88 protein-coding genes, 1 tRNA gene and 2 pseudogenes (1 of these 91 running past the window's edge) are annotated in these 115343 nt (G+C 56.2%); 41 read left to right on the top strand and 50 right to left on the bottom strand.

What is annotated here, in order from left to right:
- Window positions 1–28: 28 nt before the first annotated feature.
- Window positions 29–205: a DUF6800 family protein gene (locus RB_RS27695; RefSeq protein WP_007329137.1), complete on the bottom strand. Its 177-nt coding sequence runs from the start codon at window positions 203–205 to the stop codon at window positions 29–31.
- 309 nt (window positions 206–514) lie between these two features.
- Between RB_RS27695 and RB_RS02475 the strand changes: the two genes are divergently transcribed.
- From RB_RS02475 to RB_RS02450, 6 genes are all read left to right on the top strand, one after another.
- A complete protein-coding gene (locus RB_RS02475) occupies window positions 515–1840 on the top strand; it encodes a family 16 glycoside hydrolase (protein WP_231846142.1) in 1326 nt (441 codons plus the stop codon).
- 129 nt (window positions 1841–1969) lie between these two features.
- On the top strand, window positions 1970–2353 hold the full coding sequence (locus tag RB_RS02470; RefSeq protein WP_231846141.1) for a WYL domain-containing protein: 384 nt from the start codon (window positions 1970–1972) through the stop codon (window positions 2351–2353).
- 863 nt (window positions 2354–3216) lie between these two features.
- Window positions 3217–4599: a Gfo/Idh/MocA family oxidoreductase gene (locus tag RB_RS02465; RefSeq protein WP_011118279.1), complete on the top strand. Its 1383-nt coding sequence runs from the start codon at window positions 3217–3219 to the stop codon at window positions 4597–4599.
- A 308-nt stretch (window positions 4600–4907) separates the two neighbouring features.
- Window positions 4908–5516, top strand: a complete 609-nt coding sequence (gene rpsD, locus RB_RS02460; RefSeq protein WP_231846140.1) for a 30S ribosomal protein S4 — start codon at window positions 4908–4910, stop codon at window positions 5514–5516.
- 96 nt (window positions 5517–5612) lie between these two features.
- A complete protein-coding gene (gene lpdA, locus RB_RS02455) occupies window positions 5613–7040 on the top strand; it encodes a dihydrolipoyl dehydrogenase (protein WP_011118277.1) in 1428 nt (475 codons plus the stop codon).
- Window positions 7041–7401: 361 nt separating this feature from the next.
- Entirely contained in the window at window positions 7402–9873 is a 2472-nt protein-coding gene (locus RB_RS02450; protein WP_164921395.1) for a S9 family peptidase, read from the top strand.
- A 587-nt stretch (window positions 9874–10460) separates the two neighbouring features.
- On the opposite strand, the gene RB_RS02445 is transcribed toward RB_RS02450, so the two are convergent.
- The 3 genes from RB_RS02445 to epmB form a co-directional block, all read right to left on the bottom strand.
- Window positions 10461–11534 carry an aldose epimerase family protein gene (locus RB_RS02445; RefSeq protein ID WP_164921394.1) on the bottom strand — a complete coding sequence of 358 codons (1074 nt, stop codon included), beginning with the start codon at window positions 11532–11534 and terminating at the stop codon, window positions 10461–10463.
- 246 nt (window positions 11535–11780) lie between these two features.
- Window positions 11781–13529 carry an ABC transporter permease gene (locus tag RB_RS02440; protein ID WP_007328354.1) on the bottom strand — a complete coding sequence of 583 codons (1749 nt, stop codon included), beginning with the start codon at window positions 13527–13529 and terminating at the stop codon, window positions 11781–11783.
- Between the two features lie 151 nt (window positions 13530–13680).
- Window positions 13681–14826, bottom strand: coding sequence for an EF-P beta-lysylation protein EpmB (gene epmB, locus RB_RS02435; protein WP_011118269.1), 1146 nt, complete (start codon window positions 14824–14826; stop codon window positions 13681–13683).
- Between the two features lie 45 nt (window positions 14827–14871).
- Between epmB and efp the strand changes: the two genes are divergently transcribed.
- The 3 genes from efp (at window position 14872) to RB_RS02420 (ending at window position 17815) form a co-directional block, all read left to right on the top strand.
- Window positions 14872–15441, top strand: coding sequence for an elongation factor P (gene efp, locus RB_RS02430; RefSeq protein WP_007333924.1), 570 nt, complete (start codon window positions 14872–14874; stop codon window positions 15439–15441).
- 78 nt (window positions 15442–15519) lie between these two features.
- Window positions 15520–16869 (top strand): magnesium transporter, encoded by a 1350-nt coding sequence (mgtE, locus tag RB_RS02425; RefSeq protein ID WP_011118267.1) that lies wholly within the window; start codon window positions 15520–15522, stop codon window positions 16867–16869.
- A 100-nt stretch (window positions 16870–16969) separates the two neighbouring features.
- Window positions 16970–17815: a sugar phosphate isomerase/epimerase family protein gene (locus RB_RS02420; RefSeq protein WP_011118265.1), complete on the top strand. Its 846-nt coding sequence runs from the start codon at window positions 16970–16972 to the stop codon at window positions 17813–17815.
- Window positions 17816–17929: 114 nt separating this feature from the next.
- Here the strand turns inward: RB_RS02420 and RB_RS02415 are convergent, their stop codons facing one another.
- Window positions 17930–18880 carry a PEP-CTERM sorting domain-containing protein gene (locus tag RB_RS02415; protein ID WP_011118264.1) on the bottom strand — a complete coding sequence of 317 codons (951 nt, stop codon included), beginning with the start codon at window positions 18878–18880 and terminating at the stop codon, window positions 17930–17932.
- 468 nt (window positions 18881–19348) lie between these two features.
- Between RB_RS02415 and RB_RS02410 the strand changes: the two genes are divergently transcribed.
- The gene (locus tag RB_RS02410) at window positions 19349–20719 is read left to right on the top strand and encodes a sulfatase (RefSeq protein WP_011118263.1); all 1371 of its coding nucleotides are present in this window, start codon (window positions 19349–19351) and stop codon (window positions 20717–20719) included.
- A 512-nt stretch (window positions 20720–21231) separates the two neighbouring features.
- Here RB_RS02410 and RB_RS27975 read toward each other — a convergent pair.
- The 6 genes from RB_RS27975 to RB_RS02375 all read right to left on the bottom strand — a co-directional run bounded on the left by RB_RS27975 (window position 21232) and on the right by RB_RS02375 (window position 24593).
- Window positions 21232–21600: a helix-turn-helix domain-containing protein gene (locus RB_RS27975; protein WP_011118260.1), complete on the bottom strand. Its 369-nt coding sequence runs from the start codon at window positions 21598–21600 to the stop codon at window positions 21232–21234.
- Window positions 21601–21750: 150 nt separating this feature from the next.
- Window positions 21751–22242 carry a hypothetical protein gene (locus RB_RS02395; protein ID WP_011118258.1) on the bottom strand — a complete coding sequence of 164 codons (492 nt, stop codon included), beginning with the start codon at window positions 22240–22242 and terminating at the stop codon, window positions 21751–21753.
- 119 nt (window positions 22243–22361) lie between these two features.
- The gene (locus tag RB_RS28470; RefSeq protein ID WP_164921393.1) at window positions 22362–22892 is read right to left on the bottom strand and encodes a type II secretion system protein; all 531 of its coding nucleotides are present in this window, start codon (window positions 22890–22892) and stop codon (window positions 22362–22364) included.
- A 97-nt stretch (window positions 22893–22989) separates the two neighbouring features.
- Window positions 22990–23433, bottom strand: a complete 444-nt coding sequence (locus RB_RS02385) for a hypothetical protein (protein ID WP_231846139.1) — start codon at window positions 23431–23433, stop codon at window positions 22990–22992.
- A 95-nt stretch (window positions 23434–23528) separates the two neighbouring features.
- The gene (locus RB_RS02380; RefSeq protein ID WP_011118255.1) at window positions 23529–24026 is read right to left on the bottom strand and encodes a GNAT family N-acetyltransferase; all 498 of its coding nucleotides are present in this window, start codon (window positions 24024–24026) and stop codon (window positions 23529–23531) included.
- 99 nt (window positions 24027–24125) lie between these two features.
- On the bottom strand, window positions 24126–24593 hold the full coding sequence (locus RB_RS02375) for a hypothetical protein (protein WP_164921391.1): 468 nt from the start codon (window positions 24591–24593) through the stop codon (window positions 24126–24128).
- Between the two features lie 302 nt (window positions 24594–24895).
- Here RB_RS02375 and RB_RS02370 point away from each other — a divergent pair, with 302 nt between their 5' ends.
- Window positions 24896–25936, top strand: a complete 1041-nt coding sequence (locus RB_RS02370; RefSeq protein WP_164921390.1) for a tyrosine-type recombinase/integrase — start codon at window positions 24896–24898, stop codon at window positions 25934–25936.
- Window positions 25937–25950: 14 nt separating this feature from the next.
- Window positions 25951–26307: pseudogene (locus tag RB_RS02365) on the top strand (IS91 family transposase); the annotation flags it as partial.
- Window positions 26308–26376: 69 nt separating this feature from the next.
- Here RB_RS02365 and RB_RS02360 read toward each other — a convergent pair.
- Window positions 26377–27548 (bottom strand): IS3-like element ISRba6 family transposase gene (locus tag RB_RS02360; protein WP_164921275.1). Its coding sequence is split into 2 segments (ribosomal slippage): window positions 26377–27299 and window positions 27299–27548, totalling 1173 coding nucleotides; the frame shifts between segments, so codons are not numbered across the junction.
- A gap of 68 nt (window positions 27549–27616) precedes the next feature.
- On the opposite strand from RB_RS02360, the pseudogene RB_RS02355 reads away from it, so the two are divergent.
- Window positions 27617–28411: pseudogene (locus RB_RS02355) on the top strand (IS91 family transposase); the annotation flags it as partial.
- Between the two features lie 421 nt (window positions 28412–28832).
- Here RB_RS02355 and RB_RS02350 read toward each other — a convergent pair.
- Window positions 28833–29327 carry a hypothetical protein gene (locus tag RB_RS02350; protein ID WP_011118248.1) on the bottom strand — a complete coding sequence of 165 codons (495 nt, stop codon included), beginning with the start codon at window positions 29325–29327 and terminating at the stop codon, window positions 28833–28835.
- A 957-nt stretch (window positions 29328–30284) separates the two neighbouring features.
- On the opposite strand from RB_RS02350, the gene RB_RS02330 reads away from it, so the two are divergent.
- Complete coding sequence (locus tag RB_RS02330) at window positions 30285–30542, top strand: integrase (protein WP_315851293.1); 258 nt, start codon at window positions 30285–30287, stop codon at window positions 30540–30542.
- A 345-nt stretch (window positions 30543–30887) separates the two neighbouring features.
- On the opposite strand, the gene RB_RS02325 is transcribed toward RB_RS02330, so the two are convergent.
- Both RB_RS02325 and RB_RS02320 read right to left on the bottom strand, forming a co-directional pair.
- Window positions 30888–31355 carry a hypothetical protein gene (locus RB_RS02325; protein WP_007327803.1) on the bottom strand — a complete coding sequence of 156 codons (468 nt, stop codon included), beginning with the start codon at window positions 31353–31355 and terminating at the stop codon, window positions 30888–30890.
- A gap of 83 nt (window positions 31356–31438) precedes the next feature.
- Window positions 31439–32224 carry a hypothetical protein gene (locus tag RB_RS02320; RefSeq protein ID WP_164921388.1) on the bottom strand — a complete coding sequence of 262 codons (786 nt, stop codon included), beginning with the start codon at window positions 32222–32224 and terminating at the stop codon, window positions 31439–31441.
- 163 nt (window positions 32225–32387) lie between these two features.
- On the opposite strand from RB_RS02320, the gene RB_RS02315 reads away from it, so the two are divergent.
- The 5 genes from RB_RS02315 (at window position 32388) to RB_RS02295 (ending at window position 38999) form a co-directional block, all read left to right on the top strand.
- The gene (locus tag RB_RS02315) at window positions 32388–33560 is read left to right on the top strand and encodes a DegT/DnrJ/EryC1/StrS family aminotransferase (protein WP_007341012.1); all 1173 of its coding nucleotides are present in this window, start codon (window positions 32388–32390) and stop codon (window positions 33558–33560) included.
- 116 nt (window positions 33561–33676) lie between these two features.
- Window positions 33677–35620, top strand: a complete 1944-nt coding sequence (locus RB_RS02310; protein WP_164921387.1) for a tetratricopeptide repeat protein — start codon at window positions 33677–33679, stop codon at window positions 35618–35620.
- A complete protein-coding gene (locus tag RB_RS02305) occupies window positions 35617–36672 on the top strand; it encodes a MotA/TolQ/ExbB proton channel family protein (RefSeq protein WP_011118239.1) in 1056 nt (351 codons plus the stop codon). The genes RB_RS02310 and RB_RS02305 overlap by 4 nt, the downstream gene beginning before the upstream one ends.
- Window positions 36672–37070 (top strand): ExbD/TolR family protein, encoded by a 399-nt coding sequence (locus RB_RS02300; RefSeq protein WP_011118238.1) that lies wholly within the window; start codon window positions 36672–36674, stop codon window positions 37068–37070. The genes RB_RS02305 and RB_RS02300 overlap by 1 nt, the downstream gene beginning before the upstream one ends.
- 18 nt (window positions 37071–37088) lie before the next feature.
- Entirely contained in the window at window positions 37089–38999 is a 1911-nt protein-coding gene (locus tag RB_RS02295) for a prenyltransferase/squalene oxidase repeat-containing protein (protein WP_011118237.1), read from the top strand.
- Between the two features lie 96 nt (window positions 39000–39095).
- Here the strand turns inward: RB_RS02295 and RB_RS02290 are convergent, their stop codons facing one another.
- The 7 genes from RB_RS02290 to RB_RS02255 form a co-directional block, all read right to left on the bottom strand.
- Complete coding sequence (locus RB_RS02290; protein ID WP_011118236.1) at window positions 39096–40895, bottom strand: pilus assembly protein TadG-related protein; 1800 nt, start codon at window positions 40893–40895, stop codon at window positions 39096–39098.
- A 290-nt stretch (window positions 40896–41185) separates the two neighbouring features.
- Window positions 41186–41659 carry a TadE/TadG family type IV pilus assembly protein gene (locus tag RB_RS02280; RefSeq protein ID WP_011118234.1) on the bottom strand — a complete coding sequence of 158 codons (474 nt, stop codon included), beginning with the start codon at window positions 41657–41659 and terminating at the stop codon, window positions 41186–41188.
- A 9-nt stretch (window positions 41660–41668) separates the two neighbouring features.
- Window positions 41669–42079, bottom strand: coding sequence for a TadE family protein (locus RB_RS02275; RefSeq protein ID WP_231846134.1), 411 nt, complete (start codon window positions 42077–42079; stop codon window positions 41669–41671).
- Window positions 42080–42129: 50 nt separating this feature from the next.
- Window positions 42130–43065, bottom strand: coding sequence for a type II secretion system F family protein (locus RB_RS02270; RefSeq protein ID WP_007327813.1), 936 nt, complete (start codon window positions 43063–43065; stop codon window positions 42130–42132).
- Window positions 43066–43067: 2 nt separating this feature from the next.
- Complete coding sequence (locus tag RB_RS02265) at window positions 43068–44012, bottom strand: type II secretion system F family protein (protein ID WP_011118231.1); 945 nt, start codon at window positions 44010–44012, stop codon at window positions 43068–43070.
- The gene (locus RB_RS02260) at window positions 44009–45349 is read right to left on the bottom strand and encodes a CpaF family protein (RefSeq protein ID WP_164921386.1); all 1341 of its coding nucleotides are present in this window, start codon (window positions 45347–45349) and stop codon (window positions 44009–44011) included. Before RB_RS02260 ends, RB_RS02265 begins: the two co-directional genes overlap by 4 nt.
- A 140-nt stretch (window positions 45350–45489) precedes the next feature.
- Entirely contained in the window at window positions 45490–46734 is a 1245-nt protein-coding gene (locus tag RB_RS02255) for an AAA family ATPase (protein WP_011118228.1), read from the bottom strand.
- 971 nt (window positions 46735–47705) lie between these two features.
- Between RB_RS02255 and RB_RS02250 the strand changes: the two genes are divergently transcribed.
- Window positions 47706–48341: a response regulator transcription factor gene (locus RB_RS02250; RefSeq protein ID WP_011118224.1), complete on the top strand. Its 636-nt coding sequence runs from the start codon at window positions 47706–47708 to the stop codon at window positions 48339–48341.
- Window positions 48342–48426: 85 nt separating this feature from the next.
- On the opposite strand, the gene RB_RS02245 is transcribed toward RB_RS02250, so the two are convergent.
- Window positions 48427–48894 (bottom strand): helix-turn-helix transcriptional regulator, encoded by a 468-nt coding sequence (locus tag RB_RS02245; RefSeq protein ID WP_011118223.1) that lies wholly within the window; start codon window positions 48892–48894, stop codon window positions 48427–48429.
- 248 nt (window positions 48895–49142) lie between these two features.
- Here RB_RS02245 and RB_RS02240 point away from each other — a divergent pair, with 248 nt between their 5' ends.
- The 6 genes from RB_RS02240 to RB_RS02215 all read left to right on the top strand — a co-directional run bounded on the left by RB_RS02240 (window position 49143) and on the right by RB_RS02215 (window position 59879).
- Window positions 49143–50741, top strand: coding sequence for a proton-conducting transporter transmembrane domain-containing protein (locus RB_RS02240; RefSeq protein WP_164921384.1), 1599 nt, complete (start codon window positions 49143–49145; stop codon window positions 50739–50741).
- 373 nt (window positions 50742–51114) lie between these two features.
- On the top strand, window positions 51115–53802 hold the full coding sequence (locus RB_RS02235; RefSeq protein ID WP_011118218.1) for a YbcC family protein: 2688 nt from the start codon (window positions 51115–51117) through the stop codon (window positions 53800–53802).
- Window positions 53803–54001: 199 nt separating this feature from the next.
- On the top strand, window positions 54002–56104 hold the full coding sequence (locus RB_RS02230) for a peptidase domain-containing ABC transporter (RefSeq protein WP_164921383.1): 2103 nt from the start codon (window positions 54002–54004) through the stop codon (window positions 56102–56104).
- A 79-nt stretch (window positions 56105–56183) separates the two neighbouring features.
- Window positions 56184–57533 carry an HlyD family secretion protein gene (locus tag RB_RS02225; protein WP_007328443.1) on the top strand — a complete coding sequence of 450 codons (1350 nt, stop codon included), beginning with the start codon at window positions 56184–56186 and terminating at the stop codon, window positions 57531–57533.
- Window positions 57437–59353, top strand: coding sequence for a TolC family protein (locus RB_RS02220; protein ID WP_231846132.1), 1917 nt, complete (start codon window positions 57437–57439; stop codon window positions 59351–59353). The genes RB_RS02225 and RB_RS02220 overlap by 97 nt, the downstream gene beginning before the upstream one ends.
- Before the next feature lie 100 nt (window positions 59354–59453).
- Entirely contained in the window at window positions 59454–59879 is a 426-nt protein-coding gene (locus tag RB_RS02215; protein WP_011118215.1) for a BLUF domain-containing protein, read from the top strand.
- Window positions 59880–60094: 215 nt separating this feature from the next.
- On the opposite strand, the gene RB_RS02210 is transcribed toward RB_RS02215, so the two are convergent.
- Window positions 60095–60178, bottom strand: a tRNA-Leu gene (locus RB_RS02210).
- Window positions 60179–60568: 390 nt separating this feature from the next.
- Here RB_RS02210 and RB_RS02205 point away from each other — a divergent pair.
- From RB_RS02205 to pgsW, 4 genes are all read left to right on the top strand, one after another.
- Window positions 60569–61384: a 3-keto-disaccharide hydrolase gene (locus RB_RS02205; RefSeq protein ID WP_007331802.1), complete on the top strand. Its 816-nt coding sequence runs from the start codon at window positions 60569–60571 to the stop codon at window positions 61382–61384.
- An 896-nt stretch (window positions 61385–62280) separates the two neighbouring features.
- Complete coding sequence (gene pgsB / locus RB_RS02190; protein ID WP_011118210.1) at window positions 62281–63606, top strand: poly-gamma-glutamate synthase PgsB; 1326 nt, start codon at window positions 62281–62283, stop codon at window positions 63604–63606.
- A 1-nt stretch (window position 63607) separates the two neighbouring features.
- Entirely contained in the window at window positions 63608–64108 is a 501-nt protein-coding gene (gene pgsC / locus RB_RS02185) for a poly-gamma-glutamate biosynthesis protein PgsC (protein ID WP_007329558.1), read from the top strand.
- Window positions 64105–65319, top strand: coding sequence for a poly-gamma-glutamate system protein (gene pgsW / locus RB_RS02180; RefSeq protein ID WP_011118209.1), 1215 nt, complete (start codon window positions 64105–64107; stop codon window positions 65317–65319). Before pgsC ends, pgsW begins: the two co-directional genes overlap by 4 nt.
- 20 nt (window positions 65320–65339) lie before the next feature.
- On the opposite strand, the gene RB_RS02175 is transcribed toward pgsW, so the two are convergent.
- From RB_RS02175 to RB_RS02165, 3 genes are all read right to left on the bottom strand, one after another.
- Window positions 65340–66914 carry a prenyltransferase/squalene oxidase repeat-containing protein gene (locus RB_RS02175; protein ID WP_164921382.1) on the bottom strand — a complete coding sequence of 525 codons (1575 nt, stop codon included), beginning with the start codon at window positions 66912–66914 and terminating at the stop codon, window positions 65340–65342.
- Window positions 66915–67217: 303 nt separating this feature from the next.
- The gene (locus tag RB_RS02170; RefSeq protein WP_011118206.1) at window positions 67218–68408 is read right to left on the bottom strand and encodes a 3-hydroxyacyl-CoA dehydrogenase family protein; all 1191 of its coding nucleotides are present in this window, start codon (window positions 68406–68408) and stop codon (window positions 67218–67220) included.
- A 2-nt stretch (window positions 68409–68410) separates the two neighbouring features.
- Window positions 68411–69496, bottom strand: a complete 1086-nt coding sequence (locus RB_RS02165; RefSeq protein ID WP_011118204.1) for a YdjY domain-containing protein — start codon at window positions 69494–69496, stop codon at window positions 68411–68413.
- Between the two features lie 223 nt (window positions 69497–69719).
- Between RB_RS02165 and RB_RS02160 the strand changes: the two genes are divergently transcribed.
- A complete protein-coding gene (locus RB_RS02160; protein ID WP_164921380.1) occupies window positions 69720–71747 on the top strand; it encodes a hypothetical protein in 2028 nt (675 codons plus the stop codon).
- A 14-nt stretch (window positions 71748–71761) separates the two neighbouring features.
- Here RB_RS02160 and mqnB read toward each other — a convergent pair whose 3' ends face one another.
- The 4 genes from mqnB to RB_RS02140 all read right to left on the bottom strand — a co-directional run bounded on the left by mqnB (window position 71762) and on the right by RB_RS02140 (window position 76192).
- Entirely contained in the window at window positions 71762–72460 is a 699-nt protein-coding gene (gene mqnB, locus RB_RS02155; RefSeq protein WP_011118202.1) for a futalosine hydrolase, read from the bottom strand.
- A complete protein-coding gene (locus RB_RS02150; RefSeq protein WP_007329870.1) occupies window positions 72447–73754 on the bottom strand; it encodes a nucleoside monophosphate kinase in 1308 nt (435 codons plus the stop codon). The genes mqnB and RB_RS02150 overlap by 14 nt, the downstream gene beginning before the upstream one ends.
- An 87-nt stretch (window positions 73755–73841) precedes the next feature.
- Window positions 73842–75134, bottom strand: coding sequence for a hypothetical protein (locus RB_RS02145; RefSeq protein WP_011118200.1), 1293 nt, complete (start codon window positions 75132–75134; stop codon window positions 73842–73844).
- A complete protein-coding gene (locus RB_RS02140; RefSeq protein ID WP_011118199.1) occupies window positions 75131–76192 on the bottom strand; it encodes an ABC transporter permease in 1062 nt (353 codons plus the stop codon). Before RB_RS02140 ends, RB_RS02145 begins: the two co-directional genes overlap by 4 nt.
- A 310-nt stretch (window positions 76193–76502) precedes the next feature.
- Here RB_RS02140 and RB_RS02135 point away from each other — a divergent pair, with 310 nt between their 5' ends.
- On the top strand, window positions 76503–78878 hold the full coding sequence (locus RB_RS02135) for a hypothetical protein (RefSeq protein ID WP_231846131.1): 2376 nt from the start codon (window positions 76503–76505) through the stop codon (window positions 78876–78878).
- Window positions 78879–78928: 50 nt separating this feature from the next.
- Here the strand turns inward: RB_RS02135 and RB_RS02130 are convergent, their stop codons facing one another.
- Both RB_RS02130 and RB_RS02125 read right to left on the bottom strand, forming a co-directional pair.
- Window positions 78929–79246, bottom strand: coding sequence for a P-II family nitrogen regulator (locus tag RB_RS02130; protein ID WP_007329866.1), 318 nt, complete (start codon window positions 79244–79246; stop codon window positions 78929–78931).
- Window positions 79243–80358 carry a Gfo/Idh/MocA family protein gene (locus RB_RS02125; RefSeq protein WP_011118196.1) on the bottom strand — a complete coding sequence of 372 codons (1116 nt, stop codon included), beginning with the start codon at window positions 80356–80358 and terminating at the stop codon, window positions 79243–79245. The genes RB_RS02130 and RB_RS02125 overlap by 4 nt, the downstream gene beginning before the upstream one ends.
- A gap of 203 nt (window positions 80359–80561) precedes the next feature.
- Between RB_RS02125 and RB_RS02120 the strand changes: the two genes are divergently transcribed.
- Window positions 80562–83396, top strand: coding sequence for a hypothetical protein (locus tag RB_RS02120; RefSeq protein WP_164921379.1), 2835 nt, complete (start codon window positions 80562–80564; stop codon window positions 83394–83396).
- A 77-nt stretch (window positions 83397–83473) separates the two neighbouring features.
- Here the strand turns inward: RB_RS02120 and RB_RS02115 are convergent, their stop codons facing one another.
- From RB_RS02115 to RB_RS02065, 11 genes are all read right to left on the bottom strand, one after another.
- Window positions 83474–84322, bottom strand: a complete 849-nt coding sequence (locus tag RB_RS02115) for a hypothetical protein (protein WP_007331788.1) — start codon at window positions 84320–84322, stop codon at window positions 83474–83476.
- 377 nt (window positions 84323–84699) lie between these two features.
- Window positions 84700–84861: a hypothetical protein gene (locus tag RB_RS27685; protein WP_007331786.1), complete on the bottom strand. Its 162-nt coding sequence runs from the start codon at window positions 84859–84861 to the stop codon at window positions 84700–84702.
- Window positions 84858–85928, bottom strand: a complete 1071-nt coding sequence (locus tag RB_RS02110; RefSeq protein ID WP_165447202.1) for a DUF1559 domain-containing protein — start codon at window positions 85926–85928, stop codon at window positions 84858–84860. Before RB_RS02110 ends, RB_RS27685 begins: the two co-directional genes overlap by 4 nt.
- Before the next feature lie 591 nt (window positions 85929–86519).
- A complete protein-coding gene (locus RB_RS02105; RefSeq protein WP_231846129.1) occupies window positions 86520–87680 on the bottom strand; it encodes a PDZ domain-containing protein in 1161 nt (386 codons plus the stop codon).
- A gap of 269 nt (window positions 87681–87949) precedes the next feature.
- A complete protein-coding gene (gene recG / locus RB_RS02095; RefSeq protein ID WP_164921377.1) occupies window positions 87950–90145 on the bottom strand; it encodes an ATP-dependent DNA helicase RecG in 2196 nt (731 codons plus the stop codon).
- Between the two features lie 9 nt (window positions 90146–90154).
- Window positions 90155–90964 carry a TatD family hydrolase gene (locus tag RB_RS02090; protein ID WP_007326598.1) on the bottom strand — a complete coding sequence of 270 codons (810 nt, stop codon included), beginning with the start codon at window positions 90962–90964 and terminating at the stop codon, window positions 90155–90157.
- A 69-nt stretch (window positions 90965–91033) separates the two neighbouring features.
- Complete coding sequence (locus RB_RS02085) at window positions 91034–91303, bottom strand: hypothetical protein (protein WP_007326599.1); 270 nt, start codon at window positions 91301–91303, stop codon at window positions 91034–91036.
- A gap of 92 nt (window positions 91304–91395) precedes the next feature.
- The gene (locus RB_RS28465) at window positions 91396–91560 is read right to left on the bottom strand and encodes a DUF2256 domain-containing protein (protein ID WP_081480887.1); all 165 of its coding nucleotides are present in this window, start codon (window positions 91558–91560) and stop codon (window positions 91396–91398) included.
- Between the two features lie 25 nt (window positions 91561–91585).
- Window positions 91586–92866, bottom strand: a complete 1281-nt coding sequence (gene serS / locus RB_RS02075) for a serine--tRNA ligase (RefSeq protein ID WP_011118185.1) — start codon at window positions 92864–92866, stop codon at window positions 91586–91588.
- Window positions 92867–93004: 138 nt separating this feature from the next.
- Entirely contained in the window at window positions 93005–94411 is a 1407-nt protein-coding gene (locus RB_RS02070) for a COG3014 family protein (protein ID WP_164921376.1), read from the bottom strand.
- Entirely contained in the window at window positions 94408–95310 is a 903-nt protein-coding gene (locus RB_RS02065; protein WP_007340960.1) for a hypothetical protein, read from the bottom strand. The genes RB_RS02070 and RB_RS02065 overlap by 4 nt, the downstream gene beginning before the upstream one ends.
- 270 nt (window positions 95311–95580) lie before the next feature.
- Between RB_RS02065 and RB_RS02060 the strand changes: the two genes are divergently transcribed.
- The 5 genes from RB_RS02060 to RB_RS02040 all read left to right on the top strand — a co-directional run bounded on the left by RB_RS02060 (window position 95581) and on the right by RB_RS02040 (window position 104061).
- A complete protein-coding gene (locus RB_RS02060; RefSeq protein WP_164921375.1) occupies window positions 95581–96072 on the top strand; it encodes a hypothetical protein in 492 nt (163 codons plus the stop codon).
- On the top strand, window positions 96069–97421 hold the full coding sequence (locus RB_RS02055) for a glycosyltransferase family 4 protein (RefSeq protein ID WP_011118182.1): 1353 nt from the start codon (window positions 96069–96071) through the stop codon (window positions 97419–97421). The genes RB_RS02060 and RB_RS02055 overlap by 4 nt, the downstream gene beginning before the upstream one ends.
- Window positions 97422–97684: 263 nt before the next feature.
- Window positions 97685–98626 (top strand): SMP-30/gluconolactonase/LRE family protein, encoded by a 942-nt coding sequence (locus RB_RS02050; RefSeq protein ID WP_011118181.1) that lies wholly within the window; start codon window positions 97685–97687, stop codon window positions 98624–98626.
- 54 nt (window positions 98627–98680) lie between these two features.
- The gene (locus RB_RS02045) at window positions 98681–100012 is read left to right on the top strand and encodes a metallophosphoesterase family protein (protein ID WP_011118180.1); all 1332 of its coding nucleotides are present in this window, start codon (window positions 98681–98683) and stop codon (window positions 100010–100012) included.
- Window positions 100009–104061 carry an ATP-binding protein gene (locus tag RB_RS02040; protein WP_164921373.1) on the top strand — a complete coding sequence of 1351 codons (4053 nt, stop codon included), beginning with the start codon at window positions 100009–100011 and terminating at the stop codon, window positions 104059–104061. The genes RB_RS02045 and RB_RS02040 overlap by 4 nt, the downstream gene beginning before the upstream one ends.
- A gap of 208 nt (window positions 104062–104269) precedes the next feature.
- On the opposite strand, the gene RB_RS02035 is transcribed toward RB_RS02040, so the two are convergent.
- Window positions 104270–104731: a hypothetical protein gene (locus tag RB_RS02035; RefSeq protein WP_011118176.1), complete on the bottom strand. Its 462-nt coding sequence runs from the start codon at window positions 104729–104731 to the stop codon at window positions 104270–104272.
- Window positions 104692–105648: an HD-GYP domain-containing protein gene (locus tag RB_RS02030; protein ID WP_007340954.1), complete on the bottom strand. Its 957-nt coding sequence runs from the start codon at window positions 105646–105648 to the stop codon at window positions 104692–104694. Before RB_RS02030 ends, RB_RS02035 begins: the two co-directional genes overlap by 40 nt.
- A gap of 263 nt (window positions 105649–105911) precedes the next feature.
- On the opposite strand from RB_RS02030, the gene RB_RS02025 reads away from it, so the two are divergent.
- Window positions 105912–107126: a glycosyltransferase family protein gene (locus tag RB_RS02025; RefSeq protein WP_007329681.1), complete on the top strand. Its 1215-nt coding sequence runs from the start codon at window positions 105912–105914 to the stop codon at window positions 107124–107126.
- Window positions 107127–107163: 37 nt separating this feature from the next.
- Here the strand turns inward: RB_RS02025 and RB_RS02020 are convergent, their stop codons facing one another.
- Together RB_RS02020 and RB_RS02015 are read right to left on the bottom strand one after the other, a co-directional pair.
- The gene (locus tag RB_RS02020; protein WP_231846126.1) at window positions 107164–109212 is read right to left on the bottom strand and encodes a hypothetical protein; all 2049 of its coding nucleotides are present in this window, start codon (window positions 109210–109212) and stop codon (window positions 107164–107166) included.
- Window positions 109213–109347: 135 nt separating this feature from the next.
- Window positions 109348–110808, bottom strand: a complete 1461-nt coding sequence (locus RB_RS02015) for a MerR family transcriptional regulator (RefSeq protein ID WP_164922668.1) — start codon at window positions 110806–110808, stop codon at window positions 109348–109350.
- A 263-nt stretch (window positions 110809–111071) separates the two neighbouring features.
- Between RB_RS02015 and RB_RS02010 the strand changes: the two genes are divergently transcribed.
- On the top strand, window positions 111072–111893 hold the full coding sequence (locus RB_RS02010) for a DUF6690 family protein (RefSeq protein ID WP_011118171.1): 822 nt from the start codon (window positions 111072–111074) through the stop codon (window positions 111891–111893).
- Here the strand turns inward: RB_RS02010 and RB_RS02005 are convergent.
- Together RB_RS02005 and RB_RS02000 are read right to left on the bottom strand one after the other, a co-directional pair.
- Window positions 111865–112881, bottom strand: a complete 1017-nt coding sequence (locus RB_RS02005; RefSeq protein ID WP_007331126.1) for an NAD-dependent epimerase/dehydratase family protein — start codon at window positions 112879–112881, stop codon at window positions 111865–111867. The two genes, RB_RS02010 and RB_RS02005, sit on opposite strands and share 29 nt — an antisense overlap.
- Window positions 112881–114194 (bottom strand): TCR/Tet family MFS transporter, encoded by a 1314-nt coding sequence (locus RB_RS02000; RefSeq protein WP_231846125.1) that lies wholly within the window; start codon window positions 114192–114194, stop codon window positions 112881–112883. Before RB_RS02000 ends, RB_RS02005 begins: the two co-directional genes overlap by 1 nt.
- A gap of 387 nt (window positions 114195–114581) precedes the next feature.
- Between RB_RS02000 and RB_RS01995 the strand changes: the two genes are divergently transcribed.
- A protein-coding gene (locus tag RB_RS01995; RefSeq protein ID WP_231846124.1) for a DUF4261 domain-containing protein crosses the window boundary here: on the top strand, window positions 114582–115343 show its 5' portion. It continues 183 nt past the right edge of the window; only the first 762 of its 945 coding nucleotides appear in the window; it begins with the start codon at window positions 114582–114584; its stop codon lies beyond the right edge, outside the window.

The raw sequence follows: 115343 nt of genomic DNA, 5'->3' as shown, positions 1-115343 counted from the left end.
AACATTGAAACCGCGGGCCGAACAGAACTCAGGCGAGGCCTTCGCGTTTGATGATGACATCCGCACCGGGAGTCAGACGACGCAGCTTGCGGGCGGCTTCGGTCTTTTCCATCGTGCCGGCTTTGACGCGTTGCAACAGGTTGATGGTTTTTTTGCGACGAGCTCGCAGACGAGAAATTTCGCGACGACGTTCGGTTCCTGCCATGAGGATCAATTCCGTTGTGATGAAAGGTGTTTCTGAAATACGGTCCAGTGAGGGCCCCGAGATAAGGGACCGCCTACCCGGACCGCCAGGCGAATCCCGCATTATCGCGCTCGATGGTCAATGCGAAAGGGGTCAATCGGCGGAATCACCGGCTATCATTGGCGTTGTGTCCCTCCCACCCCGATCTCCCCACCTTTCGACGAGCCCTACCGCATGAATCTTTCGCGACAACTTCCTCTTGATCGAAGCAGGCAGACATACCGGAGGGCTCGCGCCCTTCCACTAAAATCCCCAGCGATTGACGGCCAATTGATAGCGGCTGGGCGCGAGCCCTCCGGTTCCCCGTCACCGAAGCCGCGGCGAACCACGCTCGCCCTGCTAGCCACCATTCTGCTCACGGCGTCACAACTCTCACCGACGTTCGCGGCCGATCCCGCTGCCGGAACACCTCGTGACACACCGGCTGGGGCGGAATCTTTGCTGGAGGGAAACCTGGCGGATTCCTGGGAAGGCAGCCTGGATGATTGGACACTGGAGAATGGCGTCTTGATCGGAACAACGGACGGCTCGGTGAAGGTCAATCGCTTCATCACATCGAAAATCGCACCGGTCGAGGACTTTGAACTGGAAGTCGACGTCTGGGTCAGTGCTCGCGGCAACAGCGGTATCCAGTACCGCAGCGAGGTCCGAGAAGACCTGGGGCCGAACGTGATGGTTGGCTACCAATGCGATGTCGTCGCGGCGACTCCGAAATACAACGGCATGCTGTACGAGGAACGCGGCCGCCGCATCTTGTGTCACACCGCCGAAAAAGTCGTCACCGATGCTGACGGGCAAGGCTGGGTCGTGGAATCGTCCGAGCCGCCGAAATTCGCCCCGGAAGCCTGGCACCGATACAAAGTCCGCGTGGTCGGCAACCATCACCAACACTGGATCGATGGACAAAAAACCGCCGAGCACTTTGATTTGGATCCCAACGGCCGCTCGCTCTCCGGTCGCATCGGCGTGCAAGTTCACGTGGGTCCGCCGATGGAAATTCGTTATCGCAATTTCTTTGTCAAACGCCTGACTCCCACAACGCCTCCCAGTGACTCGATGGAAATTCCAGCCGACGCGAAAAAGATTGTGCCGCAGGGTGGATGGAAGAACGCTGGCAAGCGAGACGCCAATCACAAGCTGGTAAAAGCGGAATTGCCCGGCACACGCAAAGTCCACCGGGCTGGACCGATCTGGTTGGCCGGGCAACCAACCGCGGAAGGATTGGCGGCCGCGAAGAAGGCGGGCGTCAAGCGAGTGATCACGCTACGAAGCGAGCGCGAATTGGACTTCGACGATGAAGCTCTGGTGAAAAACGCCGGCCTGGAATTCCATGCGATTCGTTTCGGCGGCCACCAGCAATTGACCGACGAGAAAATCCACGCGGTTTGCCAACTGCTTCAGGCGGCCGACCCGGACAACCAAGCTCTTTTGCATTGTGCGTCGGCGAACCGAGTCGGTGCGATCTGGATCGCTTACCGAGTCCTGGATGGCCGCCAAACACTGGAAAATGCCATCCAAGAAGGCAAGCAAGTCGGATTGCTGGATCCGGACTTGGAAAAGGCCGCGGTCGAGTACGTGAAGCAGCGAAAACGCTGATCCGCGAGCAGTGGAAAGCCCGAAAGGCTGAGCTCTTTACCCGCCGTGACCAAACGTGTCACGGCGGTGGCGATGATATCAACATCGAAGTTTGATTCACCGCCGCCCCGTTCTTTCGGACCGCTTTCCATGTCAGTCGCAACGCTTTCACCCGCCACATTCGACGCCAGCGAACAAGCCACCACCGCGTTCGCTCCTTCCGGTGAAACGTTCGCTCGATCCCACGGCCGAGTTTGCGATCGAGCCAATTCCAAGTGGAGCCCCGCGAAAGTCTTGCGAGCCGCGATGGCGGACAGCGACCGATTCGTCGTGCAATTGGACTATGTCGATTCCAAGGGCAAGCGAACTCGCCGAACCGTCAGCCCCATCCGATTCGCGGCCTCCGACCGTTTTCTCGGCCTGTGCCTGTGCCGCGAAGAGCCTCGTCAATTCCATCTTTCACGCTGCAGCAATTTCCAATTGCTCGACGCGGACGACGTGATCATGCCCGTCGAAATGGTTGAACTGGACTGATCGAACTGGCCAGCTTCGGCAGCTCGACGCGATTTGTGGCTTTGGATCGACGGAGCGATCCGAAGCCAATGACGTAGGACAGGTCACAACTGGGATTGGTCAACGGCCGACCAATGACGGGCTCGCGAGGCCCGTGGACCGCTCGCAACGCCTCCCTCCCCTTCAAGCATTGCACACGGTCGCCAGTTGCGACCTGGCCTACAGATTCGACGCTTCCCCGCAAATTTCCAAATGCAAATCGCAAATCGTTCGCCTCGCTGAACATCAGCCGCATGGCGTTAGCCACGGTTCTTGCCCTGAACATCAGCCGCATGGCGTTAGCCACGGTTTTCGCTCTGAACATCAGCCGCATGGCGTTAGCCCAATGGCGCTTACTTCCCCAATCCACCCTCCCCCTGGGAGGGTCGAGCGAAGCGAGGGGAGGGCTACACACCGGTTTTTAGGTTCGCCCTCCCCGGCCCGAAGCGGGCCGACCCTCCCTGAGGGAGGGTGAAGTAAGTGCCAATTGGCGTTAACCACGGTTCGTCGCCCTGAACATCAGCCGCTTGGCGTTAGCCACGGTTGTCCCCTCAAAATATCAGCCGTTTGGCGTTAGTCACGGTTCTATGCTCGAAACCGAGGCTAACGCCAACGGCTCACATCGTTGCTCTCCCCCCATCAACCCACCCAATTTCAAATTTGCAATGTCCACTTTGCAATTTGCAATCGACCCGAACCCGCCCCGCCACCCAAGTCTGTAGACGATTCCCGTCACCCGGCCTCTTGGGTTACCATTCTTCCTGCAAACTGGAACGAGCGGCGTCTTCGATGCCAATCAAGTTCCCACCCCACCTCGCCCCCGACCTTTATCCGGAGCCCCTTCGATGCAACCTTCACGCCGTGGATTCTTGAAAACCAGCGCCCTGGCAGGCGCCGTCGCTGGTTCGACCGTGACCGCCACTTCCAAGCTGATGGCGGCGGAGGAGACCAAAAAACTTCGCCTGGCAGCCATCGGCGTCGGCGGCAGTCGCGGGCGTTACAACCGCGGTGGTTCGATCGCCAACGACGCGGCCAAATACGCGACGATGGTCGCTGTTTGCGATGTCGATGACCTGCACACCGAAGAATTCAGCCAAAAGCACGGCGGCAACTTGAACAAGTATCGCGACTACCGCGAGATGCTGGAAAAGGAAAAACCCGATGTGGTCACGATCGGAACCCCAGACCACTGGCATGTGCCGATCGCGATCGCGTGTTTGCAAAGCGGTGCGGATGTCTACTGCGAAAAACCGCTGACGCTGACGATCGACGAAGGCAAACAGATTCGCAAAGTCGTCGAAGAAACCGGCCGCGTGTTCCAGGTCGGAACCCAGCAACGCAGCTCGGGTGATTTATTCCAAAAAGCGATCGCGATGGTCCAGTCGGGCTACGTCGGCGACAACGTCAACGCTTACATCGCGATCGGCGGAGCCCCTGGTGACGGACCTTTCGAAACCACGGAAGCCCCCGACGATTTGGATTGGAACCTGTGGGTCGGCCCCGCAGCCAAGGCCGACTACTGCGAAGAACGCCGCAAGTACTTCCGTTGGTTCTTTGAGTATTCCGGCGGCAAAATGACTGACTGGGGCGCTCACCACATCGACATCGCTCAGTGGGCGCTCGCTCCTGGTGAAGACGGCCCCACGACGATCAAGGGCACCGGCGAATTCCCCAAAACCGTTCCAGCCGATTTCAATTGGAACTCGTTCTTCAACGGCGAAGCCTCGCTGCCCAACGGCTACAACACCGCGACGAGCTTCAACATCGAGCTGACCTTTGACAGCGGATCAAAAATGGTCGTCACCAACCATTACAAACGAGAAGCTGAGAACATCGATTTCCCCAACGGGATCCTGTTCGAAGGCGACAAGGGTCGAATCTTCGTCAACCGCGGCAAGCTGACTGGTGCTCCGGTCGACAACTTGACCGAAGAAGACAACGCCAAGCTCGACGCGAAAATCGCTGAGCTTCGCAAAGGAAAAGCGGCGATGAGCCACATGGCCAACTTTTTTGCCTGCATTGAAGACGGCGGTCAGCCGATCTCAGACGTGTGGTCGCACCACCGCACGATGACGTCCTGTCACCTGTGCAACATTGCGTTGATGTTGGGCCGAGAATTGAAATGGGACCCGAAAGCCGAGCGATTTGTCGACGACGAGCAAGCCAATGGGCTGATGAGTCGCAAGTCGCGGGAAGGATTTTCAGCCGAAACCCACGCGGCGAGCTGAAATCCGGTCGATTCTGTGATCGATTGACTTTCATTCCTCTTGTCAAAACGGGGCCCAACGACGACACTTGCGGCCCCGTTTTCAAAATTTTGGCGTGAACACGTGAGTCCAATGGTGGACGACACGAAGGAACACGCCGCAATTCCCCGCTGCACGTCGCACTTGCAGCCTCGTTCTTGAACGAGGATTCGCTCGCGAAACGGGTCACTGAATTGGATCGCACACGGAATTTCCGTTGAGCAATCGCGTTTCAGGGACCGGTTTGGAGTCGATCAGACGCGACGTTTAGCACAACCGTGAAAGTCACGATGGCACGTTACACAGGACCAAAAGCCCGCATCAACCGCCGCCTCGGCACGATGCTTTACGAAACAGCCGGCGCAGCCCGTGCGATGGACCGTCGTCCGCAACCACCAGGGATGCACACTCGCGGTCGTCGCCCGAGTAACTACGGTGCGGCTTTGATGGAAAAGCAAAAGATCAAACACTACTACGGTTTGGGCGAACGCCAACTCCGTCGTTACTTTGAAAACGTTGGCCGTAAATCGGGCAACACCGGGGAATTGTTGTTGCTGATGTGCGAACGCCGTTTGGACAACGTTGTCCGCCGCGTTGGTTTCACCAAGACTCGCCCACAAGCTCGTCAGGGCATCACCCACGGTCACTTCCGCGTCAACGGCGTGAAGGTCACCAAGCCCGGTTACATGCTTCGCGCTGGCGACCTGATCGAAGTTCGCGGCCGCGAAAACTTGAAGAACCTGTACCGTGGTGTGATCGCCAACTCGCCACCAGACGGACTGGATTGGGTCTCGTTCGACAGCGAAACGCTGCGTGCGACCGTCCTTTCGCTGCCAGGCGCGGTTGACATCAGCCTGCCCGTCGACGCTAACAGCGTCGTCGAATTCTTGTCTCGCTAACGCGGGTCAACAACGGATTGCAACTCATCGGCCGCGTGTTCTTCACGCGGCCGTTTCCTTTCCCGAATCGTCTCTTTTTTTGCTCTGGTTTCAATCATGCACGCTCCGGTTGTCGTTCTCGGTGGTGGCCCCGGTGGATACGCGGCGGCTTTCTTGGCAGCTGACGAAGGAATGGAAGTCACAATCGTCGAAGCAGAACCTCGCCTCGGCGGGACCTGCCTGATCCGTGGCTGCATCCCCAGCAAGGCTCTTCTTCACGTCGCCAAGGTCATCAGCGAAGTCGAAGAACTGAAATCAGAGTGGGGCATCGAGTACTCGGGCGAACCCAAGATCGACGTCGACGTCGTCCGGGCTCGCAAAGACAAAGTCATCGACAACCTGACCGGCGGACTCGGCGGACTGGCCAAACGTCGCAACGTCACCGTCATCCAAGCTCGCGGTTCCTTCGTCAGCTCCAACGAACTGAAGCTCGAAGGCGACCATGAGTCGATCCCAGAAGGCGGCAAGCTAACTTTCGACAAATGCATCGTCGCAACAGGCAGCATCCCCGCGATGCCGCCCGCCTTTGACATCGGCAGCGACCGAGTCATGGACAGCACCGGTGCACTGGCACTCAAAGACATCCCGGAAACCTTGCTCGTCGTCGGTGGCGGCTACATCGGTTTGGAAATGGGAACCGTCTACGCTCACTTGGGTTCCAAGGTCAGCGTGGTTGAACTTGGCGAAGGCTTGCTGCCGGGGGCCGATCGCGACCTCGTCAAACCATTGGCCAAGAAGATCGACAAGATGTGCGACGGCCGAGTGTTCCTGAACACCAAAGTCGGCTCGCTAGCCGAAGACGGTGACAAGGTTGTGGTCAGCTTTGAAGGCCCCAGCAAGTTTGGCACCGAATCCTATGACCGAGTCCTGATCAGCATCGGCCGCCGTCCCGTCACCCGTGGACTGGGTCTGGAAAACACCAAGGTCGAAGTCAACGAACGAGGCTTCATCGTTTGCGACGAACAACAACGCACGGCCGACCCAAACATTTTGGCCATCGGTGACGTCGCCGGCGACCCAATGCTGGCTCACAAAGCCACCCACGAAGGCCGCGTCGCCGCGGAAGTCTTGGCCGGCAAAAATGTTGCCTTCGACAAAGCAGCCATCCCAGCCGTCGTGTTCACCGATCCCGAAATCGCCTGGGCCGGCCTGACCGAAGGCGAAGCCAAAGCAGCCGGCCGAAAGGTCGACGTCGAAGTCTACCCTTGGGCGGCCAGCGGTCGTGCTCAAGCCATCGGCGTGACGAACGGACTGACCAAATGGCTGGTCGATCCAGAAACCCACCGCGTGCTCGGTTGCGGCATTGTTGGAACCGGTGCTGGTGAATTGATCGCCGAAGCGGTCCTGGCAATCGAAATGGGCTGCGAAGTGACCGACATCACCGAGTCCGTTCACCCCCACCCAACGCTCAGCGAAACGTTGATGAACGCCGGCGAAGTCCACTTCGGAACCGCGACCGAGATCTACAAGCCGAAACGGAAGTAGGTCGCGGAGAGAGGAAAGTGGCTCAGGACCACAGGGCCACAGGTGGTGCCAAACATGCCACCACCAATTGCCAATTTGCATTGTTCAATTTGCAATTTGCAATCTCCCCTCCAGCCCCCGCTCGCAATCCTTTGAAACAAGCACCGGCCACGTTCTCCATGGCCGCACGACAAACCGTCCAACCGATACGGCGCGTCGCGCCGTTCACCTTCGGTGGTGATTGCTGGCTTGGTTTCTTCCGCTGCTTCGGATTCTTGGCGTCCTGGTGGAAACGCTTGGCCTGGCGAGCCAAAATGCGTGCTCCGCTTTCCGCTCACCATGGTGCCGCATGCTTGCTTGCCGACGTTTTCTTTTGGTCTCAATGGCTCTGACCCTTGGCATATTCAGCCAACTTTCCACCACGACCACACCCGCGCTTGCCAATTCCAACGAAACGTCGAAGGCACCACCGACGCCGCCAAAAACCGATCCGGCGGTCCTTTCGCTCCGCCGCCTGTTCAAGACATCCGACTTCCGATCCAAATCGCGCACGCTGACCTGGGACAATAACGAAGACATCCTGTGGGAACGCCAGTCCGGGAAAGAAGGACCGGCACTGAACCAGCTTTCTGTTCCCGATCTCGAATCCACCACCATCGTCCCTCGTGAAACCTTCTTATTACCAGCGACAGAAGCCGAGGTTGACGGCGACGCAGAATCAGCGGACTCGGAATCCGAAGAGGCCAGTCCCAAGCCGATCGAGGTCAGCCAATGGACGATTTCCGCCGACGGACGTTACTTGCTCGTGTACAACAACACCCGTCGAGTTTGGCGGCAACACACACGCGGCGATTATTGGTTGCGTGACCTCAGCGATGATTCACCAGAAGCAACATGGCGAAAGATTGGCGGCGAAGACGCTCCCGACGCCAAAACCATGTTCGCGACCTTTGCTCCTGATGGGCAATCGATCGCCTTCGTGCGTGACAACGACTTGTACCTAGAGGACTGCGAAACAGGTGATCTGCAAATGGTCGCTGGCTCGGACGACCCCAAATTAATCAGCGGAACATTTGACTGGGTTTACGAAGAGGAGCTCGGCCTGCGAAATGGATTTCGATTCAGCCCCAACAGTCAAAAGCTGGCGTTCTGGCAACTGGACAGCAACGGTGTTCCGATCCAAACGATGATCGACAACACGTCCGAGCGATACGCAAAAGCGATTGAGTTCGCTTACCCCAAAGTCGGCCAAACGAACTCCGCCGCCAAGGTCGGCGTCTGGGACCGAACCAGCAAAAAAACGGTGTGGTTGGATCTGCCCGGTGATCCACGTGAAAATTACATCGCCGCGGTTGATTGGTTGCCCAGCGAGTTCACACACGCCAACGAGCGATTGCTGATTCAGCAACTCAATCGAAAACAGAATCAGAATCACGTCTACCTCTGCGATGTCGAAACCGGTCATTGCGTCAACATTCACACGGAAGTCAGCGACGCTTGGGTGCGGCATCTTCGTGAACTGCACTGGTTGCCAGGTACCGTCTTCAAAAACGATGCGTCGGACAACTCATCGCCGCGCCTGCTGTGGTTGTCTGAACGATCAGGTTGGCAACACATCGAAGCCATTGAAATCCCTGCCCCTGATTCCCTCGAAGAAGAATCCAATCTGCCTTCACGAATCACGCCGGTGACGGGTGGCTCGTGGGATGTGATCTCGATTGCGGCCGTCGCGAAGGACGGCAGCCACATCGACTTCATCGCGTCGCCAGAGCAGCCTTCCCAAAGGGCACTTTATCGCGTGTCGCTCGAGCAAGGCTTGAGCGGGCAACTGGCGACGACACCCGAGCGGATCTCGCCAGACGAAGGCGGCACATTTTCTTATTCGGTCAGCCCCACGGCGGATTACGCACTGGAGTCCTGGTCCGATTTCAATTCCGCTCCGCAGCAACGGCTCGTTCAGCTCGATCCCTACAAGCGATTGAAGACGTTTGACGACAACGAGAAGCTTCATGAGAACCTCGAAAAGCTCGCTCCCGTTCACACGGAATTCGTTCGACTGCCGATTGGCGAATTCACGGATGATCCAGCGTCCAAGGACATGGAGCTGGACGTGTGGATCATGATGCCGGTGGGCGAAGGCAACTCGATCGAGAGCTTGCCGCCCAAGAGCGTTCCGTTGCTGGTGCACGTCTATGGCGAACCAGCCGGACAAACCGTACTGGACCAATACGGCGGGACGACTTATTTGTGGCACCGCCTGCTGACGCAACATGGAATTGCTGTTGCGAGCGTCGACAACCGCGGCGCCAACGCGCCCCGAGGCAAAGCGTTCCGGCAATCGATCTACAAACAAATCGGACGCATTTCGATCTCCGACCAAGCTCATGCCACGCAAGCGATGCTGAAGCATTTTGCTGCTCTCGATCCCGAGCGAGTTGGATTGTGGGGCTGGAGCGGTGGCGGGTCCTCGACACTCAACGGGCTGTTCCAATTCCCAGAGCTGTATTCGATGGGAATCGCCGTCGCTCCGGTGCCGGACCAACTGGATTACGACACGATCTACCAAGAACGCTACATGGGGCTGGTCACCGAAAACCGTGAGGCGTTCGTCCAGGGTTCACCCATCACGCACGCCAGCGGCTTGTCTGATCCTCTGCTGCTGATCCACGGGACCGCCGACGACAACGTGCACTACGCATCTTCCGCACGCCTGATCAATCGCTTGATCGCTGAGAACAAGCAGTTCCAAATGATGGCCTATCCCGGACGAACGCACTCGGTCAGCGAAGGCGAAAGCACACGCTACCACCTGCGGACCATGATGACGAACTTTATTCTTCAGCATCTGAAGTAAAGCGTCGGTGCCAACCAAATCAGCCGTCGGCCGTTAGGCCCGGTTAACACGTACTGGCTCGAGCCGCCAAGAGAAGGCCGGCGAAACGCCTCGAGCAATGCGAGCTTCCCGTCGGTGTGCCTACGGTCGCAATTGAAAAAGTTAAATTGACAATTGTAAATTGAAAAATGGTGGTTGTAGGTTCTTTGCTACCGCACCAATCAAATCAGCCGCAGGCCGTTAGGCCCGGTTAGCACGCACAAAAGAGTCTTTGGCTCTGTGAGCCACCTTGCGGTCGCCACGGTTCCCAAACACAGCCCAGCCCAATACTGACCTGCGAAACGTTCGGGGCTTCGGGGCATGTTGGCTTTCGAAAGTTTCATCCCGAAGGGATCGCAGACGGTAGCCGGTGGTTTGAACGCAGTGAACACCACCGGACTCATGCTCCCGACAATCCCCGACCCTGAAAGGGTCGAAGACTCTGCGACCCTTTCACGGTCAGCGTAAGCTTTTCATTTCCAGAGGTGCACTGCGACGCCCCCCACCACCTACAAACCAATTTCAAATTTACAATTGTCAATTTAACTTTTTCAATTCCCCAAAACCAATCAACCAGCTTCCACCCCAAATCGGTGCACGGTCGTTTCCTTCAGTTTGTCACCGGGACGCAACAGCGTGCTTTTGAAATTCGGGTGATTGCATGCATCGGGGTAATGCTGCGTTTCCAAGCAGAACGCTTCGTGCGATCTGTGTCCGGCTGACGACGCGTTGCCGCCCAGGTGATTGGCGGTGTAAAGCTGCATGCCTGGTTGAGTCGTTTCAATCTCGAACGTTCGGCCCGATTTCGGATCCACCACGCGGGCCGCTGGTCGCAGCTTGCCAGGTTCTCCCGCGACGACGTAGCAGTGGTCGTAGCCCTTGGTGGCGGGCAGTTGATCGATGCGTTTGCCGAAGGTTTCAGGATGCAAGAAATCGAAAGGCGTTCCCTCGACCGACGAGGTCGTTCCAGTTGGAATCAAGTCCTCGTCGACGTCCAAGGTTTCGTTGCAGTGAAGCAGCGCGACGTGATCATGGATGGAGCTTGCTCCGCCGTCACCAGGTGCGATGCCGGCCAAGTTCCAATAGCTGTGGTTGGTCAAGTTCACATGGGTCGGCTTGGTCGTCGTCGCAGTGAACTCGATCGTCAATTCGCTGGCATCGTTCCAGCGGTACTCCGCCGTCACAGTCACTTCACCCGGGAAACCTTCGTCTCCGTCCGGGCTGACCAAGCTGTACCGAACACCAATCTCCGGATTGCCGTTGGCATCTTTGCCGGAGATCAAATCGGCGTCCCACCACTTGTGTGAGAAATTGACTTTGCCGCCGTGCAAGCAATGCTTGCCATGATTGACGGTGACCTGATAGGTCTCCCCATCGATCTCGAATTTCGCCAAACCGATGCGGTTGCAGAACCGACCGATCGAGCTCCCGAAACCCGGGTGCGAATCCAGGTAGCGATCAATCGAGTCGAACACCATATTCACGTTCGCCAGTTTGCCGTCGCGATCAGGGACCTCGACTTCCAGCAGCGATGCTCCCCAGTTCATGACCGATACACGATGGCCGTGCGAATTGGTCAGCGTGATTTTCTGGACCGGTTTCCCGTCCTTGGTTTGGCCGAATGGAGTCGTGACGAGGCTCATAAATCGCTGCAAAAGGTGAAAGGAAACGGATCGGGATCGCGAATTCGCGGGCTCTGTAGACTGTCATTTTCGCGAGCCTTACGCAAGGTGCGAATGGATTGGCCCGGGCTTGGTTTGCTATGGCATCGCGATTGGTCGGGCCGGGTGAATTGCAAATTGCAAAATGAACAATGCAAATTGAGAGATTGCAATCCGGAAGAAAACCTCACCTGTGGCCCTGAGTCTCTGAGCCTCTTTCCACTCTTCCTAATGCTGCGGTCGCAACTTCCATGCGATCATGACGGATGCCAACGCGATGATTAGCAAACTGCACGCGAAGTATCCAAACACCAGAATGGGCTCACCCGGATAAGGCTGGTCGCCTCTCATCAAGATCGAATCCATCGGCAACGAAAACAACGCCGAAAAGGGACTGGCCACTCCCGTCCATTCGATCCACTGCTGAACGGTCGATGACAATCCCAACGTAGACGCCAACACACGGGCGCCTGGCGGAACGACATACAACACGATCAGCGCCACATAGGTGGTCATCAACGCCATCGAAGTTCGTTCTTGGTACAACGACGCGGTCATCGCGATGACAGCATTGACGACGCTGACAACAACCGGAATCGCAAACATGCCGACAATCAAAAACCAACTGGAATAGAAGTCGGTGTTCAGCCCCACGCCCAGCAACATCGGCCAAACCAGGAAGCTTGTCAGGACGAAGGCAACTCGAAAGCCCACCACGAACTTGCCCCAAAAAATCTTCCACGGCGACAACGTTGTCGTCATCAGCAAATCCAGCGTTTGCCGTTCACGCTCGCTGGTCATCGTCCCGGCGAGGAACACCGGCCCGACCAACATGTTGAACACAATCACATAAACCGCGAACCACGGCGCGTGGGGCGTTTGCCAAAACAACAATGCCCCCATCAACGGGATCGCGAGCAAGATGCTGATCTGAATTACCAGCCTCAGCATCAACGTGCCCTGACTGAAGATCTCGCCATGGATCTCTTTGTCATAAACCGGATTGGCACCGTCGGCCATCAACGTTTCCCGACGCGGCGGCGCGAACAAGCGGTCCGGGAATTGATCGGGCTGGATCACCAAACCAACCGCTTCGGCGGCTTCTTGTTCGAGATCGATCACCTCTTTGCCTTCGCTGCCCACATCCGGCGGGTACAACATTCGCGACGCCGCCGCGGCGCACATCAACGTGACGGCCGCCAAAGCAAACGCGGGCACGACCAGCACAACCACCTTGAGCCGCAGCAAACCGTCGCCTGCCAGCGTTTGCCACATTAAGACACCGCCAATCACAAGCGGCAAAATCAGCAAGTAGCTGACGACGAGTGAGTTGCTAGTTCGCGAAAAATAGCTGCTGCAGAATACGCCGATGGCGCCGAACAGAATCACGGAGACGAACAGCCCCAGATACGCTGCCGCAACTTCGTAAACGCTGACTCCACCAAGTGGCAAGAACAGCACGATGATCGGCAGTGATGCGACGATCAACAAAGCCAAATGGGTGAGCGCGGCAACCAATTTACCCAGGACGATGGCGCCGGGTTTCAGCGGACTGGCGAGCAACATCTCGTAAGTCTGACGCTCCTTTTCACCCGAAATCGTCCCCGCAGCAAAGCTGGGAGCCATCAACGACGCGATCACGTACTGGCCGAGAAAAAACAAATCGACCAAGCGACGTGCCGATGGTGGATCTTGACTCAAATTCAATCGCTCATCATCCGGCCAAGCCACCAACGTCACGGCGGCCAGAACCAGTTGATAGACCAACAGCAAAAGGAACGATCGATTCGTTCGCAAGTTGACCAACAACTCACGTTGCAACACCGGGTTGTTGCGAAACGCCGCGATCGGGTTGAACCGCAACGTGTTCACAACCGAAGCGACCATTGACTGCATCCACGCTGAGACCGGATTGGCTACGGTTCCATCTGCGTTTGCAACGGACGACAGCGGCGGGTCAGCGATCGGCTTGTTCAATGCAATTCTCGTTGAGTGGCGATCGACGAGGCACCGTTCGAAAAGGGGCGGTCCCGTTTTCGGACAAAGCCTAAACAATGAGCGGGTAAACAATGAGCGGGAAAGAAACGCGAGTTGCCACGAGGGCGATGCCACAACTCATGTGGCCAAATCAGAGACGTGTCTTGGATGCTTGGCCCGCTTGTTCGCAAACAAAACGGGGGACGGCAAAACCGGGCAGACGCGATTCTAACTGACTGACCAGCGCGCGACCACATTCCTGGTCGACTTCGAAATGGGCCGCCCCGCGGACTCGATCCAATTGATGCAAGTAGTACGGCATCACTCGCAAATCAATCAGCCGTCGGCACAACGATTCCAGCACGTCCACATCGTCATTCACGCCTCGCAACAGGACCGCTTGGTTCAAAACCGGAACACCGGCATCGACCAATCGCATGAGCGCCGCACCGGTCTCCGAGTCCAACTCAGCAGGATGGTTGCAATGAACGACGACCCAAGACGTCAATCGCGATGCTTGCATTCTTACAATCCAAGCGTCCGTCACACGCGAAGGAATGACGATCGGCATTCGAGTGTGCCAACGCAGACGACGCACATGCGGAATCGATTCGATCTGCTGCATCAGTTTGGCAACCGAATCATCGGTCAGCGTCAGCGGATCGCCGCCGCTAAGCAAAACTTCTTCGATCGAATCGTTCTCGCGCAGATACTTCAGTGCCAACTCCAGGTGATCACCGCGACTGCTGTTTTCGCTGTATGGAAATTCGCGACGGAAACAATAGCGACAGTGAATACCGCACGCACCGGTGGTGATCGCGAGGGCTCGACCGTGGTACTTGTGAAGCAACCCCGGCGCGACGGCGGCGTGCAAATCGCCCACCGGATCGCTGCTGAATCCGTCGGGCGAATTCGCTTCCTCGGGCAATGGAAGGACTTGTCGAAGCAGCGGATCATTCGGATCGCCCGGCTTCATCCGAGCAGCAAACTCCAGCGGCACGAAAACGGGAAAACCGTGATCTTCGGCATTGGTACCATTCGATTCGCCAGCAGACAGGTCCAAATTCAGATGCCTGCGCAGCTCACCCGCCGAGCGGATGGCCCGTTTCATCGAGCCCCGCCAATTCGCCGTTTCGTCTTGTGTTTTGCTTTGCAAGGACTCTCGATTCAACTCTTCGCGATTTTGGCCAAAAACATCGCCGGAACCTTGGTTTCTGGGCGGTTCCCCCACCGGGACAAACTCCGTTTTGGCCGCTAAACTGCCGGCACGAACGTTTCCTTCCAGGACTCGGTTCACTGATTTTTATCCGTTTGGCTTTTCCGATTGATAGTGGAGCCCACCGTGGCAACGTACAACACCAGCGATTTTCGCAAAGGACTGAAGGTTCAAATCGACGGCGAACCTTATTTGATAACCGAAATGAACTTCGTCAAACCCGGCAAGGGCAACGCGATGTACAAGTGCAAGATGAAAAACTTGATTCGCGGCACCACGCTGGACCGGACATACAAAGGCGGTGACTCACTGGAAGCTGCCGACGTGGAAACAACCACGGTGCAATTCCTGTATCGCCAAGGCCAAGACTACGTGTTCATGGACGGCACCACGTTCGAACAATACGAAGTGCCAAACGAAGTCGCTGGCGACATCTGGAAGTACCTCAAAGACGGCACCGAGTGCTCGATGACGTTGTACAACGGCGCGGCCATCATCGTCGAACCACCGCAACACGTTCAGCTGGAAGTCACCGAATGTGGCCCGGGCACCAAAGGCGATACGGCGACCAACGTTACCAAGCCAGCAATGGTGGAAACGGGAGCTGAATTCAACGTTCCTGGTTTCATCAAAGAAGGCAACATCATCAAAATCAACACGCTCAACAACGAGTACGTCGAACGCGTCAACAACTGATTTTGAGACGTTCGACCTTGTTGTTGCTGAGTTGGAACCGTTGTGATTCCATCGTGAATTCGGTCTTAGAAGGTCCCCATGGTCAACACGCTCTTCCTGCCCGAACTTCGCGAAATGCTGCAACTCGGTCAGGAAACCGATCTGCGGGAATTTTGCGTCACGCTGAATCCTGGACGCACGGCCGAGTTCATGGAAGGGTTGGAAGACGCCGAAGTTTGGGCGGTGTTGCAGTACGCCGAGCCTTATCGGCGTGCCGAGATTTTCGGGTACTTCGAAGAAAACCGAAAACTAAAAATGCTGACGCGAGAACCGGCCGATCAGGCCGCCGCGTTGGTCGAAGAAATTCCGCCCGATGACCGTGTCGACTTGATCCACGCGTTGCCCGCGGAAACGGTCGCGAACATCTTGCCGCTGTTGCCGGCAATCGACCGCCGCGACATCGAACGTTTGCGTTCGTATGTCGAAGGCACCGCCGGGTCGTTGATGACGACCGACGTCGCCAAGTTGGCCGAGCGTTTCACCGCTCGCGAGGCACTCGAAGAACTGGGACGCCGGGCCAGCGATCTCGAGACGATTTACTATCTGTATGTCGTCGACGACAACAACTTGTTGCGTGGCATCGTCTCGGCACGGCAATTGGTTTCAGCGATCAGCAACACGACCAAGACGCTTGGCGACTTGATGGAAACCGACGTCGTCGTCGCTCTGGTCAACGAAGACCAAGAATCAGTCGCCGGGAAGGTTGAGCGGTTCAACTTGCTGGCCATTCCCGTGGTCGACTCGGGCCGCCAACTGTTGGGCATCATCACGCACGATGATGTCATCGACGTGGTGCGAGAAGAATTGACCGAAGATGCCCAACGAATCGCCGCGGTCGCGCCGCTCGAAGATGACTTCCTGCGAATCGGTTTGTTCAAACTGTCGTACAAACGCGGCATCTGGCTGACGATTTTGTTCTTCGCCGCATTGCTCACCGCATTTGCACTGCGAGCTTACGAAGAAGAACTGGAAACATTCGCTTGGCTGGTGTGGTTCATCCCTTTGATCATCAGTGCCGGCGGCAACTCGGGCAGCCAATCTGCGACCTTGGTCATCACCGCGATGACCGGCGGCGAAGTCAAAAACAGTGATCTGCCCCGAGTTCTTTCGCGAGAATTTGTGGTTTCGCTGCTCTTGGGCGGCTTTTTGGCGCTGATCGGCTTTTTGGTCGCCTTGGCGATCGCTCCGACGGCGTGGGCCGCATTGGTGATCCCATGCACATTGCTGTCCGTGATTTTCTGCGGCTGCATGTGCGGTGTCACGCTGCCAATTCTGTTTAAACGGATGGGATTGGACCCCGCTTTGATGAGTAACCCCTTTGTGGCCGGAATTGTTGATATCTTAGGCATCGTGATTTACATCAACGTTGCCCGCGTTCTGCTCGGATGATTCCGCCCAACCGGTGAAACCATCCGCTCGGTGGCTCGCTTGCTTCGTTGCTTCTCACCGTCTCTCAATTCATCGAGCAACTCTTTGAAAGGACCGATCTATGTCGTCTTGGCCCATTGGTGTATTCGCTTCCATCGACGCGGGCCTAGGAGTTGCTTGGCCGGTCATTCGCGAACTTGGTTTGCCCACCATCCAGCTGCACGCCCCGCACGCTGACAACCGAACTCCCGAAGCCGCTCAGAAGTTTAAATCGCAACTCGATGAACATGGCATCCAGTGCACTGCCGTCTTCGGTGGCTTCGAAGGCGAAAGCTACGCCGACATTCCAACGGTCGTCAAAACAGTGGGGTTGGTTCCGCCGGCGACACGTCAGGCTCGCCTCAAGGAGATGATGGAAATCAGCGACTTCGCTCGCGTGTTGGGCGTCGACTGCGTTGCGTTGCACATCGGATTCGTTCCGCACGATCCGGCGGACGCGGACTACGAAGGCATCGTCGAAGTCACCCAACAACTGTGTGATCATTGTCGGTCCAACGAACAATTCTTGCACCTGGAAACCGGGCAAGAAACAGCGGACGGGTTGCTGACGTTCATCGATTCAGTCGAACGCGACAATTTGAAGATCAACTTCGATCCCGCCAATATGATCTTGTACGGATCCGGCGACCCAATCGAAGCACTTCGCAAAGTTGGCTCGCACGTGCGTAGCGTCCACTGCAAAGACGGTGTGTGGAGCGACCAACCAGGCATCACCTTCGGTCGCGAAGTCCCGCTCGGACAAGGCGACGTCGGCATGGAAACGTATCTGAAGACGCTGCGCGAAATCGGCTACGCCGGACCACTGACGATCGAACGCGAAATCCCAGAAGACCCGGCACGTCAGAAAGCAGAGATCGGCGACGCAATCGAATTGCTCACAAAAATCCGCGGCGAAGTGTTGGCCTGAGTCTGAGTACCCGCTTGAAAGCGGCGCACCGAAATCGCCCATCGATTCCTGTGATCGGAAAACACCGATCATCCTTCGGACTCAATGGGCGACATTCCAATCTGGACCAACTCCTTATACTTGGCTTGCCGACCCAGCAACTTTGCGTCGGCCTCTCCAAAAGGCACCGCCGAAACCAACGACTCCCAGCAAAGCCAGCGAAGAGGGTTCTGGAACTGCCGAAGCTTGAAGCCCCGCAGTTGTTTGACCAACGAGGACGCTCCCATTGAGTTCACCTACACCGGTAACTTCAGTTTCAATGAATCTCAAGCTGATAGCATTGGTCGCCAAACCCAAACTGCTAGTTCCATCTCCGGTCGTCACTTGTTCGTTGAGGATTAACGACGCCCCCTCAATGTCCAGCGGTAACCCTCCTGAGGATACCGAGAGGTTGATCCCTGTGTTTGGGGCGATCGTCCCATCCAGCGTCGCGACAACTGAGTTCCCCACACGAATCACTAGATCCTCAACGTTCATTGTCCCTACTGAATCAAGCGAGCCGAATTCACCATTGACGGCCGATGTCACATTAATTGCAACTGCTGTGATCGAAATCAGATCTGCAGAGGCCAATTCAACCACGGACAAGTCGAGATTTGCAATTGAGTGACTGGAATTCGCGAAGCGGATGCCAGACAAGCCGTCGACATTCGAACTTACTGACGGCGTAACCGCACTTGATGTAACGTCCAAAACGTCGCCCGATGAACCGCCCGGGATAATGCCTGCATTGGCATTGATAGACACCGCCGAGGGATTCTCGCTGTAGGGCGCTGGTGACACTCCTGACGAAGATGCCAATCCACTAAGTTCGGCATCGACCACAACACCACCTACTACAAGTGGCAAGAGAGCCAATTCCAAATCCGCAGTAAGGAAATCGGACGAACTATTGCCTCCGACTACGGCAGCTTGGGCATTTCCCGCCGAACACATGATGGCACAGATTGACCATCCCAATAAAAACCACCTCATTTGCAAACCTCTTAACCTTGAAAGAAAAGTCAGCCTGAACGTCCTGGCCATCTCAATCTATCAACTCTTTGTAGGGGGAAAGCAGAGAAATTTGAAGATCGAGGGTTAACCCGTGCTGTTAATTCGTTCACAGATGCGTCTTTGAATGCAACGAAGTCACGTAGAAACGATCAGAAACCGCCCTGATATTTGCTTGCCCTCTCGCAGTTGCCGTCAGAACGACCACACCCAAGTCAAGGCGTAGCTTCTGATTCGTTCCATGTCGCATCGAACGCTTTTCCGTTACCTCGAACAGGTTCCCAGCGGCACCAAGTACTCATCTACAATCTGAGCCTCCAAGCAAGACGGCAGAAGTCTTTCGGCATTGAAACGGTTTTGGCGAGCGTGGTTGCTCTCACGTACAACCGGGGCGAACACCCGATCGGCTCGCACGGATATGCCCGTTCATTCCTGCCAACCTGCTTAGCTGGATCGTCGGTTCCCACCTTCCTCTCCCCACATTTCCCTATCAATTCTGCCATGTCTTTCAGATTGCTCTGGATCGTTCTCTGCATTGTGCTTCTCTCTTTTCAGACGTACGTTCCCGCTGCCGAAACGGTGCCAAAGAAGCAACCCAATGTGTTGATGGTGGCGGTTGATGACCTCAATCATTGGTTGACGTTCATGGGGCGGAATCCTCAAGCTCAAACGCCCAACTTCGATCGGCTGGCCAAGATGGGCGTGGCGTTCACGAACGCCTACTGCGCCGTTCCCGCTTGTGAACCATCTCGATGCGCGTTGATGGGTGGGCGTCGACCTTGGACAACCGGTTGCTACAAGAACGGCGACCAGTGGAAGAAGTACCAACCCGCCGGCGATGGCATGGCGGCTCAATTCATGAACGCCGGATACAACGTGTTCGGTGCGGGCAAGATTTATCATTCGATGGATTTTCATCCCTCCGAATGGACCAACTACATGTCCAAAAAAGGGTTCTCGTCCAATGGTCCCGGCGTTCAAAAGATGGACGGATATCACAACGACAAAATTCATCCAGACTTGAAGGATGAAGACCTGATCGATTGGCACACGACCGACTACTGCATCGAACGCTTGAACTCGGAGTCCGACCAACCCTTCTTTATCGCCTGCGGTCTTTACAAACCGCATTTGCCATTCGTTGCACCGAGAAAATACTACGAGGCCTTTCCGCTGGAATCCATCCAGCTTCCGCCTCACCGCGAAAATGATTTGGATGATTTGCCTCCGGCGGGTGTGCGGATGGCAGGTGCTGATGGCGACCACAAAAAATTCCTGAAGTCAGGACGCTGGAAGGCGGCGATCCAGTCTTATCTGGCGACATGTGCATACACCGACATGAACTTGGGTCGATTGCTTGACGCGTATGAGAACAGTCCACAAAAGGACAACACAATTCTCGTTCTGTGGACCGATCACGGTTGGTCGCTTGGCGAAAAGCAGCATTGGCGTAAATTCGCCTTGTGGGAAGAACCCACACGAACCCCGATGATCTGGGTCGTCCCCGGAATGACCACGCCGGGGGCAAGATGCGAACGGACCGTGGATTTGATGTCGGTCTACCCGACGCTGTGCAAGCTTGCTGGAGTGCCCATTCCGGATCACGTGGAAGGACGCGAAATCACATCGTTGCTCCAGAACCCAAATGCAGCCTGGAACGTTCCCGCGATCACGACACACGGCTATGAGAACCATGCCGTTCGAAGCGAACAGTATCGCTACATCCGATACGCCAACGGCGACGAAGAACTGTACGACAGCCTAAACGACCCGTACGAGTACGAAAACTTGGCCAATAAGCCGGGGCTCCAAATCGTCAAGAATGAGCTCGCGAAATGGTTGCCGAAGAATGCCGTGAAGCCCGCGCGCTAACCAAATCGGCCCCCCTGCCAACTCAACGTTTTGAACGCGACTTCAATGTAGCCTGCAGAAGCCCGGCAGTCTTCGCATCTGCGAGAACGTACAGTTATCTGGTGATACCTTCTGGCGGGTTTCTTCATTTGCGAACCTCTCCCGGAACGTCGTTCGGGGAGAGAACGAGCGACGCCGGTCAGGCGTACGCGAGGATGAGAAGCTGGCACGCGTCCCCTCCCACTACGGCTTGTTGATTCGTCAACGACGCATCAGCGCATGCAGGACGCGCCCCACGGACGCATTACTATTTCAGCCAGGGCTATGCGCTGGGAATCCGCCCGAAACAAAGTAGGCCGGACCAAGCGAAGCGAAGTTCCGGCAAAAGCAAATTCGTCGACGCCTGACGAAGACGAGGCGATGGGGGCAAAAGCACACGCATCATCTCATCGTGCGAACATCACCCGCCACCGGTGCACGGGATGATCCCCCACGATTGTGAATCCAAATCCGAAGCGCAATCTTTCGCGAAATCACTTGAAGAGCGACGCCGGTGCCTGATAGCCGTGCCGTTTACGAGGCCATAGGTTTAGCAGCATAGCGGCTTTCAGATACCCACTGATCTGCTCTGGACTCCAGTTGAGAGCGAGCTTCTCAGACACGACCTCAAAGAGCTCCGGGTCCTCCAACTTGCTGATGACCGATGGCCTCTTCTTCAGGAAGTTGGCTCGGCGTTCGGCATGCAATGGGTGATAGTGCTTGCCTGTGATGTGGTTCCTTGCCAGCTCACGAGAAACAGTGGAGGGAGATACTTCAATTGCTTCCGCGATCTCTTTCTGTTTCTTGCCGTCTCGTTGCATAACAGAGATGACAACGCGTTGGTGAAAGGTAAGATGTGCCATAGCTGACTGAGTCCGTCTGAGTTGTTGGGATTTGAAGCTCCAAACAATTTGGCGGGCTCAGTCGGTCTTTCGCCAGGGGGCGTTGAAAAACCTTTCGTTTTTTCAAAGCTCTAAAAATTCAGTTTCGGGTTTGAATTCACACGTTTGGGTTCAGTAATGTATTACGGTGTATGTCCAGCCAGGAACAGACCAGCCGAGACCAATGCCCCAGTCGTGAAATTCCGCCCCGTCAGGCATCCACCAAGCAGTGTATCGGATTGATGCAGAGCGTATCGGTGCAGGCGAAAAAATGAGATTCGTTGCGATCGGCCGATAGACATACGAGTAGGCTTCATAGGCCCACGGAATCTTTGAGCCGGGCGTGTTGAAGCGAGCCATCGCCCACGAGGCCGGGCCGAAGGACGCATAGAGCAGCACAATGAATGCCAGTGATGCAACGGATAGCCGAAGCATACGCTTGCACCCGGCGTTTTTCCGGGCGAAGAGTAGGGCCGTTGAGCAGAGAAAGAACAGAAGGAAGAGCGAAGGTCCAATCAGTGCACCGCTTGACGGCCAGGCGAAGAATAGTGAAATCGCAAGAGCCACTCCGCCGGTCAAAAGCAGCAATGCACGTAGCGAGAAGCGAATACGTTGAGGCATCATTTTTCAGTCGGGGAACACCAGCGATAGTGGGGGCGTAGCGGAGGCGGGTAAAATGCCGAAGGCAACCCGCCGTAGCGGAGGGCACACTGCCTCCGGTTCATCGCAATCGTTATCCGTTTTCAGTTTGGTGGTAGACCCATCCCAGCAGCAGTGAAGTTAAAACCAGATTTTGCCCACCCCTCGATAACCGAAGATTCAATAACCTCGATGTGGCCGTCGAGGAAAAGGTAATTTGCGGTTTCGCCAATGTGTCGCCTGTGAGCGATGTACTTGTCGACAATCGGGGGAACTAGTCCAGCGTCGATGTTCGCCGTCGTGAACCAGGTGTCAGGATTCATGTCGGGTGGAGAATTTGGATCGAGAATCAGTGGACCGTCATTGTGTTCCATAACTCGAATCGAGGAATGAGTCGCGTTGTGCACAAGCGGATCATCGTAGATGCCGAGATTGTTAAAATAGCTATATCCGTTGGTTGAGTCAGGGCAGAAGTGAACGCCCTCACGCATATTACTTGCACACTGAGTCCGGCGTGCGGCACCTCGTGCCGACTGCACAGCGGGTAACAGCAAGGCCATGCAAATGAAGATGATGGTAAATACGACAAGAAGCTCGACTAGAGTAACTGCCCGGCATTTGTTGTCGCGCGACATTGAGAGGCTTCTCAAATTTCAATCGGATAACGCCTGCCGCAACCGGGCACGAACGGAAGACTTTGATTTCAGTTGCCGCGCGATTGAGTGCTCCGGTTCACGGCTTTGTTATTTGGCTTTTCGGGAGTTGCGGCGATTCACCGTCAGGAACAAGGGCGAACAGAGATTCGATCCATCGTGCGTCCGAGTCTGACAATTCAGCCGTCCGATTCTCAGTGTATGACTCAGTTTCCCACAGCGATCCAGTGTAGCTGAAGTGCCTCAGATTTGTTTCACCGTTCTGTAGATCAATTGTCCGATCACCAAGGTTTCCGGGCAACGTGTGCCAATACGGTTTCCATTTTGCGTTTTCGTAGACGTTCCGCAATCGATTGACTGCCTCCGCGTCTGCGATCACATGTTGTTGATCGTGATTGCGAATCAGAATTGAGTCTGTCTTCTGAAAATCAGCGAGCCATTGCGGATTCGGGGCATGAGACGAGAACTGACATCCAAAGGCGGCTGCGAGCAACGGAATAATGATGGGCATCGTCAATCTCATGCTCGCCTCCATTGCGCGCCAAATAACGTTACGCGTAACCGGGAACGCCCGGAAAAGTTCCTAACGGCCAAGTCGCTCAGCTCGCGTTCTCCGGTTCACCCGATGGCTACCCCGTCGTGTTGGTTCGATTTGATGTCAAGCACAAGTTTGGATCCGAAAGCGGAAAAACCGGCCGAATCAAACAGCCTTCGAGCGACAGCGTTGAACGCCCAGACATCCAGAACCACGCGAGACAACCCCAGTTTAGCAGAGATCAAGCTCGCGTCGTCAAGAAGACATTTTCCGACGCCGCGTCGACGATACTTAGGATCAACTTCGATTTGGTGCAGGTGCGCGAAACGTTGTGGATGCTTGAAAATCGATTCGGAAGTTGATTCAATTGCAAGTATGTAATGGCCGATGATTTTGGTCGAGTCGCAAGCAACCCGGATCGTGATGTCCGGCTTTGCTAGTGATGCGTCGAGGTGCGAAACGGCGTCCGCGCGGGTGAAGCGGCGGTAAATGGACGGGTACGCATCGGCATGAAGATGCTGAACGCGAACCAGAGCGTCGGCGAGACAGCCAAGGTCACCATTAGATGCGTCACGGATCATTGCGTCGAATCAGTCGGGTAACGGATCCCGTAACCGGGAACGGACAGTTGACTTTCCATCTGTGAAACCATGCAAGCCGTTCTCCGGTTCACGTCTTGGTTACCGGTCTTTTGGTGAAGTGTCCATCGCGTTGTGAATACGATCCAGTGCGCGATGAACTTCTTTTTGACGTTTATCAGCGTCGGTAGTGTCGGTCGCAAGTACGACTGCAATCTCAAAAAAATACCCGTTGCGAACGATAAAATGATGTCCACCGATCGTCGTTGGCGGACCATTGCCTTGGTAACGGGTTACTCCAAATGGGAATACAGTCTTATCGTAAGATTCTCCGTTAAAGGTGTAGCGGAGAAAACGGCCGTCCTCATTCTTGGAGTCTATGAGCTTGAAATTGTCACCAATCGCGTTTTGCATCGCCTCGAAACGTGGCTTCTGCGTATCCAGCAATTTGTCCCCTTGAGGGTAGTCGGGACGAATCTTGGTGTACACGATCGCACCTTTAAGTTGATCATCGCCTTCAAGGTGAACGACAGTCGTGATATTTGGCCTTGTAACTTTCTCGCGCGGCACAATCGTCTTCTAAGCGAGCCCCGCCAACTTCAAGGAGAAAACCCGATCGGACGAGACGAAACGTTTGTCCTCGTCAGTCCCTTGCGCGATAGGCGATTGTGCATAGCAAACACCTGCAAGCAGTATTATTAACAATGTGTAAATTTGCCGCTGCATTAATTATCTCAATTCGATCTCATCCGGTAACGGTACGCATCAGCGGGCGGCGAGAGTTGGGCAACCACTTCTAAGACCGCTCCACCGCCGCTCCGTTGCATGCGATGGTTCAAGTAAGCCGCTAGCGCGGCGGTTTCGGTTTGGTGGTGGAACGGGCGCGTTGCGGATTGTTGGAAGCATCCTTTCAGGAGGAGCTGTTCGCTGAGAACGGCTCAGCAACTCCTCCTGAAAAGGAAACCAACATGTCCAATTCTAGCTCAAAAAGTCCGCAAAATGCACCTGGAGCCCACTTCCCTGAAAGTCTTCGCCTGAGACTCTCCGAAGACTTGCACCTGACTGGTAAGGCCAAACGAACTCACGATGGCTACATTCGAGCGGTCAGGCAGCTCTCCGATTTCGCCGGTTGCAGTCCCGATCAGGTGACCGAGCAGCATGTGCGGCAGTTCTTTTTGCACCTCAAGAACGATCGCAACTTTGCTTATGGATCACTCCGCGTGGCATTCTCGGGCATCAAGTTCTTCTTCACGCACACCTGCAAGCGTGACTGGGAAATCATCAAAATGCTCAAGCTCCAGAACATCACCACGTTGCCGGAGGTGCTGACGATCGAGCAGGTTCATGAACTGATCGGCTCAGCGACCACGCAGCGAATGTTCGTCTATTTCTGGACCGTCTATTCGCTGGGACTCCGACTCAATGAAGCGTTGCATCTGCAGGTCAGTGACATCGACGCCGAGCGAGGCTGGGTTCATGTCCATCGTGGCAAGGGAGCCAAGGACCGGTACGTGCCACTGCCGACGACGACCGTTCGACTTCTGCGAAACTACTGGGCCAGTCATCGACATCCAAGCTTTCTGTTTCCGGCAGATGGACGAAAGCATGACCTCGCCAAAGACGGCGTCAGCGAAGCGACGACCCCGATGAGCGAAACGGCCGTTCAAGGAGCAATGAAGCAGATCACGAAAAACCTCCGCTTTGGCAAGAAGGTCAGCATTCATACGCTACGTCATTCCTATGCGACGCACTTGCTCGAAGCGGGCGTGGGACTGAAGGTGATTCAAAAGTACTTGGGGCATTCTTCGCTGCAGACCACGATGGTCTATCTGCATCTGACGGATACGGCCGAAGCCAACGCTCGCGAAGAAATCGAAAGGCTGTTCGGTAGTCTACCTGGCAGCGGCGAGTAAACCCGCTCTCGCAAATGCCCACGGTTGCGGAGGCTCTTCGCCAATTCGCACCGGCATACCTGCAGCAACACGCCGATTCGATCTCGGTCGCCGAAGACAAAGTTCTTGGCGCGATCACTCGTTGTCGCACCGGTGCGCTCGGTGGTGTTCACTACCAGTGCGGCGGTTGCGGAAGCGATCACTGGGTCGGACGTTCGTGTGGCAATCGGCACTGCCCAAACTGCGGTCACCAGCGGACGCAGGCGTGGATTGAAACGCAGGCTGCCAAGCTGATGCCGGTTCATCACTTCTTGGTCACTTTCACGGTGCCCCGGGAGGTTGGCTTGGTGCTGCGCGTTCACCAACGTGACGGTTACCGATGCTTGTTCGATGTGGAATTGCCCACGAAAAGTTGACAGTGGACCGGTCTTAAGGGAAAGGTAAACGGTGAGTCCTGTGAGTCAGGACTCACTTACGAGTGACGGTTCTTTGATCGCTTGCTCGAAATCGATTGGACTGAGGTAGCCCAGCGACGAGTGCAAGCGATGAGGGTTGTAAAATCGTTCGATGTAGTCAGATACGCCGCGTGTGGCGTGTTCGTGCGTGTCGTAAATCTGCTGTGCTTCCTCGGTTTTGTAACTCTTGAAGAACGATTCCATCGGTGCGTTGTCGTAGCAGTTCCCGCGACGGCTCATGCTTTGAACTAGCCCACTGGCTGCCAGGCGTCTGCGGAAATGATCGCTCGCGAATTGGGAGCCACGATCGCTGTGAACGATCAGGCCCGCGTTTGGCTTGCGAAAAGTAAGTGCTTGATCGAATGCCCCGACCACCAATTCCGAATCCATGTTCCGGCTCGTTTTCCAGCTGACAATCTTGCGGGAATGCAGGTCAACGAATGCACAGAGGTAAGTGGAGCCTTCTTGGGTTGGGATGTAGGTGATGTCCGTTAGCCAGACGCGATTGATTGCCTCGGTCGTGAAGTTTTGGCCAAGCAAATTTGAGGCGATGGGCTGATCATGATTGGAGTCAGTGGTCGATATTCTGAATTTGGTGCGGCGATTGGCTTGTATTCCCGCATGACGCATGCATTTGGCGACGGTATTTCGGCAGCACACCACACCGCGTTTGACTATTGCTCGTTGCATTCGCGGGCTTCCATACGCATCGTGATGTTTTTCCAGTCGGATTTCCTTGACGGCTTGAATGATTTGGGTTTGCTTGATCTCGGTGGCTGTGGGACCGCGACCGGCGAATCGGTAATAAGCGGCGCGAGTGACTTCGAGGGTTCGGCAGAGCACTGCGATCGGCCAGCGATCGCGGCACTCTCCAATGAACTTCAACCTCAGTGACTTTCTTTGGCGAAGAATGCCGTCGCTTTTTTTAAAATGTCGCGTTCCATCTTGAGTTGACGATTCTCTTCGCGAAGTCGTCTCAGCTCGGCTTCAATGGATTGGCTACCAACTACTTCGGCCTGGAATGTTCCGTCTTCGTCAAAAGACTTCTTCCACTTGCGAATCAAGCTGTCCCCGATCCCCAAGTCTTTAGCGACAGCGGTGTACGACAAGCCTTGTTCGATGACTTTCTTGACTGCGGCCAGCTTGTATTCGCGGCTAAATGTTCGACGTTTGTCCATGGATCGGTTCTCCTGTCAGAGAAGTCTGACGTGCGCCGGCCCACTGTCAACTTTTCGTGGGCAATTCCAATGCGAGCAGTCAGAGCATTCGCGATGTGGGATCGGCAACCAAGAGCCTGAAAGGATGCCAACTTGGATTCTTCGGCGTGCTTCATACCTGGGGTCGCGATCCGGCCGTCTATCATCCGCACGTTCACTATGTCGTTCCTGGCGGCGGAGTGAAACTGGATGAGCTTGGCCACGCCCTGTCATGGCAGAGCACACCGAAGAACTTCTTGTTCCATCACGGCACGTTGATCCGCACCTATAAGGCGAAGCTTGCCGAAGAGCTTCGAGCGGCAGGTCTTTATGCCCAAATCGATCGTGAAGCTTGGTCGAAAGACTTCGTTGTCGACATCCAGCCGGTTGGGCACGGCGTTCCGACGCTGAAGTACCTGGCACCGTACGTTCATCGAGTCGCGATCAACGACAGTCGCATCATGGATGTCAATTCGGAAACGGTGACGTACCAAATCCGTCGCAAAGGGAACGTGATGCAGAGCAAGACCGTTGCCGGCGACGACTTCGTGGGCAACTTCTTGCAGCACGTGCTGCCAACGAACTTCATGAAGATCCGCCACTACGGTTGGATGAGCGGGAACAGCAAGGTGAAGGTCGAGGAGGTGAAGTGGATGGTCTGGCTGATGCTTGGCTGGACGTTCTGGCTGGGCAGCGGCTACGCGCCACAGGATGAACCACTGACCGTGCCGATGAAGTGTCGCCTGTGCGGCGGTGTGATGCGAGTGATCGAGGTCAGCTACACCTCGTTGTCGTCGCAGGGCATCCGCCCCGAGCACGGGCTGACTTACTACGACAGTGGTTAACGCATGAACCAGGGAAGCGAAACGACCGAGCGAATTCGAACGTCTTCAGAAGGGCGAATGGGGGCGATATGTCGCGACGGCAATCTCAAGCTCAAAACTCATCGGGCAATCAGCGTCAATCCGCTTCCATGCAACTCTTCCCCAGCGAAACTGGCCGAGAGCAAACGGCCGATCAGGAAGTCACCTGCTTCAGAGCCAACCCGCCTCTTCGTTAGAGAACGCAGCCGGGAAGCAATTCCCAAGAGAGACTTAATCAACGCCTCGTCATTCACCCCCGGGCATCTTGAACAGAGGACTTGAGCTTCGGCTAGGCGACGCGTTCTAAACCGCGGCGAACGAAGAAAACTGAAAGAGAAAGTGACTCAACCGCCGCATCCACGCGAAGTCAAATCCTTATTGGTTATCCGTATTTGGTGGCGTGTCAGAATAGTGAAAGAGGTACTCCGGCCGCGTGTGAATGGTTTGTCGGCTCGGTCTTGGAGCCAGGCGAAGTTGCAGCCCACTGATCGAGGGTAGCGATGTCCTGCGATCTCACGATCAGGTCAACGAGAGGGACGTGGCGCTTCGCATCGGGGGACAGTGGGAACATACATACGATTCGGTAGAGGTCACCAGAGAGTTCTTGCTTAAGCAGCATGGGCATAGCTGGCGCGCTCGTAGCGTTCTTAATCCAGCTTCCGTAGAGTCGCATCGAAAAGGTGTGGCCGTCGAAAGCAACCCGGCGCGGAACCATCGCCGCCGCAAACGATCCCAATACATACAAGCATAAGTGGCCGAGATAGCCCTCTATTGGGTGAGAGCCAACGTGGTGCAGCAAAAATTCAACCACCGCAAAAATCAGGGCAACGCGAGCCATGCGAAGAACAATGAACCGCCAACCAACGAGGGAAAAGAAAAGGTAAGGTTCGGAAATCATGTTTGAGATACAGGAGTGATGATGGCTTAGTCGGATAACTTGTTTATCACCTGTTGGACAGGTGGGAATAAGTGGTGAGGTTTATTCTACACGGTTTGCCGGTGGGAATAAGTTGCCTTCCGGGCACTTGTTCTCATCGGTCGGTGCGGACTTCGTCCACGTGGGTGACTTGTTCTCACCGTGACACTTCCAGGACGTTGCGTCCTCGGATTGATCTCAATTGACAATTTGACGGCAGAACGCGAGCCAAAGGACCGCAGCCTTTGATGCTCGCAAAAGTGTCCAGTGAAATTCCCATCGTATTCTTGGGGATCCGCTCCCCGCTTGCAAACATTTTCGTAACCGGTGGACAAAACCGCACGCTTTGAGCGGTGGTTTCAGCGAGTTTCTCGCCTAGCTTGTTCACGCTCTCGAGACAGTCTTGGTGGCTGATGTGGAGGCGTTGCCTCTGGTTGCGTTTGAGCGTTCTGGAAGAATTTTATGTTTGATCGGCAGGAGGAGGAGATGCTGGGAGGCCTTGCCTACGCGGCGGGTTGTGACTGGAACAACTTTAACCAATAGCGGACCACTGCGACGATGCTGGGAGGCCTTGCTTGGAACCACGTGAACAACAAGTGACGTAGCGGAAACGCGCGAACCCTCCGGTTTCTCACCGGGCGGCTTGCGCCACACCGCTAACATCGTGACTTGTTGTTCACGCGTCGCTTACGCGGCGGGTTGGGACTAACAGCCTTGCTTACGCTGCGGGTTGTGACTGGATCCTGACACATGTGGCGTGTTGTGGGTGCAGCCTTGCTTACGCGGCGGGTTGTGACCGGAACAACATTAACCAGTAGCGGACCACTGCGACGATGCTGGGAGGCCTTGCTTGGAACCACGTGAACAACGAGTGACGTAGCGGAAGGGCGCGAGCCCTCCGGTTCCTCACCGGGCGGCTTGCGCCGCACCGCTAACATTGTGACTTGTTGTTCACGCGTCGCTTGTGCAGCGGGTTGTGAGGTGGGATTCTCAGGCTGGAAGCCTAAGCCACATGGGTTGCTGCTGTGGCAGGGAACCGACATTCGTCAGATTCAGCAGTTGCTGGGGCACAACGACGTGAAGACGACGGAGATCGACACGCATGTGCGGAATCCGAACGAGGCGAAGGTGGTCAGTCTGTTGGATCGGTTGGTGCGGGACGAGGTGGCGGTTGCGGGTTGCGCTCGGGCCGACTGAGGGCCTCAGTCGGTTACGGTTGGTTGAGCGGAGATGGGGGTGGCCGACTGAGAGCCTCAGTCGGTTACGGGTGTTTGGAGAAGGGAGAGTAGGGCGACTGACGGCCTCAGTCGGTTACGGGTGTTTGGTGAAGGGAGGGTGGGGCGACTGACGGCCTCAGTCGGTTACGGGTCATTGGGGCGGAGACAGAGCGGGATGACTGGGGGCGTCTGTCGGTGACGGGTGAAATTGGAGTTGCGGGCTTTGTCGCGATTCGGAGCCGTTGACGGGGAAGAAACGTTGCTACGAAAAAACCCAGTTGGGGATTCCAACTGGGTTTCGTTTTTCGAGCGATGCAACGGTCTATCAACCGTCGGTCTTGTCGGCTTTCTTTTGAAAACCTTTGCTGAACGCTTTGTCGTTGAAGACCAATTCAGCTTGCTTCTTTTCTTCGGTGCCTTCGACCTTGCCTTTGCAGCCGTTGCAGCAGAAAGCAACCTTGGCTCCGTCGACAGTGATCAACGTTTCAGGGTTCACTTTGCCGCCACTGAATGGGCATGCCTTCTGTTCGTACTGTTTGGTTTGAACCAGTTGGCGGTTGGCCTGAGTTGCGAACTTCTCAGGTGTCTTGGTGAATTTGCCTTCGCAACCGTTGCAGCAGAAGAACACCTTGCCTTCTTTGTATTCGGCTGACTTGCTCGCTTGAGCATCACGTGGAGCGACGACGCACTTCACGTCTTTCAGGTCCACGGTTTTCTCCACGGCGTCCGCAGCAACCACGGTGGTGGCAGCGACCAACAGGACAGCCAGAGCTGAGATCCAACGTTTAGCCATCGTTTAACTCTTTCCAATCAAGGGCAGTGACCGCCGCGAAAAGGTGCGTGGCGGTGAATTGACGCAGTTTGCAAACCATCAGGCTAAGTCGCCGCGGGGCCCGATGTCAAATCCGGATCGTCGGGATTCGCTTCCGATTTCGCATTCAATCGAGCTCTGGCCGCCTCCCACGGACTGGCAGGTTTCGCCGGCGGAGCTTCCTTCGGCACGGGTTGGGCAGTGGGTTCAGGATCGGGTTTCGCCGCAACCGGCTCAGGATCCGCTTCCGGTTCGGGATCCGCAACAACCACGTCAGCGGCGGGTGCCTGCGGTTGTGGCTCGGGTGTCTCCAACTCCGTTTCGGTTGTCGACGTTTCGACTTCAATGGGCTCTGGAACGTGTGCAGGTTGCTCGGGTTCGGCGACCGGAGGCGTTGACTCAGCGACGGGCTGGGCGATGGGCTGGGTCTCAGCTTCGGCTGTGGGAATCGCTTCTGATTCGGCGGTTTCCGCTGCTGTTTCGGTCGACTCGGCGTTTGGCCAGACGGTTTCGTCAGGTTCGTCCTCGGGCCCTTCCGATGCGAGACGTTCGAGTTTGGCTTGTTTTTTCGCCAGTCGACGAGCCACATGTTGAGCCGCCAGGTCCTCCATCGAGTAGACCGTTTCGGGTTGTTCTTTGCCGGTTTGTTTCAGGTACAGCTCAGCGATGAATTCTTTGAGCGGCTTTTTCCAAGGTTGGTCCTTGATATTCGCGTAGCTCGGGAATCTGCGTGGCTCCAAACCCAATTCCCGAGCCATTTGGACTTCGGCGTGGGTCAGGCTGTATTGTTTTCGGATTGCGATCCAAGGCAGGAATTTGTGTGGGATTCTGGCTTTTTTGTTCTTCGCCATGTGGTTTTCGTGAAATTGTGGGGAGGATCTTGGAGTGCGTCTTCGCTGGTTCGGTCTTGACGTTTTACTGTGACGCCTCGTATTGAAGCAGAAGTGTTTGAACGCGTCAGTGCGTCAACACGGTCGAAAATGGACTTTCGACTATCCCGCATATATTTCACGGATGAGTCTCGCCATGACTGATAGCACCCCCGGCGTCCCTCTGTTGGATGTCAATCGCGACAACGCCCCGCACCGCGACGAATTCCTCGAAGCACTCACCGAAGTGCTCGACAGTGGACGTTTCCTGTTTGGTCCGGACGTGACCGAATTGGAAAACGAAGTCGCCGCCTACACCCAAACGCCCAACGCGGTCGGTTGTGCGTCCGGAAGTGACGCGTTGCTGTTGGCTTTGATGGCATTGGACATCAAAGCGGGCGACGAAGTCATCGTGCCGAGCTTCACCTTCTTTGCGTCGGTCAGCTGCATCACCCGCTTGGGTGCGACTCCCGTCTTTGCGGACATTTGCCCCGACACATACAACGTCGATCCTGAATCGATCGCGTCACTGATCACCGAAAAGACAGCCGCGATTATTCCGGTTCACTTGTTCGGCCAATGTGCCCAAATCGATCGGATTTGCGAAATTGCATCCGAGCATGACATTCCCGTCATCGAAGATGCTGCCCAAGCCATCGGTGCGGCGTACAAAGATCGCCCGGCTGGCAATTGGGGAACGGCAGGTTGCTTCAGCTTTTATCCGACCAAGAACCTGGGCGGAATGGGCGACGGCGGAATCTTGACCGCCACCGACGCTGGTTTTGCTGATCGTCTGCGATTGTTCGCCGGTCACGGGATGCGACCGCGCTACTACCACCAAGTCGTTGGCATCAATAGCCGACTGGACACGTTCCAAGCCGCCGTGCTCCGCGTCAAATTGCGTCACCTTGATGCCGCCGTGGAAGCTCGCACGATCAACGCGAATCGCTACACCCGATTGTTGACCGAAGCCGGTTTGGTTGGCGATGACCAACTCGGCACGCCATACCACGACAGCAACGCTCGACACGTTTGGAACCAATACACGCTGCGAGTTCCCGGCGGTCGACGCGACGCACTGCGAGCCCATTTGTCCGAACGCAAGATCGGATCGGAAATCTACTATCCGGTTCCAATGCACCAACAAGAATGCTTCCAAGATGTTCCATTCCGTCACGACGGTTTGAAGCACACCGAAGCGGCCAGTGCCGAAGTGTTGAACTTGCCGATCTTCCCATCGTTGACCGAAGCGGAACAAATTCGCGTCGTCGACTCGGTGGCATCGTTCTTTCAACAAGCCAACCGCGCGGCGGCTTGATCCAATCACTCGTTTCGAACGGGCGAGTCTCCAGGGTCAGCCGACTTTCGGACACTCGCCCGCTCTTCATGGAACACGGCTCTCTGAATCCCTCATCACGACTCTTCGATTCAGCCATGACTGTGACTCAAAACCAGTCGAAACATTCCCTTCGCCAAACAACCACTCGTTGGAAATCCATCGGGTTGGTTTGCGTGCTGCTTGCATTGCCGGCCCCGACGTTTGCGACCGCGGACGATTCGGAACTCGCTGCTGCAACCGGCCAACTGTTGCAACAAACGCACGGTGCCAAGTGGGACGACGCGATCGCGACCGCTCGCACAATCGCGGCCAACGAAGGTTCATCGATTCGATCCATCGCCGCTCTGGTTCAACTGGCTCGCCGGTTGGATTCCAGCGGCAACCAAGTTGAAAACGCCGCCGATGTTCACGACATGGCCGCCTATGCCGTGATGCGGTTGCGAGAAAGCGATCCAAACTCACTGAGCGCCGAACAAACGGCCAACCTGTTGCTGAGCGCAGCCAACGGATTGTCACGATCCGGCCGTCCCACCGACGCCCATCGTTGGCTTGGTGAGGTCAGCCAACTCGGCGTGACCAGCCCTGAATGGACGGCGACATGCATGACTGTCGCATCGGGATTGTTGGACGACGGTCAACTCGAATTGGCTCAATCGACCTACAACATGGTCATCGACAGCGGCGACAGCCCTCAACTGGCGACGGCAAGATTGGGATTGGCGTGGTGCACAGCCATGTCTGGCGAAGACGACCAAGCCGCTCTGACAGCGATCGATCAATTCTTAAAACATCATTCGGAACACGCCGACGTGCCTTCCGCGTTGTTGATGCAGATGTCGTGTCAATTTCGAACGGGGCAATCCGAATCAGCTGACCAAACACTCGAGCGATTGCTCACGCAACACGCGGATTCCAGTGCGTGCCTGCAAGCCATCGTATCGCACTGCGGCAACCATCCGCTGGAACCTTGCGATGGTCCGCTGGCCGATCACTTGATCACTCACGCGAAGAAGCTAATCGCGTCGCCTCAGTTCACCTCCACGCTGAAACCTGCCGCGATTGGTTTGTTGGTGTCCGCTCATAAAAACGACGCCAACGCGGAATCAATTTATGCGAGTGCCATCGCCACGCGAGATCAAACCGGCGACATGACCGCGGCGATCCTGGAACAACTGACCAGCAACGACCTCGATGCCGACGCCCAACGCATTGCGATGCGATGGATCTCGCCCGTTGCACCGAAACAACCCAACACCGGCCAAGACGCCGACCCGATCATTACCGCCGGCGTTCGCGAATCGGCGTGTCGCTGGGCCGGGCGTACATCGAACTGGTCGATTCTTGCGATGGCGGCCAAAGACGAAGAGTCCTTCTTCGATGGCAACGATCAAACCGCTGAACTTCGCGGACGCAACTTGCACGTCGAACGTTTGTTTGCCGAAGCGTTGCTTCAAACCGGTGACGCCAAGTCATCCTTGAAATGGTGGCAACGCATCGTGGACGAAGGCGGGGCCGACGACTTCCCGACCCTTCTTCGACTTGCAGAAACGGCATCCTCATCCGGATCGATCACGGAAGCCGCACAACGAATCGCCGCTGCTCGAGCCGCGATCTCACCGACATCACCGCAATCGGCGCTGGTCAATTTGTTGGCCGCCGACGTGGAGGTGCGACAACTGAATTTCGATCGCGGTCGTGCGCTGCTCGAAAGCGTTGTGAGACTCGGATCAGCTGACGAGGACGCTCGCGGTCGAGCCCAATGGATGATCGGCGAAACTTATTACATGCAAGAACGGTTCGGTGAAGCGATTGACGCGTACCGATTGGTCGAGGGTATCAGCGGCGAAGGCCAATGGACCGCTGCGGCGTTGGTGCAAGCCGGCAAGTCGTTTGAAAAATTGGGGCGGACACGCGAGGCCGCTGTCTGCTATTCCACCTTGGTGCGTCGCTTTGCGAACAGCCAACATGCGACCGGAGCCCGCCGCCGATTGGCCGCGTTGTCACCGGACGCCTCCTCTGAATCCCCACTTCGACGATGAATTCACATCGAGACAAGACTCGTCCCAACGCCAACCGCTTGCGTCCAACGCTTGCGGTCGCGTCGCGATTTTTACCGGTCGTCGTTCTGACGGTTGGGTTGTCGATTTGGTCGAACTGGCACGCTTCGGCCATCGCTCAAAACTTCGGCAGCCGGGGCTACAACCAACCGCGAACAAACAACGGCTTCGATAACAACTACAACGATCCATACGGCGCCGCCGGAAATCAAAACAACTTTGGTGGCGGGCAATACGGTGCGTCCGAACCGGTTGCTCAAATTGCGGCTCGCAACACCGGTGGGATGTCGATCCCGGAAGCCCCCGCAACCGATCAACTCGCCGGAGAAGGCGATCCGTCCGCTGAGTCCGAAGCCGCTTGGGAACCGCCCGCCTTCATCAGCAAGATCGCCGAGGGCGGCATGCTGATGATCCCGCTCGCGATCTGCTCGCTGATCGTCTTGGGACTTTCGATGGAACGCCTGATCTCGCTGCGTCGCAGCCGTGTGATCCCCAAACCGTTTGTTCGACGATTCACCGAGTGTGTCGAAGACGGACAACTCAGCTACGAAGAAGCCACCTCGATTTGCGACGAATTCGATTGCCCCGTCGCGGAAGTGTTCCATGCCGCGGTTCGTCGCTGGGGTCGTCCGATGTTGGAAATCGAACAAGCCGTGATTGACGCGGGCGATCGTGTCGGCGATTCGTTGCGTCGATTCTTGCGAGTCTTCCACGCGATCAGCAACGTCACACCGCTGATCGGGTTGTTGGGCACGGTTTTGGGAATGATCCAAGCTTTTGAAACCATCGCGGATCCCAGTGCGGGTGAAAGCGATTTGCTGGCATCGGGAATCAGCACCGCGCTGATGACCACCGCTGGCGGGCTGAGCGTGGCGATTCCGGCGTATCTGGCCTACATGTACTTCGGTGCCAAATCCGATGGTTACCTTGGAGAGATCGACAAGCTCTGCCAACGAGTGATCGATTGCATCTCCGCCGAAGGACTGGAGAACGCGGGCACGGCAAAGGCTCCTCGTAAACGACGGGCAGCCTGATGAAACGCAATCGCGGAACCGAAGACGCGACGATCAACCTGACACCGATGATCGATGTGGTGTTCTTGCTGGTGATCTTCTTCATGGTCAGCAGCAAGATGGATTCCAACGACAGCGGCGTGCAAGTCAACGTGGCTTCGGCCGACATGCAGTCGATGGCTCGTACGCCCGACCAACGCATCGTGGAAGTTCGCAGCGATGGTTCGCTCCTACTGGATGGCATCCCGATGTCATCCGATCAACTCACCGAAACTTTGAAGCAACAACGTTCGGTTTATCCCGGACTGCAAGTCAGCGTGCGTGGCGACAGCGACAGTTCGCTGCATCACGTAGTGCAAGTCATGCGTCAGATTGAGCTCGCCGGCGTGCAAAAAATGGGCGTCAGCGAACGACGCTAACCCTTTTCCGTTTCGCATATGCCAAATGTCTCGACCACGCCGATGATTCCGGTAGCAGGCGTTTCTGAAACGCCGTCGGTCGCTTCGTGGAACAACCTGGAAACTCTCTGGGCCGACCCCAACATCGTTCGTGGTGTCGCCCTGGTCGCGGTGACGTTTCTTGTCATCACGATCGTGCTGTTTCGCCGCCGCAAAACCAGCGGACGCGGTGCCGCGATTGTCTGCTTGATTCTGTCGGTTGCGTTGCACGGCGTGCTGATCGTGTACGTGCCCAAATTGTCTGTGTTTTGGTCCGGTGGCGGTCCGGTTTCTGATTCAGCCGCTGACGCCGGTGCTGCCGATATCGCCGTGTCGATGTTCGATCCCGAGATGCTGGAAACGCTGCAGGATTCCTCCGAGGCGCCCGTCGAAGCATCGCCTTTGGCCGCGTTGAAGTTGCCCGAGCCACTGATTCCTGAACGCGAAGTGGATGTGGAATCGTCCGAACCGCTCGCCACCGATGATTCCAATCACGAACCAGATTCCGACATTGCACCTCCCGCGGTAGAGATCCCATTGCCATCCATGCCGGCGACACTTGCGTCGGCAGCGATTCCTACTCAGCCTGCACCGACGGAGTCCGTCGATACCGAAGCGGCGGCGACCGACGCTCTTGATTCCAGCATCGACGATTGGCTGCAAACGGCACTCGCGGATCCAGTGGAGGAACCCGCCAAAGAAACGATGGAGCAGTCATCTCCAGAGATGACCTCGCCATCTTCTCGAAGTGGCGAATCTCAAACGGTTCGTTCCACCCATGACGACGCCATAGCAAAGATTGCATCGGTTCGCCCGGCGGCCTCGCTTCCCAAAGAACATTCCGCCGGAACCATCGATGAAGATTTCGCTTCGCGAGCCGGTGCCGCCAAAGCGCGAGCCTTGATTCAAAATGGCGGCAACGCCGACACCGAAGCGGCCGTCGAAGCGGCACTGAAATACCTCGCCTCGCAACAACGCAGCGACGGAGCCTGGGATCCCAAGACAACTGGTGCCGGCCAAGAACGCGCGCCGCTGGGACTGCATCGTGGTGGTGCTGGACGCAACGCCGAAACCGCGATCACCGGGTTGGCGTTGCTATCGATGCTTGGTTCCGGACACACTCATCAAGAAGGCGAACATCGAGACACCGTTTATCGCGGCCTCGCATTCTTGCTGTCTCGACAACGAACTGATGGGTCTCTGGCCAGCAACGCGTCCGTTTACGCGGCTCACTACAGCCACGCGATGGCGGGTTTGGCTTTCGCCGAAACCGCTGCAATGACCGCCGACCCATCCGCGATGGAAGCCACTCGCCGAGCGGTCGCCTACACCCGTTCGATGCAACATCCCGTCACCGGTGGATGGCGATACAACCGAGGCGACACGGGCGACCTCAGTCAACTTGGTTGGCAAGCGTTGTTGATCGACTCCGCGGATCGATCCGGTGCCGTTCCGCAGAATCGTCGCATGTCCGATGGCATTGCACGCTTCCTGGATTCGGTCCGGCGGGGACGCTCGGGCGGACAAGCCTGCTATCGCCCCGGCGAACCGACTTCGCCAACGATGACCGCCGAAGCCCTCGCGACACGATTGCTGATCGGTCAAAAGCTGCCTGACGCAACCATTCGCGAAGCCGAGTCCGTTCTGCTGGCCAACTTGCCCGGCCAAGGCAACGGCCCGGACAACTTTTACTACTGGTACTACGCCACGATGGCGCTGCATCAATTGCAGGACGACGCCTGGGAAATCTGGAACGCGGCGCTGAAACAACGATTGCTGTCCACGCAACAACCTGATGGGTCTTGGTCGGATCAATCGTTGTGGGGTGGCTACGGTGGCACGGTCTACACAACGTCGATGGCCACGCTTTGTTTGGAAAGTTACTACAGACACTCCCGCCGTCCCGAGTGAATAACGAGGAGTGAAGCGTGAAGCGGGCGTCCTTGCCCGCCTGCCCCCACGCCTCTCCCGTGCGGTGGACGTTCCAGTCCACTGCTTCCCCCGGATTCACTCCACCAGGAAAACATCCTGCGCTGCCGGAAACAAATTATTGGGCGACAGCCGTGTTGTTCCCACGGTCACCACGCGAGCCGTTCCCGATGCAATCTTGAGGTCCAATTCCGCCGACGCGGCGACCAACTGAACGTGTCCCCACTTGGCATAGATCGTTCCCGCGAGAGCATTGTTGCCAAGCAACTGCTGGCACTCCATCACAATGGGGCGACGATCGGTTGGATGTTGAAAGATCAGCATCTCGTTGAGCGGGTTGCCAGGCGAATTCAATCCCGTCAGCTTTCCGCCGGGTAGCAACGGCGCGATCACCACGCTCGGCACGATGTTGGTGACTCCGTGAGACCCCGGTGCACCGTCGCCGCTCGTCTCCTCCACAAAGTTGCCATCGGAATCGAACGATGCCTCGTCGGTGATGTAGAACAGCACCCCTTCGGCTTGGATCGGCCCCAGCAAGCACAACGATATCTCGGTGACCGGGTTTTTGCCGCAGATCACATAGACGCCCGGCTCGAATGTCACGCCTCCGGTGGGAGCGATCACGGTCATGGATCGATACACGCCCGGCGAGTAAGTCGTGTTGCAAAGTTTGTGTTCGATGGGATCCCGCACCGTGTCAAACACAGGCTTCAACAAGAACGAAAGTCCACCGAGGATTTCATCGAGCACAACCTCTGCACCACTCGCTGACAACGTGACGCCAACGATGTCCGTCTCAGGAGCCGACACGCCACTCACCGCACCAAGCATCAACGGGGAAGGCAAACTTTCGAGTGGATTGGGCACCGGTGCGCGGTTGGCTTGCAGCGGACAGTGGCCGCCATCGTCCAAGGGCAGATACAGATGCTCCCGGTCAACTCCCCCAACCACTCGGATGTGTTCGGCTTTCAATCGAGTGGTCGACAACAATGGCATGCACGCCACGGCATTCGGATACCCCGGATCACCGCCAACACATCTGCCGCGTTCATCGACGCCGCCCCACGCGTTGTTGACATGCACCGATCCATCGACCTCCAAACAACCCAGCCCTTCGATCTCCAAACCGGCGGTCAGGGCAGGCAAGTGCAACGTCAACGTGTTGGAGGCGACCTCATCAAGCACATCCGTCGTCGCATCCAAAGTGCATTGCAGCAATTCGTTTTGCAGCATCCCGTCGATCACGGCTGACAACAGCGGAACCGCGTCCAAGATTGAGCCCAGTTCGTATTGGTTGACCGCCAGACTTCTCAGTTCCAAATGTCCCAAATCCTGCAACAACGTCGGCAGATCTGCGATCGACAGCGGTGCTGGATCGGGATCCAAAATCATGATCGCCGCTCCGGGATTGACCGAGTCGACCCCAGCGACCGATCGGGTCACCATCGGATGCTCCCGCAATCCACCAAACAAATTGATGAACCGTGAACCGTAGGTGCCCGTGGTGACCACCTCGACATACTTCATGTCGCCCTGGTAGGCACCTTGGGATGGGGGCCGATGCACGACGACGCTGGTTGATGGCAGCGAATGCCCATTTGCAACCACATCCGTGGCGATCGAAGAGAGTTGATCGGATTGCCCTGAAAGCACATTCAGTGCCGCGGCCGTGGCGGCTGAGTCGGTCGCGTGTTGTTGCACCCACTGGTCCGTCGCGATCAATCCACCATCGAATACCAAACCGGTGAATGCCAACAAAGTCGGCAACAAGATCGCCATCGACACAAGGATCTTGCCTTCGCGACAGACACGCCGTGACCTTCGTACACAGAACGTCGACGAGTCATGTTCCCCAGATCGTGGTAGTGAGTGGATCATTGTTCGTTAGGTAAATGAGCGTTTGAAAACGGTTGGTAAAAGAGCTGTACGATGGGCTTCCAAGCCCGTCGGGTTCATCAAAAATAAGGCTGTTGCCAATCGGCCTAGCAACAATCGAAAAACAAGTGTCAGGCGGCAGGTGTGGCATAGGCTGTTGATTTAGTCGTATACCGAATGACAATCATTAGCCGTTGGGCGTTAGCCCCGGTTGGCGTCTGACTAACCGCCGCTAACGCGGTGCGGCTTAATAAATCAACAGCCCGCTATGCCACTTCTTTCTCGCTCGGTCCTTAGTTCAAAATCGTCATCGTTGTGGAACCTTCCAGATCAAACGGTCCCCAGGGCAACAGCCCCGGAACGATTGACGTGTGTTGATATTGCAATGTCACCCGAACACGGTCGCCCGGTCGGTTGTCGCCGTCCAACCAAGCCATCTGCACGCTGACATCATCTGGTTCCATCGTGGGGATGGACGTGGCAAGCGATGACACCATTGGGGAACCATCGGCGACCGCGCCGCTGTAGGCGGTCGGCCCCCAGCTTCCCGTGCGATCGGGAACCATGGATCCGTGAATCATAGCGCTCCGACCTGCTCGACGAGCCGCATCGGACAATGCATTCATGCGAAGCGCCGCGATGCCCAAATCCAGCATCGCGAACAAGACCCAAAGGAAAATCGGCAACGTGAACACGGCTTCCACCATGCTCGCTCCACGGCGTTTGGTGGAGCGTGATTTCGACCGTCGGTGATTGGACTTCAACATCGAGGGCTCCTATCGAAATTGATGAAATTCGGCATGGTGATGAACTTGAATTTCCGTTGGGAGCACGGGCCACTGCACCACGGTCCGAAACGGCAAAGTCACCTCGGTTTCCACCACACGAACACCGCTGGACAGATCGCGAAAATGGACATCGATCACCGAATCGTTCGGGTCGGTTGACGTCAGGTGGGCGAGTTCTTCTCGCATCACATTTACGACGTCGTTTCGCCAATCCGATTCCGTGGCGGCGGTGAATCGGTTCAACGCACCATGGGTGGCACCGACGCGAGCCGCGTTGGCAACGAGTTGTCGAAAGTGAATCACCCTCGCGAAATCGCAGCATGCAAAAACGAGCAGCAAGAACATCGGCAACACGATGGCAAACTCCGTTGCCGTCGCTCCCGCGCGTTTCAGATGCAAAGCATGCTTGCTCCGAATCGGACTTCGGTGAGTCTTCGATCGCGTGACATTCATTGCGCTGCAAACGCCTCCTGAATCTTGAAGGCGGCCGGGCTGACCAAAACAATGAAAATCGCGGGAAAGATGAACAGCATCGTCGGCAAGATGATCTTGACCGATGCCTTCTGAGCGTTCTCTTCGGCGGCCTGCTCTCGTTGAAATCGCAGCATGTCGGCATGCCCGCTGAGTGATTCCGAAACGTTGGTCCCGAAACGTTGGCCTTCGCGAATCAGCGAACTGAGGGTGCGAAGTGCGTCGTAACCCGAGCGATCGGCGAAACGACGAATGGCTTTGTCGACCGGCGATCCCAAATCAATGTCGTGCTGAACCAAGTCAATCTCATGAGTGAACGCGGGATGGATCCAACGGAGCTCTTCACCCACCTGTTTGATGCTTTCCTGAAGACTCAATCCGGCATCCAAGCAGACCACCATCAGGTCCAAGAAATCCGGCAACGCGGCTCGAAGCATTTGGTGATATTTGCGGACCGCTCGTTTCAACCACATGACCGGCAACGAATACGCCAACAGCATGAGAAACGAACTGGACATCACCGCCCAGTTCAGCGGCATTTCGCCTCGGTAGCAAAGCGAACCAAAAACAATCGGGGGCACAAGAAACAACAACCAACGCAGCATCGTCAATTTGCGATGCATCCCATGATGATGGATCCCCGCGTTGATCAGTTGGCTTTCCAAGTTCAGAGCACTTTTGCCACCCAACCATGTCGTGCCTGACTTGGGCGTTTCTTTTGGATCACCAAAGTCGGTCGACTGGTCCGTGCCCGCTTCTTCCGAGTCGTCTTCACGCAGCATTTCGGCAACGCGACCATCGACGATCCGCCAATACGGATCCCACAGCAGGAATGCTAGGTAAAACAGTATCGATACCGTTGCAAAGATGCCAACGAGAGCGATCCACTGAGAAGCCATGAAGAAATCAAACATGTTCAATACTCAAAGTTGACGATTCGACGGATCAACAACGCCCCGATGCCTTGCGACACACCGGTTGCAACAAGCAATCGTGGGCGTTCCAAAAGCGTCTCCGCGTATTCGGGCGAAAACAAAACGATGGCTCCCAGTGCCACAAACGGCAGCACCACCAAAACCAAGGCCTGCATCCGGCCTTCCGCCGTCAACGCCTTGATGCGATCACGCAATCGCAATCGTTTGGTAACCATCTTGGACAGGTTGTCGAGCAACTCGACCAAATCGCCTCCCGATCGGTTCTGCACCAACAATGCGACGACAAAGATCCGCAGTTCCATCACCTGATTTCGCTCGGCAAGTTTTCGAAACGCGAGCTCCCGCCACATGCCGAGTTCCTGTTGCTCATAACAAAGAGCAAACTCTTCTCGGATCGGTGATGGACAATCCTCCGCAATCATTTGCAGTGCCGAAGTCACCGTTTGGCCGGACCGTACGGCACGACTGATCAATTGAAACACTTCCGGCAACTGTCGACTGAGTTGTTGGTTCCGTGCGTTCTGTTTGGCGAAAAGGAATGCAAACGGCAGAAGCAGCCCAATCAATCCTGTCGCGATCCCGAGCCGAATGTCCCAGTAACCACCGAGCAACGTTCCGACCGTTGCGATCACCAACACGGTGACCCACCATTGTTTGACCGTCCATTTGATGCCCGCTTGGTTCAACAGCGTCGTCAGTGACGAACCACCAAACATCCCCAGCAACATTCCGGTGGAACCAGCCTGCGACCACTCTTTGAACAATGACGCCGAATCAGTTTCATCCAATTCGCGGCTGAGCGTTGCCAATCGTTCGTGGATTCCAAACTGATATCGCAACACACGTTGGTAAAATACTGTGCTGGAAACAAAGACCACGACCGAAACGGTGAAGAAGATGCCAACACATATGATCCAAACGTTCATCGTGACCCCCGCAAACCATTGAGTTTTCCGTCAGACAAAACACCTTCACGAAAATACGAACGTGACACTTTCCAACCTCGACGTTCCAGTCGCTCCAGACATTGGGGGATAATCCCTTTTGCCTCAAAACGGCCTTGCGATCGACCGTGCTCGTCCATGCCTGTCTGGCGATAGACAAACAGGTCATGCATGTTGACCGTTTCGCCGTTCACACCGGTGACCTCTGAAATCTGAACGATCTTTCGTTCTCCGCCTGGCATTCGCGTGACGTGCACGATGATGTGAATCGCCGAGGCGATCTGACGGTGAATGAACCACATCGGCAAATCGGTGGCCGCCATGCTGACCAGCATCTCCAGTCGATGGACCGCTTCCCGGGCATCGTTCGAGTGAATGGTCGACATGCCACCGTCGTGGCCGGTGTTCATCGCTTGCAACATGTCAAACGCTTCCGCGCCGCGACATTCGCCCATGATGATGCGGTCCGGCCGCATCCGAAGGGCGTTGCATAACAGGTCCCTGGCGGTCACCTGTCCTCGACCTTCCAAATTCGAGACGCGAGTTTCCATCCTTGCGACGTGCGGTTGCTGCAGACGCAATTCCGCCGCGTCTTCGATGGTTGCGATCCGCTCTTCCTTGGGCACAAAGGCGGATAACAAATTCAACAGTGTTGTTTTTCCGCTGCCTGTTCCTCCCGAGATCAAAATGTTCATTCGTGCCCGCACGCAGGCTGCAAGAAAATCCAACATGACCGGCGTGGCCGAATTGGACTCGATCAGCGATTTGGCGGTGATTGGTTTGGTTGAGAATCGTCGGATGGATACCAACGCACCATCGAGTGCCAACGGTGGTATCACCGCGTTCAATCGACTGCCGTCCAGCAAGCGAGCGTCCACCATTGGGCTGGACTCATCGATCCGACGTCCGACACGCCCCGCGATCTTGCGAACGATGTCCACCAAGTGATCGTTGTCTCGAAACTTGATCGGTGTCGGTTCCAACACGCCGCCCCGTTCGACATACACGCAGTCGGGACCATTGACCAAAATGTCTGAGACCGAAGGGTCTCGCATCAATGGTTCCAACGGCCCCAATCCCATCGTCTCGTCCACCAACTCGTCAATCAGTCGCTGACGTTCGGCTTGGGACAACAGATCGGAATGCATGCGAGACAATTGCTCGGCACCTCGCCGCAGCTCTTCTCGCAAGCGGTCTTCTTTGACCGAACGTGAGACGGCCATGTCGATCCCGCTGATCAACTTCTCGTGAATCTCGGCTTTCAATTGTTGAAAGCGATTTTCGCGGGCTTCGGGATCAATCGTTGCTGATCGAATCATCTGGTTCCCTTCGGAAATGGATGCGATCCGTCGCAACTAGCAAAAGTGGTGATTGTTTTTGGTGAGGTACTTACAACGACTCGATTTGTCCGAGCCAGCGATGATGAAATCGCAGTTTCAAAATGGCTGGCTCGGACAATTCAAAAGCCGAACGACTCCTGCCTAGCCGCTTGGTTCGGTTGCGATATCAAACCGGTTACCAAGGACAGCCCGATGCTGTTGAGCAAACCCTTCGGCCGCGGTGGGGGGCACAGGTTGTCAGACCGGACCAAACCGCGGACGGTCGGAATGGTCCATGTCGCATCACGAATTGCTTTCGCGATCGGCGACGAAGAGGACTCCAAGACAACCGGGTTGCCCATGTTCAATGACATCGTCACCGCGACGGGATCGTCGGGGACGCAGTGAATCGCATTGAGCTTCAAAAGCTTTTCAACAGACCGCACCGGCAACTCACCGGCGTGCCCGGTTCCCATCGCAAAGACGTGAATCGAAGCATCCGACTTTTGTTTGGTCTTGAGAAAACGCAGGTACTCTTTCGTTCTCAGCAGCGACACCACGTCGAGCCGCGTGGCAAGTACGATCGCATCAAACGATTCCAACACGCCCAGGTCTTCCGCCTGAATGGGGTCGTCCAGTTGCACCACCGAGCATGCGTGGCCGGCGGACACCATGTTGAGAATGGTCTCGCACCACTGCGATTTCAGTTCACTCATCCGGCTGCAAATTGGCGGACTGGCCAGCAGTTTGATCCCGCATGGATGACACTTCATCGCCTGTTCGACCATTGATTGGTCGACACCGTCATCTTGATTCAACAAGGATCGAAGCGTGTGTTCGGGTTCCAGTTTCAACATCGCCGCGAGATCCCCACCGCCGCAACGCATATCGATCAATGCACATCCGCCCAACTGACCGGCGATGGTTGCTGCCAAATTGCAAGACAACAAATTCGAATCGCTGACCGATGCGGTCGGGATCACGGCCAGCATATTGCCATCGCATCGCTTCTGAATGGTTTCCGATCTCAAACGTGAGATGACTTTGCCAACTTCATCGATCACGGGCTCACCCCAGCGAACAAAGTCGGTCGCTCCGGCACGGAACAGTTCCAAGATGGAATCCGGGTTCACGACCGTCGCTACCACAACGACCTTGCAATCGCCGGCATGCTTGAGCGCATGAAGGACCGCGAAGTGTTCCGGTTGAATTTGACTGAGCACCAAGAAGACCAACCGCTCACCGATGAACGGATCGACGGTCGTGTCGCTATCGGGACAGAGTTCGACTGATCGCTCGGGCGGACATTCCAATCCCAAGTCTCGAATTCCTTTGCGAAGGGAATTCGCTTTGTCATCGCACTCGTGCAGGATCCAGGTTTCCATTTGTCACTCTTCGTTCAAGACACATTGAACTCCTTTCAAACGCATCGCTCATGGGTGGGCGTTACTGCCGGCGACTCCGTGTCGTTGGCTAACAACCCTAGAACCTTTCGCACTCAGGCGACGCGTTTCGCCGCTCATTTCAACCATAGGGAAACCCCCTGGTAGTTCTCCCTATGTATCTCTGAAACCGCATTCGGGTCTTTTAGCGGACGCGCATTCCCCGCTGCGCAACCGACCACCCGCTGGCTAGGTTCTCGCGTTGCAGTGACTCCTCGAAAGCGATCCAACGATGTTGAATCCGCTTGCAACACGACGTTTTTTGTGATGTACAACAGCCAACCGAGGCACGACATCGCGGCGATGATCGGTGACAGTTGGGAAGCAACACTCGCTTGATTCAATGGACAAACCGAGAGCCACTTGCTGCGATCGGCCGCCGATGTGAGCCATCGCTTCAGACCGCTTTCAGCAAATTTCCGCCCACTGTTTTCTTCTTGCGAACCGCGTCTAAGCGAGCCGGTAGTTGCGTCGACCAGCAGTTCCGCGACGCACTTGCGCAACCGCATCACAAATGAATTCGCATCTGCGAACGTTCCGGGAACGGATCCATTGTGGAGGCATCGCGTTTAGTACGTTCCTGGCTTTGTCATTCGCGTTGGCCGCCTCTTTTCCGAGTCGTCCAAGTGCGTGCCAACGCAAAAGCACGAGATTCATCGCGACAATCCGCCTCACCAACCGCACGCGACTTTTGAAGCATCTAACACTGCATTTTCACATTTTCATTGTGTTTTCATTCTCGTGTCCCCAATGTGGTGACGATGAATCTACCACTGTGACGGGCGTGCCGAAAAAGCAAACTTGCTTTAAAATCACGTTCTCTAGTGAGTGCCCCCACTGGAACAAAGCAGAAAAACGTCAATCACTTCGGTGCGGAAAGTCCGTTTCGCGCTTCAACGATGAGGGGTACTCACGTGAAGGAATCCACTGTCTTTTTGATTGAAGAGTCATCATCGCGATGGGACTCGGTGTCGAGTCTCTTGCGGTCGAATGATTTCGCAGTCACAACATTCAACCATCCCAGCCAGTTCTACGAGTCGTACAATCCTCGCATCCCCGGATGCATGGTGATGGACCTAAGTATCTCGCTGGTCGCCGGTATCACGCTCGCCGAACAGATCTCCGAGAAGGGCTATTGCCCGCCCTACATCATCGTGGGAGGTGAACCACGCGCTTGCGACCTCTCTCGTGCGATGCGAAGTGGGGCCCAGGATTTCTTCGAAAGGCCACTGGATGGTTCGTTGTTCATCACACGCGTCCGCGCTGCATTACAACAGGACGATCAATTGCGTCAGCAGTGGTTGGCGGATCAAAGCGTGCTGAAACGGATCGACTCGTTGAGTCCCCGCGAGCGGGAAATACTGGCGTTGGTGATGGACGGGCGATTGTCGAAACAGATCGCCTCCCAGCTCGACATCTCTGTCAAAACGGTGGAAGCCCATCGCGCAAACATCTTGCGGAAGATGCACGTCGATTCGTTCATCCAAGTTGTTTGCTTGATTGCCAATAAACATGAATGGTTGGAATCGTCATCGTCTGCCGTCGCTTGATTCAACTGCTATCAAACGAAACACCTCAACCGTTTTTCTCGCTAAAGGTCCAGCGTTCAACTTGGCGGATGAACGTCGGTCTTTATCAACCAGTGATGAGCCTGAGAAGATCGCCAATGTTGCGGTGCGCTTCGATCGGGTGACGCAGTGCTTGGTCGGGCAAGACTTCATAGTGGTTCTTGCGTCCCACTTTTTCGCGTCGGATGAATCCTTCTTCTTCCAGGTCCTGGACGATTCGCTGAACCGCTCGTTCGGTGATCCCGACCTCCACTGCGACTTCACGCAGCACCAAATCCGGTCGGGCATGCAACGCGATCAACACGTGTGCGTGGTTGGTCAGAAACGTCCAGCGTGCACTGGAACGACGTTCTTCTGCCGTCCCAGGATCAAGTGACGACTTCTTTTCGGCGGTTGGCTCGGCCGCCGGTGTCGCCGGATCGGTCTTGGATTTTCGTGCGGAACTCTTTCCGCGACTGACTTTCTTCGCTGCCATTGTCTTGGGTCCGCCTGGGCCGCGGTTTCCTGCGATTTCAAAGTGTTTGAGCTGAGCCACTCCTCAGAATGTCTGGTGATTCCGAATTGTAACATCGGAAACACGTCTTTTTTTTCGTGACATCGAAACCACACGTTGAACGCACCATTTCCCACATAAACCGGTCCAAATTCGTCGTTCAGGAGGAAAATCAGGCTCAACCAAACAAAGAAAACTGACGAAAACCAATTGACGACATATTTGTCGTGCTTTACTTTTCGTGTCTCCGGTTTCATGTCTCACGTTTCTAGGTTTTGAGGAAGCTCGCGATGTCCGATTGGTTGAACTTTTTGCCGATGCTCCTTCCAACGGCGCTCGTCGCAGCCGTTTTGGTACCGGACTCGCTGACCCGCCGGCACGTGGTTTCTTGGCGGCGGTGGATCAACATCGCGGTTGCGTCGCAGGTCGCTGTTTTGCTGGTCGTGTTCGCTATCCGGTGGTGGGGTGTCGCCTCCGGTGCAACGGACGGACTTCTTGCATCAGGTGAACTTTCATCCGGAGAGCTCGGAGTCGCGTCTCCGGTGCTGCTCGATGGTCTGTCGGGTTTGATGCTGCTCTTGGTCACCTTCATTGGTTGGGTCACCTGCCAGTATTCCATCGAGTACTTGGACGGATCGCCAAACCAAGGACGCTACTATCGCTTCAGTGCGGTGACGATCGGCGCGGTCAGCTGGATGGTGGTATCCGGACACTTGGTCGTGTTCGCAGTGGCCTGGATCGCCATGAACTTGGCCCTGCATCAATTGTTGGTGCTCCATCCCGAACAACCCGGTGCCAAACGCGCCGCGTGGACGAAGTTCGCGATCAACCGAGTCGGCGACGTGGCTTTGCTTGCTGGGTTCGGGCTGCTGTTCGTCCACTTCGATTCCCCTTACTTGCAAGACATTTTCGCATCCGTCGGAAACATGGTGATCGATTCGCAGTCCGTACCGACAACGCTGTTAGCCGCTTGTGCGTTCTTGATGATCGCTGCCGTCATTCAATCGGTTCAGTTTCCGTTCCACACTTGGTTGCCAGAAACGCTGAACAGCCCCACACCGGTCTCGGCGTTGATGCACGCTGGCATCGTCAACGCGGGTGGATACCTGGTGATTCGTTTCTCACCCATCTTTGAGTTGGTTCCAACCAACCTGCACGTCTTAGCGATCATCGGTTTGTTCACAACCGTGATGGCGGCCGCCGTGATGATGACTCAAACCAGCGTGAAGAAGTCGCTTGCCTATTCCACGATCGCGCAGATGGGATTCATGATGCTGCAGTGCGGATTGGGTGCCTACACCGCGGCAACCGTGCACATCGTCGCGCACTCACTCTACAAAGCCAACTCGTTTCTACGATCCGGCAGCGTGGTCAGTGATGCCAAGGCGATCACCGGCGCGAGCGATTTGAAGCAACCACTGACTTGGTATGAGACAACCTTCGCCATCACCGCCGCGTGCGTCTTGTTCGCAATCGTCTCGATCCAGCTGAATGTCTCGCCCAACGAGAAAGCCGGCGGGTTGATTCTCGGCGGGATTCTTTGCTTGGCCCTGTCACACTGGATTGGTGAAGCCATCCGGTCCGGGTCTCGGTGGCTGGTCGTGCAGTGCACTGCCATCTCGGGACTGATCTGTTTGCTCTACGTCGGATGCTACTTGGCAACGGACGCGTTGACCGCCGGCAGTCTTCCGAGCTTGCCAACGCCAACCAACAACCTCGTCGTGACATCCACGATCGCGGCTGGCTTCGCCGGATTGCTGGTCCTGCAGTCGCGAATCCGTTCCGCCAGCGAAACGCCATGGTTGCAAACGCTGCAGATTCACGCGTCCAACGGTTTCTACATCGACCACTGCATCCGACGCGTCTTTCGAGCCTTCGCCTCGGCATGAGCGGTTGTTCAAAGAGTGAGCCGTTTGGGCGTTAGCCCCGGTTCCGACATCACAGAACCGAGGCTAACGCCGAATGGCACTTACTTTACAAATTCACCCTCCCCCTGGGAGGGTCGAGCGAAGCGAGGGGAGGGCTACACACCGGGTTTTAGGTTCGCCCTCCCCGGCCCGAAGCGGGCCGACCCTCCCAGAGGGAGGGTGAAGTAAGTGCCATTCGGCTAACGCCTAAACGGCTAGTACGAAGAGCTAAACGAACCGGGGCGAAGGCCCAAACGGCTCACAAAAAGAACCGACCAACTCCCAAACGGTTCATGAGAACATCCCCGACCAACCCTGCACGACGGCGAATCACAAAACACATCTCTGCTCTTTCTTGACCAACAAAGCCAACCTTCCATCCAACGAATCGATCATGAATACGCTCGCTCCTGAACAGAAGAAATCCAAAGCCAACGCACAACCATTCAGCGTCTTTGTCCCCGCTGCTTACGAAGATCCACATGTTTACCGACAAGTCGAAGAGTTGCTCGACCAAGTCTGCCAAGTGGTCTCTCCCGTCTGGCCATTGAAAGATTGGATCGCCGTGAATCCGTACGCTGGATTGTCCGAACGCTCCTTCCACGAATCGCGAGACTACCTGCGAGTCTTCTCGAAATGCGAGTTGCTACCATCGATGGATCACTTCTCGGCGCACTACCAGTCTGGCAGCTTTGCTGAGTCGCACATCGAAGCAGCTCTGCTGGAAAACTCACCTGGAAAGGATCTCTCGCAGAAGAAAGCAGACGTCCTGAAAGCTTTGCAAACCAGACTTCACACCGGAGACGCCTCAAAGCAAACGATGCCTGAAAAGTCGTCGCTTCCAAGAATCGCAACCATTGCTGATCGGCTGTCTGCCCACGGTGAAGTGGACTGGACCGAGATCGTGAAAGACGAAATCGGCAAGCATTGTTCGGCTCACTACGACGAAGGCCAATCGACTTGGGCCAGCCCGTGGCGAAACCTTCCGCTGTATCAGGCTTGGCGAAACAAGGCCAAAATCGATCGAGGGATCGAGATTCTCGGCCTGACTGGCTTTCGACACTTCGTTGATGAACTGCCGCACACAGTTGAAGCAACGATCGTGCATCTGTTGCAACGCCTGAACATCCCACGCGCATTGTGGGAAACGTTCCTCTTGGCTCACGCGTTCTCGCTTCCCGGTTGGAGCGGATGGACCAAGTACCAAGGTTTGCAGACCGATCCGACTGGGACCGGCCGAATGCAGTTTGATGACTTCCGTGGCTTGCTCGCCATGTCGCTCGCATACGACGTTGCGATTTCCGAAGCGTTTCTGTTCGAGGTGAATTGGTCGTCGGTTCTGGATCATCAAAGTTTGTCGCTGATGGATTCCGACAACGATTGCAAATCCGATCGGAAGATCCTGTTGCGAGCGATGGAAATTGCCTACCGAGACGACTTGCTCGCCAAGTTGCCGGTGCGCGAACTCACGACCGACCACGTTGCTGATGAAGATTTCGAAGAACCAACCAACTTGGCCACCAAACCTGCCGTGCAAATGGCGTTCTGCATCGACGTCCGATCCGAACGATTTCGACGCCACCTCGAGCAAGTCGACGCATCGGTCGACACGCTCGGTATTGCAGGATTCTTTGGACTGCCATTTGAATACGTCCCGCTCGGTCAATCTTCCGGCGACACTCACGCCCCCGTGCTGTTGTCGCCCAAGTTTGCTCTGCGAGAAAAATCATCGCCATGCGTCGGCGACTGTGCGACTTCGCGAAACGACACCGCTGAAAAACAAGTCTCGGTTCGAAACGGAAAGAAGCTCTGGAAGCGACTTCAGACTTCCGCCGTCGGCTGCTTCTCGTTTGTGGAAACCATCGGCTTGTTCTCAGGTTTCGATTTGGCCACTCGGTTGATGAGCCCCAAGTTTCGAAACAGCTTGCGAATCAAACATCCATCCAAGTTGCACGACGTCGAAGCAACACCACTGGATTTGGATCACTTGGTCGAACAAGGCATCGACTTGGATCAGCAAACCGATTTAGTGGAAGGTCTCCTCAACAGCATGGGGCTGAGCGACGACTTTGCACCCTTGGTCGTTCTCTGCGGGCATGGCAGCCAAACCGACAACAACGCCATGGCCGCCGGATTGGATTGTGGTGCCTGCGGAGGTCACTCGGGGGCTCCCAACGCGAGACTGGCTGCGATCTTGCTGAACGATCGACGGATTCAGAAACGGTTGTCGGATCGAGGGATTGAGATTCCCGCCGAGACCCATGTCATCGCCGCTTGGCACAACACCACCACCGACCAAATCGAATGGTTGGATTTGGATGCGGTTCCAGCCTCGCATCAGTCTCGAATCGTCGAGCTCCAAAACGTTGCCGATGCCGCCAGTCATCTGACGCGGGAAGAGCGGTTGCCGCTGCTGAACGAGAGCTGCACCGATTCGCTGATTTCGCGTGCGTCCGACTGGTCGCAAACGCGTCCTGAATGGGGATTGGCGGGCAATGCCAGCATGTTGATCGGGCCTCGAGAATTGACCCGAGGACGATCACTCGACGGGCGGGTCTTCCTTCACAGCTACAATCAAACAACCGATCCAAAGGGTGCCGTGTTGGAATCCATCCTCACCGCTCCGATGGTCGTGGCACACTGGATCAACATGCAATACTACGCCTCCACCGTCGATCCAACTCTTTTCGGCAGCGGATGCAAAACCATCCACAATGTTGTCGGTCAATTTGGTGTCTTGTCGGGCAACGGCGGCGATCTTCAAGCGGGTTTGCCGAACCAATCCCTTGGTTGCGGCTTAAAGATGCAGCATCTTCCCTTACGCCTTCAAACTGTCGTGGTTGCCAGCCGGGAATCCATTGACCGGGTCATCGCCAAGCATGCCAACATTCGTAATTTGCTGCAAAACGGCTGGGTGCACATGGTCGCCATCGACTCTGGCCAGAAGTACCGCTACCACTCGGACGGATCTTGGGTTCAACTGCGGACTGAAAACACGTCCCGGGCCGAAAGCGAATGGCAAGTCGTCGGCGGCACGTGCTGAATCGGCCTGCTGCAGTGGCACACCGGGCTGGTTCCCACGGATCGGCGAACCAGACGATGCCCGACTTCAATCGAACCCCAGTCCCGGGAAAACCACGCTGTTTGACCAGCGTGGTATGCCCACCGAAAAACGATCTTCTCGCGACGTTTGACCTCGTGAGTTTCGCTCCCCGACATTCGATTGCCCCTGTTTGACTCGTATGGATTCACCCCCATTTTCTGACGCGATTGCTCCGGATGACCAGTCGATCCTGCGAGCGCTAACTCGAATTGGGCAAAGCCTCGGGCTGCCGGTCGATCTGGCCGATGTGTTGTCCAACGATTCGATGCCCGAAGACGAAGATCCGTTGTGGGTGCTGCAAACCAGCGCCATGCAAAGCGGCATCGTGCTGGACGAAACCCAACTGCAATCGGGTGCCGAAGCGTTTGGATTTCTCGCCGAAGGCAACCCCATCGTGTTGGCCTACGACGATGGGTCACTCAGAGTCCTCGAGAAAGCGAACTGGCGATCGGTCGAGATGTTCTCGACGAACGACCAAGTCAATTCGAAGGTGATTAGCCGACATCGGCTCAGCCAGCTTTTCTCGACGTCGCCCGCGCCTCGGATGCTGATCGCGCGCAAGCAATTCGAATGCGATTCGATCTCGGTCACCTCACATGGTCACGCCGGCCATCACGAACACCCGACACCACTGCGTCGATTCATCTCGCTGCTGAACCTCGACCGACGCGACATTTGGATGGTCGTGCTGTTCGCGCTCGTCGCGGGCGTCTTGGCTCTCGCGACGCCGCTCGCGGTTGAATCCTTGGTCAACGTGGTCAGCTGGGGCACGCAGTTTCAACCGTTGATCATTTTGGGAATGATGCTGCTGACGTGTCTCTCGATCGCCGGTGTGCTGCGAGTGTTGCAAACCGTCGTAGTGGAAATCATCCAGCGTCGCCAATTCGTCCGCATCGCCAGCGACCTCGCCCACCGATTCCCGCGAGCCAACCAGCAACATCTTCGCGGCGAATGCCCTCGCGAATTGGCCAACCGCTTCTTTGACATCATGACGATTCAAAAAGCGACCGCAGTGTTGTTGCTTGATGGCGTCTCGATCGTTCTGACCACCGTTTTGGGGATGATCGTCTTGGCGTTCTACCATCCGTTCTTGCTCGGATTTGACATCGTGCTCGTCATCGCGATGGTCTCAATCATCTGGTTGCTCGGGCGAAACGGCATTCGAACATCGATCGAAGAATCGATCGCCAAGTATCGCGTCGCGCACTGGTTGCAAGACGTTATCGCACAACCATCGGTGTTCAAAACCAGTGGCGGCGAAGGTCTCGCGATTCAACGGACCGACCGTCTGACCGCAGACTACATCGCCGCCCGCCAACGACAATTTCGCGTCGTCATCCGGCAAGTCGGTTTTGCGATCGCGGTTCAAACACTCGCCTCGACCGCCGTGTTGGCTCTCGGTGGTTGGTTGGTGATTGGCGGCGCGTTGACGCTGGGACAATTGGTCGCCAGCGAACTGATCGTGACCGTCGTCGTCGGTGCGTTTGCAAAGGCGGGCAAATCACTTGAGAAGTTTTATGACTTGATGGCCGGGATCGACAAAGTTGGTCACTTGGTCGACATCCCGGCGGACCAAAAGATCGAACTGGGACCGACCGAAGAAGGCCCGGCCAAGGTGACTTGGTCGAACCTTGCATTCTGCGGCACGGCTTGGTCCTCGCGAATCCCCGCCGAAACCATCCAGCCCGGTGAACGGGTTGCGATTACCGGTGATGACATCAGCGGCCGTTCGTGCTTGGCTCGTTCAATCGCTGGACTGATGGATGTACCCGAGGGGCTGATTCAAATTTGTGGCATCGAAGCCGCTCAGGCCGCCGCATCGGGCTCCGGCAAACTGATCAGCTATGCCGGTACACGTGATGTTTTCCACGGCACGGTTCGCGAAAACATTGACTTGGGTCGTCGCGGGATCGGGCAACACCGTGTTCGCGAAGTGACCGGCCAAGTTGGCTTGACGGCCACGATCGAACAACTCGAAAACGGTCTTCAAACTTCGCTGCAAACCGGTGGCTACCCGCTGTCGCAGGAACAAGTCCTGCGGTTGCTGATCGCTCGAGCGCTAGCGGTTCGTCCCAAACTCTTGGTCATCGACGGGTTGTTGGACGAGCTAGACGCAACGGTTCGCGAATCGTTGTGGCAGCACATCGCTCCCGAGAACCCCGATTGGACATTGCTCGTCTTTACCAATCGGATGGACATCGCCCAGCGGTGCGACCAAACCCTGTTCATCCGCCGCCAATGATCTGTTCGCAACTTTTGCCTAGCGAACACACCACGCACGAATGTTTTGAATCACTGATCCATTCACCCCACACCAACTCATGATTCACAGTCTTCATTCATCCGACGACTTCGCATCGATGCAATTGGTCCGCACCGGCAATTGGATTCGCTTTGTCGGCAAGGTCACCTTCGTCGGACTTGCACTTTCGATCATTGCGATGGTGTTCGTGCCTTGGCAACAAACCGCTCGTGGCATCGGAACGGTCGTTGCCATCGATCCGCAACAACGTCCGCAACCGGTCCGCAGCCCATCCAAGGGCGTTGTCGAATACGTCAAACCAGGACTGCGTGAAGGAAGCTATGTCGAACAAGATGAATTGTTGTTGCGATTGTCACCTTTCTCGGTCGACGGCGTTTCGCAGATCGACACCCAAATCATCGCGATGGAATCCAAAGAAGCCGCGGCTCTCTCAGGACTCGAAGTCGCCAAGCAAGCCGTCGCGTTGCAAGAAAACGGCGGAAAGAGTTTGACCGAATCATTGAAACAAGACTTGGAAGCCGCCAAACAAAAATGGGAACAAGCTAAAAACGAAGTCACCGCGATGGAAGCGGAACTGCAAGACAAACGCAACCAATTGCGAATTGCAGAAGAAGTTTCCAAGAAAGGTTTGGTGTCTCGCGAAGAATTGTTCAGCAAACAGCAAGCGGTTGAATCACAAGTCGCAAAGGTCCAGAAGGCTCAGAACGCGGTGCACGAATTGTCCGCTTCGCTGATCTCCAAGGAAGAAGAGATTGAGGCAAAATTGCAGGACATCGCGATCAAGAATCGCGACGCCGAGCAAAAGGTGCTTGATGCGATGCAGAAGATCAACACGATCGAAAAAGAAATCCTGGACCTGCGAAACAAACGCGGCGAACTGGACCGTTTGGAAATCCGTGCCCCACGTTCGGGCCGCATCCAAGAGTGGTTTGGCGTCGAAGGCAGCGACACAATCAAAGAAGGCGACCAACTGTTTGTCATCGTGCCGGACACGGACGAGTTGGCCGTTGAAATGCGAGTCAGCGGCAATGACATGCCATTGATCCACGAAGGTGACCCCGTTCGCCTGCAATTTGAAGGTTGGCCCGCGGTTCAGTTCGTGGGCTGGCCATCCGTCGCAGTCGGCACATTTGGCGGCAAAGTCAACCGAGTCTTCCCGACCGACGACGGCAAAGGAAACTTTCGCGTGCTGGTGACCCCGGACAATCATTTTGATCGGGAGAATGGTTGGCCTGATGACCGATATCTCAGACAGGGCGTCCGTGCAAATGGATGGGTGCTTTTGAACCGTGTACCGCTGGGCCGAGAGATATGGCGTCAACTAAATGGATTCCCGCCGGTCGTCGCCGACCAGGAACCCGAAAAATCACAAGAGAAAGCGTCGAAGGTCAAACTGCCCAAGGCTTAGAGTCCGCACGTGCGGCAAACTTTGGCCAAGCCTCAAACTCTGCCAAAGACACCGCCTCCGTCGCGGCCACGTTAACGCATTCCTCGCGTCGAAATCGTTTCGCCATTGCACTGTTGGCGTTGCTGGCACCGTCGCAATTAGCAACGACCACCCTGATCCAAGCGGACGATCCATCGGCTCCAGCGATGATCGAGTCTGACTCGTTGTCATTCAAACAATTCCTCACCGTCGCGCAGAACGACGACACCGATCCGCTCACGGAAACCACCGCGGAACAACTCCCCGAATCAGTCACCGAACCCGGTGAAGCATCAGACGTTACTGAAGCGGCAACAACCAACGAGGACGCGCTTGTTCTGGCCGACGTCATCGCCAGCGTTTATCGGTCCTACCCCGAAATCATCCAGGCTCGCCAACAGGCCGGATTGACCAGCGGCGAACTCATGTCCGCCCGCGGTGCCTACGACGTCAAGTTCAACGCGTACTCCTTGTCAGAACCCACCGGCTATTACGAGAACTATCGCAACGGTTTGAAACTCGCCCGGCAAACTTGGTGGGGCGGCTACGTCGAAGCGGGTTATCGCGTTGGACGAGGCTACTATCAACCTTGGTACAAAGAACGCCAAACCGATGATGCTGGCGAATTCAAAGCCTCCATCATCCAACCTTTATTGCAAGGTCGCGCGATCGACCCGCAACGCGTTGCCGTCTTCCAAGCGTCACTGGCTCGGCAAGCCGTCGGACCAACGGTTCAGCAAACACTGTTGCAAATCTCTCTCGACGCCACGACGAACTATTGGCAATGGGTCGCCGCCGGATCCAGTCTGCAAGCTCAACGAGAATTGCTGAAGTTGGCTGAAGAACGGGGCAAGCAATACGAAGCCGGTGTCGAAGCGGGCAAGTTTGCCGAGATCGATTTGATCCTCAACCAACAACTCATCGCCGAACGTTCGACCAAGGTTCTGGAAACGGAACGCAAGTACCGTGAGACCGCGTTCAAACTGGGCCTGTTCCTTCGCGACGATGGCGGGCAACCAATTGTTCCCGAAGATCAATGGATCCCCAAGAAGTTCCCCGCGATTCAGCCACCGCCGCCCGGTGACTTTCAAACGGACCTCGCCGCAGCCCTTTCACGGCGACCTGAACCGCAGATTTTGCAGTATCAAATTCGCGGCATCCAGCTCGATCGACAGCTCGCTTGCAATGAGATGCTTCCCCGCTTTGATTTCATCGCCGAAGCCTCGCAGGACATGGGTGAACCAGCGACCAAGTCCGACGACAAAGGCGAATTTGAATTGGTGATCGGTTTCACCAGCGAAGTTCCCATCCAACGTCGCAAGGCTCGCGGCAAAGTTCAATCGACAACGGCCAAGATCGCACAAACGAATCAAAAACTACGATTGGTGCGTGACAAGATCGGCGTTGAACTGCAAACCGCCTACAACGCGTTGACACTGTCCGGCCAAATTGTCGAACAATCCGAAGCGTCGTTGCGAGCCAGCATCGACACACTCGATCGATACCGTTTCGCGTTTGAACGCGGCAAAATTGATCTGATCTATCTGAACTTGTTGGAAACGAAAGCCAACGAGACGGAGATCAAGTTGATCGAGGCCCAACAGAGTTGGTTCGCCGCGTTGGCTCAGATGCAAATCGCACTTGGGTTGGATCCACTCGAACAAGCGATGACGGTGTCGGCATTGCCGCCGAGTGAACTACCAACCTCGCTGGATCTTCAAGATTTTGAAAGTGCCCGGTCCGACGACCGCTTGAAAGACTGGGAACTTCACGAAGCCAACGCACTACGAGACGCAGAGTGACCCGACGGCGGATCCGCCCAATCCGCTCCTGTCCTATTTCATCGCCAATCAATCCTGGTCGAACGGACCAGGCCAACGAAGCTGAGTCAGAGAGAAAACCATGTTGACTGAATTGGTTTATTGCAGTGTGGCAACCCAAGCGATGTCGGTCGAAGAACTGGACAGCTTGCTGGAACAATCTCGAGAGAACAACGCTCGACTGAATGTGACCGGTATCCTGTTGCACAGCGGAAAGACTCGCGAGTTCATGCAACTGTTGGAAGGCGAGCAAGAGTGCATCGAAAAACTGATGCAAGTCATCTCGAATGATGAACGTCACACTTGCGTCGACATGATGTACCACGACCGAATCGAATCACGAAACTTCGAGGATTGGTCCATGGCATTCCGAATGTTCGATGACTTGGACCCCAAGCTGATCGAAGGCTACACCACCTTCAATGCCAACGCACTGCCGCCAGCGTTGCTGACAGGACGCAACAGCCGAGCCCGTTCAATCATGACGTCCCTCAGCCAAAACATGTGAGAACGCAACGACCGCTGACAACACGTCCGCTTTCTTCCCCGGAATTTGTAGGCCGTATCAAGGACCAACGGGACGCAGCTACGGCAGGAGCATGATCCCGAGCGCGGCGATGTACAGGATCGCTGCCGGAACTCCGCTTCGTTCCGGTCCGGCCTACTTTGGGTCGGCGCATAAAAAAAGCCCGGGCCGTTCGGTCCGGGCGATGTTCGAAGAAGTACCGAAGGAGGGACTCGAACCCTCACTGGATTGCTCCAACTGGATTTTGAATCCAGCGCGTCTGCCAATTCCGCCACTTCGGCTTCTTCTGAAAATGTCGATGAACCCGCTGGCGACCTCGCGAAGATAGTTTCGCGGGGGGAATGCCTTCACAAGGAAGACGTGCCTGGCTCCATCGAGACGCGAATTATGTCGGAGCCACCTGGATCCCGCAAGACGGGTTCAGGCGATCTTTGCGGCCGACCGGCGATTGGGATCGCTCCCCGAAACCTTTGAATCGACCGTGCGACTTATCCGGATTGCGGATCCGTCCGGACGGCGTCGGACACAGGCCAGGCGACCAACCTTTGCCCGCCTGGGCGATATCAACTCGCCCTCCGATATCCGCCATCGAATTTCCGAACCACATGAAAACGATTCGGCTAGAATGAGCATCAAAATTCCCCGCCTCCTACCCCGCTGAATCAAACGCCATGCTTCACCGCCGTTGTCTCGCCTCCGTCGCCCTTTCGCTCGCGACACTGACCGTGCCCGCCCTTTGTTCCCCCACGTTTGGTGAGGAATACCTCAATGGGATCACTTGGCAGGCACCACCGATCGTCACCCCGGGTGCGACTGCAGCGGATCCGCCATCGGACGCGACCGTTTTGTTTGGCTCGAGCGACGATGTGAAGAACTGGAAGAACATCTCCAACTGGACGACCGACGGAGATGACTTGGTCGCAGGAAAAGGAGCCATCACCAGCAAGGAAGAATTTGGCGACTGCCAAGTCCACGTGGAATGGTCGGCTCCCGTCCCCGTCAAAGGCAATGGACAAGGACGTGGCAACAGCGGGATCTTTTTGATGGGCCGCTACGAGATCCAGGTGCTCGATTCTTACGAAAACGAAACCTACCACGACGGCCAAGCGGGCGCGATCTACAAACAAACGCCGCCTGCTGCCAATGCGATGCGTCCGCCGGGTGAATGGAACACGTACGACATTTTCTGGACCGCACCCCGGTTCACCGAATCAGGTGAACTGGAAAGCCCCGCCGCGATCACCGCGGTTCACAATGGTGTGCTGATCTTGAACCACTTCGAACTCAAAGGCGACACGCCTTACAACCGTCCACCGGAATACAAAGCCCACGCCCCCAAGGGTCCGATCACGATCCAAGATCACGGCAACCCCGTCCGGTTCCGCAACATTTGGGTGCGCGAGTTCCAACCCGCCACGGGCGAACAAACCCGCGAGCCTTACCTTCGCGACGGCAAAAAGGAAACGCCGATCAGCGAAGCCGAGTGAGCCAAAACGAATCGGCGGGTGAACCACTCGCCTGATGCTGGCAACAACGCCCAACGATCGACGGGGGTCGGTCGTTTCATGGCTCTTCGGGACGCCTGCAACCATACATGGGCAACACGCGCCACTTCTCCTGCCGGACCTCACCCTCGCGTACGCCTGAGCGGCATCGCTCGATCTTTCCTCAAACTCGTTTTCGGGAAAGGCAAGCGATGTGGAAACCTGCCGAAAAGCGGAATCAGAAAACCGCAGACCTACTTAAACGTGTGAAATTTGCCTCAGCTGCAACCATCAATCAGGCGGGATGCGGATCAATGTCATCATCGGCCCCGTCGATTGCCTTGACGGACTACGCAGCCGGCCAACTCGAGGCAAGTTCGACTGGTCGCTTACAGGCCAGGCTGATCGGTTAGCGGCGACCGGCCGTCGACCAGGCTGAACGCTAAGAAACCAGGGGATTTTGATCCCGCCAAAGGTGGCATGAACGAAGGTTTCTTCACATGAAATCTGGGAATGGGTTTCGAGCGAGACACTTGAGCATCGCGACCCCCAATCGGCGTCGCAAAAATTCTTTTCTGCGGACCCCGCCGCTCATTTAGAAGCCCTCCTTAGGCGTTCGTTACGTCCTTAGAGGATTCTAAGAGAAATTTCCGGGAATGCTCTTTACTCGGACCGCGCGAAAATAATAATTCTCGCCACACCCAAGAACCAAATGGAGATCGCTGACTCCGGCTCTTGGCCTTTTCTTCAGCATCGGATGTTACTCCCCATCTTCAGGGAACCCAGCAGGCACTTCACCGCCTTGCCAGTTTTGACGTTAACGCACTGACTTCTCTGATGGTCGATTCCGGCCTGAGTTAGTTTGCGTCCCATCCCCCACTCCATCGAAAGATCCGTTCGTGAACGGCACGCTTGCATTGGTGGCATTTGCCGCCTCCGTGTGCGCTGCGGCTATGGTCGAAGCGTACTGGTACCGTCGTCAACTTCTCAAAATCCCTTTCCGAATCCATGTCAATGGAACTCGCGGCAAGTCTTCGGTGACTCGTTTGATCGCCGCGGGATTGCGTTCCGGTGGCATCCGGACGTGTGCCAAAACAACGGGCACATTGGCTCGCATGATCCTTCCCGATGGGCAAGAGCTTCCGATCTTTCGACCGGACCGGGCCAACGTCATTGAACAGAAACGCATCGTTCAAACCGCTGTCGGACACAACGCGGATGCACTCGTCATTGAGTGCATGGCTTTGCAACCTTTGTTGCAATCGGTTTGTGAATTGAAGTTGGTACGATCCACTCACGGAGTCATCACCAATGCACGCGCCGACCACTTGGACGTGATGGGACCAACTCGTTTGGACGTCGCTCGAGCCTTATCAGCGACCACGCCAATCTCCGGCGACATGTTCACCGCGGAAGACCGCGCCGACAGTTTGTCTGTGATGAAGGAAGCTTGCGACGACCGTGCTAGCCAACTGGTGGTCACCACCGCCGACGATGCAAACAACATCACCCAAGACGAATTGGCTCAGTTCAGTTATCTCGAACACGCTGAGAACGTTGCGTTGGCGTTGAAAGTTTGCCAGTCGATGGGAGTGGCTCGGGACGTGGCGCTGCAAGGAATGTGGGAAGCGCAACCCGACCCCGGTGCGATGCGTGTTCACGTTCAGGAGGTGCACGGCAATTCGTGGCACTTCGTCAACGCGTTCGCCGCCAACGACCCTGAGTCGACCACACGAATTTGGGACGCTGCCTACAACTACTTCCCCGGTGTCACGCAACGTGTGCTGGTGATGAACTGCCGCGTCGACCGTGCCGACCGATCAACCACCATGGCCGAAGCCGTTGCCACTTGGGCGCCCGCGGATCGCTATGTGATCATTGGTTCGGGCACCGACATTTTTCTTCGCCGATTGCTCAAGCGTGGGATTCATCCCGACAAAGTCATCTGTTTAGGAAATTCGTCCGGTCCGGAACTGGTCGAGTCGGTGTTGGAATCGTTCCGCCGCGAAGAACGCATGGCAACCGCACCACGACCACACTTCCAAAGTGGCACCGCGGTCGCCGAGCGAGCGGAAGAAATGGAATCATCGGCCATGATGCTGATGGGAATCGGCAACGTTGCCGGCCCAGGCATGGCATTGGCCGATCACTTCGGACAGGACCAGGGGTGGGAACGTTTCCGCACGCCTGTGACACGTCCGGCACGAGTCTTGGAGATGGTTTGAGATGGAATGGCTCGCTTTGTCGATCGGCATTGGCTTGGTCGTCAGTTTGATTTTCACCGAAGCATTTGGGCTAAGCGTCGGCGGGATGATTGTCCCGGGCTATTTGGCATTGGCGTTCGATCAACCGGCAACAATCATTGCCACGATCGCCGCCGCTTTGGTGACGGCGTGGGTCGTTTACCAAATTGATCGGTGGGCGATCTTGTTCGGTCGCCGACGAGTCGTTTTGACGATGGTGGTCGGTTTCGCGATCGCGGCGGTGCTGCGATCAATGGTGGAACTCGCCTTCCCATCGATGCCAGTGGGCGTTGCCGTGGAAGCAGGCACCTCCGCCGCCTCGATGATGATGGCCGGAACAACGGTCATCGGTTTTGTGATTCCAGGGTTGGTCGCTCTCTGGATTGCGCGCAGTGGCGTGGTGCAAACACTCTCGCCGCTCGTGATTGCGACATCTTTGGTTTACTTGGTCTTGGTGACCGCAGGTGTGGAAACGCTGGTATGAAGAAACTGTATTACCGTCCCCAGAAGATCTCTTCAGGTTCACTGTTGTTCCTTGCCGCCCTTTCGGTGGTCACGGTCCTCGCGCTTCGTGCCATGCCAAATCAAATGGCCGGATGGAGCACGATGGTCGCGGGTTTGTACGGCATTCCCGATTTGAAGGACCGCATGTTGGAAGCGTCTGAACGTGCCGACACCGCGTTCGATGCAATCCATGCCAAACGATTGGAACTCGGCCATCCATTGTTGGACGCTCAAGATCCCGCCGACACCGGCATGGTCGGTCCATCGATGTCCGCCGTGACGACCTTGCCCGGTCACTTGGCCGCCAAGCAAACCTCGATCAACCCGAACTTTGCCGCCGTCGCCATGCGTTTGCTGGTCGACGCTGGCGTTCGCCCTGGCGATCGAATTGCCATCGGTTGCACCGGATCGTTTCCGGCGCTCAACATCGCGGTCTACAGTGCCGCCGAATCGTTGGGTGCCCGTCCGACCATCATCAGCAGCGCAGCGTCCAGCCAATTCGGTGCCAACTCTGCTGACATGATGTGGCCGGACATGGAGAAGTTGTTGGCCGACGAAGGCATTTTGGCTTATCGCAGTCTCGAAATTTCACGAGGTGGTTTTCGCGACCGTGCCGCGGGCATGAGCGATGACACGCGCGCGATTTTGGACGCTGCGATCGAACGAAGCGGTGTTCCGTTGATGGACAGCGTTGATGACACCGACGCAATCGAACGACGGATGGTTGCCTATTCCAAGGCCGCCGAAGACGAGACCTACGCCGCGTACATCAACGTTGGTGGCGGTGACGCCTCGGTCGGCGGAACCGAAGGCAACGATAGCATTGGCGAAGGTTTGATCACGCCCAAGCAGTTGGCGACGATCCAAAAGAAAGCCAGCTCACCCGAAGCGGTCGATTGTGTCGCAACCAGGTTTCTGGCATCAGGCGTGCCGGTCATCAACATGATCAACGTGGTTGCTTTGGCAAACCAATACGGATTGCCAATCGCTTCGACCACCAAAGTGGAAGTCGGTCAAGGAACCGTGTTCACAATCATTGACCCACGCCGAGTGCTGGCATTGATTGGAATCTTTTTCATCACCGCGGCCACCGCGATTGTTGTCAAACCACCGCATCGAATAACAAGGTGGCTGCAACGAAAAGGGTGGTTCGGCGAACAACCCAATGATCAACCGCAGTACATGGTTTGATCGAAATCGGAGACGCGTTCCTAAAGCGGGAACGCGTCTTCATCTTCCTGTTCGGCGTACAACGGCATGTGCCGGTAATACACTTCCAGGATCATCGTGGCGAACGAGGTGGCTGCTAAACGCCCGCCTTCTTTGGGGCCGGTGTGATTGGCAGCTTGAGGAAAGTACCAACTGCCTTTGCTGCCACCGGATTGAGACTGGGTTTCCACCAACCAATCACGAAGTTCAGTGTTGAATTTGTCCCACTCGGGACCGCCCACGTGCCGAAGGACTTGAGCGGCATAGTAGTCGTAGTAGATGTTGTCCTTGCGAACACCGATGTCGATCAACTTTTCGACACCTTTCTGCAAACCGGGATGGTTTTTGTCCCAACCCAAGTACATGCGACACAACAACCCAGCCGCGGTACAAGCAGGGCGGACTCGCGTGGATTTTGTTTGATAGCCGTACATCGAACCGCCGTCGGATTGGACTTTGTCCAAGAAGATCGTCGATCCATAAATCGTTTGCGGTGGCACAATCAGGTGGCCCATGTGAGCGCTCTTGAGCGCCATCACTTGCCAGCCGACCACCGACGTGTCGCCACCGGACGCATCACGGGGGCGATAACGCCAACCACCGTCTTCGCACTGAGCCGTGACGATGTAGTTGATCGCTTGCTGCGTTGGAACGGCGAGAGCTGGATCCTCCGTCATCGCATAGGCTTCGCTCAGCACGATCGCGGCCAAACCGTGCGAGTACATTCCATTGCCGGATGATTCTGACAGATCCAGCACGGGCAACCCACGGACGGTGCCCTGTTTTCCATTGGCGATCAAGAACAACAACCCGCCGCGAACGACATTTTTGAACTCACCAGCGTAGTGCGTTTGTCCAGCACCTAGAAACGGCAAGAGTGCCATCGCGGTCGCCGCGTTGACGGCTTCGGCTCGTTTGGGTTCGCCAGGATTTCCGCACTGGCCGTTGCAAACCAAATTGTGCTGGAACGTCCATCCACCGTTGGGAGCCTGGTGCAGGGCCAACCATTTCAAAGCCTCCGTCACCGCCGCTTCACTGGCCGCCGACCCGCCGTATTCCCGCAGCAGTTTCTTCTTCATATCCACCGATCGACTGTCCATTGCGGGCATCGTCACCGAGGACAGCGTTTGCAGTGTTTGAGCGACGGGTGCCATGTCGGACGTCAACTCAGACATCTCCATCGGCATGGAAGGCATTTCCATCGCAACATCGACCTGCAATGTTTCGGTGGTGTCGAGAGCCTCGGTCAATTCAACCGGTTCGGCGAACTCGTCCATCTCGACCATTTCGCCGGGATCAATTTGTTCGATTTGGAACTCTTCAATCTCGGGACCTTCTTCGCCCGTGGATGATGCCGACAACACGTTCACAATTTTGACGGGGTCAGCAAACGTGACCAAACCAAGAATCAGGATCACGCCGATGTGGAACAGCGTGCTGATCAACCAAGCGGGTGCGGCTTTCAAGAACCCCATGCGTCGACGCGGAGTGACGTCTTCCGCGGTTGGCACTTCATCAGCCAATGTCGCGTCAACAATGTCGTGATCAGGCAAGGACGTTTCCGAAACCGTGGCCATCAATCATCCCATCTGAAGAGGAGTCAAATCTTTGTCCCGACAAGTGAAGTCAATGCACAGTGATGGGCACACACCAAGACAAGTCGTTCCAGCTAATTCACGGCATGGCATGCAGAATGGTTCACGACCAATCTGACAAGCGAGAAGATGCCGATCTAGCAGCTTTCATTGTAGCTGAAACCGTTGAAATCGCCGCCAAACGACCCTTGGGTAAGAATAGAACGCCACAATCCATCGAATGTACCCGTCGCAATCGATCCGTCCCGCCCCCCGACTGGTCCCGATGGCCCACCTTCTCATCCCCTAACGGAGCGATTTGAGTTTCGGGAAGCGATCGGCAATCTGCTCGAAGCGGTCCTCACCAATCGATTCGATGTGCTCTCGCCAAGACGTCTCAATGGTCGGTGCGACATACCCCAATCCGCCCGCCATCGCTTGATTGATCGTTTCCATATCAGCAACATGAAATGCGACGATTGCCTGAGCCTCACGCCACATCGACGCGGCAAACATATCCGCGATCAACTGAACATCGCCTCGGATGTCGGCCGCACCAATGTCGTCACGCGAATATCGCTCGACCAAGGCGTTTACGTCATCGGATAGATCATCTCCGCTACGTTCGCCGTCGCCCGAGTATTCATAGAAACCTTTTTGACCAGCGACACCGAGCAGAGAACGTTTGATCATCGCGGGCAACAATGGTGATGGATCCATTCGATGGGGAAACGATTGCCAAACCACTCGCCCCCCGTCAAAGGCGGTCCGCGGTCCGATCAAGTCGATCAACTCAAACGGTGACATCGGCATGCCATACCGCAGCGCCGATTCGCGAATGGTTGATGCCGCAACGCCAGCACACAGCAGCTGCATCGAAAGGTTCAAATACGGCGCCAACATGCGATTGACGACGAAGCCAGGTGAATCCAGCACCCGCAGCGGGGCTTTCTTCAAACGCCGGACATGCCCTTCACATGCCTCGATGACTGCTTCGCTGGTTCTCGAATGAACGATGATTTCCGCGGCATGACGCCCGACGACGGGCATGAAGAAATGCATCCCGCAAAACCGCGCCGAATGTGTTCGCATCGCACCAGCGATCTCGGTGATGGGCAACGTCGATGTATTGGTGGTCAAAATGGGCGAACGTGCAAACCAGTTTTCGACTTCGGCAAAGAAAGCTTGCTTGATGGGCAACTTCTCCGCGATCGACTCGATCACCACCCAAGTCGGCAAAGCATCCGATGCCCCGATCGTTTCGTCGTGGCCATGCGGCATCATATGAACGACTGGAATTGGCACCGCCGCTCCCCATGGAGAAGCCGAATCAGCGATCCCATCCGTTCGCCGGAGCACCGCGTCGCATGCCTCGGACAGCACCGCCTCGTCACGGTCCGCCATCCAGATTTCGCATCCGGCCAGCAAATGATCCGTCGCGATGGCGCGACCGACCACACCGGCGCCGACCAGCAAAACTCGAATCGATTCCGTCACAATCAGCGAGTTCCCGATGCTTTTTCGCTCGAGTCCGTCTTGGCTTTCGCATCGCCGGTCTTCTCGGCTTCGGATTTCCCAGCCGTTTTTTCAGATGCTTTTTTGGCAACTGGCAAAACGGTTTCATCCGGCGGAGTGGTCGCGGTCGGATCGTTTTCGAACTGAGGAACCAGCACCAATCGAACCGAGGTGGCTTGTTCGGGAATTCTTTCGGTGTGAGCCAGGAACAACAAGTTGCCCGCTTGAGCACTGCTGGAAAACGGCACGTCCAACATCGCACTGCTGAAGTTGGATACGCAAATCATGTCACCGGAATCCGCCGAGTAATGAGTGACTTTGTCGACCGGGTCGGTCCAAAGCTGACTTCCCGCGAAAACCCATTGTTCGGCAAGCGGTTCTTTCGTCTCGTTGTTCTGAACCCAAGTCCTGGCATCGGCCACTTTGAATTTGCCAGCTTCGTCACGCCATGTCACCCAAACGGCAACCGGTTGACCAGTCGGCGGTTTGAATTCGGGATCGTAAGAAACCGGTGTCCCCGATTTGGTTCCGAGTGCGAGCAGAGCCGCGTGAACTTCTTTACTTTTCGCGAACGCGGCAACGACGGATTCGTGTTCCTTGGTCCCGACCGGGCAAGCGAACATTTCCAGGGCACCTTTTCGCATCGTCACGTAGCCATCGATGTAAATTCGTTTGGCTTTGGGATCGATCCACAAATCGGGAAGTTTGGTGATCTGCTTGGCCCCGGGAGGCGCTGCGTATTTGTCGGCCATCGCTCGCATTTGACGGTCCCACTCCTCCAACTCGGCTTGGATGGCAGCGTCGTCGTAGGGGTCTGGATCGTCCGGCGAGGCAACACCCAGCGATCGTTCATCGGGCGACTGGGCAGCTTGCTCGGTTTTCGCCGCGTCCTCTTGTGCACAAACAGCGGGTGACCAAGCACTTCCGGCCAATGCGATGTGCATGAGAAGCAGCACTCCCCAGCCCGCTCGATTGATTCCAGCGACTGCCTCACCCGCCACCGGGGGCCACTGGCATCGTTTGGAAGACAAAACAGATCGTCGCAGGCCGGAAACAGATTTCATGAACATGAATTTCTCAATCACTCAAGTGCGGGGAGTCAACAACCGGCGTCGCCCGGTTAGACTGCGTAGCCAGTCGAATCGTCGATCAATGGACGGCGAACGAACCCCAATCACTCCGCGAAGGCCAGAACCTTCGATTGGCGTTCTCACTGGGAGAAGACCGTCTCAGAATCACGGATGGATTCACCGTTCATAACATCGATTATTCCCTGCGTTGCATCTCGGGTCCATGACACTGACCAAACCGCCCTCCAAATCAAACTCGTCCAAGAAAAAGGCTTCCGTGGCCGAGTCCGCGACGACCGATGGATTCACGAGTGTCACGCCAATGCCCGACGCGGCGACTTGGCAATCGTTGCGCAAAAAAATCGAAGCGCGTCGCCAACGCAATCCCGCCACCAAACTGTTTGGTGACGATGCACTGGATGGCCAAGTCTACCTGTGGGGATTGGCGTCCTTGCTCCATGGACCGGTCGATCCACTCAGCCAGCAATTGGCAACACTCGCGACCGCCGATTCAATCCAAATTCCCTTGACCGATACGGATTTAATTCCGGCGGCGGAGATGTTTTTGGAAGCTTCCCGCGATGGGCGATCGGACTTGGCCGGCGATGTGGGGTGCGTTCTCTGGGCATCGTCGCTTCCTGCGCTGACATCCATCCTGCCGTTGGAACTTTGGTGGAACCTACTGGCCGAATTGCAACGGCGGGTCGCATCGACGCTCGCCCAAGACGAATCCGATTCGCCGCATCACCTGTTGCTGGCTGGCGAACTGGGATTGACGCTTGCCTATCGACTGGCCGACATCCCAAGCTGCGTTGCCCGTGCAAAGCCATCCGCCTCGGCCATCCAGGCTTACTTGGATCATGAGGACACCATCGACGAAGCCCTGCGGACCCCGGATGCGTTGCGAGCCACGATGGCGTCGATCATTCGCTGCGAAGAATTGATGCGAGTCGTCACTAAACGCAAATTCAAAAAGTCGCATCAAGCCACCGCGGAAGAACTCGCGGCTTGGATCGCGGCGACCAGCCGGGTCGATGGTTCACAAGTCCTAACGCAAACCACGTCACGCGACGTCGCTCTCGACCACGTCGGTTTGGTTTCGCGAGCATCCAAGGCAACGAAGAAGAAAAAGAAATCCACATCGAAGGCGACCAAACCAGCGAATCCGATCGCTCCCGCCGGACTGATGGGACGAGCGATGAAATACGACACCGATTCATTGCTGCCCGCCTTCTCAGCGTCGCTGGGCCAAAGCCAAAGTGGTGGCCGATTGGCGTGGGAAATCTCGCTGCCCGAATCGATGTGGCACAGCGACGTGGCCGGGATGGTTGCCATGTTGCCGGAATGGGATGTTCGCCGCGGGCGCACCTTCATCGACTACAGCGACAAGGTGATGCAAATCGAAATCATGGGCGGACGCCGCACCCTGTTTCGAGGTCCGTTGCAGACATCCATCGAATTGGACGGCGTCTGCCAAGATCCCAAAGGCGATTGGCAAGCCACATGTGAATACACCGACGATGACATCCATTACTTGGAACTGGAACAATCATTCACCGGCGGCGTGGTGTTGCAACGACAATTCATGGTCATTCGCGATGATCGCTGCGTGATGATCTCCGACACGGTCTTGCCCGCCCAGTTTGAACCGAACCAGGATGCTGCGTCTGCACACTCGGAAGCGAACTCGAGCCAGCCGACTGACTCGGCGAGCCCCTTTGGTTCACTTGCCGACGTGCGGATTCGTTGCATCACCCGTTATCCAGTTTCTGACGCTGTCTCCGCGATGCCGGACGAGCAGACTCGCGAAGTTTACCTTCACGACAACAAACGACGCGCGATGATGTTGCCGCTACCGGCCGCTGAATGGCGAATCGGTCCCACCGACTGCACGGCCGAACCCAGCACCCCGGGAAACGAATCTCATTCGGTCATCGTGACCACCGAAGGAACCGGCGCAGTCTACAGTCCCGTGTGGATCGATTTCCAATCACGACGTTTCCATCGCAAACGCACTTGGCGAACGCTGACCGTCGCCGACGACCTGCAGTTGATCCCACGCAACATCGCCACCGGTTTTCGAATCCAAATCGGCAGCGAGCAATGGATGTTGTACCGTTCGCTGGTTGGCCGGCGCCCACGATCGGTTCTTGGTAAACACTTGGTCGCCGACTTCTTCGCCGGACGATTCCATCCCGGTGATGGCGGCGTGGAAGAACTGGTCACGGTCGATGACGCACCGCCAAACTGATTCACTTCATCGAATCAGTTCAATTGCATCAATCGGTCCGCGACGGATCGTAGTGAGGCGGTGATTTGCCATCGCGAATGATCTCGATCTCCCGCGGCGTTGCTGATTCCGCGAACGACCATGCAAGGAGTCGATGTCATTCGACATGCCATCGCAACCCCGAACGCTTCCATGTCCTCGGCAATCACACCGTCGTGGTCATTCGTACTGGCAAGGCTTCCACGACGAGATGCCATCACGCCGTCCGATGATGCGGCGCAGACGCTGATCAAAGTGTTTGCCTCGGAACGGGCCTCGGGCAAATCCTCGCCAGACAAATTCTTCGGGCGTGACAAATCGATTCGATCGCCGACGGCCGGAACCAACGCTTCATCCGTTCCCGGCCATTGCTGCCATCCAAGCGATTCTGCGGAAGCGAACTGTTCACCTTCGCCCACCCCAATCCCGTCACAGATGACTTGATCAAACCAATGAGCCGAACCGACCGAGGCGGCATCCGACAATCCGCCCGCGATACCAGCGAGGATAACTCGTGCCGGTTGCTGCGACTGGATCGCTCGCATCGTCGCGGCTGCCGAGGCCACCAATCCGAATCCACAAAGCTCGCAGGTCCAACCTTTCATTGAAACTGCACTCAGGTCCAAATGGTTCAACAACTCCGAGCGTTCACCCGAAGTTGGAATCAACAGCAGCGTCGTATTAACGTCCGCCACGGCGGATTTCCGAGCCCAAGAATCGAATTTGGAAACGATAAATCTTCTTGGTCACGCACGTGATCTTGCCGGTTTTCAGATCGAAGTGATCCGGTGTTTCGGCCAAGTTGATATTTGCGACCGCACGGAAACCACGTTCAGCAAACACATCGATCACCATCGCCAATGTCATCGGATCGTCAAAGATTGAATCTTCGCTGTTGACGACCGCCAAACCGGCAATCGCATGGCGACGCACAATCGGCATGAACCGACTCTGAATGATCTCGATCACATGATGAAACAACTCGCGATGTTCCAGTTCGTAACTATCCAGTCGGCGAACCAATTCCTGACGAGCGTGCACGCCAAGTTCTGACGCCAACGGCAGGTGCCGCACCGCGTCGTAGGTTTCCGGATCCAGTTCCAACGACGACTGATATTCCAGTTCGCTGCGGATGTTGCGTTCCACTTCCGCGATGTCGCCACCGGCGTCGATGAAGTGGTAGTGATAAATCTTCTTCAACGATTGCAACGCGTCCCAGGTTTTTTCCTTGAACACGCGATAGCGTCGTTTCGCGGCGGTTGGATCCAGGTCCGTTAGCCGTAGCTCAAGCGGCTCGCCATCATTTTCAGTTTCAACACGTTCGTTGTGCTCGGCGATCTTTCGCCCGCGAAGCAACTGACGCTCGATGCTGGTCTTTTCATCAATGAACAACACAACCGCGTGAACGGTGGGTTTGCGAAAGTTGATCGCCAGCGGTGTCGAATGATATTCACGATAGAGCTGATTCATTTTCTGAATCAACAAGTGCAAACATTCCACTTGGACGCGGGTTCGCGGGAAACCGTCCAAGATGCATCCGTCGCGATACTCTTCTTCCAAGAGCTTTCGGAACAAGATCCCGACCACCTCGGTGTCGCCGACCATCCCGCCGGCTTCTTTGATGCGTCTGGCTTCGGGAGTGTCGAGCAGACTGCTGACGACGATTGGTTCGCAGGTCAAACCGCGGGCTTTGGAAATGAATCCGCTGTTGGTTCCCTTGCCCGATCCCGGTGCCCCACCCAGGAGGATCAACTCCTTGGTGAACCGCAAATTTTCGCGGCCATACTCTTCTTCCAAGTCATTCCAGACGTTGGTGAAGATGACATGGGCGTCTTTGACTTCCAAATCCTCCACCGAATGTTCGGCCGCGGCGGCGATCGCTTCATCGGTCACCGCTTGAGACGCTTGGTCCTCAGCCATGTCGACAACCGTGTCGGGCAATTCCGCTTCCGGATTCGCGATTTCGGGGGCTTCGTCCAGTGAGTCCATGGCAGCAATAGGATTCATACAAGGCGGGAAAAATGAAAATCAACACCCCGCATCCTAACCAAGGAACGATGCCTCGCGAAGCGTCATTCACTCCGGCGACGCCAGATGGACGATCGGATAGGGCGTAAAATCCGTTGCGACCCGCAAAGCGATTGGTTGGGAAGGATCTGCCCCCAAATTGGGTTCATTTTTCAGCGTGATCCAAACCTTGTCCTTGCCCAAAATCTGGTTTCGCAGCACACGTGCAAAGCCAGGCTCGATTCCTTCGCGTCGCGTGCCCATGACTTCGTCACCAATTTCGCGAATGACCGGTTCCAATCTTTCGCCTGCCGTACGCAACTTTTCTCTCGCTTCGGGGGATGTCCATACATTCACCCAAACCTGACGCAGTCGTTCGTTGTCGACGATCGCTTCCATCACGATTGTCCGTAGTAAATCACGAGCTTCGTCGTCGTTGACAATTTGAAGAGCGACATCACCCAGTCGTTCTCGCAAAACTTCGTTGGCGGCCAAATCCCGCAGAATCGCTTCGACCGCTTCCGCGATTTCATCGAGATGATCCTCGACGATCGGAACAACTTCCTGCTCAACAAACCGCGACCACTCCTCACGAACCAATTCTCGTTCGGGCAGCGGCGCGCTGTCGTACAACGCTCGCCAACCAAATCGCCATAGCGACGCCTTTCCCCAAATTTCGCGTCCGATCGATTCCGCCGGCTCTCGTCCGTGAAGACGCAGCACGGGCAAGACTTCCGTCCGAACCAACGGAACCATTTGTTCCTGGATGATGTCTTCGCGAAAACGCGCTGCGATGGCCTCAACCTCCGCATCGTGGCGTTTCAATGATGCGGACAACTCTGATTCGATGACCGGCAAACTCTGACGCACGGTTTCAAAAACCAAAGGTAACATCGCTTCGCTGATCTCTTTGCCATGAGCACGCATCGCGGCAGAGATCTTTTGAGCCAATTGCTCTCGTTTCGGTTTTGGCAACAAGGTCGCAATGACGTCGTCGACTTTGCCGGAAGATCGATGCAACGTCGCGGAGATCGATTGATCAGGATCCCAAAACTGTGTTTCGCGTTCCAAATCAAATGGCTCATAGAGCGACAACGTGACCGTCTTCGCCTCTGGATTGACTCGCAAAACATGCCCGACTTGATGCCACGTGTCGGCGCCCGAGTCCTTTGCAAACGCGGCATCTCCGACACTCAGCGACAATGTCGGGTCGGACAAAATCACCGAGTCCGTCGGCGTCCAAACCGAAGAGATCAATGGCTTCGCACCGTCGCGGGAGGAAGCAACCAACCATCCGCCACCGAGAACGAGACAGCTCAACCAGAACGCTGCGCCAAGAAGTCGAATCGATTTCTTTGTCATACGGATTCTTTCTTGAGTGCTCGCAGTCGATCGACGTAGACCGCCGCGACAATGATCACACCCAACAGAATATTTTCAATGTGATTTTCCAATCCCAGCGAAGTGCATCCGTGTGCAATCACGCTCATGATCAACACGCCGCACAGTGTTCCGACCACGCTGCCGCGGCCGCCCAGCAATGAACCGCCGCCGATCACGACCGCCGCGATGATCTCCAGTTCCAATCCCATGCCCGCGGATGCGTCGCCTTTGCCGAGCCGAGCGATGTCGACACAACCGGCCAAACCGAACAGGGCACCGGCGATGACATAAACCAGGATCTTGGTTTGCCGGACTTTCACGCCGCACAATCTCGCGGTCGCTTCGCTGGATCCGATCGCGAACACATGACGTCCAAACAGAGTTTGGTGCAGCAGCAACGCGGTCGCGATGGCCAGCACAATGGTCAGCCACACGCCCCATCCAAAATTAGGCAGTAACGGGTAGGCAATCCATTCCGGGTTGGGAAACGGCGTGACCGATGCCCAAAGCCATTCAGGGATACTTTCCGCCGGCGGTGTGATCGTGCCACCTTGCTCGGACAGGCTCTTGCCCAACCCCATGAAGATCGTCATCGATCCCAACGAGATGATGAACGGAGTCAGTCGCAATCCCGCGATCAAAATGCCATTGAACAACCCGCACAATGCGCCAGCACCGACCGCCATGGCCAGAGCGGGAACGATCGACCATTCACTTTCGAGCGTCAGTGCCGCGACACATCCACACAGAGCCGCCGCCGTGCCCGCGGACAAATCGATTCCGCCGCTAATAATGATCAACGTCATTCCCAGCGAAGCGATGCCGATCTTGACGCTCTGAATGCCAACCAATCGCACCGACGCCATGGACGTGAAGTTTCCGTCGCTACCGGTTGCCCATTCGGCAATGGCAAAGAACAGGATCACGATGACCAACGCCAACATCGGTCCGGCGGTATTCAACCCTCGCTTCAACAACGCAGTGACTTCCTTCTGAATGACGACCGAGCGTGGAAGAGGCTGGCTTTTGCCGAACACTGCCGCTTCGCAGACACAAGCTGAGCAGTGTAGCAGCGCAAACGCTCCGGTTCAGTCGGGTTGTGCGGCTTGCGCGGTCGTCTTGGCAAACAAGCGAAACCTTACCGGCAATTCGTCTCAGTGAAACGGCAACGGCGGGCCGATCGATTCGTGTAGGCGGCAATTGGCAAGGATGTCAAGCCATTGTTGACTTCCCTCCCTTGTCATTCACCCAGTACCTGCTGTGTCCAGAAACCCATCCAATTTTCTGCGTGTCCACCGTGGCGACCATGCATCAGATTCTGCCAAGCTTTCCTCCAAGCAAAGGCAGATGAAGTCGCATGGCAAACGTGCATTGGTGACTTCCGGCGACGCTCATCGTTTGGCATCCCAAGCCAACGACTTGGCCGATCAATTGCAGGCACAGCAAGCGATCCTGCGTCAACAGCAAGTCGAACTGGCGATCCAAGCCACCATGGCAGCCGGTCAGTCATCACGTCCTGATCCGACCGAGAGCATCGATCGATTGCTCGGCGATGCGACGTTGGCGACCGGCACGACGGCGGCTGCGGTTTACTTGCTCGACGACGAGACCGAGTTTCTCGCAACTCGATTCGTCTTCGGTTTGTCACCCGCCGAGCGTCTGGGATCCCAGCGTCCTCTTCGCGGTGCTCGTGGTGACTTGGAAGCAATGGTCAAGGGCTTGGTCGCGATTGACGACATGGATCTCGGCCCCATCAACACGTGGCGTTCACCGGAACCCTTCCCATCGGGAATCTGCGTTTGTTTGGGCGAAACCGAGATGCCAATTGGCACGATGTGGTTGTATGCCGCCGCTGTGACGGCATTCAGCGACGTGCACACCGCCGCGGCCCGTTTGGCCGCATCCAACTTGCAGCAAACGTTGCTCCGCTTGGCAGAACAAGAAGCCGCGCCGGATTCCTCCATCCGGTTAATTCTGCCCAGCGACGTGACCCTCGATCGTTCCCGTGATGTCTCGCCTCCACCACACGAGACTCATGACGACTCGGAAACGATCTCGGAGCACAATCCCACCAGCAACGAGACTGCCCTCGTCGAGGAAAACTCCGACGGTGTTGTCCCTCCCGACACCGTCGCGCCCCCCGCGGATGACATCGGCTTCCCTCCCGCCGATGCGTCCGTGTCCGTGAAAGCCCCCGTCACGGATGGTTCCTCCGATGAAATCCAAACGAAGTCCGCCACACAGGACCGCTTGGACTTGATCGACGACGAAACCTTGTTGGATGCGGCCTTGGAATCCGCCATCGAAGCCCAGCTGGTCAAAAGCGATGAATTGATCGCCGACCTGCAGCGTGATTTGGATGTTCCCGAGAAAACCACGTATGGCTTTGTCGCGGATGACGATGCCTTGGATGATGTCGCCTTGGACAACGAGTTCGCCGAGACGGACGATGCCGCCCAATCATCGTCTCTCAGCGAAGACGCGGAACAATGGCCGTTGTTGTCGGGTTACGACGAAGAAACGATGCGTTTGGCAGCGAAGCTGGATCTCCAAGACGCACAGTTTCTGTCGGGCGAATATGACCCCACCGAGATCGATCAGTTCGACGCGGACGCGTTGGAGTTCCACCATGGTTGGGACAATGACGAACTGGATGGCCACGTGGCCGACGAAGACGATTCGATGTGCAGTGATTTCGCCGACACCAGCGATTTCGATGAAGGCGAGCCGTTCCATGGCAGCGTCCTGTCGTTCGATTCGACACTGGATGAGCCATCGAAACCCGAATCGGACACCATCGACGCGATCGACGACATCATTGCGTTGATTGATGACTTCGACAGTGATTTTCCATCACGTGCACCGGAGCCCGGCGAAGACGATCATTCCATCCTCACCAATCAAGCGGTTGAGGTTGCCCCTGAGCCCGAGGACATCGACCTGGCCCATCAGGTATCGATCTGGCAACACCAAACGCTACCGATGGGTGCCAAGATTTGCCCGTCTTGGTACGCCGATGGCATGATCGAATCTCCGCTGGACGTTGCACAAAGCTGGCATCACTGGGACGTCTTGCCCGATGGTCAAATCGCCATCGCGATCTGCCAGCCCAATGGCGGAGCGACTGCGAAGATCGATCTCAGCAATGTGATGGATGTGACCGTCGTGCGAGCGGCTCTGCAGGCCCACATGGGATATCGGCACCAACCGTCCGATGCGGTCCGCAGAGCCTATGACACGCTGTTCCAAATCCGCGATCACTCCTTCGTCGGAGAAGGGCACGGCAACGTATCACTGCTGTATGCCCAAATCGATCCTGAAACGGGTGAAACCAGAATGGCGTCGACCGGGGATTGGTCGACGCTCGCGATCTCGAAATTTGGCTACCGGCCCGTAGGATGGCTGGACCGAGAATCCGATCGCAACCATCGCGAATTGGGAACCAGCGATCTGGACACGACCTGTTTGGGCAACGTCGATATCACCAGCAGTCATTTGTATCTGCAACAGGGCGAAGTGTTCCTGGTCGCCGGATGCCAATGGATGGGATTGCAACCTACAACCGCGGTGCCCGGATACCCGCAGCACCAAATCGGAACGGCGATTACCCAAGCGATGCGGGAAGGCAAGCTCAGCCCACTTGCCGCGTTGCGAACTTGGATGGCCGAAACACCGCTCAATGGCGAGCGTTCGGCGATGGCACTGCACCGATTTGGTGAGTAAAAATCGCCATCACCTGAATGCAACTGCAAGCCTTCTTTCAGAGGGCTCGATCAGATGTCGATCACATTGGCGACAGGCAAGACAAAGATCTTCCCGTCGCCGATCTGTCCTTCGGTTCCCGTTCGCGACGCGTTGCGAATGATTTCGACAACCGGTTCCAAATCGTCGTCGTCAATCACCATCTCAAACGTGACCTTCCGCAGCAAATCGATTTTGTATTCGTTGCCACGAAAAAGCGCCGTTTGTCCGCGTTGACGTCCATACCCGAGAGCGTCACCGACAATCGTGTCGCTGAAACCGGCTTCATCAAGCGCCGATTGGACGTTGGAGAGTTTGGTCGGTTGAATGATGGCTTGAATCAAAATCATAGCGTCACCGTTTGGCCAGTCGTCATCGAAGTTTCCATCGCCTCCAGCATCCGCTGCGTCTCCAGCGCCTGCCGATGATAAGCTTGCCAAGGAGGCGATGGTGAATCCCAAAGTTGTTCATCTTGTTCGGTCGCGTTGATCCAACCGACCAATCGCGAAATCATGTTGTGCTCTTGGTGGCATTCGCAGCTGAATGGATGCACTTTGCCCGACGCTTCGTGCACCCATCCCCGTGCGGGTTTGTCCGGCCAAGGTCGTGTGAAATCATCGCAAACAATGGAAGCTTCTTCACCCGCGATCTCGAACCATTTTCGAGTCGCGGTGTCGAATGCACATGACATTGTCGCGGACACGTCGTTTGGAAAATTCATGATCGCGGTCACACGATACGGAACGCCATCACGCATCACCGATTGAGCGTTCACCGTGATTGGTAGTCCGTCGTTGGCGAGCCTTAGAATCCCAGCGGCGTACCATCCCAAATCGAGCAGACAGCCACCGCCCAGTGCAGCGTCTTGTCGGTGATCGCCGGATTGGAACGGATTGAAAAACGAAACTGCTGAACTGACATGCCGTAGCGAACCGAGCCGAAAATCCGCTTCGCCTTGCGGTACCGTTGCACCGCTCAACCACTGCCGAAACATGTCTGTCCGATCGTGATGCAACCACGCCGTCGCATCGAGCCAATGCACTCGAGCCTTCGCACATGCGTCTGACATCTCTTGCGTCGCCTGAGAAGTTGTCGCCAGCGGCTTTTCACACAGCACGTGCTTGCCCGCCGCGGCGGATGCGATCATCCACTCCGCATGCAGTGACGGTGGCAACGCAACGTAGACGGCGTCCACATCATCACGAGCGATCAACTCCGCGTAACCGGACACGGCATGGGCGATTCCATACGAATCAGCATACCAACGAGCGCGTTCGGATGTCCGGCTGGCGATCGCGGTCACGCTCACACCCGGTGTCGATTGCAAGTCGGCCACCAATCGGCGAGTGATTCGGCCGGTGCCCAAAATGCCAAACCGAATCGGTCGGCGTTCATCTTCCGTGAGGGTGGGTTCTGGCTGCAAAGGTTCAGTCGTCGCGAGCGAGTAAATCGGATGGAACAAAGCGTTTCAAAGAGAACGACTCTCTTCGTTCAGCGGGATGCGTTGCCGAAAGCCTAGCCGATCCCCCGGACAATCGGCACCACCGGTCTGATCGCTCATCTCGCCGGAAGGAAACGGATCGAATTCCGTTTTCCACCTTGCCAATCCGGCCACTGTTCCCCCTGCGTGCTAACTTTCCTACGGACGGAATTCTTTCTCGACGTATGACCGATGGATCGATGAAAACGCAAACGATCATGAACGATCAAAGCCCCCGCAATGGCCAGCACGCCGTTGTCGGTCGCTTGCGTTTTCTGACGATGGCCAGCGTCCTTCTTTCGGCACTGCTTTCCTCCGGTTGTGCCAACCTGCGTTTGCCGGCGATCAACCCCACCGGCGAAACCTTGTTCGCTCCCCTGCCCACCACGACCAGCCTCGCGTTGCCGGGTTGCTTAGACGATGGCACCTGCGGATGCTTGGGTTGCCTCCGCAAATTGGGCACCTGTTTGAAGTCGCCGAGCTTGGGAATACCCAACCCGGCGTTTCCCGAACCAGAAGATCCACCGCAGTGCGTCGATCCCAATGCCACGATCGGCAGCGGAGTTGCGAACACCGGCCCATGCGTTCCCGGGCCCGGCTGCTCCGGCGATTGCTTGACCGGACCTCCGGCGGTTCTCTACGGAACCGAGATCACAGCGCAAAAGGCTTGCCAGTTGCCACCTCGCGGTGACCGAGGCTGCATCCTGCTGACGCCACAAAAGATTGTGGCTCCGGTCGGCGGCGAAGTCATCTTGCTTTCAGGCATCTGCGGCACCGATGGGTATTTGCTGACCGCGGAACCGCTGGAATGGATGATGACGCAAGACAGCGTCGGCAACATCATCGAAGTCGGTGATGACGATCCTGGTTTCGTGCATCGCATGACCAATGTTCCAGTTGCAAAAAAGGAAACACCCGGGTTCGCTCGCGGAGTGACCAGCACCAAAGAAATGGTGATCACACGTGGTAACGCCAATGCCGCTGACGACATCAAACTGGAAAAGGGGCAAACCTACATCACGCTCAGCAGCCCCAGCGAAGGGACTAGCCACGTGACCGTGTTGGCACCTGAAAGCGATTGCTGGGATCAACGGAAAGCCACCGCGACGATCTACTGGGTCGACGCCCGTTGGCAATTCCCCTCGCCGCAACGCGTCCAAGCCGGCACGGTGGTGGACTTGGTCACCCGAGTCACACGGGCTCAAGGCAGCCTGCCTGCACGTGGCTGGAAAGTCCGCTACGAGATCATGAACCCCGAGCTTGCCACCTTCGCCGGCACCGGTGGTTCATCCGTGGTTGAGGTCAACGTCGACGATTCCGGTGACGCTCGTGCAACGCTCGAACCGATTGCGGGAACCAGCGGCAACGCCATCATCGACGTTCGCGTGATTCGCCCTGGTGGAACGTCCGACAACATGCCCGACCTGACACTCGGACGCGGCCAAGCCTACGTGACCTGGAGCAGTCCCCAACTGGATCTGCGAGCCGGCGGTCCCGAAGTTGCCTCGTACCAAATTCCATTCGACATTTTCGCGAACCTGCGGAATCCCGGCGACCAAGACGCAACGGGCGTCAAAGTTGAACTTGGTTTTCCCGCAGGTGTGCGCATCATTTCTACCGACGCGTTTGCCCAAAGGTTCACGAACTCGATCGTGTGGGACATCGGCACCATGCCCGCTCAGCAGCAATTGGACTTGGCGGTTCAGCTCACTTCACCAACGGCACTCAATCTGACGTTCCGCGCCATCGGCGACTCAGGATTGATCGCAGAAGACACCGTCCGCGTTGACATTTTCCGTCCCGCGTTGGCTCTTCGTGTGAGCCCTCAAACCGACCGAGTGACCGCGGGCGATCCAGCGACGTTTGATCTCGAAGTCGAGAACACAGGCGACCGACCACTGCGAGAAGTGGAACTGGAAGTGACCGGCGACAACGCCATGGTTCATCGCGAAAAGAACCGCCGCGAAGTGGGCAACCAGAAAACGGACGGTCCATTGGAACCAGGCGAAATATGGAAAACCAGCGTCACGTTTGTTCCCACCGACTCGGGGCAGCGTTGCATCGACGTTGTCGCGCTGGCCGCGGGAGGCCAGCGGGCTCAGGCTCAATCCTGCGTGATCGCCATCAACCCAGCACCGCCGACACCCGCCGTCACCGCGAACCTGCAAGTTCGTGACCGAATGGCGGTCAGCGACTTGATTCTCGCGACGGGCCGAGTCACCAACTCCGGCGAAGTCACGTTGACCAACGTGCGGGCGACCATGGCGTACGACGTGCAATTGATCCCGCGTCAGGCGACAACGGACTATCCCTATGCCATCGACACACCCTACGTCATCGCATGGACGATTCCCGAACTCGCTCCCGGCAAGACGGTCATTTTGGAAACCGAATTCGAAGCTCAAGAAGCTGCTCAAAGCAGCCGCATTGTGTTCTCAGCGGAGAGCAACGAGGGAGCAACGAACAGCGTCTCCGATAGCATCCAAATTTTCCCTGCCGCCCCCCGTAACGCTCCATTGACTCCAGGCCCTGCCTTGCCTCCGGTCAGCCCATCGCCTGGCATCCCGGGCGGCCTCGGCACGGCACCCGTCGATCCCAACGCCGGTCGCAGCACACCCATCCCTGGCTTCAACACCCCCGCCCGCGCCGGCGTGTTGCGACTGCAAGTGCTACAACGCGACATCTCGCCTCGCGTCGGCGATGCGATTCGTTATGCGGTCGCAATCACCAACGACACCGACCTGCTCGACTCGCAAGTCCTGATTCACTTTGATTTGCCACCAGGTGTGCTGGTCGAAAGATTAGTCCAGACGAAGAGCCCCGAGCTGTCAGGCATGGACCGAAAGGGAAACACGATGTACTTCACTGAGATCAAAACCATGAAACCGGGCGAGACCATCGACTACGAGTTGGTCCTTCGCAGCAACCAAGCCCAAGACTTCAACCTGATTCTCGAAGCCGAAAGCCGCAACGTCCCTCAAGGGATCGCCATCCGAGAACCAACGACGGTTTCGCCCTAACGCGATCCCGGTTGAAGATCCCCGGCTCGATCAAAAGCCGAAATCACAAAATGCCGAATTACCTGGCATAACAAATCTCACCTCTCGAACTCGCCCGACGAACGATCCAGACACATCGACTCGATCGCACGCCGCAACACATCGGATGTGATGCCATAACCTGAGACGCCTTGCGTCTCATCCGCCGTGCCGCCCTGGTGCATGCCCGCGACGAGACCGGAATCAAAGAGCAAGGGCGCCCCATCGGTCGCTTGCAAAGACAAACGCTCGTTCTCGAAGCGATACTGAATCCTTCCATTTTCGACATCGCTCACCTTCACGGCATGGCACTTCTGACTCGGCGAGGCACCTGCAAAGACCGCAGTGACCATCCAGAGTCGCTGCCCCGGCTGGACCGCTTCATCCGAGAGTTTCAGGAACTCAGGCTTGAATCTCCCAACCAAATCAAATGCCACAACATCCGCTTCAATAGCCTCGTTCTCATCCTCCGGATCACAAGGCTGATAGGGCATACCGATTTGCTTCACGCCATCCGTTGCACCAAAGACATCGCTCAGAAAGGTTGATTCGATCGACTCGCTGAATTCATTGGGCAGGAGATCTTTCTCCAACCCATTGTCTGTGCCGAGCAAGTGCAAAGCCGTCACAAACACGGGCTTGGATTCGTCGCTCAAACGAAAAGCGAATCCGGTACCAACCATGTCACTTCCACTCACGACGCCATAGTCCGTCGTGAAAAACGGCCGCCAAGCGGTATACTCCTGCACATCCGGTGCCCCCTCCGGCTTCTGCACACCACGACGCGCATCGCGCGCGGATGGCGCCGGTGACGTGGGCTCGCATCCCAGCATCGACAACGAAAAAAACAGCACGACAGCCGACGGCAACTTTGCCGAGCAAGCACGATCAAACACATTCTTAAACATTATGAGTCTTGCTCCATTTCCCATCGACGACAAATTTCTGTTTTAATCCCCAGCGGCCAAGCGAACGCTTCGCGATCAACGCCTGTTGGTTCGAGTCTGTTAGCAGGCTGTTGATTCAGTCGCATACCGAATGACAACGATTAGCCGTTGGGCGTTAGCCCCGGTTGGCATCTACTCAACCGCCGCTAACGCGGTGCGGCTTATGAAATCAACAGCCCGTCAGTACATCAGCCGCATTGGCGCAGGCGGGACCTTGATTCATCCGAGACAACACCGAACTAGAGCACGTTGGCCGCGGCATTCCGCTGAGTACCACGGCCAACAAAACGCAACTGATTGAAATACCAGTTTGCTAGTCAACATTCGCACAAGCTGGCCTACAACGCAGATTCCCCATCCGCGATCTGCTGGTCTTCTTGCTCAATTTGCTGTCGCAAGTCCTTATTGAGAGGCGGCGGAGCTTCCTCGCCACCGCATCCGCTGATGCCAAAACAGATGGCGACGACTACGAGAGCCAATCCAATGCTTGCCCGTTTCATAGTGCTTCTCCACCAATGACTTCACCGTCATCGCAAACGCACAGATTCTTCCACAATGTCGCGTCAACGCTGTAGGAAAAGAATCGAACCGATCCATCACAGAACGCAGCGTTCAAACCGGCTGAATGAGCCGCACCAAAGTAGCGATTCCAGTTCGTGTACGCGTCATAAGCTTCTGGCGGTAGTGGGGCGACGGTATCTTTGTCGTGCTTCGGCGGGAAGTGCCAACGAAGAACGCATTCGTCCCAACCAGCATTGTTCCAACGTTCGTTGTCTCCTCCATCACGTCCGTGTTGAGAAGTGTGAAGCGATTTTTCGGCGAAGACAATCGTGTTCGATGTTCCGTCCAGAATATCTGAAAGAGTTCGCTTGCCTCCTTCACCCGGCCAAACGATTGCTCCTCCCTTTGAGTACTCCAGGCCACCGTTTGTCTTGGAACGCGTCGAAACGGCTGGGGCACCCAGCGGAGCTTCTGGAATGTAGTCGATCGTCGAGTCTGGCCGACCACTATAAAACCCCGCACATCCCGCGTAGTCGACTCTTCCAAATCTTGCACTGCCGTATCCCTTCGGTGAGCGACGCGAAGGACAGTAGTAAGTTGCAACCAGTGACTGAGCGACGTCGTCCTCCCCGCCATTGTTCGCGACGTTCGGCCAGTATGGCGGGTCATCTCGACCAAGCTCGTAAATGTTGTTCCCTTCCAAGAACGGCAGGATTTTGTATTGCGCACTCCATCCCTTCCGCGTTGCCGCTCGGCAGCAAGTTCCATTTTCAGGATGGCCGGCAGTGTTCGCATCTCCACTCGATGTGATGGCATCTGGGTCGCCATCCATTGGTCCCTCTGGCAATTTCTTATAGGCACTCTCAAAGTTGAGAGCGGCCAAACTCATTTGCTTGAGGTTGTTTGAGCACTGCATTCGGCGAGCGGCTTCCCGAGCAGCTTGAACCGCAGGAAGCAGCAAACCAACCAGAATGCCGATGATTGCAATCACAACCAACAATTCGACCAGCGTGAACCCCGGGGCTCGGTTGCCCCTGTCCGTGCCTCGGCGTTTTTCAAAAGACATCGCACAACCACCACACATTCCCCGACTAGATCGAGACTCCATCAACCATACTCCCTGAATTGTCCAAGTAATATCCATTGGGCATGCAACCACGCCGGTTGACATACCGACTCAATCGCCACCCAGTGATTCGCATCTATAAGAAACGGGAACCTCGAGAGGCTTCCCATGTCGCAACCAAGCACACAAAGATACAGCTTTGGGAACTCACTTCGGCGACTCGCGAGGAGGATAGGGACAATCCATGCATGTTCAATATGAACATGACTCAATTAACAGATGCTTCACGCGATACAAGCGAGACTTCAATCCATTGAGTGCATCGCGTTAATACCCAATGAAGCAGCGGCTCTACAGAGGGAGGCGGAACAACCTCATTGCTCAGGACATCAGCCGTTTGGCGTTCGCCACGGTTTTCGCGGAAGAACCGTGGCGAATGCCATACGACCAACTCGATCAAGTGAGTTTGATCCAAAGTCACGCTGTCTGGCGACGCATCGTCGCTCAGGTCGAGTTGGTTGCCGTACCGATGAAGACAAGAAGGCGATTGGCACAACCCTGCAAGGGATCGGTCTGCTCAATCGTTTAGGATCACTCGGGATTTTTCGGACCGTCAGACCTCGTGTCATTCTGCAAAGACGATTTGTTGTCCGCGGACAACAAATCAGCCTCCGGGTTCTTCAGACTACGCCGAAGGATCCCTTCTCCGGCCCGGACAACCACGAACTCAATTGTGTCATCATAAGTCGCCATGTGCCTGCGAATCGACGGGAGCTCTGATGCAACGACGTTTTCGCTATCAATGCTCACGACAATGTCGCTACGACGAAGACCAGCTAGATCAGCCGCACTTCCAACCTCAACAGAGTGCACACGAACGAAAACACCTTCGCGATCAAGCGTCAATCCGCTCCGGTCGACTTGAAAGGACTCCGACACAGACTCTCGTGGAAACCCGAGTGCCAAATTGTCCTTAAAAACCCAATCAAAACGCGAAAGAAGCTGAGTGCCAATTTTGTTTGAGGTCGACTCTACGACTGGAACATTTTCAAATTGAAATCCACAAAAACTAAGCCGTTTGAGAATGCCCCTTCTTGTTTCCTTTGATTCCGCAAGCCTCGAAATCATCACTGCATGGACGTCGTACAATTCGCCGCTTTCAGCTAATTCTCCGAACACTGATGGCACGACAGTAACAGCTGAGGACGATCCGGTATCAACAAGAAAACCACTTTTCCAATGGTGCAACCCAATGTTCGTGAAATAGATTCTTCCGAACTTGTCTCGTTTGGTCGTCATTTCAAAGGGATCTCCCGAGTGCGTCTCCGGTGAGGCTGGAGCTTCAATAACTTCCTTTGAGAAGTTTAAAGCCCATGACTTTCCACTGTTCAATGGAATCGCGATCAACCCGCTGCACTCAGCCCCAAGGCCGCGTTCGATCTCCGCAGTGCTGTGAAAGAAAACATCGTTGCCGTTCGCGAATTCTGCAAAAGGTGTGTCCTCCAATGCAGATGCGGGGAGCTTTCCCAAAGGAAGACCAGCTTGCGAGATTCCGATTTCAACTTTTCTTCTTTGCGGAAAGGTTTTGAGCAATTTCCACTCGAGCATGTGTCGAGATGCCCCAGTGTCAAAAAGAAAATGTACGGTCTTAAAATCCCATTCGACATCAATTCCGATCTGCCGACCGTTGAAATCAAATGGTACCCGGACAATGCCGGGCTGCTCTTCCGCGTGCGTCGAATGCAAAAACACAAAACAGCTCAGCAAACACAGGAACATTGCTGACCGCGGTCGGCGACATCGCCGCTGATTTCTCATAACGAATCCTTGTCTTTTAAGATCGACGCACGAATTCCCGGCTGGAATCTGAGGGTAACCACAGCAACATAAACTAGGTATCTGAATACCGCCACCTTGAGGTAGCCGTTTGGTGTTCGCCACGGTTTTCGCGAAAAGTACCGTGGCGAATGCCGTACGGCCAACTCGATCAAGTGAGCTTGATCCAAAGTCACGCTTCCTGGCTACGCACCGTCGCTCAGATCTAAGTGGTTGCCATACCGACGTAGGACTTGTGACTTGAGATCTTCCAACCCTTCGGATTCCATTTCGGGGTCTTGGTCGATCCAGTCCTGGGCCATCTCTCGGGCGACTTGCAGGATCTCGACGTCGCGATGCAAGTCCGCGATTCTCAAGCGGGCATCGCCGCTTTGTCGTTGGCCCAGCACATCGCCGGGGCCTCGCAATCGAAAGTCCGCTTCGGCCAATTCGAACCCGTCCAGTGTTTGTTCAAACACTTTCAATCGTTCGTCGTCTTGCGGCGGTTTGTCACCATCGACAAACACGCACACATGTCCCGCGTGAGTGCCTCGACTGACTCGCCCGCGAAGTTGGTGCAATTGAGCCAGCCCAAACCGATTGCCGCCCAAGATCGCCATCACGGTCGCGTTGGGAACATCGATTCCAACCTCGATCACCGTGGTGCTGACCAATACATCCAGCTCGCCTTCCGCGAATGATTCCATCACCTGTTGCTTCTCATCGGACGCCATGCGGCCATGCAACAATCCGACTCGCAAACCTTTGAGTGGTCCGGTGCGAAGTTGTTCATAGGTGGAATGCACCGACGTGATGTCTTCGGCGGGCGGTTCGGCTGGATCGACCAGCTCGGATAGTTCTTCGTCTGCGGATTCGACTTCCGGTCCGACGCGTGGAGCGACCACAAATGCCTGCCGACCTTCCGCCACTCGTTCCTTGACGAATGCCCACCATCGATCCCGCCAACTGTCGCCAGCCAGATACGTGTGAACCGCACCACGACCAGCCGGCTTTTCCCGCAACGTGCTCAGGTCCACGTCGCCGAACTGGGTCATCGCGACGCTGCGCGGGATGGGTGTGGCAGACATGACGAGGTAATGCGGATCAACGCCGCCATCGCGAAGCGTCACCCGTTGTTTGACACCGAACTTGTGCTGCTCATCGATCACGCACAGTCCCAAGCGATGGAACTCGACGCCATACAGCAAGGCTTGCGTGCCAATCACGATGTCCAATTCACCGGTGCGGATTTTCTCGACGGTTCCGCGTCGCTCGGCCGCACCCAGCGAACCACACAGCAGCCCCACCCGCACTCGACTGTCCGCGAGCATCCGCTGGAGCGTCGCGTGGTGCTGTCTCGCCAGGACTTCGGTCGGCGCCATCAAGGTCGCTTGATGTCCGCCAGCCACAGCGACCAACATCGCGAAAATGGCGACGACGGTTTTGCCGCTGCCGACATCGCCTTGCAGCAATCGGTTCATCGGAAACTGTCGCGCCATGTCAGCAGCGATCACATCCATCACGCGTCGCTGATCACCGGTCAACTCAAATGGGAATCTTCGCAGGATTCGATTGCGAACCGTGGCAGTGCACTCCAGCGATGGGGCTCGAAGTTCACTGGTCAGCGACCGGCGTCTCATCGCCAGTGCCAACTGCATCACCAACAACTCTTGAAACACCAATCGTGTTTGTGCAGCCGTCAGGTCCGCTTCGCTTTCCGGCAAATGAATGCCACGCAGCGCATCGGAAATTCCCGGCAACACATCGGGCAACTCCATTCCGGCCGCATTCAAACGCTGGGCCGCTTCGGTTCGCAAACGTTCTGGCAACACCTCAGTCAATTGCCCGGCCAACTCGTTCACCAACGGACGAGCCAAACGGCGCAGATCCGATTGTTTGATCCCTTCGGTCAACGGGTAGTTCGCCAGAATCAATCCGCCGGGTGCGTCCTCGTCAGGCAGCTCACCTTCTTGGACGATCTCATATTGAGGATGAGTGAACTCCCATCGCAGGCCGGCGAGCTTGGGTGCGCCACTGATTCGAACCTGGGTTTCGAACGTCAGTTGCTCGGCCCGAAACGGTTGGTTGAAGAACACGATTCGAACCGCGCCCGAATCATTCTCAACAATCGCGGCAAAGATCGATTTGCCGGGCGTTCTCGAAACCAATTCGGCATCGGTGATCGTGCCGATGAAGGTCGCCGGTTGGCCTTCCGCCAAATCCGCCACCTTTGTCGGTGGAGGCGGGAATGTGTGATTCCGCGGGAACAGAAACAGGATGTCGCGAGCGATCCGCAATCCCAACTTGCGAAGCTTGGTGGCTCGCGCCGGTCCAACGCCTGGCAGATACTGAATCGGTGTGGTCAGCGTGAGCGTGGATTCGCTGCTGCTTGGCTCGCTCACGAAATTCAATCACCGAGGCGTGTAGTGAAACTGTTTGCTCTTTGAAAAGAACTCGACCGGGTTGTCGTGCACGACTTTGCGAATCAATGCTTCGTCCATTCCACGACGTCGCATCGTGAAGATCAAGTCGGGCACGGCGGTCGGTTTGCTGATGCCCCAATCGCCCGCCGAGTTCGCCAGCAATCGCTCACCGGCATGTCGTTCAATCATATCGGCAGCACGATCGGGCGTGCACTTGGTGACTGGATAAAGCGTCATGCCGGCCCAGAAACCTCGGTCCAGCACTTCGCTGACGGTGTGCTCTTCGACGTGATCCACCAACACACGATCCGGATTGATGCGTGAATCGTCACACAACATGTCCAAGATCATTCGCGTGCCTTGGTATTTGTCTTCCAAGTGCGGCGTGTGAATCAGGATCGGCTGGTCGTACTTGATCGCCAACTCCATGTGTTCCAAAAACACCGTCGCTTCGTTCTTGGTGTTTTTGTTCAGCCCAATCTCGCCGATGCCCAGCACGCCAGGACGATCGAGAAACTCCGGGATCATCGAGATGACTTCGCGAGAAAGCGAAACGTTCTCGGCTTCTTTGGCGTTGATGCACAACCAACAGTAATGCTGGATGCCGAACTGAGCCGCTCGTTTCGGTTCGACCGCGGTGAGTTGTTCAAAGTAGTCACGAAAACCGTCGACCGTGCCACGATCAAAACCGGCCCAGAACGCTGGTTCGCTCACAGCGACACATCCCATTCGGGCGAGAGTTTCGTAGTCATCCGTCACGCGGCTGACCATGTGAATGTGGGGGTCGATGAAATCCATGTTGCTGGTCAGTCAGTCGGAGTGTGTTTGAGAGGGCAATGGAGCGATGGCGGTCGATGGCCGTGGGGCTCACTTCGTACTCGGCGTTCCCACACCGAGGTTGGTCTTCCAATCCGGATCGTACTGGCGAGAGAACCAATGCTGGACTTTCGCGGCACGATCAGGGTCATCCACCAGCAGCATCTCAATCGCTTGCGTGAGTTGATCGCGGCGCGGCGAGCGTTCGCTCCCGCCCGGGGCACGGTCCAACCGATCCAGCACCGCTGCCAGTTCCAAGACTTTGGCGCGAACTTCCAGGTACGACGCGTCCAAGATTTCGTCAGCGGTCTGTTGGCTCATGGGGCAGGTTCGATGTGTAGGAATCGGTCGTGATGAAGTTGCAATCGGATCATGCATCACAAAGGCGGGTCAATTCAATTGTACCCGACAACTCATGGATTGGTTCTCGACGAGGACGCCTTTTTCCGGCACGCATTGCTGCAATAGCGGACTTGGTCCCAATCGCGAGCCCACTTTTTTCGCCAAGCGAACTCCCTCCGACAGACCGGGCAGATCTTCGTCGGAAGGTTCCGTTTCGCATCGCGATGTGCGGACATGAATTCGAACTCAGGTGGTCAGCGATCACTCACATTTCAAAACGTCACAGCCAACCCATGGCCGCAAGATTTCAGGAACATTGATCGTTCCGTCAGCACGTTGGTGGTTTTCCAAGATGGCAATCATGGCTCGTCCGGTTGCAATCGCGGTGCCGTTGAGCGTGTGAACAAAGTCGGTTCCCTTCTGGGTGTTGGACTTCGACCGCACATTCAATCGGCGAGCTTGGTAGTCGGTGCAATTGCTGGTGCTGGTGACTTCGCCCCAGTCGCCCGATTCGCCACGTCCAGGCATCCAAGCTTCCAAGTCGTACTTGCGGTACGCAGGTCCGCCCAAGTCTCCCGTCGCGGTGTCGATCACTCGGTAGGGCACTTCCAACGCGTCAAAGATTTCGCATTCCAGTTCACGCATCTCTTCATGCATCGCGGTGCTCTGATCGGGCAACGTGAAGGCGAACATTTCGACTTTGGTGAACTGGTGGACTCGGTACAGCCCCTTGCTGGCTCGACCGGCCGCACCGGCTTCGGTTCGAAAGCAGTGACTCAGCCCGCAATAACGAAGCGGCAATTCTTCGCTGGCGAGAATCTGACCACTGAGCATTCCGCCCAGAGGGATCTCCGCCGTCGCGACCAAGTTCAATTCGGTATTTTCGATGCTGTAGATTTGTGTCTCGGGACCACGCGGGTTGAATCCGGTGCCTTGCAGCACGCTGGTCAGCGCCAGGTCAGGTGTTGAAACCGGCGTGAAGCCTTTGCCGGCCAAGTGCGAAATCGCGAATTGTTGCAGTGCCAAATCCAAACGCACGGCGGCGTTTCGCAAGAAATAGAAACCGGACCCGGCCACGCGGGCTCCGCCTTCGAAGTCAAACAAATCGTGCTTCTCGCCGAGCTGAAGATGGTCCAGCGGTTGGAAGTCCATTTCAGGCACTGGCGTTTTGCCGCGGCCAATCTCGTTCGCATCGTGCTCACCACCCTCGGGCACATCCGGGTGGGTCATGTTCGGAAGAATCGTTTGCAGCTCGAGGATTTCGGCTTCCAAGCGATCTTGCGCGGCACCGGCGGCATCCTTTTGCTCGCGAAGGCTGCGACCTTTGGCGATCAATTCCTGACGCTCGTCGTTGTCTTTCGCGGATTTGATCTGCTTGCTGACTTCGTTGGCCTGCCGATTCAGCTCCTCCGCCTGCTTCAGCGCGTCCATCCGTTCGGCTTCCAGACGGCAAATCGCGTCGACGTCGACAGAAACGCCACGCTTGGCGGAATTTTCAGCGACAAGCTGGGCATTTTGCAGAATGAATTTGCGATCGAGCATCGTGGTCAGTGGGGTGCGGGAAAATGGACATCTCAATTTGCCCCACAACTTAGCGAAAGAACCCGCATCGTCGCAGCCCTGGAAGTACGGCGAGTTTGAACGCCTGCGATGATCGCGAAAAAACCGCCACCCATCAGCTCAGGGTTTCGCCGTCACCACGTAAATCTGCTGGGTCGGCGCAACGACCAAGACGTACGTGTTCTTCGCGTTATAAATTCGCAGTGGCACTCGACTGGGCGTCGCGATGGGTTGGCCATCGTAACGAACCGGTGCAAATTCAACCGTGTGATCGCCCGCCGGCAATTCGGCTCGCAGGACCTGAATCTCACGAGGCAACAACCCCCAACATCGAGTGTCCGCGGTTTCTGTTGCGGTCCAAGCCGTGGAGGTCGCGAATTGGAACATCGATCCAGCCGGTCCGGTCAATCCAAGATTCTTTCGAGCCGATGCGACCGCCAGTTCTTTGCCGCCCTGCCGGATGATGCTGCGAGCAATTGTCCACGGCATCTCCGCATCGACCTGTTGCTGCACCATTCCTGCCACGTCCGTCAGTGGCTGAGTGGCACCGTGCAGTTCGTACAGCGGCAGCGTATCAGGCCCGGTTGGAATGTAGCTGGCCACGGTCACCGCAGCGACATCACTGGGCGGAATCACAACACTGGGAACCTTGACCGATGTGATCTTCGGCAACGTAGCAATATCGTCTTCTTGGTTCTCTTGATTCAACATCAACGCGTTGGCAACGGTCATTGCCGCGGTCGTGGCGGGTGCCTCCACCGCTTTGAGCACCGGCCCGCGACCAACCAACGAAAAGACGTACAACGCGCCATGGCCCGGCTTGCTATGCACGCCTTCGGTGGCGCGTTTCAAATCATCCGCGGCGGGAAGAAAACTGGGACGGATCGCGCTGACCAATTGGTAGTTGCGACGAGCGTCATCCAAATCGTGCAGGTTCTCTTCTCGTAAAACACCACGCAGATACGGAGCCAACGCCAACTCCTGATGCGGGTTGGCGGTCAGCTTGTCCGCGGCGACTTCACCAAAAACACTGCTGCGACGTTCGTCGTGTTCCTGCTGCAGTTTGGCCTGCAACATCGCCGCTTGGTTGATGTAGCTTTCCGCGTCATCGCCGTCGCGAACCAACGAACACATCGCAAGCATCGTGCGGATCATGACTTGCTCGTATCCCGCCGGACGAAACTTCCGTGCGGTGTCGTCGGTCACCATCGCTGCCGCCTCATGCAGCGGTGCGACCTTCAATGACGAATCGAATTCGTCGCGAAGTTCCCGAAACGTCTTCTCGGCGGAAGTCGCGTCCCCAACCGCTAAATCGACCATCGCCAAATCAAGCTTCGCCGGCGTCGCGAAACGACCGCCGCCGTCGGCGACCTTGGACAAGACTTCGCGAGCGGTCGTTGGATCGCCCGCGGCAAAGGCGTCGCGGGCGGTATCGATGTGCGCAAGCTTCGCGGCGCATCCGGCCAGCGTTGTTGAGCACAATGCGGCGATCACCAGAAGCGTTCGGGGAGCGATCGCGAAGATCATCCGTCGGCTTGGTCGAACATGCCAAAGTTCCACCACTTGCCCGCCCGCGTGTTGTGATAGCCCTTGCGAATCTTGGACGACTCTTTGATGTAGTCGCCCGATTCCAAATTGACCATTTCCAATGTCAGCAGGTAATCACGCTGAGTCGATTTGTTTCGATCCGTCGTTCCCGATGTGATCGTTGCGTAGAGCAAGTAGTCGACCGGAGTGCCTTGTCGCCCAAGTGCAGCCGCGAAGGCACCACGGTTTTGTGGCAAGAACAACGAATCGGGACGCAAACGAGTTTCGACCAACGCCGCATCAACCATTCGACGGCTAATACTTCGAAAGGATCCGCCCGAGTTGAGCTGCGAATCGATGCGTTCGTAGAGCTGATCTTTGAAATCGACCAATTCTTCGGCGGATTTGTTTTCGATCCCGATGAAGCAAACCTTCGCGGGACCTTGCACCAACGGCGCCGATCCCGGCATCGTGACTTGCGATCCGATGATGGTTTCGCCGGTTGCGGGGTCAACCATCGACTCGGTTGCACTTTGCGAATGGCTCGCCATTTGGGCGGGTGTCCCATTCGCTGCAAATTGCCCCGGAAAGATCACCGATTCGTTCGGCGGAGGGCATCGGCTCAAAATTTTTGCAACCGCTTCATCGACCAATGGATTCCAAGTTGCGGCACCCGCTTCGTGGCTGCCGACCATGTCTTTGTCATCGCTGGCGAGCAGATGCCCGTAACGACGAGACGCACACCCGGTCGTTCCGGAACCTACAATTGCGACCCCCGCGGTCATTCGCAGCATTGCGGCCGCGAGGATCCCCCGGCGGGAAATTGGTTCGCCCAAAGAATTTTGCTCGTCGGATTTCGACAAGTTTTGTGCGGATTCATTTTGAAAAGTGCCATCCATGGCGGTCGATCACCCGGTGTTGAGTGGGCCGAAACAACGTCATTGACCGGAAAACCTGATTCAGAACGGGTTCTGTCAGCGAATTTCCGAAAACAATTCCGGCTTGTCGGCTTGTGAATGCTGTGCCAGTTAGCAAAATGATCGACCCCACGTCGACCCGATCCTCGATGGAATCCTTGAAACCCCCACGGTTCACCAAACCGTTGCGGACTGCGAGAATCCCCCAGTTTCTCTAATTCCATCCTCCACACCCGCATTCACAATCTGTTCATGCCTGCCATCCTGACCGCCCCCGTTGCTGATTCTGTTGCTCCCGCGAATTTGGGAATCGATGCAACCGATCCGCTTCTCATGCCCGGCACCCTCACGCCTGGCACTTCGGTGATCCCAGGCATGGTGCCCAATCCTGGTCACAACACCTCGATCGCAATCCCCGCCGACAGCCCTTCGATGGCTGACGACGATGATGATGACGACGACTCCAGTGACACGGACGACGACGCGGACAGCGATGACACCCCCGGCGTTGGCGATGACCTCGACGATCTCGATGACGACGTGGATGAGTTCGACGACATCGACGAAGATGACTTCGACGACGATTTCGATGACGACTTCGAAGAAGAACTCGAGGATGATTACGAAATCGAAATCGACGACGAGATCAGCGCCGAGTTCGGATTGAACACCGCCGGCGATGACGACGAAGAAGAATTGGATGACGACCTGGACGACTTCGAAGACTTTGAGTCCGTGGATTGAAAATCGTCTTCCTGACCGCCGGTGCCGCAGGGATGTACTGCGGCAGTTGCATGCACGACAACGCGATCGCCAAAGCGTTGCGTGCGAGTGGAGATGACGTTCTCCTTCAACCGGTCTACACACCGATCCGGACCGATGAATCCACCATCGCATCCGAACAAGTATTCTTTGGCGGGATCCATGTTTATCTGCTGCAGCAGATGCCTTGGTTGCGTTGGCTGCCACGATGGACACGTTCTTGGATGGACCGCCCCAGCCTGATCCGAATGTTGACCCGCAGGGCGGTCAAAACGGACCCGGCCAAACTGGGCGAACTCACGCTGTCGATGCTTCGGGGCGAACACGGACGCCAATCCGAAGAAGTCGGCCGGTTGGTGGACTGGTTAGCCAAAGACATCCAACCCGACGCGATCATCTTCAGCAATCTGTTGATCGGCGGCGCGATCCCAACCATCCGCCGACGACTGCCCAACACACGCTTGGTGGTCACGTTGCAGGGCGACGACATTTTCTTGGATCATTTACCCGCCGACGCTCGTTCAAAAGCAATCGCGTTGTGCTCGGATCTTTCCAAACAAGTCGACGTGTTTGTTTCGCACAGTGAGTTCTATCGCGACAAAATGGGAGCGATGCTCGGCATCCCGCACGAGCGTTTTGACATTCACCCGCTATCGATCGACCTCGCCCCGTTCACCAGTCCGCCTTCCGACAAGAAGGTCAGCGAACAACCAGCGAAGACGCCCGACAAATCGAAGGGCGAATTTCGGATCGGATACCTGGCACGTCTCGCACCTGAAAAAGGCTTGCACCATTTGGTTGATGCCTTTCTTCAAATCGGTGCGATGCCAGAACATGCCAACGTCACGCTGCATGCCGCTGGATGGCTCGGCGAACACAACATTCCGTATCTCGATGAATTGCGCTCTCGAATCGCAAAAGCCGGACTGACCGATCGCTTTGTGGTGCACGAGAGCCCCGATCAATCGACGAAAATCGAACTGTTACGACAAATGGATGTGCTCAGCGTTCCGGCTCCATACGAAGATCCCAAGGGACTTTTTTTGCTGGAAGCGATGGCGTGCGGCATCCCGGTCGTCCAGCCCGACCATGGTGCCTTTACCGAAGTGGTCCGATCGACCGGCGGTGGCATTTTGTTCCATCCTGAAAACACCGACGCATTGATCCACGAATTGATCGGCTTGAAAAACGATCCCGACCGAAGAGCGAATTTGGGCGAAACCGGTCGGCAATCCGTCCACCAGCGTCACCACATCGAATCGGCCGCCGAACACATGCGCCGCACCTGCCAGCCAAGCGAAGCCCCACTCGCAAAACAATCGGAAGCATAAAAAACCTGTAGCACGGTGGTCTCCATTGTGAACCACCACCCTCTCCATCCCGAGAACTTCGGTGGAGGACCACCAAACGACAAACGTTTGCGCGGATTCAGTGCTCGTCTCGGTGGGGGACCACCGAGCTACAGTTGCTTTCTGTTTATGGGCTCGCGTGGCCCCAAAACCCTGGCCACCTCACTCCGCCGCCTTGACCTCTGGGCTTGATCTACAATGGCGGCGTTTCCCACCCCACTTTGCCCCGCCCCGCATGAGCCCCCATGAACTCGCGATTCGCTTTGTTGTTTGCCACGATTGTTGGCCTTGTCTGGACATCTGCTTCCCAAACTGCACACGCCCAAACGATCCAGCCCACCGGTCCCGTCCAACAAGTCCACACCGGATTCCAGTTCACCGAAGGACCGGCGGCGATGGACGATGGCACGCTGTATTTCACCGACATCCCCAACACCGCCATTCATCGCCTGTCCGCGGACGGCAAGTTGTCTTTACTGACCAATCAATCCAATCACTCCAACGGATTGTGGCCATTGTCCAACACAAAGCTGTTGGCTTGTGAGATGGATGGGGCTGTCGTGATGCACGATTTGTCGGGTGATTCCGCCAAGCGAATCGTGTTGGCTGATTCCTACAACGGAAAACGATTCAACGCCTGCAACGATTTGGTCGTCGACAACCACGGCGGGCTGTACTTCACCGACCCGCAATACCGGGCCCCGGAACCATGGCCGCAAACCGAACGCTGCGTTTACTACATCGCGAATTTTGAGACCGATCCAAAGGTCACTCGTTTGACTGGTGACATCGAGGCACCCAATGGCATCGGGTTGTCGCCGAATGGAAAGACGCTTTATGTGATCCCGTCCATGCAAGCCGAGATGTTGGCCTACGACGTTTTGGCTCCCGGCAAAATCGGTCCCCAACGAGTGCTTTGCAAGGTCCAGCAGGTCGAAGGAGAAACCTCGCGCGGCGGCGACGGAATGGCCATCGACGTGGATGGAAACCTCTACATCACCACTCATTTGGGCATCCAAATTTTCTCGTCCGAGGGTGAGGCTCGCGGCATCGTCGCGTTTCCCGAGATCCCCGCGAATGTGACGTTTGGTGGTCCTGAATTCAAAACCATGTACGCCACAGCGAGAAAATCGTTGTACTCGGTCGAAATGCCGATCGCGGGATTCCGCGAGTTTCCCGCAAATTGATTTTGCAGGATCTTCGATGTTTCGCTACAGTTTCACGCGAGCGTAGGACCAGGATTGGCCTGCGCGGCCGAAAAACGCCGTTTCAAGGAGGAAACGATGCCCGGAGAATCTTTCCGATTCATTCATGCCAGCGACTTTCACCTCGAAACCCCGCTGGGTGATCTCGACCATCTGCCGCCTCAATTGCGGACAGCGATGGCGACTGCTCCTCGAGACGCTGCGGCGGCGGTCTTCGAAGCCGCTTTGGCCGAAAACATTGACTTTTTGGTCCTTTCCGGCGACTTGATGCATCCCGTTGCGGCTGGTCCGCACGGCATGTCGTTGCTGCTGGATGGATTTGAAAAGCTGCACGCCGCCAACACCGCGGTCTACTGGGCCGCCGGAATTGCGGATGATCCCAAACAATGGCCCGAAGCGGTTCCGTTACCGCCCAACGTGACGCTGTTCCCACGAGACCGCGCCGTCGCGATCCCGCACCAACGTGCCGGACGAACGGTTTGCTCGGTGATCGGACGCAGCAGTGAAGGCCGTTCGACGTTGCACGTTGCCGGATTCCAAACGGAAACCACCGATGAATTCACCGTTGGTGTCGGTCATGGAATCGCCGACGCGAGCGCCTTGTCGGGTGCACGAATGGACTACTGGGCTCTCGGTGGACCTCATAATCACACCGAAATCGAAGGCGGCGCGACCGCCGGTGCCATCGCCCCCGGTTCCCCCCAAGGTCGCAACGGCGATGAATCCGGACCGCATGGTTACGTCGTTGTCGATGTCGACGCCGAACACACCGCTCGCGTTCGCCGGGTTGAAACGGACCGGTTCCGCTACCTGAACGTCGCGATCGATTCCGACGAAATTCGTTCCGCCGGCAGCCTACGCAATCTGCTCGGGCAAAAGATCGGAACGCTTACCAACGAACACGGCGGTCGACACCTGTTGATCGCATGGGAAGTCACCTTGGACAACGCCGAAGTGTTGCCGTCCGTTGGCGATCCTACCGAACTGCTTCGCAATTTGCGTCGCGATCACGGCACCACGAATCCGGCCGCGTGGACGACTCGTTTGACCGTGCGACCACCGCACAATTATCCAAAGTCTTGGCAGGACGAAGACACCATCCTCGGTGACTTTTTGCGTGCCAGCAAAAAATTCGCGGGTGCTCGCGTTCGCGGAGCGGCAACCGACGAAGCGACAACGACTCCTTCCAGCGGTGATCGTTTGGATTTGATGCCATTCACGGAAGAACACTCGGACCTGTCCAGCACCGCGTCGTCCTTGTTGGGTGACGTGCCCGCCGACCAACGCGAAGCAATCCTTGCTGACGCCACGCTGCTCGGCGTCGAATTGCTTCGCGGTGGCAATCCCTCTTGGGGACGGAAATCATGAAGATCAAAGACATCCAAATCGACGGTTTTGGCGTCTGGACCGGTTTGTCGGTCGACTCCCTGCCCGAAGGCATGACACTGTTCTACGGCCCGAACGAAGCCGGCAAGACAACGCTCATGCAGTTCCTGCGAGCGATGCTGTATGGCTTCACCGAAGAACGCCGCCAGAAATACCTGCCGCCCATTCACGGTGGCACTCCCGGTGGCGCGATCCGAGTCACCGGACCGGGTGGCGGTTACGAAGTCCGCCGGCACAGCCAACTGACCGACACCGATGTGACCGGCCGTTTGACCGTGACCGGGTCGGACGGATTGGCCCAAGGCCAACATCGATTGGGCATGTTGCTGGGGCAAATTGACGAACCAATCTTCACCAACGTTTTCGCGATCGGCATTCGCGAACTGCAAGAGCTCTCGACGCTGGACGACACCTCCGCAGCGGACGAACTGTACAAACTCAGCAGTGGTCTGGACCGAGTTTCGCTGGTCGACGTGCTGCGCAGTCTGCGAGCCGGACGCAACGAAGTCGTCGGCAAACGCGAAGTGGAATCCGACGAGAACGAAGCCGCGATCGGCAAACTCGCGTCGATGATGACCAAACGCGAAAAGCTTCGTGATGAGATTCAACGACTCTCCGGCAGCACCCGCCGGTGGAGCGAATTGGCGACTCAGCGTCGCACCCAAAGCCAGGAAATCGAAACCCTGCGCAGCCGCATGATCGCCTGGGAACGCGAAGCCCGCTGCGTCGAGATCGCGACCAGCGTCTATGACAAATGGCAAGAACGCGATCAAATCCGCAGCGAAATCGATTCGATCGAGGGTGAAGCCGCATTGCCTGACGAAGCCCCCGGGCAACTCGTTCAAATCGAAGCGATGCTCGAAGATCGTCGCAGCAAACTGGAAGAAATCAAAACCAAACGTCGCGGCTTGCGAGATAAATCGGAACAGCTTCCGATCAACAAACGACTCTTTGATCTGCAAGGCCGCATCGAAGCCGCTTCGCAACAAGCGACTTGGATTGAAGCCCTCGAAGAACAAATCGATCGGCTCGACAACCAAATTGAGAAGGCTCGCAATCAAGTCGATGCCGATGCGGATCGATTGGGAATCGAAGAAGATGAACGAGTCCGCCTTGGCGATGGCGACGACGGCGATTTGCCTGATCTTTCCCGATCAACTCTGTCCGCTTTGTCAGCACCGGCCAAGCACGTCAAAGAACAAATGTTCTTGCTTAAACAGGCTCGCGCCGAGGGCAAGACGCACAAGGTTCGCAAAGAAAAGCTTCAAGACCAATTGCAGGAGATTCTGCAGCGAGCCCATGCGACCGATTTGCAACAAGCGATCCGTCGCGAGAACGACAATATCTCGACATTGCGCCAGCGTATCCAGCTTGGCCAGCACCTCGAAAAACTCAAACGCCACCACAAAGATCTCGAACGTGAATCGGTGGAACTGACCACCGACGAAGCTGTGCCGATCGATCGTTTGTGGTTGCTGTCGCTGCCGTTCATCGCCGGCGGCATGCTGCTTCTTTACGGCATGTTCAACGTCTTCCAAATCGAAACGTTTGTGGCGGAACCCAACCCAACGCAGGGCATGTTGTGCATCATGTTTGGTGCGATGGCTTTGTTGGTTTACTACCTTTCACGCGAAAAAGGTCAACGCAACACGGCTCGCGATTTGGACGATTGCGAACGTCAGATCGATTCGGTCAAACGTCAACTACGAGAAATCGAAGCTGAACGAGAAGACCTGGATTCGTCATTGTCCGTCAGCAGCGAATCACTCGAAGCACGCTTGCGTGAATCAGAATCGCTGCTCGCGGAACTTGATGAATCGATGCCGTTGTACCACGCACACGAAGCAGCTCACCAAAGTTATCAAGGCGCCTACAAGCGAGCCCAGAAAGCCGCTGAAGGTCTCAAGACCGCTCGTCGCGAATGGACCGCCACGCTCGATCGACTCGGACTATCGACGACATTGTCACCCAAGAGCGTTCGTGTTCTCGGTGACGGCTACGAAGCATTGCAAACCAGCATGCGTCGCTTGACCGAATTGAAGGAGGAACGCAGCCAACGTCAACGCGAACGGCAATCGCTCGCCAAACGAATCGAAACGCTCTATCTCGAAGCGATTGATGCATCTGACGATGCCTTGAAGGCACTCCAAGACAGCGACGATCACGAGTTCGCCAATCAGGCCAACGAGTACGACGATTACTCGGACGGCTATGAATCCAACGAGTACGAGGATGCCGACGAGGACGACTACAGCGAATCGTATGCTCGCTCGCAACGGAAAAACCCCAAGAAGAATCGCGGCGACAAACGCAACCGCAATCGAGATCGTCGGGACGACAACCGTTCCAGCGAAACGGAGAACAGTCGCAGCAAACGTCCGGTGACGATGCGATCCAATCCATTGGATCAACTCAATCACCTGCACGAAGAAGTCGCCCGTCAACAACACTGGGTCAAACAACGTCGGCAACTCAAAGAACACGACCTGCAATTGAAGAAGCAGCAGCTGACTCATTCGCGTGCGATCGAACGAGCCGAACAACAACGTCGTGCCCTGTGGGCCAAGTGCGGTGTCGCGACTCCCGAACAGTTCTACGAAATTGTCGATCGCAAATCGTTGCTCGTTCAGCACAACGCACAGTTCGAATCAATTGATCAACAAGTTCGATCAATGATCGGCAACTCCGTTGAATACGACGATGTCGCTCGAGAAATCGACGGTGCCAAATCGACCGATTTGGAGCGTCGCTGGGATTCGCTGACGACTCGAATGACCGAAACCGAAGCTCGCATCGCGACACTCCAAACCGCTCAAGGTGAATTGGCTCAATCGATGAAGCAACTCGGCGACGACGATCGGTTGATGACCGCTCGTTTGGAACTGGGTTGTGTCGAACGACAACTCAATCAACTTTCGCGTCGCTGGCAAACGCTTTCGATGGCCAGTTGCTTGCTGGAGGACGTCTGCGGCACGGTCGAAAATGAACGCCAACCCGAAACGCTCCGCGAAGCATCTTCCTTCTTGAACCAGTTGACCGATGGCAAATACGTTCGCATTTGGACGCCACTTGGTTCCAATCAGCTGAAGATCGACGACTCGGAAGGCAATTCGTTGCCGCTAGACGTCCTCAGCCGTGGTACCGGAGAAGCCGTCTTCATCGCACTGCGATTATCACTCGCGGCCGCCTACGCACGTCGTGGCGTGATGTTGCCGTTGGTGCTCGATGATGTGCTGGTCAACTTCGACGGATCGCGTGCGGAACACGCCGCTCGCACCTTGAAAACGTTCGCTGAGCTGGGACATCAAGTCATGATGTTCACGTGCCACGAACACATCGTCGAGATCTTCCACGAAATCGGTGTCGAAGTGCGTCAGATGCCCGCCCAGGGAACTCCCGGTCGTGCTCAGATTCTTCCACCACCGGTAGAAGAAACGTACGAAGAAGAAGAGTACGTCTACGAGGAAGAATACGTCGAAGAAGAACCCGAGATGGAAGTCGAAGAAGTGGAACCGGATCCAACGCCCGAACCGCTTCCGATTGTCATTGAGGCACCAAAACCAGAACCGGTCGTCGTGGTTGCACCGCCAGTCGTGAAGCCGGCTCCCAAACCAATCGAATTGGTCGTGGAAGATCGCCGTCCGATCAAACCGAAATCGAAGTTCCGCTACAAGTTCCAAGACATCGCCCGCCAGCACCGTCGAGTTCGTCGTCCGGAATTGATCATCGAGCGCCCGGTTCGTCGTCCGGAACCCAAGGTCGAAGTCATCGAAGAAGTCACCACGCCGGACGCGATCGGCTGGGCTTGGTTCCAACGCGAACCCGCCGATGGTCGGATCGATGCTGATGAAGCAGCCGCGGAAGCTGCCCGCAATCAGTGGCTGGACGAAGAGGACCGCGAAATGCAAGCGGTAGTCAGCGAAGCTGAAGAGATCGGAAGCTTGGTTCATAACGAAGCCACCCGGTCCAAATCCGGCGGATCGTCCGACAGCTCATCATCCTGGTGGACTGGCGAACGAACCAAGTCTTAGTTCAACGTCCAACCAAGCCATTTGCGTACGATGGACTTCCAAGTCCGTCGCAGCCGAGGTTGATCGACGGACTTGGAAGTCCATCGTACGCACGGTCGATCAAAAATTTGTAACCGACGCAGGCGCTGAGTCGGAGAATTCGTACCCAATGCAGGCCCTGCGTCGGTGATTTCGCTACTGACGAAGCACCGCGTCAGATCAAAGCAACTCAGCCTTTTTCGACTTCGGCGAATCGACCGCCCACCACAAAAGCGTCGCGAGACGGGCTGTTGCGATGCAGCAACCTCATGCCAATCTCAAAGCACTTGGCTTGATGCCGGTAGGCACGAACGACTCGCAGCTGCAACCAAAACGTCGGCAAGATCAACCGAACTTCCTCTTCTGGAAACAGTTCGACCGGAGAGAGAATTCCACACGCGTTCTTTGAGAAGTCTCGGGTGAAGATCCCGACGGGATGGAACGCTCGAGGAAAACTCGGCAATGCTTTTTCAAAATACAACAATCCGCATGTGCGGACGATGCGGCGCTGTGCTTGCCGTTGGTCGCAGTAGTTCACCGGAGCCACGCCGGACTCATGAAAGTAGTCCGCCCATGCCTCTGGAAGATCAATCTTCCAATCGGTTGCCCTGACTACTTCGGCATAGTGCTGTGGATAATTGAGATCCAGCATTCCACCATCTCCGGGTCAAGGGCTTTGCCGCTTTCGCGACGAATCAGGTTACACGCATCTTCGCGCGACATAGGTGTCCGGTAAGGACGTTGGCTCGTGACGGCTTCATAGATATCAACCACCGCACACAGACGGCCCCATGGATGAATGTCTTCGCCGACAGTTCCGACGGGATAGCCACCGCCATCAATTCGTTCGTGGTGTTGGTACACCATCATCAATTGACCAAACGTCAAATCATCACGAAGAGCGAGTTGCTTGAAACCATCACCGGGATGCTTCTTGATCAGTGCAAATTCGTCTTCGTCCAGTCGGCCAGGTTTGGTCAAAATCTGATCGGGAATTTCCAGTTTGCCCAAGTCGTGCAACAACCCACCGGCAACGACCAGTTCCACTTCGCGTTGCGTCATCCCCAACTCGCTCGCCAGCATCCCGGCGTACAAAGCGACGTTGGCACTGTGCGTGAACGTTGCGTAGTCGTGATTCAGAACGCGGAACAAATCGCCCGCGGCAAAGTCCTCTCGCGAAACCAAACTGGCCGCAATCCCGCCCAGCTCGCTCGCGGCATTGACCGTCTCGTCTTCATTGTTGTTGGCAAAACTTCCCTGCAACACGTCGAGAACGACTTCATTGAGCGCTGCCGAACGCTGGGAATTTGAGGCCGAATCGTCGCCGGCTCCTGCCGCCAGATCTCGCAGGTATTCCTGATAGCTGGAGCGGCCTTCACGTTCGATGAACAGTTTTGTCACGCCGCGGGACTTCAACTTGTTGAGGTCCTCCGGCTTCATCGGGTAGTTGGCACCGCGATAAAGCTTCACTTCATCCGTCGATCCGACACGGCAATACAGATCCGCACCAATCGCCGATGAGGGCGACAGCGTCGAGACACTGATTGCGATGAGATCCGAAGCGAGCATTGTTGGCTTAAGCACCACACGATTGAGGGGGCATATCCCCATTGAGGTACGGAGACATTCAAACGTACAGTCCATATGCAGACACGAATGGCTTCCCCCCCAAATCTTTCGGATTTGAGAAGTCCATAGACGGAACAATCGGTCCCGTCGGCACGAGCATTTCAAGCAGCATCTGCATAATTTGCACTCGTTGCCGATATGACGACATTCGATCAAACTGCTTCGCTTGCGGCATTGGTGCCGGAAAAACTCGCCTCTCGACGATGGAACAGGTTGGCATGCCAGACTTTTATCAACACGACATGATCACGACGATCCACGATCTTCGATCAGCCAAATTGGATAATTTGGAGTCGATGCTTCGGGAATCAACTCGAAATCATGACATCGGACTCGTGTTGCCGGTCACCGCATCCGACATGCGTGCGGAACCTTTTGATGTGATCGTTCGCGAGTTGGCTCAGGCCGATTACATCGCGTCCATCGTTGTCAGTTTGGGTGTGGCACCTGATCAAAGCGATTACGACGAAACGTGCGCCAAAATTGCTCCGTTGGGCGACCGTGCAAAGGTCCTTTGGACCGACGGCCCTGAAGTCCAAGGGCTCTACAACGAACTGATCGAATCGGGCATTGATGTGTCCGTGCCTGGGAAAGGTCGTAGCGTTTGGACGGCCTTCGGGTATCTGTTGGACGATCCCGACATCGAAACCTTTGTGCTGCATGACTGTGACATTGTCGACTACGACCGCCAATTGCTCACGCGACTTTGCTTGCCGATGGTTCACCCCGGGCTCGATTTCGAATTTTGCAAAGCCTACTACGCACGGGTCACCGACCGAATGCACGGACGCGTTGTCCGATTGCTGGTTGCACCGCTGCTGAGAGCTCTGATGCAGTGCTTCCCCGAGAACCAATTCGTACGGTTCCTGGGCAACTTCCGGTACCCGCTGTCGGGCGAATTCTCGCTGACACGCAACCTCGCCCGCACCAACCGAGTCGCCAGTGATTGGGGTCTAGAAGTCGGGACGCTCGCGGACGTGTACCGAAACACCTCGCATAAACGCGTTTGCCAAGTCGACTTGGCACGCCTTTACGAACACAAACATCAAACGCTCGCGGTCGATCAACCATCCAGCGGTTTGATCAAGATGGCGCTCGACATTCTGACCACGATCTATCGCACATTGGCCAGCCAGGGAATCGTCTTCGGTGAATCGACCTTTGTGACTCTGCGTGCCTCGTTCTTGCGAATCGCCCAAGACTGCATTCGTCAGTACGCTGCGGACGCGCGCGTCAACTCGTTGAAGTACGACCGCCATTCCGAAGAAATGGCGATCGAAGCGTTCGCCCAATGCGTCACTCAAGCCGGCGAAATCTTCGCGGCCGATCCAAGCGGCAACCCGTCGATTCCAAACTGGACCCGAGTTCGTGCGGCCTTCCCAGATTTCACTTCGCGTTTGCGAGAAACAGTGAAGTAAGCCTCCTTGGAATTTTGCCGCTAGGCGTACGAAGTCATTACTCTTCGGTGGTCATTGCGATCGCGTCCAAAGCGATCATGCGGTAACGCATCCGATCGCTCGGCGACAACGTCGGCAAATGGGCGCGCCGTCGACTATCCAGCAGGATTTCGTACAGCCCCGCTGCCGATCGCGGTCGCGGCATCGAACGAATCAAACCGGCTCGCAGAGACTCATCGCCCCAACGCGTCTGACCAATCAACTGCAGATCCAACCCTCGGCGTTTGGTCCAATCTCGATCCACCGCACCGTGGATAAGCCCGCGTTCGATGGCAATATCCAAAGAATCGATCCCGCCGCGAACACCAAATTGATCGGGCAGATTGGCATCAAACTCTTTCTGTGACTCGGTACGTTGGTCGATCTCTTCTTCAATCTGTTCAGGTGTTTCAGTCATCGGTGCGGGCGAATAAATCAGTAGAGGAACGTCGCGGCCCACTCGCATTCGCCGGACCACATCGATCATCTCAATCGCGGAAGCATCACGGGGTTGTTCCTTCGAAACGATCAATCGCACGTCATCACCGCGAGAAAGTCTTCGTTCGAGAGCCGCGACCGAATTAGCGATTCGTGGTTCAAACCCCGCTCCGGCCATGATTCGTTGCCAAGCCGAGATGATCTCCGGTCGATTCTCCAAGATGATCGCAACGCCTTTGGACCCCAGAGTTGCCATTTGCTGCCAACGGTCACGAACACGTGAACTGCCCGCGAAAGTGAGCTGAGGATCGGCTGCCATCAAGCGAGCAATCGTGGCCGCTGCTTCATAGCGAACCGTTGCATTGGGATGGTCAACCGTCTCCACCAACACGCTCGCATCGGCACCTTGTCGCAACAGCGAAGCCGACAAACCGCGACCGAGTTCACCATCGATCAATCGCAACACACCAATCGCGGCCGGATCGTTCTCTGACGCGACGCTGTTTTCCAAAACGGGCAACGCCCAAGCCGCCAGCACGTCTTCTGACGATGCGTCACCGAAGAAGGTTTTGATGAACTCATCGCGATTTTTTGCGTCGCCCCAATCGGGATCGTTCGCGACACGGTAGGCCAACTGCGCGGTCAACTGTTGAACCATGCTGGCGGGATCGTTGTCACCGACTCGACTCAATCGCGAAGCCGCATCCGCTGCGTTCCGAAAGGCAACCACCCAGGTCGCAGCTTGCGTCGGCACCACTCCGTCACGTTTTGGATTGATGGCCCAAACTGAAACATCACCAAAATCATGTTGGCTCGCGACTGCTTCGTCCATCGCGTCTTGCAAGGACAACCGCATGATCTTCAACGCGGGCAATCGCGACGCCGCATCGGATCTCGCTTCCAAACGACGCATCAACAAGTCGACTTGCACTTCATCCAAACCCAACATCGCCAGGGCGTCGATCGCCTTCGATCTTGCAGATTCGTTCCCGTACAAAGCCACACGACGAAGCCCAGCGATGCCGGCACTTCGATCAATCTTCAGAAGGACTCGCAAATCCTCACGGCGTTGGTTCAGGTCACCAGTTCGAACGATGTCGCCAATCAATGCTGCCGAGGCGTATTCGCCACCACGAAAAAGTGTTCGATAGGCACCCAGCTTTTCGTCATCGTTGGTTGAGGTCAATTGCTTGATCGCAGCTTGCAAACGACTCGGGTCGCGAAGCGTCGTCGCTCGTGCGTCGAAGAATCCATCGAGTGCCTTCTTGGCCTCTGCTGACACATCCTCCGCTGACGAAATACGAATCCGCTGATCGGTGCTGATTTCGGATGCGATCCGAGCCGCGCGATCCGCCGCCGGTGCATTGCTGGCGAGAGGCTGCAACAATTCGTTGATCGCCGACCATGCGCGCACTCGTGCCAACGAGTTCAAACTGCGTCCGAGTGCTTCGGGGCCGCCGCTGGCTTTCAAAATCAACTGTTCCACTGCCGGATCGGGTGGCAACGGGGTCGATTCTTCTGAATCGGCAGCCGTCTCTTGGGCGACAATGCCGTGCACGCCTAAATTCGCGAACAGACAAAGGGCAGCGAAACTGGCGACAAGAAGGCGACTGAAAAAGCGGTCAGCCATTCGGGAAATCCGAGGGTTGGCGAAGATGAAGAACGAGAAGCGTCTCCATTCTAATCCGTCGGACCACGGATTCACCTGTCTTCGGACCAGCTTTCTGCGGCCGGAAACGCCCGCGACATCGGCCTCGCCACCCGTTTAGAAATCGGACTGTTCCGATTGACGCAATTCTTCCAATCGCGCGTGCGCCTCGTCCGCCCACGGGCTTCCCGGGGAAAGCTGCAGAAACCGCCGCCAATGATGTTCCGCTTCGACGCTGCGATGCAGGTCTTCGAGAATCCGGGCCAAGTTGTAATGCACATCCGGATAATCGTCGTGCAACGCCAAGGCACCTCGATAGGCCGCGACTGCCAATTCGGGTTGACCCGTTTCCGCCAACACGCCCGCCAGACTCGAACGAGCCTCCACGAAATCCGGGTCGACCTCGAGTGCGGCGTAGTACCGTTCCCTCGCGGCGATCGTTTCGCCGATTCGGTAAAGCAACTCACCAATCTGAAAATGGATATCCGACCGGGCTCCATCACGAGCCAACACGGCGTGGTAGCAGTCGATCGCTGTTTCCAGCTCGCCGGAATCTTCAGCCTGATACGCCGATAAGAGCAAATCGTCTTCTTCCTCAGGCAACTCGTCCGCGGGAGGAAACTGCATCGATCCGTGATCGGTCGCACCAATTCCCACATTTTGCAACGACGAGGTTGAGCTGGCAAATGAACTCGATGCCGACATGCCAAATTCGTTCTCGAACGGATCACTCGGCCGCGAGAACTGCAGAATAGGCGTGTCTGACGAATCTGATTCAATCGACGATTCGGAGTCTTCCATTGCGTCGAAGTCAAACCTCAATTGACCGCCGGGTTCGATCAGTCCTTCGCCTTGACGCAACAGAACGTGCTTGCCTTCGACCAAAATTGACAATTGGTCCAACGGACGACGCAAGTTCGGAACCACTTCGACCCACTGCATGATCCGTCGTTCGATGGCCTCAGGGCTGGCACCGGATGCCACCCAAGCCGCCAAACGTCTGGCCGTTGCGACTTCTTGAAAATCAAAGTAAGGCAACTTGTGCAGCGTCCGAACCGGCCGAATCAATCCTCGACGATGCCAACGTCGAATGACACGCACGGAAACGCCCAACAGATGAGCCAGCATCGCAGGCGTGTGCAATTTTCGAATCGATTGTTCCGCATCGACCAACCCGAGCTGTTGCCACAAATCGGTCTCATGCAATATCTGCACATCCGAGTCATCTCCGCGGCGCTCGGTCGCCTTTTCAATCAACTCCGCTTCCGCCAAGGGTGATTCTTCGGCACCGATCACGATGCAATCGACCGATGAAGCCTCACTTTCAACGACGACGGCCCCGTACGATCTCAACAGGTTGGTGGCTTCGCGGCGATTCATGCCACCCAGTCGCCCAACAATCAACATTCGCCGCCCTGACAACGCATCGGCTGGCAAGGACGCATCCTCCGGAACGACATCCTCGATTTCCGAAGAGTCCACATCGAACTCATCATCCAGCGAGTCGCTCAGGTCGTCGTTCGGCGATTCGATTTCGTCGTTGAAAGGCATGATGCCGACAAGATATCCGATCAGCATCCGCCGACCACTCCGGATTGCGATCACGAGGAAGATTGTCGCGTGACTGAATGAACAAAGTCCCACTGATCGTCAGAGTAAATGCGAAACCGAATGCATTGCTTGTTCGCGACGTGACGAACACACCGGCTGGCTCGTTCTTCACGGTTCTGCCGGGTCATTGAAAACGGGGCGACTTTGCTGGCAAGAGAACCGATACCGACGAAGGGTGTTCTCTTCACGACACGCCATCTCCTCCCAACTCGTTCGCAGGTTCTTTTGTCATGCTCGTCACTCGCCTGGGCAAAATCACGGTGCTCGCCGTCGCCGCGGGAGGACCCTACGTCGCGTCAGAGACTGATTGGGGGCGGAATGCCGCCGGTTCGGTGACCAACGTTTTTCGCGGAGAAGGCATCACCGCGACCGGCTGGGGATCCGGAGAAGCTCCGATTGGCGGCGTCACGAATTCGCCCGATTCGGATCGATACCCGGTTCACTCACACCATCAAGTCGAAACGCTTCGTGGTGTAGCGTCCAAACGCTATCGCTACGAGCCGGAAATCGCAAAGAAGCTCGGTGCGATTCCCTCCGACGACGTGGCACCCGCCCTCGCCGGCAACAACGTTGCTGACTTGCGTGAAGTTCTGCGTTTCGATTTGACCACGCATGCGATCCTCAATCGATTCTCTCGCGTTTCAACCGTCCTAGCGGACCTGCAACTCGAAGGCTTGCGCGTGCCCATCGTCACCGGCACACAAGCCACTGATTTGGCCGGCACGTTGACGTACTACTTCGATCGATCCGGTTCGGTCCAGCGAATCTCATTGCACGGTTTTACCGGCGACCCATCGCGATTGATGACGACGATTCAGTCGCACTATGGCTTGGTTCGCGAACCATCGCTGGAGGCCGGCGTGTTCACCAAACGTTGGAACGGCACCCCGGTTCACTTCCTACGCCTGACTCACGCTCCGGTTGTTTTCAGCGACGCGGTGCACCAAAAGTACACGGTGTTCCTGGAACTCAACCAACCGAACTTGACGTACGGGATCAGCGACGAAGCCAAACGAATCGTTGTCACCGATCAGTGGACCGGTCGTTGGTAACGGCGGGATCATCCGTCAACGTCTGCAACCCCGCATCCATGTCGATGCGGGGCCGGTATCCCAGCCGCTCTTTCGCGGCCGTGATATCAAACGAGTGATCTTTGGCGAGCTGCGATGCAACAAAGCGAGTCATCGGCGGTTCGCTGGTGCGTCCGGTCAAACGGTACACCGTTTCCAACACTGCACCGATCCGGTACGCGGCCGCGAACGAGATGGACTTGGTAGGCGGATCGACTCCGTGAACACGACAAAGTTTACCGATCCAGTCCCAACAATTCACCGGTTCGTCTTGTGTGATGAAGTACGCTCGTCCCGCCGCCTCATCAGGACGCGTTTGCATTGCATCCATCGCGTCCAAGTGAGCGGCGGCTGCGTTGATGACATGAACGGTGTCGATCACATTGCTGCCGTCGCCGATAATTCTCAACCGTCCACTGCGTGCACGCTGCAACACACGAGGAATCAAGTGCGGGTCATCCGGCCCCCAAATCAAATGCGGACGCAGAGAAACCGTTCGCATTCCGCCCGGCTGATCCGCCGCCAAAATTTCGCGTTCCGCGATCGACTTGGTGTGCGGGTAGTGGCACATCCACGTTTCAGGATACGGTTCTGCTTCATCGACATCGCGTTGATCGTTGCCATCAAACGTGACGCTGGGGCTGCTCGTGTAAATCAATTGCGAGACGCCAAGTTCTTGGCAAGCCTGCAACACGTTTCGCGATGCAACAACATTGTTGTCAAAGTAATGTTGCCAACTTCCCCAAACCCCGGCGACGGCCGCGGTGTGGATCACGACGTCGGCTCCCGCGATCACACGTGCAAGATACTCGGTGTCGAGCAAGTCACCTCGATGATGCGTCATTCCGGCTCGAACCAAATCAGCCGTTTCGCGACGCGACAGCCCGACGACTTCACAATCACGTTGCAGCAATTGGCGAACGATTTCACCGCCAAGGAATCCGCTGCAACCGGTGACAACCACGCGCATCAAGTCGACCCCAGTGCCGGTGATTGGGTTGGCTCCGCATCGTTCTCATCGCCACTGTCCAATTCCGTCGGCGGCTGATCCGCGGGCACGATCGCGTTCGGGTCACCCACAGGATCACCGCTGGCGGGAAATTTGATGAACACGCGAGCCAGAACGATCACCGCGATGGCCAGCAACAATGAACCAAACACGAACGGAGCCCCGGGGAATTCAAACGGAGCCCGGTCAGAAGTGAAATAGCCCAGCAGTCCGCTGGTGAACAACAACGGTGCAGGAATGTTTGTGAGGCTGATCAATGATGTCAGTGCGCCCTGTACCTTGCCCTGTTCTTCGGGACTGACCCGCCCGGCGACCAAACTTTGAATCGCCGGTCCCGCCAAACCGGCCAACGACCCGAACACGACAATGCAGGGAATCATCCAACCCTGAGACGCCAACCCGTAACCAAGAAATGCGAGACACGAAACGCAGGTTCCCAGCACCGCGGTGCGTCGCTCGCCCAAGCGTTTGATTGTCGGTCGAACCATGCCGCCTTGAACAATCGCAGCCATCAAACCGACGAGCGCCAGCGTCAGCCCATTGGTAACCTCGTTCCAACCAAATCGATATCCCATCGACAGCACCCAAACGTTTTCTAATCCACGTTGGGCTAGCGATGAAAACATGAAGGCGACCGCTAAGCCGGCAATCATCGGATAGTTGCGAAGTCTCGCGATCGTGCCCAGGGGATTCATCGCAGCCAACGAAATCGATCCTCGCTTTTCCGGCGGCAACGATTCGGGCAGCACAAAGAAACCGTACAACCAATTGACCAAAGACAATCCAGCCGCGACGAAGAATGGCAACCGGATGTGAATGCCGCCGAGCACTCCACCAAGCGCGGGTCCGATGATGAATCCCAATCCAAACATCATTCCGACCAAGCCGAAGTTGCGGGCTCGGGTTTCTTGTGTCGAAACGTCAGCGATGTACGCATTCGCGGTTGAGAAACTGGCCCCCATCACGCCGGCCACAATCCGTCCAACAAACAACCATCCGACCGTCGGTGCCAAACCGGTGACGATGAAGTCGACGCCCAGTCCAAACAACGACGCCAGAATCACCGGGCGGCGCCCAAATCGGTCTGAGAGGGCTCCCAGAACCGGGGCAAAGAAGAATTGCATCAGCGAATAGGTCGCGCCAATCACACCGACGTACCAACTGGCACGTGAGGTGTCGCCGCCGACGAACTCTTTGATCAACTCGGGAAGCACCGGAATGATGATTCCGATCGCCAAGATGTCGATCAACAACGTCAACAGGATGAATGCCATCGCCGCCGAACGTCGCTGGTGCGGAGGCGTGATCAAGGCATTCTGGGGGGCAAGAGTGAGGCGAGACGTCGGATGAGCGGACCAACACCTTACGATCCACTCCGCTCGGCGTCGAGATGGGCGTTCCCACGCGTTTCTTGGAGTGAACGGAAGATCGCCAATCCCCCGTGATTCTGATCCCAAGGTCAATAATCGAAGTGTTTGTTCGTTCCGGTGTCAAGCTGCGCCCCGGCTTTCGAGCGTTCAACCGGCGGTCTAAACTGTTCGGTTGGTCCATCGCTGGCGCGTTGGAAACGCGCTCAACACAAGAACTTCTCCGCGGTGATCTGTTCTCACCGCACTTCTTGTGTTGCCAAACGGATTTTGCTCCTACGAAGGTTCTTTCGGATGCCCCAAGGCTTCTACACCCAGTGCGTCGTTGTCCTACTGCGCGAACGCGTGTCGATGCGCAAAATTGCCGCTGCGATCGATGAATACGAACCGTCTGATCCCCTGCCCGCTACGGCGGATTGGGCGATTGCCGGTCCGTCGCTGATCATGGATATGGACGAAGAAACACCCGGCCACTTGGCGATCGATTTGGTCGACAAACCTTGGCCAGACGACATGCAGATCGATGACGCCGATTCGGCGGTTCGGCAAGCTTGGTCCAACGGTTCATTCGGACCGTTGACTTTTCCGGGTTCGCTTCAACGCTCGCTCGAACAACTGTGGGTATGGGACGAGGGAAAAGAAGAAGTCCCTCAGCACACCGCTTTCTTGCGAATCCGCAGCAGCTACATTCTGAAAACCGACGAAAACGATGCCCCACTGGTTCCGGAAGAATACGAACCGTTCGATGAGCTCGCGCTGATCACCGAAGTCGCCGCGGCGCTGACCGAATTGCCACAAGCAATCGCGTACTTCAATCCCGCCGGCGAAACGATCCGCAACTTGGAAGGAATGAATCAAGTCATCCAGGAATCGGAAGACAACGATTTCCCGCCGCTGGATCTTTGGGCCAACGTTCGGCTTTACAGTCTTGACGATGGATTCGCCGCAATGGACACCGTCGGCAACGGCCAACTGGACCTGCCCGACGTCGAAGCGTTGTTTTTCGCGGAAGCCTATGACTTCAACGACATCGACGAAATGCTTCGCCTGATCACT

It is taken from the genome of Rhodopirellula baltica SH 1 (assembly GCF_000196115.1).
Lineage (GTDB): Bacteria > Planctomycetota > Planctomycetia > Pirellulales > Pirellulaceae > Rhodopirellula > Rhodopirellula baltica.
The sequence above is the reverse complement of the archived record's forward strand: the minus strand, read 5'-3'. Positions and strand labels throughout refer to the sequence as shown.

What these genes read in the sequence shown, in the direction of transcription:
- RB_RS27695 (WP_007329137.1), bottom strand. Translation starts at nt 205, where the DNA reads ATGGCAGGAACCGAACGTCGTCGCGAAATTTCTCGTCTGCGAGCTCGT.
- RB_RS02470 (WP_231846141.1), top strand. Translation starts at nt 1,970, where the DNA reads ATGTCAGTCGCAACGCTTTCACCCGCCACATTCGACGCCAGCGAACAA.
- RB_RS02465 (WP_011118279.1), top strand. Translation starts at nt 3,217, where the DNA reads ATGCAACCTTCACGCCGTGGATTCTTGAAAACCAGCGCCCTGGCAGGC.
- rpsD (WP_231846140.1), top strand. Translation starts at nt 4,908, where the DNA reads ATGGCACGTTACACAGGACCAAAAGCCCGCATCAACCGCCGCCTCGGC.
- lpdA (WP_011118277.1), top strand. Translation starts at nt 5,613, where the DNA reads ATGCACGCTCCGGTTGTCGTTCTCGGTGGTGGCCCCGGTGGATACGCG.
- RB_RS02450 (WP_164921395.1), top strand. Translation starts at nt 7,402, where the DNA reads ATGGCTCTGACCCTTGGCATATTCAGCCAACTTTCCACCACGACCACA.
- RB_RS02445 (WP_164921394.1), bottom strand. Translation starts at nt 11,534, where the DNA reads ATGAGCCTCGTCACGACTCCATTCGGCCAAACCAAGGACGGGAAACCG.
- mgtE (WP_011118267.1), top strand. Translation starts at nt 15,520, where the DNA reads ATGGTCAACACGCTCTTCCTGCCCGAACTTCGCGAAATGCTGCAACTC.
- RB_RS02420 (WP_011118265.1), top strand. Translation starts at nt 16,970, where the DNA reads ATGTCGTCTTGGCCCATTGGTGTATTCGCTTCCATCGACGCGGGCCTA.
- RB_RS02415 (WP_011118264.1), bottom strand. Translation starts at nt 18,880, where the DNA reads ATGGCCAGGACGTTCAGGCTGACTTTTCTTTCAAGGTTAAGAGGTTTG.
- RB_RS02410 (WP_011118263.1), top strand. Translation starts at nt 19,349, where the DNA reads ATGTCTTTCAGATTGCTCTGGATCGTTCTCTGCATTGTGCTTCTCTCT.
- RB_RS27975 (WP_011118260.1), bottom strand. Translation starts at nt 21,600, where the DNA reads ATGGCACATCTTACCTTTCACCAACGCGTTGTCATCTCTGTTATGCAA.
- RB_RS02395 (WP_011118258.1), bottom strand. Translation starts at nt 22,242, where the DNA reads ATGATGCCTCAACGTATTCGCTTCTCGCTACGTGCATTGCTGCTTTTG.
- RB_RS28470 (WP_164921393.1), bottom strand. Translation starts at nt 22,892, where the DNA reads ATGTCGCGCGACAACAAATGCCGGGCAGTTACTCTAGTCGAGCTTCTT.
- RB_RS02385 (WP_231846139.1), bottom strand. Translation starts at nt 23,433, where the DNA reads ATGAGATTGACGATGCCCATCATTATTCCGTTGCTCGCAGCCGCCTTT.
- RB_RS02380 (WP_011118255.1), bottom strand. Translation starts at nt 24,026, where the DNA reads ATGATCCGTGACGCATCTAATGGTGACCTTGGCTGTCTCGCCGACGCT.
- RB_RS02350 (WP_011118248.1), bottom strand. Translation starts at nt 29,327, where the DNA reads ATGATTTCCGAACCTTACCTTTTCTTTTCCCTCGTTGGTTGGCGGTTC.
- RB_RS02325 (WP_007327803.1), bottom strand. Translation starts at nt 31,355, where the DNA reads ATGGCTAAACGTTGGATCTCAGCTCTGGCTGTCCTGTTGGTCGCTGCC.
- RB_RS02320 (WP_164921388.1), bottom strand. Translation starts at nt 32,224, where the DNA reads ATGGCGAAGAACAAAAAAGCCAGAATCCCACACAAATTCCTGCCTTGG.
- RB_RS02315 (WP_007341012.1), top strand. Translation starts at nt 32,388, where the DNA reads ATGAGTCTCGCCATGACTGATAGCACCCCCGGCGTCCCTCTGTTGGAT.
- RB_RS02310 (WP_164921387.1), top strand. Translation starts at nt 33,677, where the DNA reads ATGACTGTGACTCAAAACCAGTCGAAACATTCCCTTCGCCAAACAACC.
- RB_RS02305 (WP_011118239.1), top strand. Translation starts at nt 35,617, where the DNA reads ATGAATTCACATCGAGACAAGACTCGTCCCAACGCCAACCGCTTGCGT.
- RB_RS02300 (WP_011118238.1), top strand. Translation starts at nt 36,672, where the DNA reads ATGAAACGCAATCGCGGAACCGAAGACGCGACGATCAACCTGACACCG.
- RB_RS02295 (WP_011118237.1), top strand. Translation starts at nt 37,089, where the DNA reads ATGCCAAATGTCTCGACCACGCCGATGATTCCGGTAGCAGGCGTTTCT.
- RB_RS02290 (WP_011118236.1), bottom strand. Translation starts at nt 40,895, where the DNA reads ATGATCCACTCACTACCACGATCTGGGGAACATGACTCGTCGACGTTC.
- RB_RS02280 (WP_011118234.1), bottom strand. Translation starts at nt 41,659, where the DNA reads ATGTTGAAGTCCAATCACCGACGGTCGAAATCACGCTCCACCAAACGC.
- RB_RS02270 (WP_007327813.1), bottom strand. Translation starts at nt 43,065, where the DNA reads ATGTTTGATTTCTTCATGGCTTCTCAGTGGATCGCTCTCGTTGGCATC.
- RB_RS02265 (WP_011118231.1), bottom strand. Translation starts at nt 44,012, where the DNA reads ATGAACGTTTGGATCATATGTGTTGGCATCTTCTTCACCGTTTCGGTC.
- RB_RS02260 (WP_164921386.1), bottom strand. Translation starts at nt 45,349, where the DNA reads ATGATTCGATCAGCAACGATTGATCCCGAAGCCCGCGAAAATCGCTTT.
- RB_RS02255 (WP_011118228.1), bottom strand. Translation starts at nt 46,734, where the DNA reads ATGGAAACCTGGATCCTGCACGAGTGCGATGACAAAGCGAATTCCCTT.
- RB_RS02240 (WP_164921384.1), top strand. Translation starts at nt 49,143, where the DNA reads ATGTCCGATTGGTTGAACTTTTTGCCGATGCTCCTTCCAACGGCGCTC.
- RB_RS02230 (WP_164921383.1), top strand. Translation starts at nt 54,002, where the DNA reads ATGGATTCACCCCCATTTTCTGACGCGATTGCTCCGGATGACCAGTCG.
- RB_RS02225 (WP_007328443.1), top strand. Translation starts at nt 56,184, where the DNA reads ATGATTCACAGTCTTCATTCATCCGACGACTTCGCATCGATGCAATTG.
- RB_RS02220 (WP_231846132.1), top strand. Translation starts at nt 57,437, where the DNA reads ATGGCGTCAACTAAATGGATTCCCGCCGGTCGTCGCCGACCAGGAACC.
- RB_RS02215 (WP_011118215.1), top strand. Translation starts at nt 59,454, where the DNA reads ATGTTGACTGAATTGGTTTATTGCAGTGTGGCAACCCAAGCGATGTCG.
- RB_RS02205 (WP_007331802.1), top strand. Translation starts at nt 60,569, where the DNA reads ATGCTTCACCGCCGTTGTCTCGCCTCCGTCGCCCTTTCGCTCGCGACA.
- pgsC (WP_007329558.1), top strand. Translation starts at nt 63,608, where the DNA reads ATGGAATGGCTCGCTTTGTCGATCGGCATTGGCTTGGTCGTCAGTTTG.
- pgsW (WP_011118209.1), top strand. Translation starts at nt 64,105, where the DNA reads ATGAAGAAACTGTATTACCGTCCCCAGAAGATCTCTTCAGGTTCACTG.
- RB_RS02175 (WP_164921382.1), bottom strand. Translation starts at nt 66,914, where the DNA reads ATGGCCACGGTTTCGGAAACGTCCTTGCCTGATCACGACATTGTTGAC.
- RB_RS02165 (WP_011118204.1), bottom strand. Translation starts at nt 69,496, where the DNA reads ATGTTCATGAAATCTGTTTCCGGCCTGCGACGATCTGTTTTGTCTTCC.
- RB_RS02160 (WP_164921380.1), top strand. Translation starts at nt 69,720, where the DNA reads ATGACACTGACCAAACCGCCCTCCAAATCAAACTCGTCCAAGAAAAAG.
- RB_RS02150 (WP_007329870.1), bottom strand. Translation starts at nt 73,754, where the DNA reads ATGGACTCACTGGACGAAGCCCCCGAAATCGCGAATCCGGAAGCGGAA.
- RB_RS02145 (WP_011118200.1), bottom strand. Translation starts at nt 75,134, where the DNA reads ATGACAAAGAAATCGATTCGACTTCTTGGCGCAGCGTTCTGGTTGAGC.
- RB_RS02135 (WP_231846131.1), top strand. Translation starts at nt 76,503, where the DNA reads ATGAAGTCGCATGGCAAACGTGCATTGGTGACTTCCGGCGACGCTCAT.
- RB_RS02130 (WP_007329866.1), bottom strand. Translation starts at nt 79,246, where the DNA reads ATGATTTTGATTCAAGCCATCATTCAACCGACCAAACTCTCCAACGTC.
- RB_RS02120 (WP_164921379.1), top strand. Translation starts at nt 80,562, where the DNA reads ATGACCGATGGATCGATGAAAACGCAAACGATCATGAACGATCAAAGC.
- RB_RS02115 (WP_007331788.1), bottom strand. Translation starts at nt 84,322, where the DNA reads ATGTTTAAGAATGTGTTTGATCGTGCTTGCTCGGCAAAGTTGCCGTCG.
- RB_RS27685 (WP_007331786.1), bottom strand. Translation starts at nt 84,861, where the DNA reads ATGAAACGGGCAAGCATTGGATTGGCTCTCGTAGTCGTCGCCATCTGT.
- RB_RS02110 (WP_165447202.1), bottom strand. Translation starts at nt 85,928, where the DNA reads ATGTCTTTTGAAAAACGCCGAGGCACGGACAGGGGCAACCGAGCCCCG.
- RB_RS02090 (WP_007326598.1), bottom strand. Translation starts at nt 90,964, where the DNA reads ATGGATTTCATCGACCCCCACATTCACATGGTCAGCCGCGTGACGGAT.
- RB_RS02085 (WP_007326599.1), bottom strand. Translation starts at nt 91,303, where the DNA reads ATGAGCCAACAGACCGCTGACGAAATCTTGGACGCGTCGTACCTGGAA.
- RB_RS28465 (WP_081480887.1), bottom strand. Translation starts at nt 91,560, where the DNA reads ATGTCCGCACATCGCGATGCGAAACGGAACCTTCCGACGAAGATCTGC.
- serS (WP_011118185.1), bottom strand. Translation starts at nt 92,866, where the DNA reads ATGCTCGATCGCAAATTCATTCTGCAAAATGCCCAGCTTGTCGCTGAA.
- RB_RS02070 (WP_164921376.1), bottom strand. Translation starts at nt 94,411, where the DNA reads ATGATCTTCGCGATCGCTCCCCGAACGCTTCTGGTGATCGCCGCATTG.
- RB_RS02065 (WP_007340960.1), bottom strand. Translation starts at nt 95,310, where the DNA reads ATGGATGGCACTTTTCAAAATGAATCCGCACAAAACTTGTCGAAATCC.
- RB_RS02060 (WP_164921375.1), top strand. Translation starts at nt 95,581, where the DNA reads ATGCCTGCCATCCTGACCGCCCCCGTTGCTGATTCTGTTGCTCCCGCG.
- RB_RS02050 (WP_011118181.1), top strand. Translation starts at nt 97,685, where the DNA reads ATGAACTCGCGATTCGCTTTGTTGTTTGCCACGATTGTTGGCCTTGTC.
- RB_RS02040 (WP_164921373.1), top strand. Translation starts at nt 100,009, where the DNA reads ATGAAGATCAAAGACATCCAAATCGACGGTTTTGGCGTCTGGACCGGT.
- RB_RS02035 (WP_011118176.1), bottom strand. Translation starts at nt 104,731, where the DNA reads ATGCTGGATCTCAATTATCCACAGCACTATGCCGAAGTAGTCAGGGCA.
- RB_RS02030 (WP_007340954.1), bottom strand. Translation starts at nt 105,648, where the DNA reads ATGCTCGCTTCGGATCTCATCGCAATCAGTGTCTCGACGCTGTCGCCC.
- RB_RS02025 (WP_007329681.1), top strand. Translation starts at nt 105,912, where the DNA reads ATGGAACAGGTTGGCATGCCAGACTTTTATCAACACGACATGATCACG.
- RB_RS02020 (WP_231846126.1), bottom strand. Translation starts at nt 109,212, where the DNA reads ATGGCTGACCGCTTTTTCAGTCGCCTTCTTGTCGCCAGTTTCGCTGCC.
- RB_RS02015 (WP_164922668.1), bottom strand. Translation starts at nt 110,808, where the DNA reads ATGCTGATCGGATATCTTGTCGGCATCATGCCTTTCAACGACGAAATC.
- RB_RS02010 (WP_011118171.1), top strand. Translation starts at nt 111,072, where the DNA reads ATGCTCGTCACTCGCCTGGGCAAAATCACGGTGCTCGCCGTCGCCGCG.
- RB_RS02005 (WP_007331126.1), bottom strand. Translation starts at nt 112,881, where the DNA reads ATGCGCGTGGTTGTCACCGGTTGCAGCGGATTCCTTGGCGGTGAAATC.
- RB_RS02000 (WP_231846125.1), bottom strand. Translation starts at nt 114,194, where the DNA reads ATGGCATTCATCCTGTTGACGTTGTTGATCGACATCTTGGCGATCGGA.